At 68.2% G+C, this 112,230-nt stretch carries 107 protein-coding genes, 1 tRNA gene, 1 pseudogene and 1 riboswitch (2 of these 110 only partly in view); of the genes and pseudogenes, 46 read left to right on the forward strand and 63 right to left on the reverse strand.

What is annotated here, in order from left to right; all coding sequences use genetic code 11:
- The 7 genes from LTV02_RS21335 to LTV02_RS21365 form a co-directional block, all read right to left on the reverse strand.
- On the reverse strand, nucleotides 1-477 hold the 5' portion of the coding sequence (locus tag LTV02_RS21335) for a proline dehydrogenase family protein (protein ID WP_233041650.1). It extends 423 nt beyond the left edge of the window; only the first 477 of its 900 coding nucleotides appear in the window; the start codon lies at nucleotides 475-477; its stop codon lies off the left edge, out of view.
- 44 nt (nucleotides 478-521) lie between these two features.
- Nucleotides 522-2,159, reverse strand: a complete 1,638-nt coding sequence (pruA, locus tag LTV02_RS21340) for an L-glutamate gamma-semialdehyde dehydrogenase (RefSeq protein WP_233033210.1) — start codon at nucleotides 2,157-2,159, stop codon at nucleotides 522-524.
- A gap of 53 nt (nucleotides 2,160-2,212) precedes the next feature.
- Entirely contained in the window at nucleotides 2,213-3,811 is a 1,599-nt protein-coding gene (locus LTV02_RS21345; RefSeq protein ID WP_233033212.1) for a GMC oxidoreductase, read from the reverse strand.
- 164 nt (nucleotides 3,812-3,975) lie between these two features.
- A tRNA-Asp gene (locus LTV02_RS21350) sits at nucleotides 3,976-4,049 on the reverse strand.
- 73 nt (nucleotides 4,050-4,122) lie between these two features.
- Nucleotides 4,123-5,229, reverse strand: a complete 1,107-nt coding sequence (gene dapC, locus LTV02_RS21355; protein WP_233033214.1) for a succinyldiaminopimelate transaminase — start codon at nucleotides 5,227-5,229, stop codon at nucleotides 4,123-4,125.
- Nucleotides 5,230-5,235: 6 nt separating this feature from the next.
- Complete coding sequence (gene fdxA / locus LTV02_RS21360; protein ID WP_067721764.1) at nucleotides 5,236-5,562, reverse strand: ferredoxin; 327 nt, start codon at nucleotides 5,560-5,562, stop codon at nucleotides 5,236-5,238.
- Nucleotides 5,563-5,761: 199 nt separating this feature from the next.
- Nucleotides 5,762-8,392 (reverse strand): bifunctional FO biosynthesis protein CofGH, encoded by a 2,631-nt coding sequence (locus LTV02_RS21365; RefSeq protein WP_233033216.1) that lies wholly within the window; start codon nucleotides 8,390-8,392, stop codon nucleotides 5,762-5,764.
- 251 nt (nucleotides 8,393-8,643) lie between these two features.
- Between LTV02_RS21365 and LTV02_RS21370 the strand changes: the two genes are divergently transcribed.
- The 3 genes from LTV02_RS21370 to LTV02_RS21380 all read left to right on the forward strand — a co-directional run bounded on the left by LTV02_RS21370 (nucleotide 8,644) and on the right by LTV02_RS21380 (nucleotide 12,405).
- A complete protein-coding gene (locus LTV02_RS21370; RefSeq protein ID WP_233033226.1) occupies nucleotides 8,644-10,143 on the forward strand; it encodes an NHL repeat-containing protein in 1,500 nt (499 codons plus the stop codon).
- Nucleotides 10,144-10,312: 169 nt separating this feature from the next.
- A complete protein-coding gene (locus LTV02_RS21375) occupies nucleotides 10,313-10,819 on the forward strand; it encodes a PH domain-containing protein (protein ID WP_233033228.1) in 507 nt (168 codons plus the stop codon).
- Nucleotides 10,816-12,405, forward strand: coding sequence for a PH domain-containing protein (locus tag LTV02_RS21380; RefSeq protein WP_332909528.1), 1,590 nt, complete (start codon nucleotides 10,816-10,818; stop codon nucleotides 12,403-12,405). Before LTV02_RS21375 ends, LTV02_RS21380 begins: the two co-directional genes overlap by 4 nt.
- Nucleotides 12,406-12,490: 85 nt before the next feature.
- On the opposite strand, the gene LTV02_RS21385 is transcribed toward LTV02_RS21380, so the two are convergent.
- On the reverse strand, nucleotides 12,491-12,733 hold the full coding sequence (locus LTV02_RS21385; protein ID WP_067721767.1) for a hypothetical protein: 243 nt from the start codon (nucleotides 12,731-12,733) through the stop codon (nucleotides 12,491-12,493).
- A 226-nt stretch (nucleotides 12,734-12,959) separates the two neighbouring features.
- Here LTV02_RS21385 and LTV02_RS21390 point away from each other — a divergent pair, with 226 nt between their 5' ends.
- Nucleotides 12,960-14,915, forward strand: coding sequence for a GMC family oxidoreductase N-terminal domain-containing protein (locus tag LTV02_RS21390; protein ID WP_233033243.1), 1,956 nt, complete (start codon nucleotides 12,960-12,962; stop codon nucleotides 14,913-14,915).
- Nucleotides 14,916-14,961: 46 nt separating this feature from the next.
- On the opposite strand, the gene LTV02_RS21395 is transcribed toward LTV02_RS21390, so the two are convergent.
- The 9 genes from LTV02_RS21395 to typA all read right to left on the reverse strand — a co-directional run bounded on the left by LTV02_RS21395 (nucleotide 14,962) and on the right by typA (nucleotide 24,679).
- Nucleotides 14,962-15,336 (reverse strand): DUF742 domain-containing protein, encoded by a 375-nt coding sequence (locus LTV02_RS21395; protein ID WP_233033244.1) that lies wholly within the window; start codon nucleotides 15,334-15,336, stop codon nucleotides 14,962-14,964.
- Nucleotides 15,333-15,737, reverse strand: coding sequence for a roadblock/LC7 domain-containing protein (locus tag LTV02_RS21400; RefSeq protein ID WP_233033245.1), 405 nt, complete (start codon nucleotides 15,735-15,737; stop codon nucleotides 15,333-15,335). The genes LTV02_RS21395 and LTV02_RS21400 overlap by 4 nt, the downstream gene beginning before the upstream one ends.
- Nucleotides 15,738-15,750: 13 nt before the next feature.
- A complete protein-coding gene (locus LTV02_RS21405; RefSeq protein WP_233033246.1) occupies nucleotides 15,751-18,489 on the reverse strand; it encodes a sensor histidine kinase in 2,739 nt (912 codons plus the stop codon).
- A gap of 228 nt (nucleotides 18,490-18,717) precedes the next feature.
- Nucleotides 18,718-19,158: a nitroreductase family deazaflavin-dependent oxidoreductase gene (locus LTV02_RS21410; RefSeq protein WP_233033247.1), complete on the reverse strand. Its 441-nt coding sequence runs from the start codon at nucleotides 19,156-19,158 to the stop codon at nucleotides 18,718-18,720.
- A gap of 87 nt (nucleotides 19,159-19,245) precedes the next feature.
- The gene (locus LTV02_RS21415; RefSeq protein WP_233033248.1) at nucleotides 19,246-19,749 is read right to left on the reverse strand and encodes a hypothetical protein; all 504 of its coding nucleotides are present in this window, start codon (nucleotides 19,747-19,749) and stop codon (nucleotides 19,246-19,248) included.
- On the reverse strand, nucleotides 19,746-19,904 hold the full coding sequence (locus LTV02_RS21420; protein WP_169815458.1) for a hypothetical protein: 159 nt from the start codon (nucleotides 19,902-19,904) through the stop codon (nucleotides 19,746-19,748). Before LTV02_RS21420 ends, LTV02_RS21415 begins: the two co-directional genes overlap by 4 nt.
- A 4-nt stretch (nucleotides 19,905-19,908) precedes the next feature.
- A complete protein-coding gene (gene mshB / locus LTV02_RS21425; protein ID WP_233033258.1) occupies nucleotides 19,909-20,814 on the reverse strand; it encodes an N-acetyl-1-D-myo-inositol-2-amino-2-deoxy-alpha-D-glucopyranoside deacetylase in 906 nt (301 codons plus the stop codon).
- Nucleotides 20,811-22,571 carry an ABC transporter family substrate-binding protein gene (locus LTV02_RS21430; protein ID WP_233041652.1) on the reverse strand — a complete coding sequence of 587 codons (1,761 nt, stop codon included), beginning with the start codon at nucleotides 22,569-22,571 and terminating at the stop codon, nucleotides 20,811-20,813. The genes mshB and LTV02_RS21430 overlap by 4 nt, the downstream gene beginning before the upstream one ends.
- Before the next feature lie 209 nt (nucleotides 22,572-22,780).
- Nucleotides 22,781-24,679 (reverse strand): translational GTPase TypA, encoded by a 1,899-nt coding sequence (gene typA, locus LTV02_RS21435; protein WP_233033267.1) that lies wholly within the window; start codon nucleotides 24,677-24,679, stop codon nucleotides 22,781-22,783.
- 171 nt (nucleotides 24,680-24,850) lie between these two features.
- On the opposite strand from typA, the gene LTV02_RS21440 reads away from it, so the two are divergent.
- Both LTV02_RS21440 and LTV02_RS21445 read left to right on the forward strand, forming a co-directional pair.
- Nucleotides 24,851-25,030 carry a hypothetical protein gene (locus LTV02_RS21440; protein ID WP_084522846.1) on the forward strand — a complete coding sequence of 60 codons (180 nt, stop codon included), beginning with the start codon at nucleotides 24,851-24,853 and terminating at the stop codon, nucleotides 25,028-25,030.
- 20 nt (nucleotides 25,031-25,050) lie between these two features.
- Entirely contained in the window at nucleotides 25,051-25,341 is a 291-nt protein-coding gene (locus LTV02_RS21445) for a 4a-hydroxytetrahydrobiopterin dehydratase (RefSeq protein WP_233033269.1), read from the forward strand.
- Here LTV02_RS21445 and LTV02_RS21450 read toward each other — a convergent pair.
- Nucleotides 25,283-26,503: a mannosyltransferase gene (locus LTV02_RS21450; RefSeq protein WP_067721778.1), complete on the reverse strand. Its 1,221-nt coding sequence runs from the start codon at nucleotides 26,501-26,503 to the stop codon at nucleotides 25,283-25,285. The genes LTV02_RS21445 and LTV02_RS21450 overlap by 59 nt on opposite strands.
- A gap of 299 nt (nucleotides 26,504-26,802) precedes the next feature.
- On the opposite strand from LTV02_RS21450, the gene LTV02_RS21455 reads away from it, so the two are divergent.
- The gene (locus LTV02_RS21455; protein ID WP_233033271.1) at nucleotides 26,803-27,564 is read left to right on the forward strand and encodes an Rv1157c family protein; all 762 of its coding nucleotides are present in this window, start codon (nucleotides 26,803-26,805) and stop codon (nucleotides 27,562-27,564) included.
- Between the two features lie 168 nt (nucleotides 27,565-27,732).
- The gene (locus LTV02_RS21460) at nucleotides 27,733-28,095 is read left to right on the forward strand and encodes a hypothetical protein (RefSeq protein ID WP_233033273.1); all 363 of its coding nucleotides are present in this window, start codon (nucleotides 27,733-27,735) and stop codon (nucleotides 28,093-28,095) included.
- 76 nt (nucleotides 28,096-28,171) lie between these two features.
- On the opposite strand, the gene LTV02_RS21465 is transcribed toward LTV02_RS21460, so the two are convergent.
- The 4 genes from LTV02_RS21465 to LTV02_RS21480 form a co-directional block, all read right to left on the reverse strand.
- A complete protein-coding gene (locus LTV02_RS21465; protein ID WP_233033275.1) occupies nucleotides 28,172-28,903 on the reverse strand; it encodes a DUF1906 domain-containing protein in 732 nt (243 codons plus the stop codon).
- Between the two features lie 254 nt (nucleotides 28,904-29,157).
- Nucleotides 29,158-30,363: a hypothetical protein gene (locus LTV02_RS21470; RefSeq protein WP_233033277.1), complete on the reverse strand. Its 1,206-nt coding sequence runs from the start codon at nucleotides 30,361-30,363 to the stop codon at nucleotides 29,158-29,160.
- Between the two features lie 167 nt (nucleotides 30,364-30,530).
- Complete coding sequence (locus LTV02_RS21475; RefSeq protein WP_233033279.1) at nucleotides 30,531-31,139, reverse strand: CHAP domain-containing protein; 609 nt, start codon at nucleotides 31,137-31,139, stop codon at nucleotides 30,531-30,533.
- A gap of 179 nt (nucleotides 31,140-31,318) precedes the next feature.
- Nucleotides 31,319-34,822 (reverse strand): BTAD domain-containing putative transcriptional regulator, encoded by a 3,504-nt coding sequence (locus LTV02_RS21480; RefSeq protein ID WP_233033281.1) that lies wholly within the window; start codon nucleotides 34,820-34,822, stop codon nucleotides 31,319-31,321.
- A 147-nt stretch (nucleotides 34,823-34,969) separates the two neighbouring features.
- Between LTV02_RS21480 and LTV02_RS21485 the strand changes: the two genes are divergently transcribed.
- A complete protein-coding gene (locus LTV02_RS21485) occupies nucleotides 34,970-35,452 on the forward strand; it encodes an MmyB family transcriptional regulator (RefSeq protein WP_233033284.1) in 483 nt (160 codons plus the stop codon).
- Here LTV02_RS21485 and LTV02_RS21490 read toward each other — a convergent pair whose 3' ends face one another.
- Nucleotides 35,453-35,977 (reverse strand): hypothetical protein, encoded by a 525-nt coding sequence (locus LTV02_RS21490; protein ID WP_233033286.1) that lies wholly within the window; start codon nucleotides 35,975-35,977, stop codon nucleotides 35,453-35,455.
- Nucleotides 35,978-36,120: 143 nt separating this feature from the next.
- Complete coding sequence (locus tag LTV02_RS21495) at nucleotides 36,121-37,188, reverse strand: GNAT family N-acetyltransferase (protein WP_233041653.1); 1,068 nt, start codon at nucleotides 37,186-37,188, stop codon at nucleotides 36,121-36,123.
- On the opposite strand from LTV02_RS21495, the gene LTV02_RS21500 reads away from it, so the two are divergent.
- Both LTV02_RS21500 and LTV02_RS21505 read left to right on the forward strand, forming a co-directional pair.
- Nucleotides 37,174-37,710, forward strand: a complete 537-nt coding sequence (locus tag LTV02_RS21500; RefSeq protein WP_233033287.1) for a TetR/AcrR family transcriptional regulator — start codon at nucleotides 37,174-37,176, stop codon at nucleotides 37,708-37,710. The genes LTV02_RS21495 and LTV02_RS21500 overlap by 15 nt on opposite strands.
- A gap of 100 nt (nucleotides 37,711-37,810) precedes the next feature.
- A complete protein-coding gene (locus LTV02_RS21505) occupies nucleotides 37,811-39,079 on the forward strand; it encodes a lipase family protein (protein WP_233033288.1) in 1,269 nt (422 codons plus the stop codon).
- Between the two features lie 5 nt (nucleotides 39,080-39,084).
- On the opposite strand, the gene LTV02_RS21510 is transcribed toward LTV02_RS21505, so the two are convergent.
- Nucleotides 39,085-39,480, reverse strand: a complete 396-nt coding sequence (locus LTV02_RS21510) for a nuclear transport factor 2 family protein (RefSeq protein WP_233033289.1) — start codon at nucleotides 39,478-39,480, stop codon at nucleotides 39,085-39,087.
- A 126-nt stretch (nucleotides 39,481-39,606) separates the two neighbouring features.
- Between LTV02_RS21510 and LTV02_RS21515 the strand changes: the two genes are divergently transcribed.
- Complete coding sequence (locus tag LTV02_RS21515; protein WP_233033290.1) at nucleotides 39,607-40,215, forward strand: TetR/AcrR family transcriptional regulator; 609 nt, start codon at nucleotides 39,607-39,609, stop codon at nucleotides 40,213-40,215.
- A gap of 75 nt (nucleotides 40,216-40,290) precedes the next feature.
- Nucleotides 40,291-40,908, forward strand: coding sequence for a maleylpyruvate isomerase family mycothiol-dependent enzyme (locus LTV02_RS21520; protein ID WP_233033291.1), 618 nt, complete (start codon nucleotides 40,291-40,293; stop codon nucleotides 40,906-40,908).
- Between the two features lie 245 nt (nucleotides 40,909-41,153).
- On the opposite strand, the gene ychF is transcribed toward LTV02_RS21520, so the two are convergent.
- The 3 genes from ychF to LTV02_RS21535 all read right to left on the reverse strand — a co-directional run bounded on the left by ychF (nucleotide 41,154) and on the right by LTV02_RS21535 (nucleotide 44,332).
- Nucleotides 41,154-42,233, reverse strand: a complete 1,080-nt coding sequence (gene ychF, locus LTV02_RS21525; protein WP_067721798.1) for a redox-regulated ATPase YchF — start codon at nucleotides 42,231-42,233, stop codon at nucleotides 41,154-41,156.
- 125 nt (nucleotides 42,234-42,358) lie between these two features.
- The gene (locus LTV02_RS21530) at nucleotides 42,359-43,594 is read right to left on the reverse strand and encodes an SGNH/GDSL hydrolase family protein (RefSeq protein ID WP_233033292.1); all 1,236 of its coding nucleotides are present in this window, start codon (nucleotides 43,592-43,594) and stop codon (nucleotides 42,359-42,361) included.
- Between the two features lie 111 nt (nucleotides 43,595-43,705).
- Nucleotides 43,706-44,332 carry a TIGR03086 family metal-binding protein gene (locus tag LTV02_RS21535; RefSeq protein WP_233033293.1) on the reverse strand — a complete coding sequence of 209 codons (627 nt, stop codon included), beginning with the start codon at nucleotides 44,330-44,332 and terminating at the stop codon, nucleotides 43,706-43,708.
- 99 nt (nucleotides 44,333-44,431) lie between these two features.
- Between LTV02_RS21535 and LTV02_RS39295 the strand changes: the two genes are divergently transcribed.
- Nucleotides 44,432-45,454 carry a helix-turn-helix transcriptional regulator gene (locus LTV02_RS39295; protein WP_269821545.1) on the forward strand — a complete coding sequence of 341 codons (1,023 nt, stop codon included), beginning with the start codon at nucleotides 44,432-44,434 and terminating at the stop codon, nucleotides 45,452-45,454.
- On the opposite strand, the gene LTV02_RS21550 is transcribed toward LTV02_RS39295, so the two are convergent.
- The 3 genes from LTV02_RS21550 to LTV02_RS21560 are packed head-to-tail and all read right to left on the reverse strand — an operon-like array spanning nucleotide 45,365 to nucleotide 48,389.
- Nucleotides 45,365-46,189: a carbohydrate ABC transporter permease gene (locus tag LTV02_RS21550; protein ID WP_233033295.1), complete on the reverse strand. Its 825-nt coding sequence runs from the start codon at nucleotides 46,187-46,189 to the stop codon at nucleotides 45,365-45,367. The two genes, LTV02_RS39295 and LTV02_RS21550, sit on opposite strands and share 90 nt — an antisense overlap.
- Nucleotides 46,186-47,064: a carbohydrate ABC transporter permease gene (locus LTV02_RS21555; protein ID WP_233041655.1), complete on the reverse strand. Its 879-nt coding sequence runs from the start codon at nucleotides 47,062-47,064 to the stop codon at nucleotides 46,186-46,188. Before LTV02_RS21555 ends, LTV02_RS21550 begins: the two co-directional genes overlap by 4 nt.
- A gap of 14 nt (nucleotides 47,065-47,078) precedes the next feature.
- Nucleotides 47,079-48,389: an ABC transporter substrate-binding protein gene (locus LTV02_RS21560; RefSeq protein ID WP_233033297.1), complete on the reverse strand. Its 1,311-nt coding sequence runs from the start codon at nucleotides 48,387-48,389 to the stop codon at nucleotides 47,079-47,081.
- A gap of 343 nt (nucleotides 48,390-48,732) precedes the next feature.
- Here LTV02_RS21560 and LTV02_RS21565 point away from each other — a divergent pair, with 343 nt between their 5' ends.
- From LTV02_RS21565 to LTV02_RS21585, 5 genes are all read left to right on the forward strand, one after another.
- Nucleotides 48,733-51,012, forward strand: a complete 2,280-nt coding sequence (locus LTV02_RS21565) for a carbon starvation CstA family protein (RefSeq protein WP_067721809.1) — start codon at nucleotides 48,733-48,735, stop codon at nucleotides 51,010-51,012.
- A 25-nt stretch (nucleotides 51,013-51,037) separates the two neighbouring features.
- Nucleotides 51,038-51,277, forward strand: coding sequence for a YbdD/YjiX family protein (locus tag LTV02_RS21570; RefSeq protein WP_233033299.1), 240 nt, complete (start codon nucleotides 51,038-51,040; stop codon nucleotides 51,275-51,277).
- Between the two features lie 212 nt (nucleotides 51,278-51,489).
- Nucleotides 51,490-53,034 carry a DNA-3-methyladenine glycosylase 2 family protein gene (locus LTV02_RS21575; protein ID WP_233033301.1) on the forward strand — a complete coding sequence of 515 codons (1,545 nt, stop codon included), beginning with the start codon at nucleotides 51,490-51,492 and terminating at the stop codon, nucleotides 53,032-53,034.
- Nucleotides 53,034-53,552 (forward strand): methylated-DNA--[protein]-cysteine S-methyltransferase, encoded by a 519-nt coding sequence (locus LTV02_RS21580; protein ID WP_233033303.1) that lies wholly within the window; start codon nucleotides 53,034-53,036, stop codon nucleotides 53,550-53,552. Before LTV02_RS21575 ends, LTV02_RS21580 begins: the two co-directional genes overlap by 1 nt.
- 40 nt (nucleotides 53,553-53,592) lie before the next feature.
- The gene (locus LTV02_RS21585) at nucleotides 53,593-53,865 is read left to right on the forward strand and encodes a DUF2277 domain-containing protein (RefSeq protein ID WP_067721813.1); all 273 of its coding nucleotides are present in this window, start codon (nucleotides 53,593-53,595) and stop codon (nucleotides 53,863-53,865) included.
- Nucleotides 53,866-53,869: 4 nt separating this feature from the next.
- Here the strand turns inward: LTV02_RS21585 and LTV02_RS21590 are convergent, their stop codons facing one another.
- From LTV02_RS21590 to LTV02_RS21600, 3 genes and pseudogenes are all read right to left on the reverse strand, one after another.
- Entirely contained in the window at nucleotides 53,870-54,226 is a 357-nt protein-coding gene (locus LTV02_RS21590) for a hypothetical protein (RefSeq protein ID WP_233033305.1), read from the reverse strand.
- Between the two features lie 185 nt (nucleotides 54,227-54,411).
- A complete protein-coding gene (locus LTV02_RS21595; protein ID WP_233033306.1) occupies nucleotides 54,412-57,585 on the reverse strand; it encodes an AAA family ATPase in 3,174 nt (1,057 codons plus the stop codon).
- A 529-nt stretch (nucleotides 57,586-58,114) separates the two neighbouring features.
- Nucleotides 58,115-59,269 (reverse strand): annotated as a pseudogene (locus LTV02_RS21600) (exonuclease SbcCD subunit D); the annotation flags it as partial.
- Between the two features lie 321 nt (nucleotides 59,270-59,590).
- Here LTV02_RS21600 and LTV02_RS21605 point away from each other — a divergent pair.
- Entirely contained in the window at nucleotides 59,591-60,724 is a 1,134-nt protein-coding gene (locus tag LTV02_RS21605) for a DNA recombination protein RmuC (RefSeq protein ID WP_233033308.1), read from the forward strand.
- Nucleotides 60,725-60,886: 162 nt separating this feature from the next.
- Nucleotides 60,887-61,855: a DUF6542 domain-containing protein gene (locus LTV02_RS21610; protein ID WP_233033310.1), complete on the forward strand. Its 969-nt coding sequence runs from the start codon at nucleotides 60,887-60,889 to the stop codon at nucleotides 61,853-61,855.
- Nucleotides 61,856-61,931: 76 nt separating this feature from the next.
- On the opposite strand, the gene LTV02_RS21615 is transcribed toward LTV02_RS21610, so the two are convergent.
- The gene (locus LTV02_RS21615; protein WP_233033312.1) at nucleotides 61,932-62,933 is read right to left on the reverse strand and encodes a 4-hydroxy-3-methylbut-2-enyl diphosphate reductase; all 1,002 of its coding nucleotides are present in this window, start codon (nucleotides 62,931-62,933) and stop codon (nucleotides 61,932-61,934) included.
- A 114-nt stretch (nucleotides 62,934-63,047) separates the two neighbouring features.
- On the opposite strand from LTV02_RS21615, the gene LTV02_RS21620 reads away from it, so the two are divergent.
- The 3 genes from LTV02_RS21620 (at nucleotide 63,048) to LTV02_RS21630 (ending at nucleotide 65,600) form a co-directional block, all read left to right on the forward strand.
- Entirely contained in the window at nucleotides 63,048-63,779 is a 732-nt protein-coding gene (locus LTV02_RS21620) for a lipid droplet-associated protein (RefSeq protein ID WP_233033314.1), read from the forward strand.
- A gap of 299 nt (nucleotides 63,780-64,078) precedes the next feature.
- On the forward strand, nucleotides 64,079-65,371 hold the full coding sequence (gene xseA, locus LTV02_RS21625) for an exodeoxyribonuclease VII large subunit (RefSeq protein WP_408639248.1): 1,293 nt from the start codon (nucleotides 64,079-64,081) through the stop codon (nucleotides 65,369-65,371).
- A 4-nt stretch (nucleotides 65,372-65,375) separates the two neighbouring features.
- The gene (locus LTV02_RS21630) at nucleotides 65,376-65,600 is read left to right on the forward strand and encodes an exodeoxyribonuclease VII small subunit (protein WP_233033316.1); all 225 of its coding nucleotides are present in this window, start codon (nucleotides 65,376-65,378) and stop codon (nucleotides 65,598-65,600) included.
- Between the two features lie 87 nt (nucleotides 65,601-65,687).
- Here the strand turns inward: LTV02_RS21630 and LTV02_RS21635 are convergent, their stop codons facing one another.
- Nucleotides 65,688-66,251 carry a DUF4245 domain-containing protein gene (locus LTV02_RS21635; RefSeq protein ID WP_233033318.1) on the reverse strand — a complete coding sequence of 188 codons (564 nt, stop codon included), beginning with the start codon at nucleotides 66,249-66,251 and terminating at the stop codon, nucleotides 65,688-65,690.
- 230 nt (nucleotides 66,252-66,481) lie between these two features.
- Here LTV02_RS21635 and glpX point away from each other — a divergent pair, with 230 nt between their 5' ends.
- Together glpX and LTV02_RS21645 are read left to right on the forward strand one after the other, a co-directional pair.
- Nucleotides 66,482-67,522, forward strand: a complete 1,041-nt coding sequence (gene glpX, locus LTV02_RS21640; RefSeq protein ID WP_067710694.1) for a class II fructose-bisphosphatase — start codon at nucleotides 66,482-66,484, stop codon at nucleotides 67,520-67,522.
- A 98-nt stretch (nucleotides 67,523-67,620) separates the two neighbouring features.
- Complete coding sequence (locus tag LTV02_RS21645) at nucleotides 67,621-69,024, forward strand: class II fumarate hydratase (protein ID WP_233033320.1); 1,404 nt, start codon at nucleotides 67,621-67,623, stop codon at nucleotides 69,022-69,024.
- 260 nt (nucleotides 69,025-69,284) lie between these two features.
- Here LTV02_RS21645 and LTV02_RS21650 read toward each other — a convergent pair whose 3' ends face one another.
- Nucleotides 69,285-70,469 (reverse strand): FAD-dependent monooxygenase, encoded by a 1,185-nt coding sequence (locus tag LTV02_RS21650; protein WP_233033322.1) that lies wholly within the window; start codon nucleotides 70,467-70,469, stop codon nucleotides 69,285-69,287.
- A 105-nt stretch (nucleotides 70,470-70,574) separates the two neighbouring features.
- Between LTV02_RS21650 and LTV02_RS21655 the strand changes: the two genes are divergently transcribed.
- Nucleotides 70,575-71,312: a TetR/AcrR family transcriptional regulator gene (locus LTV02_RS21655; protein WP_233033324.1), complete on the forward strand. Its 738-nt coding sequence runs from the start codon at nucleotides 70,575-70,577 to the stop codon at nucleotides 71,310-71,312.
- 34 nt (nucleotides 71,313-71,346) lie between these two features.
- Nucleotides 71,347-71,769, forward strand: a complete 423-nt coding sequence (locus LTV02_RS21660; RefSeq protein ID WP_233033326.1) for a limonene-1,2-epoxide hydrolase family protein — start codon at nucleotides 71,347-71,349, stop codon at nucleotides 71,767-71,769.
- A 118-nt stretch (nucleotides 71,770-71,887) separates the two neighbouring features.
- Here LTV02_RS21660 and LTV02_RS21665 read toward each other — a convergent pair whose 3' ends face one another.
- The 4 genes from LTV02_RS21665 to LTV02_RS21680 all read right to left on the reverse strand — a co-directional run bounded on the left by LTV02_RS21665 (nucleotide 71,888) and on the right by LTV02_RS21680 (nucleotide 75,592).
- Nucleotides 71,888-72,745, reverse strand: a complete 858-nt coding sequence (locus tag LTV02_RS21665) for an acyl-ACP desaturase (RefSeq protein ID WP_233033328.1) — start codon at nucleotides 72,743-72,745, stop codon at nucleotides 71,888-71,890.
- Nucleotides 72,746-72,861: 116 nt separating this feature from the next.
- Entirely contained in the window at nucleotides 72,862-73,392 is a 531-nt protein-coding gene (locus tag LTV02_RS21670; RefSeq protein WP_233033330.1) for an LGFP repeat-containing protein, read from the reverse strand.
- 184 nt (nucleotides 73,393-73,576) lie between these two features.
- Complete coding sequence (locus LTV02_RS21675) at nucleotides 73,577-74,977, reverse strand: PhoH family protein (protein ID WP_408639249.1); 1,401 nt, start codon at nucleotides 74,975-74,977, stop codon at nucleotides 73,577-73,579.
- A gap of 228 nt (nucleotides 74,978-75,205) precedes the next feature.
- Nucleotides 75,206-75,592, reverse strand: a complete 387-nt coding sequence (locus LTV02_RS21680) for a DUF488 domain-containing protein (protein WP_233033332.1) — start codon at nucleotides 75,590-75,592, stop codon at nucleotides 75,206-75,208.
- A 22-nt stretch (nucleotides 75,593-75,614) separates the two neighbouring features.
- Here LTV02_RS21680 and LTV02_RS21685 point away from each other — a divergent pair, with 22 nt between their 5' ends.
- Nucleotides 75,615-75,887: a hypothetical protein gene (locus LTV02_RS21685; protein WP_067710689.1), complete on the forward strand. Its 273-nt coding sequence runs from the start codon at nucleotides 75,615-75,617 to the stop codon at nucleotides 75,885-75,887.
- A 2-nt stretch (nucleotides 75,888-75,889) separates the two neighbouring features.
- Here LTV02_RS21685 and LTV02_RS21690 read toward each other — a convergent pair whose 3' ends face one another.
- Entirely contained in the window at nucleotides 75,890-76,201 is a 312-nt protein-coding gene (locus LTV02_RS21690; RefSeq protein WP_233033334.1) for a hypothetical protein, read from the reverse strand.
- Between the two features lie 144 nt (nucleotides 76,202-76,345).
- Here LTV02_RS21690 and LTV02_RS21695 point away from each other — a divergent pair, with 144 nt between their 5' ends.
- Entirely contained in the window at nucleotides 76,346-77,218 is an 873-nt protein-coding gene (locus LTV02_RS21695) for a pirin family protein (protein ID WP_233033336.1), read from the forward strand.
- A 96-nt stretch (nucleotides 77,219-77,314) separates the two neighbouring features.
- Here the strand turns inward: LTV02_RS21695 and glyA are convergent, their stop codons facing one another.
- Both glyA and LTV02_RS21705 read right to left on the reverse strand, forming a co-directional pair.
- A complete protein-coding gene (glyA, locus tag LTV02_RS21700) occupies nucleotides 77,315-78,607 on the reverse strand; it encodes a serine hydroxymethyltransferase (protein WP_267888404.1) in 1,293 nt (430 codons plus the stop codon).
- A 101-nt stretch (nucleotides 78,608-78,708) separates the two neighbouring features.
- A riboswitch (ZMP/ZTP riboswitch) is annotated at nucleotides 78,709-78,793 on the reverse strand.
- Between the two features lie 22 nt (nucleotides 78,794-78,815).
- A complete protein-coding gene (locus LTV02_RS21705; RefSeq protein ID WP_067710686.1) occupies nucleotides 78,816-80,012 on the reverse strand; it encodes a DUF885 domain-containing protein in 1,197 nt (398 codons plus the stop codon).
- A 343-nt stretch (nucleotides 80,013-80,355) separates the two neighbouring features.
- Here LTV02_RS21705 and coaA point away from each other — a divergent pair, with 343 nt between their 5' ends.
- Nucleotides 80,356-81,288, forward strand: a complete 933-nt coding sequence (coaA, locus tag LTV02_RS21710) for a type I pantothenate kinase (RefSeq protein WP_233033338.1) — start codon at nucleotides 80,356-80,358, stop codon at nucleotides 81,286-81,288.
- A gap of 4 nt (nucleotides 81,289-81,292) precedes the next feature.
- Here coaA and LTV02_RS21715 read toward each other — a convergent pair whose 3' ends face one another.
- Both LTV02_RS21715 and LTV02_RS21720 read right to left on the reverse strand, forming a co-directional pair.
- Nucleotides 81,293-81,868, reverse strand: a complete 576-nt coding sequence (locus tag LTV02_RS21715; RefSeq protein ID WP_067710684.1) for a hypothetical protein — start codon at nucleotides 81,866-81,868, stop codon at nucleotides 81,293-81,295.
- Nucleotides 81,869-81,997: 129 nt separating this feature from the next.
- The gene (locus LTV02_RS21720) at nucleotides 81,998-82,777 is read right to left on the reverse strand and encodes an isoprenyl transferase (protein ID WP_233033340.1); all 780 of its coding nucleotides are present in this window, start codon (nucleotides 82,775-82,777) and stop codon (nucleotides 81,998-82,000) included.
- 288 nt (nucleotides 82,778-83,065) lie between these two features.
- On the opposite strand from LTV02_RS21720, the gene trhA reads away from it, so the two are divergent.
- Together trhA and LTV02_RS21730 are read left to right on the forward strand one after the other, a co-directional pair.
- The gene (gene trhA, locus LTV02_RS21725) at nucleotides 83,066-83,713 is read left to right on the forward strand and encodes a PAQR family membrane homeostasis protein TrhA (RefSeq protein ID WP_233041659.1); all 648 of its coding nucleotides are present in this window, start codon (nucleotides 83,066-83,068) and stop codon (nucleotides 83,711-83,713) included.
- A 245-nt stretch (nucleotides 83,714-83,958) separates the two neighbouring features.
- The gene (locus LTV02_RS21730; RefSeq protein ID WP_233033342.1) at nucleotides 83,959-85,530 is read left to right on the forward strand and encodes an adenylate/guanylate cyclase domain-containing protein; all 1,572 of its coding nucleotides are present in this window, start codon (nucleotides 83,959-83,961) and stop codon (nucleotides 85,528-85,530) included.
- Here the strand turns inward: LTV02_RS21730 and LTV02_RS21735 are convergent, their stop codons facing one another.
- The gene (locus tag LTV02_RS21735) at nucleotides 85,531-86,328 is read right to left on the reverse strand and encodes an ATP-grasp domain-containing protein (protein WP_233033344.1); all 798 of its coding nucleotides are present in this window, start codon (nucleotides 86,326-86,328) and stop codon (nucleotides 85,531-85,533) included. It lies immediately after the preceding gene.
- Nucleotides 86,329-86,474: 146 nt separating this feature from the next.
- On the opposite strand from LTV02_RS21735, the gene LTV02_RS21740 reads away from it, so the two are divergent.
- The gene (locus LTV02_RS21740; RefSeq protein ID WP_233033346.1) at nucleotides 86,475-86,954 is read left to right on the forward strand and encodes a hypothetical protein; all 480 of its coding nucleotides are present in this window, start codon (nucleotides 86,475-86,477) and stop codon (nucleotides 86,952-86,954) included.
- Between the two features lie 63 nt (nucleotides 86,955-87,017).
- On the opposite strand, the gene LTV02_RS21745 is transcribed toward LTV02_RS21740, so the two are convergent.
- The 4 genes from LTV02_RS21745 to LTV02_RS21760 all read right to left on the reverse strand — a co-directional run bounded on the left by LTV02_RS21745 (nucleotide 87,018) and on the right by LTV02_RS21760 (nucleotide 92,091).
- Entirely contained in the window at nucleotides 87,018-89,132 is a 2,115-nt protein-coding gene (locus LTV02_RS21745) for a thioredoxin domain-containing protein (RefSeq protein WP_233033348.1), read from the reverse strand.
- 137 nt (nucleotides 89,133-89,269) lie between these two features.
- Nucleotides 89,270-90,559, reverse strand: a complete 1,290-nt coding sequence (locus LTV02_RS21750) for a lipase family protein (RefSeq protein ID WP_233033350.1) — start codon at nucleotides 90,557-90,559, stop codon at nucleotides 89,270-89,272.
- Between the two features lie 33 nt (nucleotides 90,560-90,592).
- The gene (locus LTV02_RS21755; RefSeq protein WP_233033352.1) at nucleotides 90,593-91,396 is read right to left on the reverse strand and encodes an SDR family oxidoreductase; all 804 of its coding nucleotides are present in this window, start codon (nucleotides 91,394-91,396) and stop codon (nucleotides 90,593-90,595) included.
- A gap of 20 nt (nucleotides 91,397-91,416) precedes the next feature.
- Nucleotides 91,417-92,091, reverse strand: coding sequence for a hypothetical protein (locus LTV02_RS21760; RefSeq protein WP_233033354.1), 675 nt, complete (start codon nucleotides 92,089-92,091; stop codon nucleotides 91,417-91,419).
- An 80-nt stretch (nucleotides 92,092-92,171) separates the two neighbouring features.
- On the opposite strand from LTV02_RS21760, the gene LTV02_RS21765 reads away from it, so the two are divergent.
- The 3 genes from LTV02_RS21765 (at nucleotide 92,172) to LTV02_RS21775 (ending at nucleotide 93,996) form a co-directional block, all read left to right on the forward strand.
- A complete protein-coding gene (locus tag LTV02_RS21765) occupies nucleotides 92,172-92,807 on the forward strand; it encodes a TetR/AcrR family transcriptional regulator (RefSeq protein ID WP_233033356.1) in 636 nt (211 codons plus the stop codon).
- 180 nt (nucleotides 92,808-92,987) lie between these two features.
- Nucleotides 92,988-93,221 carry an NAD(P)-binding domain-containing protein gene (locus LTV02_RS21770; protein ID WP_233033357.1) on the forward strand — a complete coding sequence of 78 codons (234 nt, stop codon included), beginning with the start codon at nucleotides 92,988-92,990 and terminating at the stop codon, nucleotides 93,219-93,221.
- Between the two features lie 58 nt (nucleotides 93,222-93,279).
- Complete coding sequence (locus LTV02_RS21775; protein WP_233033359.1) at nucleotides 93,280-93,996, forward strand: type 1 glutamine amidotransferase domain-containing protein; 717 nt, start codon at nucleotides 93,280-93,282, stop codon at nucleotides 93,994-93,996.
- A 348-nt stretch (nucleotides 93,997-94,344) separates the two neighbouring features.
- Here the strand turns inward: LTV02_RS21775 and LTV02_RS21780 are convergent, their stop codons facing one another.
- On the reverse strand, nucleotides 94,345-95,208 hold the full coding sequence (locus LTV02_RS21780; protein ID WP_233033361.1) for an SGNH/GDSL hydrolase family protein: 864 nt from the start codon (nucleotides 95,206-95,208) through the stop codon (nucleotides 94,345-94,347).
- 154 nt (nucleotides 95,209-95,362) lie between these two features.
- Here LTV02_RS21780 and LTV02_RS21785 point away from each other — a divergent pair, with 154 nt between their 5' ends.
- Both LTV02_RS21785 and LTV02_RS21790 read left to right on the forward strand, forming a co-directional pair.
- Nucleotides 95,363-96,547: an NAD(P)/FAD-dependent oxidoreductase gene (locus LTV02_RS21785; protein WP_233033363.1), complete on the forward strand. Its 1,185-nt coding sequence runs from the start codon at nucleotides 95,363-95,365 to the stop codon at nucleotides 96,545-96,547.
- 11 nt (nucleotides 96,548-96,558) lie between these two features.
- On the forward strand, nucleotides 96,559-97,497 hold the full coding sequence (locus tag LTV02_RS21790) for a sigma-70 family RNA polymerase sigma factor (RefSeq protein ID WP_233033365.1): 939 nt from the start codon (nucleotides 96,559-96,561) through the stop codon (nucleotides 97,495-97,497).
- Between the two features lie 64 nt (nucleotides 97,498-97,561).
- Here LTV02_RS21790 and LTV02_RS21795 read toward each other — a convergent pair whose 3' ends face one another.
- From LTV02_RS21795 to LTV02_RS21805, 3 genes are read right to left on the reverse strand one after another with little or no spacing between them, the layout of a single operon-like run.
- Complete coding sequence (locus tag LTV02_RS21795; protein WP_233033367.1) at nucleotides 97,562-97,735, reverse strand: hypothetical protein; 174 nt, start codon at nucleotides 97,733-97,735, stop codon at nucleotides 97,562-97,564.
- On the reverse strand, nucleotides 97,728-97,931 hold the full coding sequence (locus tag LTV02_RS21800) for a DUF397 domain-containing protein (protein ID WP_233033369.1): 204 nt from the start codon (nucleotides 97,929-97,931) through the stop codon (nucleotides 97,728-97,730). The genes LTV02_RS21795 and LTV02_RS21800 overlap by 8 nt, the downstream gene beginning before the upstream one ends.
- On the reverse strand, nucleotides 97,928-98,815 hold the full coding sequence (locus LTV02_RS21805) for a helix-turn-helix domain-containing protein (protein WP_233033371.1): 888 nt from the start codon (nucleotides 98,813-98,815) through the stop codon (nucleotides 97,928-97,930). The genes LTV02_RS21800 and LTV02_RS21805 overlap by 4 nt, the downstream gene beginning before the upstream one ends.
- Before the next feature lie 250 nt (nucleotides 98,816-99,065).
- Here LTV02_RS21805 and LTV02_RS21810 point away from each other — a divergent pair, with 250 nt between their 5' ends.
- The 4 genes from LTV02_RS21810 to LTV02_RS21825 all read left to right on the forward strand — a co-directional run bounded on the left by LTV02_RS21810 (nucleotide 99,066) and on the right by LTV02_RS21825 (nucleotide 101,769).
- Entirely contained in the window at nucleotides 99,066-99,242 is a 177-nt protein-coding gene (locus LTV02_RS21810; RefSeq protein WP_233033373.1) for a hypothetical protein, read from the forward strand.
- Nucleotides 99,239-99,427 carry a hypothetical protein gene (locus LTV02_RS21815; protein WP_233033374.1) on the forward strand — a complete coding sequence of 63 codons (189 nt, stop codon included), beginning with the start codon at nucleotides 99,239-99,241 and terminating at the stop codon, nucleotides 99,425-99,427. Before LTV02_RS21810 ends, LTV02_RS21815 begins: the two co-directional genes overlap by 4 nt.
- 296 nt (nucleotides 99,428-99,723) lie before the next feature.
- Nucleotides 99,724-100,674, forward strand: coding sequence for a phosphotransferase (locus tag LTV02_RS21820; RefSeq protein WP_233033376.1), 951 nt, complete (start codon nucleotides 99,724-99,726; stop codon nucleotides 100,672-100,674).
- Nucleotides 100,675-100,908: 234 nt separating this feature from the next.
- Nucleotides 100,909-101,769, forward strand: a complete 861-nt coding sequence (locus tag LTV02_RS21825) for an NAD-dependent epimerase/dehydratase family protein (protein ID WP_233033378.1) — start codon at nucleotides 100,909-100,911, stop codon at nucleotides 101,767-101,769.
- Here LTV02_RS21825 and LTV02_RS21830 read toward each other — a convergent pair whose 3' ends face one another.
- Both LTV02_RS21830 and LTV02_RS21835 read right to left on the reverse strand, forming a co-directional pair.
- Entirely contained in the window at nucleotides 101,770-102,558 is a 789-nt protein-coding gene (locus LTV02_RS21830; RefSeq protein WP_233033380.1) for an SAM-dependent methyltransferase, read from the reverse strand.
- A gap of 175 nt (nucleotides 102,559-102,733) precedes the next feature.
- On the reverse strand, nucleotides 102,734-104,029 hold the full coding sequence (locus tag LTV02_RS21835; protein ID WP_233033382.1) for a cytochrome P450: 1,296 nt from the start codon (nucleotides 104,027-104,029) through the stop codon (nucleotides 102,734-102,736).
- A 169-nt stretch (nucleotides 104,030-104,198) separates the two neighbouring features.
- Here LTV02_RS21835 and LTV02_RS21840 point away from each other — a divergent pair, with 169 nt between their 5' ends.
- Nucleotides 104,199-104,930, forward strand: a complete 732-nt coding sequence (locus LTV02_RS21840) for a rhomboid-like protein (protein WP_233033384.1) — start codon at nucleotides 104,199-104,201, stop codon at nucleotides 104,928-104,930.
- Here LTV02_RS21840 and LTV02_RS21845 read toward each other — a convergent pair.
- From LTV02_RS21845 to LTV02_RS21865, 5 genes are all read right to left on the reverse strand, one after another.
- Complete coding sequence (locus LTV02_RS21845; protein WP_233033386.1) at nucleotides 104,918-105,649, reverse strand: hypothetical protein; 732 nt, start codon at nucleotides 105,647-105,649, stop codon at nucleotides 104,918-104,920. The genes LTV02_RS21840 and LTV02_RS21845 overlap by 13 nt on opposite strands.
- A 116-nt stretch (nucleotides 105,650-105,765) precedes the next feature.
- Nucleotides 105,766-106,941, reverse strand: coding sequence for a serine hydrolase domain-containing protein (locus LTV02_RS21850; RefSeq protein WP_233033388.1), 1,176 nt, complete (start codon nucleotides 106,939-106,941; stop codon nucleotides 105,766-105,768).
- 80 nt (nucleotides 106,942-107,021) lie between these two features.
- Nucleotides 107,022-107,417, reverse strand: a complete 396-nt coding sequence (locus LTV02_RS21855) for a VOC family protein (protein WP_233033390.1) — start codon at nucleotides 107,415-107,417, stop codon at nucleotides 107,022-107,024.
- Entirely contained in the window at nucleotides 107,414-108,193 is a 780-nt protein-coding gene (locus tag LTV02_RS21860) for an arsenate reductase/protein-tyrosine-phosphatase family protein (protein ID WP_233033392.1), read from the reverse strand. The genes LTV02_RS21855 and LTV02_RS21860 overlap by 4 nt, the downstream gene beginning before the upstream one ends.
- A gap of 59 nt (nucleotides 108,194-108,252) precedes the next feature.
- Nucleotides 108,253-108,951, reverse strand: coding sequence for a hypothetical protein (locus LTV02_RS21865; protein WP_233033394.1), 699 nt, complete (start codon nucleotides 108,949-108,951; stop codon nucleotides 108,253-108,255).
- Nucleotides 108,952-109,078: 127 nt separating this feature from the next.
- Between LTV02_RS21865 and LTV02_RS21870 the strand changes: the two genes are divergently transcribed.
- On the forward strand, nucleotides 109,079-109,546 hold the full coding sequence (locus LTV02_RS21870) for a VOC family protein (protein WP_233033396.1): 468 nt from the start codon (nucleotides 109,079-109,081) through the stop codon (nucleotides 109,544-109,546).
- Here the strand turns inward: LTV02_RS21870 and LTV02_RS21875 are convergent.
- Nucleotides 109,522-110,244, reverse strand: coding sequence for a methyltransferase domain-containing protein (locus LTV02_RS21875; RefSeq protein ID WP_233033398.1), 723 nt, complete (start codon nucleotides 110,242-110,244; stop codon nucleotides 109,522-109,524). The genes LTV02_RS21870 and LTV02_RS21875 overlap by 25 nt on opposite strands.
- 407 nt (nucleotides 110,245-110,651) lie before the next feature.
- Here LTV02_RS21875 and LTV02_RS21880 point away from each other — a divergent pair, with 407 nt between their 5' ends.
- Nucleotides 110,652-112,230, forward strand: the 5' portion of a protein-coding gene (locus LTV02_RS21880) for a TROVE domain-containing protein (protein ID WP_233033400.1). It continues 50 nt past the right edge of the window; only the first 1,579 of its 1,629 coding nucleotides appear in the window; it begins with the start codon at nucleotides 110,652-110,654; its stop codon lies beyond the right edge, outside the window.

The raw sequence follows: 112,230 nt of genomic DNA on the forward strand, positions 1-112,230 counted from the left end.
TTGCCGCAGATAGGTCTGCAATGCCACTGCGAGCCAGGGGAATTCGGCCCGCGCCAGCCGCACCGCTTCCAGGGTGTCCTCGGTGGTGGTGTGGTCCTCGGCGTCCACGGTCACCCAGACCCGGGATTCGTCCGCCTTGACGCACAGCTTGTGCAGGTTCTCCGCGGCGATGGCGGGACCGTCCTCGCCGAGCGACTGGCCGAGCGCCGACAGCTTCACCGACACTTCGACCCGCGGCGTCGGCCCGTCCGGCAGGTCCAGTGCCGCCAGGTCGTCGATGAGCGAAACGTATTCCGCCACCGCCGCGTTCGCCATGGCCGGATCGGCGGTGTATTCGCCGAGGAAGTCGACGCTGACCATGCGCCCGCTGTCCAGGAGCTCCCGCACCACGGGAATGAGTTCGGCGCGGGTCTCTCCCGCCACGAACCGCCGCACCACGGCCGCCGTGATCGGCACCTTGGTGACGGCCCGCTTCATGCGCGCCGATCCGGCCGCCGCCAGGATCACCGGCCGCAGCGGATTCACGATTCCCCCATGTGCGGGTACCGGTAATCGGTGGGCGGCACGAAGGTTTCCTTGAGGGTGCGCGGCGCGACCCAGCGCAGCAGGTTCAGATACGAGCCCGCCTTGTCGTCGGTTCCGGAGGCGCGTGCGCCGCCGAACGGCTGCTGTCCGACCACCGCTCCGGTCGGCTTGTCATTGACGTAGAAATTGCCCGCCGTGAATCGCAGTGCGGCCGAGGCTGCCTCGATGGCTTCCCGGTCGCGCGCGAAGATCGCGCCGGTGAGCCCGTACGGCGCGGCGGTGTCGACCAGGCGCAGCACATCCGCGAACCCGTCGGGCCGGCTGTCGTCGTAGATGTACACCGACAGGATCGGCCCGAAGTACTCGGTCCCGAACGATTCGTCGCCCGGATCGTCGCTGAGCAGCACGGTGGGCCGCACGAACCAGCCTTCGCTGTCGTCGTACACCCCGCCCGCCGGAATGGCGATGCCCTTGCCCTTGGCGCGCACGATGGCTTTCACGTTCTTGTCGTAGGCGCGGCTGTCGATCAGCGCGCCGCCGAAATTCGACAGGTCGGACACATCGCCGTAGCTCAGTTCCTCGGTCTGGGTGAGGAATTCGTGCCCCATCTGCCGCCATACCGATTTGGCGATGTAGGCGCGCGAGGCGGCCGAGCACTTCTGGCCCTGATACTCGTAGGCCCCGCGGATCAGGGCGGTGCGCAGCGCATCCGGCTCGGCCGAGGAGTGCGCGACGATGAAGTCCTTGCCGCCGGTCTCGCCGACCAGTCGCGGATAACCCTGGTAGCGGTCGATATTCGCCGCGACCTGCTGCCACAGGTGATGGAAGGTGCGGGTGGATCCGGTGAAGTGGATGCCCGCCAGGCGCGGATCGGCCAGCGCCACCTCCGACAGCTGTGCCCCGTCGCCGGTGACCATATTGATCACCCCGGGCGGCAGGCCCGCCGCCTCCAGCAATCGCATGGTGTAGAACGCCGAAAGCGTCTGCGTCGGTGAGGGTTTCCAGACCACGGTATTTCCCATGAGGGCCGGCGCGGTGGGCAGATTCCCGGCGATGGCGGTGAAATTGAACGGCGTGATGGCGTACACGAACCCTTCCAAGGGCCGGTAGTCCATCCGATTCCACACGCCCGCACTCGATTCCGGCTGCTGCGCCAGGATCTGCCGGGCGAAGGCCACATTGAACCGCCAGAAGTCGACCAGCTCGCAGGGTGCGTCGATCTCGGCCTGCTGCACCGTTTTCGACTGCCCGAGCATGGTGGCCGCGGCGATGGTCTCCCGCCACGGCCCGGCCAGCAGGTCGGCGGCTCTCAGCAGGACGGCCGCGCGTTCCTCGAAGGGCAGCGCCCGCCAGCCCGGTGCGGCGGCGGTGGCGGCGTCGATGGCCGCCTGGGCTTCGGAGTGATTCGTATTGGTGTAGGTCCCCAGAACATGACGGTGCCGGTGCGGCATGACGATATCGAAGCGCTCGCCGCTGCCGGGCTGATGTTTGCCGCCGATGACGAGCGGCACATCCACGGACCCGGAGGAGATTTCGGCGAGCCTGCCGGTGAGCAGTTCACGTTCGCGACTCCCCGGTGCATAGGAATGCACCGGTTCATTGCTCGGAATAGGGACAACCGTGACAGCGTCCATACCCCAGGCTAACGCGGTCCCGCCCTGCTCACCGGGCACGGCGCGCCCCGGCGCTACTTCAGGTCATTGGCCACGATGTTCTCGATATTGCGTTCTGCCAGGGCGGTAATGGTGACGAACGGGTTCACCGTGGTGCTGCCCGGGATCAGTGATCCGTCGATCACGTACAGCCCCTTGTACCCGTTGAGCCGTCCGTAATTGTCGGTGGACTGGTTCAGCACGCAGCCGCCGAGCGGGTGGTAGGCGAAGTCGTCGCCCCAGGTCTTGTACAGCCCGAACAGATCGGTCCGGTAGATCGTCCCCTCCTTGGAGTTGATCTTGTCGAAGACCTTCTTGGCGGAATCGATACTGGTCTGGTTCCACGCGGTCTGCCAGTTCAGATCCACCCCGCCGGTGCCGGAGTTGAAGGTGAACTTGCCGCGATTCGGGTTCTTGGTGATGGCCAGGTACAGGCTGATGAACGTCTCCAGCCCGGCCGGGATCGGCGAGACCTCGGCGAACACCGGCGCGCTGGCATCGGCCCAGTTGTCGATGCCCAGGCAGGGGATGCAGGACTGCAGGCTGCCGGTGTCGTCCCACACGTGGTTGGCCCGCGCCACCATCACGTTGCCGTTGTTGCCCCAGTTCGTCCCCACCGAATCCGCGAGGTCCTTCAGCTTGCCCTGCGCCTTCATGGCCACCAGCAGCTTGGAGGTGCCGACGCTGCCGGCCGCGAAGAACACCCGCTGCGCCGTAACCGCCTTGGTGGCAACGGTATTGCCGCTGGTGTCGATCTGGTTCATCTCGACCTTGTAGCCGCCCTCGGCAGGCGAGACCGCGGTGACCTTGTGCATGGCCGTGATGCCGACCTTGCCGGTGGCGACCGCCTGCGCCAGATAGGTCTTGTCGAGGGAGTTCTTGCCGTAGTTGTTGCCGTAGATGACCTCGGAGTTGAGCGCCGACCGGGTGACGGTATTGGCCTGCTCCTTCTTCATGTACTCGAAGTCGTAGACATTGGGCACGAAGGTCCAGGCGAACCCGGAGCGCTCGGCCTGCTTGCGCCCGACCCGCGCGTACTTGTAGCAGTCGGCGCTGTCGAACCAGCTCTGGTCGATATTGTTCACGCCCAGTGCGGCATTGGCGCGCGGGTAGTAGGTGCTGTACATCTCGCCCGCGTCCACCGAGGGCAGGATGCTCGCGAAGTTCTCGCGCTTGGGCGTGACGGCCATGCCGCCGTTGACCAGCGAGCCGCCGCCCACCCCGCGCCCCTGATAGATCTTGATCCCGCTGAACTGCTCGGAGTCCAGCACGCCGGTGTAGCGCGAGATGTCCTTGTTGTAGTCGCCGCCGGAGAAATGATTAATCGGCTGATCGGTGCGGTTGCGCAGCCAGAACGAGCGCCCGTCCGGTTTCAGCATGCCGCAGAAGATCTTTCCGTCCGAGCCGGGCTGCGACCAGGACATGCCCATCTCCACCACGGCCACGTCGATGCCGGCCTGGGCCAGCCGGAGCGCCGCGACCGCCCCGCCGTAGCCGCTGCCGATCACCAGGGCCGGGACCTTGTCACCATCCGCTAGCTGCTTGGTGGGTAGCGCCTGCGCGGGGGTGCGCCGGGTCAGCGCCGCACCTCCCACTACGAGGCCGGTGGTGGCAAGGAATGCACGGCGGGTCATGCGCATTGAAAGACTCCTCATCGAGTTCCGATGAGAACCTGTTATAGATGTTGTGAAGAGAACACGTGTCAGTTTTCGAGCAAGATCGAAAAAAGTACGGTGGGAACGAGTTCGGCGGGAAACGCAAAAGAGCGCACAGCCGAAGCTGTGCGCTCTCCTACAAGCGACCCTGACGGGACTCGAACCCGCGACCTCCGCCGTGACAGGGCGGCGCGCTAACCAACTGCGCCACAGGGCCTTGCGTGATTGTTCCGGCCACCCGGGCCGTGCAACGTCGTAGACGCTATCACGACCTCCGTGACGAAATGAAATCAGCTGGTCAGACGATCGGCGGCCGTGGCGATGCGCTCGTCCGTGGCGGTCAGCGCGATGCGCACGTGCCGCGCCCCGCGGGGACCGTAGAACTCGCCGGGAGCAGCGAGAATGCCGCGCTCGGCCAGCCGGTCCAGGGTGGTGCGGCCCGGCTCGTCCCGGGTCGACCACAGGTACAGTCCGGCTTCGGAGTTCTCGATCCGGAAACCGGCCGCCTGCAACGCGTTTCGCAATACCTCGCGGCGCGCCCGGTAGCGCTCGCGCTGCTGCGCCTCATGGGTGTCGTCGCCGAGCGCGGCGGTCATGGCCGCCTGGATCGGGAACGGCAGCATCATGCCGGAATGCTTTCGCACCTCCAGCATTTCGGCCACCAGCGCCGGATCGCCGGTCACGAAGCCGGCCCGGTAGCTGGCCAGGTTCGAGGTCTTGGACAGCGAGTGGATGGCCAGCAGCCCGGTGTGATCACCGTCGCACACTTCGGGATCCAGGATGGAGGCCGCGCGGCCTTCCCACACCAGTCCGAGGTAGCACTCGTCCGAGGCCACGATCGCCCCACGCTCCCGGGCGAATTCGACCACCTTGCGCAGATGCTCGACGCCGAGCACCTTGCCGGTCGGGTTCGACGGCGAGTTGAGGTAGATCAGCGCGGGCCGCTCCGGACCCAGCTGGGTCAGCCCGTCGGCGCGCACGATGCGCGAACCGGACAGCAGCGCACCGACTTCGTAGGTCGGGTACGCGACCTCCGGAATCACCACCAGGTCGTCCGCACCCAGCCCCAGCAGCCGCGGCAGCCCGGCGATCAGCTCCTTGGTGCCGATCACCGGCAGCACGGCGGCCGGGTCGACGCCGGTGATGCCGAAGCGCCGCTTCATGGCATCGACCGCGGCCTGCCGTAATTCGGCGGTGCCGTGCGTGGTCGGGTACCCGGGCACCTCCGCCACGGCGGCCAGCGCCGAACGGATCAGTGGATCCACCGGATCGACGGGGGTGCCGACCGACAGGTCCACGATTCCGTCCGGATGCGAAGCGGCCTTCGCCTTGACGGAAGCGATGGTGTCCCAAGGGAAATCGGGTAGGAGACTGCTCACCCGGCCACGTGCGGTCACGCTGGGTTACTCGCCTTCGGCCATCGGCGGTAGCGCGGCGATGAACGGCGGGTCGAAATCGACCTTGCCGACCTTCGTCGCACCGCCCGGCGAACCGAGCTCGTCGAAGAAGTCGACATTGGCGTTGACGTAACCGGCCCACTGATCCGGGGTGTCGTCTTCGTAGAAGATGGCCTCCACCGGGCAGACCGGTTCACATGCACCACAGTCCACGCACTCGTCCGGTTGGATGTACAGCATGCGGCCGCCCTCGTAGATGCAGTCCACGGGGCATTCTTCGATGCACGCCTTGTCCTTCACGTCAACGCACGGTTCAGCGATGATGTACGGCACTGCCGCTCTCCTAGTCTGTCCTCACATGCGGGATACTCCGCCCCGCGAAACAGTATCCCGGTCCGAACACATTACCTCTGGTCAGCCTGCCCTAACTCAGCGAGCACTCAGTTCGCCGCGTTCGGAACGCGACAACTGATCTCGCTGCGCCAGCGGTACCTCGTGGGGGACGTCCAAAATTCAGACACCCACCCGACCGCTAGCGCGGGTGCGCGACTTCAACGGCACCCAAGCCGCCCGCTGAAGCCACGGAGAGGCGGTCCAGCACGCCATAGGTGGTGGTGCGCTGGCGCACCGGACGGCCGATGCCCGACGCGATCTCCGTCAGTTCCGCGACCGTCTTGGCGGATCCGTGTTCGGAACCGGCCATGCGGGAGATGGTCTCCTCCATGAGCGTGCCGCCGAGGTCGTTGGCGCCGCCGTTGAGCATCAACTGGGTGCCCTTGGTTCCCAGTTTCACCCAGCTGGTCTGAATATTGTGAATCCGCCCGTGCAACATGATGCGCGCGAGCGCGTGGGCGGCGCGATTGTCGCGCACCGTGGGACCGGGCCGGGACGCGCCGGCGAGGTAGAGCGGGGCGCTCTGGTGCACGAACGGCAGCAGCACGAATTCGGTGAATCCGCCTGTCTCGTCCTGGATTCCGCGCAGCACATTCAGGTGGCCGACCCAGTGCTTCGGGTTGTCCACATGCCCGTACATCATGGTCGAGCTGGAGCGAATGCCCAGCTTGTGGGCGGTGGTGATGACCTCCACCCAGGCCGAGGTGGGCAGTTTGCCCTTGGTCAGCACCCAGCGCACCTCGTCGTCCAGGATCTCGGCGGCGGTGCCCGGAATACTGTCCAGCCCGGCCTCTTTCAGCGCGGCCAGCCAGTCGTGAATGCTCTGCCCACCTCGAGAAGCCCCATTGACGACTTCCATGGGGCTGAACGCGTGCACGTGCATGGACGGCACCCGCGCCTTGATGGCCCGCACCAGGTCGGCGTACCCGGTCACCGGCAGCTCGGGATCGATGCCGCCCTGCATGCAGATCTCGGTCGCGCCTTCGACGTACGCCTCCCAGGCACGGTCGGCGACCTCGGACGCGCTCAGCGTGAAGGCGTCGGCGTCGCCCTTGCGCTGGGCGAAAGCGCAGAAGCGGCAACCGGTGTAGCAGATATTGGTGAAGTTGATGTTCCGGTTCACGATGTAGGTGACATCGTCGCCGTTGGTGTCGCGGCGCAGCTGATCGGCGAAGGACGTGATCGCTTCCAGCGCCGGGCCGTCCGCGGTGGCCAGCGCCAGGTACTGCTCGTCGGACAGCCCGGCCGGATCCTTCTCGGCGGCGCGCAGGGCGGCCAGCACATCGGAGTCGAAACGCTCCGGCGCGGCGGCGGCCAGCTCGTTCACCTGTTCGCGAATGGTCTCCCAGTCGCCGAACGCGCCCAGGGCATCGTCGACGAGCCCGGAATCGCTGCGGGACTCGGTGTTCCGGCCCTCGGTGTCGATGGCGGTATTGAGATCGACGCGGCCGACCGATTCCCAGTCGTGGTCGGGTTCCTGCCAGGGCAGCCCGGCCGGGTTGACCTCGCGGGCCAGTCCGGTCACCGGATCGGCGAGCGCCGCCACATGCCGGGAGACCCGCGGATCGATCCAAGGATGGCCCGCCAGCACGTATTTCGGGTGCGCGGTCAACCGCTCGGTGAGTACGTAGCCGGCGTCGGCGGTGACCTGCGCCAGCACCTCCAGGTTCGGCCAGGGCCGTTCCGGGTTCACATGGTCGGGAGTCAGCGGCGACACCCCGCCCCAGTCGTCGATGCCCGCGTCGATGAGCGCGCGGCATTCGTCCAGGGACACCAGGTTCGGCGGCGCCTGGATGCGCATCTTGGGGCCGAGCAGCAGGCGCGCCACGGCGATGGTGGCGCGGAACTCCTCGAGATCGGCATCGGAGGTATTGCGCATGGCGGTGTCGTGCTTGGCCAGGAAGTTCTGCACGATCACCTCCTGCACGTGCCCGAAAGCCTTGTGCGCCTTGCGGATCGCCATGATCGACTCGGCGCGTTCGGTGAGGTTCTCGCCGATGCCGACCAGGATGCCGGTGGTGAACGGGACCGAGAGCCGGCCCGCGTCGGTGAGCGCGCGCAGCCGGACCGCCGGATCCTTGTCCGGGCTGCCGTAGTGCGCCTGGCCGGGTTCGGTGAACAGGCGGGTGGAGGTGGTCTCCAGCATCATGCCCATGGACGGCGCGACCGGCTTGAGGCGGGACAGTTCCGCCCAGGTCATCACACCCGGATTCAGGTGCGGCAGCAGGCCGGTCTCCTCCAGCACGCGAATCGACATGGCGCGCACGTAGTCCAGGGTGGAGTCGTAGCCGCGTTCGTCGAGCCACTGGCGGGCCTCGGGCCAGCGTTCCTCGGGACGGTCACCGAGGGTGAAAAGCGCTTCCTTGCAACCCAGTTCGGCGCCCTTGCGGGCGATCTCCAGGACCTCGTCGGGTTCCAGGTACATGCCGCGACCCTCGGCGCGCAGCTTGCCGGGGACGGTGACGAAGGTGCAGTAGTGACACTTGTCGCGGCACAGGTGGGTGAGCGGGATGAAGACCTTGCGCGAATAGGTGATCGGCAGAACGTCACCGGCGTACCCGGTTTCCCGCAATCCGGCATCGCGCACCCGCGCGGCGGACGTCGTCAGATCTTCCAGATGGGCGCCGCGCGCATGCAGCAGCACCACCGCCTCGTCGAGGTTGAGCGTCGCGCCGTCCCGCGCCCGGCGCAAAGCCCGGCGCATCGCCGACTCGCTGGGCGGGTTCGGCGGCAAGCTCGGGTTCGGTAGATCCGTCACGTCCTCGATCATGCGCCATCCATTCGGCCGGTCCGACTCGGGTGCCATAAGAGCTGGCAACCCGGCGCCCAGGCAACCTATTCCGCTGCGAGCGTCGCACAATCCTCCCGCACCACCGATGGATATGCGCGGCGGCAGGCCCTTCGCCGCCAGATTTTCCGTTGAATGATCCGAATGCTTGCGACGGGCGATCGACTCTTCTACGGTGATCGCACTGTGCGATTACTCGCATTCATCGATACGAATATTCGAATCGGGGTCCCGTGCTCTCACGCCTGAGCCGCGCCACCGCGACTGCCGCCCTCGGCGCGTCGCTGCTGCTGACCATTGCCACCACCTCCGCGTCCGCGGCCTTCGGGCCGCTGCCGCCGGCCAATCCTCATCTCGGTCCGCTCGGCACGGCGACCATGCACGGCGACGCCGAATCCTCCGACAGCACACCCCTGGCCGGACCCGGCGCCGGCGATATCAAGGCCGACTTCCACGAACTGGCCGCCGCCTGCCCGACCATCCTGCAAGGCGCGGACGGACTACCGCAGGCGCTGTGCACCAAGATCGTGGACCGGGCCCCGGAAGTACTGCTGCTGGACCCGAATACCGGCAATACCCTGGCGTCCCTCGACCTCACCAAGGGCAGCCTGCTCGGCGGCGTGTACGCCTACCTCGACGATCAGGACCGGATGGTCACCGTGGACGGCAGCGGGAACCTGCTGCGCGTCGGGCATCAGCGCGGGCCGGACGGCGGCTGGAAGCTGAGCATCGCATCGAAGACCGATGTGTCGCAGGCCGTTACCGGGCACTGCGGCGGCGGCAGCTGCGATGCGGTCAGCTCGGTCATGGCCGACTTCGACGGGCGGGTGTGGTTCGCCACCGACAATGCCGCCGCCGGATTCGTCGGGCTGGACGGCGTGGCCAAGTCGATCGTGCTCGGTCCCGGGGAAACCGTGGCCAACAGCATTTCCACTGCGCCGCAGGGCGTCGCGATCGCCACCTCGCACGCGCTGTATCTGGTGGACACCGACGGCAGCGGGAACCCGCGCGTGCTCTGGCGGCAGGCGTACGACCGGGGTCCGGCGCGCAAGCCCGGTCAGCTGAGCTGGGGCACGGGTGCCACGCCCACCTTCTTCGGGCCCGGCAGCGGCACCGAATACCTGGCCATCACCGACAATGCGGCGGGCAAGGAGAACCTGCTCGTCTACGAGACGGGCACCGGGCGCACCGTCTGCTCGGTCCCGGCCATCGACGGCACCGAGAACTCGCCCATCGGCTCGGGCAACAGCCTCTTCGTCGCCAGCACCTACGGCTACCCCTATCCGCAATTGCCCGCGAACGCCGGACCCAGCCAGCCCACCACCGCGTCCTTCACCGGCGGCATGACCCGCATCGACGTCACCGCCTCCGGATGCACGGTGGTGTGGACGAATACGGTCCGCTCCTCCGCGGTGCCGCGACTGTCGGTGGCGGACGGGAAGATCTACACGGTCACCCGGCGCGGACTGCTCGGCACCGGCAGCGCGGACCTGCCCTCCGGCAGCGCGGATTCCGGCAGCGCCGACAGCGGCAGCGGCAGCGGAAGTGCGAGCGGCATCGCCGACACCTACCGCTTCGCCGTAATCGACGCCGCCACCGGCAAACTCGAATCCGAACGTTTCATGGGCGGCACCACCGTGCACGACACGTTGCAGATGGTCGGCACCATCGCACCCGGCCGCGTGCAGTACCAAGGCACGCTGAGCGGACTCTTCCGGATCACTCCGCGTTGAGGCTCAGGACCGAGCGCGACAACTGATCTCGCAAGTTCCGGGTAACTCACCGGGTACGCCCGGAATCGGCTCGGCGGCCGACCGCCGGCACGGAAGCGGGACGGCAAACGGCTCCCTGCCGTCCGCTAAAGACCCGGGGAGGCGGGACAGCTGTGCAAGCATGTGCTCTATGTCCGACCGCACCGCCCCGGGCGGGATTCTGGCCGAACCCGCGCGGCGGCCCAGTCCGCGCGCCAAACTGCTGTGGGCCGTCAGTGCCGCGCTGTCGTGGGTCCTTCCGCTGATCGGCCTGCTGGTCTGGATGGCGCTCGATCCCGACCGGCGGACCGTTCAGCTGAGCATTCTCGGAATCGCCCTGGTACTGGCCGCATTCAGCATCGGGGTGGTGCCGTTGTGGCGGTACGCGGTGCATCGGTGGGAGATCACCGATGAGGCCGTGTACACCCGGACGGGGTGGCTGACCCAGGAGAGCCGGGTCGCGCCAATCACGCGGGTGCAGACGGTGGATACCTATCGCGGGCCGCTGGAGCGATTGCTCGGGCTGGCGACCGTCACCGTCACCACCGCGTCGTCGGCGGGGGCCGTGCACATCAGCGCGTTGCAGTTGGAGGACGCCCGGCAGACCGTCACGCAGCTGACCGAGATCGCCGCCCGGCATCGGGGTGACGCCACGTGAGCGAGCTGACCGACACCTCCGTGGCCGGGGGCTGGCAGCGGCTGGATCGGCGCATGCTGCTGGTGCATCCCATCACCGAGCTGATCCGGTTCATTCCGGTCCTGCTGGCCACCCTCATCGCCGGTGCGCGCAGCGACAATCCGATGTGGAGCCTCGGGGTGGTGGGAATCATCGTCCTGCTCGCGGTGACGCGCTGGTTCACCACCACCTATCGGATCACCCGCGACAATGTCGAGCTGCGCACGGGACTGCTGCAGCGCAAACGGCTTTCGGTGCCGCGCACCCGGGTGCGGTCGGTGGACGTGGAAGCCGATCTGCTGCACCGGGCGCTGGGGCTGGCGGTGCTGTCCATCGGCACCGGGCAGCAGGCCGAGCGCGGGGACCAGTTCAAATTGGATTCCCTGGACGCGCGGCTGGTGCCGGAACTGCGGACGGCGCTGCTGGCGCATACGCAGCAGACGCCGGAATCCGCCGGGGCGCAACCGGTTACGGATACACCGGGCGGCGATACCGGCATCGACCTCACCAAACCCGCTGCGGCACAGCCGGCCAACGGTCACGCACCGGTGGAGATCGCGCACTGGCGGCCGGATTGGGTGCGATTCGCGCCGCTGTCGCTGACCGGATTCGCCATCATCGCGCCGATCGTGGGCCTGGCCTTCCAGTACGGGATCGCCGATCTCATCTTCGAATCCAGCACGGTGCGCGGCGTGGAGGACAGCGGCGCGCGGGCGATCGCCCTGTTCGTCGCACTGCTCATCGTGGCGCTGGTGGTGTTCGTCAGCCTGGTGGCGTGCGCCCGCTACCTGGCCAGCTGGTACGGGCTGCAGGTCGTCGACGACGGCAAGACCCTGCATCTGCGGCACGGCCTGTTCACCACCCGCCAGACCACCCTGGACCTGGCGCGCTTGCGCGGCGCGACGGTCAACGAACCGCTGCTGCTGCGCCTGGCCGGGGCCGCCGAGCTCGAGGCCATCATGACCGGCACCGGTCCGCGGCAGAAGCTGCTCCCCCAGGCTCCGCGCGCGGCGGTCGATCACACGCTCGCGCATCTGCTGGACGACGAGGCGGTGCTCGACGTCGGCCCCGCGCCCGCCGGGCTCGCGCCGCCGCCCCCGGTCACGGTGGAACTGCTCCGGCACGGTCCGGCCGCGCGGCGCCGGCGCTATACCCGCGCGCTCGGCCCGGTCGCGCTGCTCGCGGCGGCGCCCATCGCCATATCGCTTGCCGGAAACCACATTCCGTCCTGGATCTGGGCGCTGCTGGCCGTAATCGCCGCTGCCGCAACGGCACTGGCCTGGGACCGCTACCGCGGCCTGGGCCACGCCGTGATCCCGCCCGCGCCGGGCCATCCGGCCTGGCTGGTCACCCGCAGCGGTTCCCTGGACCGCGATCGCGACTGTCTGGAAGCGCCCGGCGTGATCGGCTGGACGGTGCGCCAGTCCTTCTTCCAGCGCCGCGCCGGCCTGGCCACCGTGGTGGCCGCCTCCGCCGCCGGCAAGAAGCGCTACCACGTCATCGACCTGCCGCTCGAAAGAGCTTGGGAGCTCATCGAATCCGTGACGCCCGGGCAGCTGGGCCGCTAGTCCCCGGAAATGCCCGAAGGCCCCGGTGTGGGGAAACCCACCGGGGCCTTCGGGTTTTCGACCGCTGCGCAAGGAATGTGGAAACTCAGCGGAAGAGGTGGACGTACCACAGGCCGTCGTCGTGCTGCTGGCACTGGTACCACCAGCCCGCGTCACCGGTGATCTGCTGACCGTTGGGGCCCACCCACGAGCCCTTCGAACCGTCGATGTCGCACGCCTCGAGGGTGCCGTAGTTGCCGTTGCCGATCAGCTCCTCGGCGTGCGCGGTACCCATGGACAAACCGGCCAGACCGGCCGAAATGGCGATAACGGCAGCGAACTTCTTCATAAGCTTCCCTTCCTGATCCCGACCGGCCGACCCTCCGGTGACCGGTACGGAGCAATTACAGCGGGGGCACTGTGAACAAATCGTGAACGTGTTCCAGTACGGGTCGATGTAATTGCCAATTCACGTGCCATTCAGGCTCTTTGAGCTGAACAGACCGCTAGAAAGTGAGCGGAGATTCGGCCTACTGTGGTAGAAATCACCGAGCATTGAGAAGGGTGGATTCTTCATGGAGCCTACGGCGCAGCAGCGTGCCGCACTGGGCATGATCTGCGATACGTTCCTGCCGGGTGACGGGCTGACCCTGCCGGCGGCGACCGAACTCGGCGCCGTCGACACCATCTTCCAGATTCTGGGGCGCAACCCCCGGGAAGCGGAGAAGAAGCAGCTGGCCATGTTGCTCGGGCTGTGGGACTCGCGGCTCACCGGACTGCTCACCGGCAGTGGTCCGCGCAAGTTCTCCACCCTGTCGCAGGAGCAGCGGGAGCAGGCACTGCTGCGGCTCGGGGACTCCGGGCTCGCCCCGGTGCGCGCCATCTTCCAGGCGCTCAAGCAGGCGTCGCTGCTGGCGTACAACGTCACCCCCGGGCCCACCGGCACCAATCCGCTGTGGAAGGAGATCGGGTACCCCGCGCCGACGGGGCCGTTGCAGACCGCGCCGAAGCCGGCGCTCGCGCCGCTGCGCTACACCGAATCCACCACGCTCACTTGCGATGTCGTGATCGTCGGCTCCGGCGCGGGCGGCGGCACCGCGGCCGCAGTGCTGGCGGCGGCCGGGCTCGACGTGATCGTGCTGGAACGCGGAAACTATTACGACGACCAGGATTTCGGCGGCGGCGAACTGGCGGGACTGACCTCGCTGTACGCGGCGGGCCCGCCCGGATCCGCCGAGGGGCAGATCACCCTGGTGTCCGGCAGCTGCCTGGGCGGCGGCACCGTCGTCAACTGGAGCACCTCGCTGCCCACCCCGGACCGGGTGCGGCAGGAATGGGCGGAGCTCGGGGCGAAGCAGTTCGCGGAGGACGAGTACGGGGACGCGCTCGCGCAGGTGAGCAAGCGCATCGGGGTCAATGTCGAACGCTCTCCGCTCTCGAAGCGCGACGCCGTGCTCGAGCGGGGCGCGCTGGCGCTGGGCTGGGATCTGGATACCTTGCCGCGCAATGTGTCCGACGCCTGCGACGCGGGCATCGAATGCGGGCGGTGCGGGTACGGGTGCCGGTTGGGCGCCAAGCAGTCGACCACCAAGACCTGGCTCGCCGATGCCGCCGCGAGCGGCGCACGCCTGGTGGTGGATGCCGATGTGCGCAAGATCGAGGTGAAGAACGGCCGGGCGGAGGCGGTTTCGGCGCGCACCGCCGACGGCGCGGAGATCACGGTGCGCGCTCGCGCGGTCGTGGTGGCGGCCGGCGCCATCCAGACGCCGGCGCTGCTGAAGCGATCCGGGTTGCGCAACAAGAACATCGGGCGTTACCTGCGGCTGCATCCGGCCGCCGCGGTGTTCGGCGTCTTCGACGAGGAGATCCGGGGCTGGGAGGGCGGGCTGCAGACCCGGATCAGCCGCGAGCACGCCGACCTGGACGGCAACGGCTACGGCGTGATCTACGAGACCGGGCCGATCCATCCGGGCCTGGCCACCGGGTTCCTGAGCTGGCGCGGGGCGGCGGCGCACCGGGCCACCATGCTGGACTTCGCGCGCTCGGACGCCATCGGGATCATCACCCGGGACCGGGATCCGGGGACCGTGAGCATCGACAAGGCCGGGGAGGCCATCGTCAAGTACAAGCTGTCCGACTACGACGCCGGGCACCTGCACACCGGCATCGTCGGCGCGGCGAAGATCCTGGAAGCCGCGGGCGCGCAACGCATCGTCTCCGGGCATCAGGCCGGGGTGTCCTACGAACCGGGCGTGCGGGGGTCCATCGACGAGTTCGACGCCGCCGCCAAGGCCGCCGGATACGGGCCGGGGCAGTGCGCGATGGGCGCTCTGCACATCATGGGCTCGGCGCGCATGGGCGGTTCACCGGAGCTGTCGGCCACCAACCCGGACGGCGCCACCTGGGATGTCGCCAATATCGTGGTCGCGGACGGTTCCAGCTTCCCGACCGCGCCCGGCGTGAATCCGATGGTGTCCATCGAGGCCATCGCCTATATGAACGCCAAACGCCTGGCCGCGCAGTTGAGTTGAGGTATCGGCGTCCGGATCCCGCTGCGCGAGCGGCGAATCCGAGCGTTCAGAGGGACCGGATGCCTTCCAGCACCGCGTACAGCAGCCCGGTGTCGAAGGCATGGTCGGTGGCGGGCGGCGGCGATCGGAAGACCAGCAGCCCGTCGTCGATCAGATCGCCGACCAGCACCCTGGTCAAGGTGAGCGGCAGCCCCAGGTGCGCCGCCACCTCCGCCACCGACAGCGGGCCCCGGCACAGCCGCAGCAGCGCCGCGTATTCGGGTTCGGGCCGCTTCAGCGCGGAGGCGAAACCGGCGTCCACCACCAGGGTGGTCAGATCCAGATCGGGCCGCTGCGCCCGGCCGCGACCGCGCGTCACGGCGTAGAGACGAACCAGCGGGCCCGCCTCGTCCTCGTACCAGTGCTCGCGCGAATCGCTCATGGTCGGTCGTGGGTCCGCGGGTCCGCGGTCAGATGCGCGCCGACGCGCTGCACCGTCTGATTCACCTCGAACGCCACCAGGCCGAGATCCGCTGTCTCCGAAGCCAATAGCGCCAGGCAGGTATTGGTGCCCGCGGCGGTGACGAACAGCACCGCCTGATCGAGTTCCACCACGGTCTGGCAGACGCCGCCCGCCTTGAAATGCTGTCCGGCGCTGCGGGCCAGGCTGTGCAGCGCGGAGGCCATGGCGCCGAAGCGCTCGGCGTCCGCGCGATCCTGGCCCTGGGAGAAGCCGAGTAGCAGGCCGTCGGTGGACAGCAGCACGGCCGCTTGCGCGTCGGCGAGCCCGTTGACCAATTCGTCGAGCAGCCAGCCGAGGTCGATCCGGTGGGAAGTGGTCATTGTCGCCTTCTCGTCAATCCGTCGGTTTCGAGTCTGTGTCGCTGAGCGGGCGGCGGCCCTGCCGCGAACCCTTCGAGATCGCGCTCATCCGCTTGCGGGCCTCCTCCGCCGAACGCAGGCGCGGCGCGCCGGTCGCCTCCGGCTCGGCCGGATCGGCGTCGCCGAACGCGGCGCGCTGGCGGCGCGGCAGATCCGGGCGCTCGGCCGGAGCCGGCATTCCGGCGGCATAGCGCGCGGCCCGCAGCGCCGGAATGGAATTCGGCAACGGACCGGACAGGGCCGGATCGATATCGATGTCCTGCGCCGGAACGTCCGCGTGCGAATCCCAGATCGGCGGATACGCGTCCGGGAAACGAATCGGCGCGCCCGACACCGGGTCGGAGAAACCCACCGACGTGGACGCGGGGCGATCCGGCTGGAAACGCGTCGGCATGGGCGGGTAGGTATCGGAGGTCGGGGTGAAGAACGGCTCGTCCTCCGCCGGCACATACGGCGCGGGGAAGCGGCGCACCGGAGTCACATCGACTTCCGAGGTGGGAGACGGCCATTCGATGCCGTTCGGAATCCGGACCGTCGGGCTCTCGGGGGCGGGCGCACCCGGGGGCAACGACGCGGACGGCTGCCATGCGGTATCACCGGCGCCGGCCACCGCCGCACCGCCGGCGGCCGACCACGCCTCGTTGGCGGACCAGGCCTCGCCATTGGCGGCGAACGGATCGCCCATGGCGTGTGCGGCGCCGTTGGTAGAGGCGACGCCGACCACGGGCAGGACGGTGGTGACGGGCGAGCCGGGAGCGGGTGGCTGGGCGCCGACGCCGTCACCGATCAGCAGCGACGAGGGGATCAGGGCGACGGCGCGGACGCCGCCGTACACGGATTCGACCAGTTTGACCGAGATACCGTGCCGGGCCGCGAGTTTCGCGACCACGAACAGGCCCAGTCGGGTGTTGCCGGACAATGCGGCGACGCTGAATTCCGGCGGATTCGACAGGGCCGCATTGTGTTCGGCGAATTCGGCGTCCGTCATGCCGAGCCCCTGATCGATCACCTCGACGGCCACCCCGCGCCCGACGATGGTCGCGGTGACCGTGACGGGCGATTCCGGCGGCGAACAGGCGGTGGCATTGTCGGTGAGTTCGGCCAGCAGATGGATGACGTCGGCGACGGCATGGCTGGCGATCCGCACATCGGGAATGCGGCCGGGTTCCAGCCGGGTGTAGTCCAGGCTCTCGGTGATGGCGCCGCGCACCACTTCCAGCAGCGGCACCGGGCTGCGCCAGCGGCGGCCGGGCTGCTCGCCGCCGAGAATGATCAGGTTCTCGGCATTGCGGCGCGCCCGGGTCGCGAGATGGTCGAGCTGGAACAGCAATTCGAGCTGTTCGGCATTGCTCTCCTCGCGTTCGGCGCGATCCAGCAGCGCCAGCTGCCGGTGCACCACCACCTGGCTGCGATGCGCGATATCGAGGAACACGGCCTTGATCCCGGCGCGCGTGCGCGCCTCCCCGGCCGCGGCCGATACCGCCGCCAGGTGCGCGCGGTTGAAAGCATCGGCGACCTGACCGAGTTCGTCGGTGCCGTAGTCCAGGCGCGCGGCCTCGGCGGCGGCATCCACGTTCTCGCCCGCGCCCAGGCGGTTGATCAGTTCCGGCATGCGGTTGTCGGCCAATTCCAGGGTGTCGCGGCGCAATCGGCGCATCCGGCCGATGAACTGATTGGCCAGCACCAGCGCCGCCAGGAAGGCCAGTGCCGCGATCAGCGCGACGACCGCGCCGCCGATGATCGAATCCCGGGTCGCCGCCTCACCCTGCTCACGGGCGATGACGTGCGCGTCGCGGCTCTGGTCCTCCCACAGCTTCTGCAGGGCGGCATTGACCTGACTGGACGCCTCCTGCCATTCGGCCAGCGAAATCGGCAGTGTCACCGCCCGATTCACCGCCTTGCCGCTGCGCGACTTGGGCGTGGTCTCGGCGGCGTCCTCGCCGACCGCGCCGCGCAACAGCACCGCGTCCTGCATGGCGGTCACCTGCTGCCAGGCGGCCCCGCCGGTGATCGCGTTCAGCTGCGCCAGCCGGGTGTCCTTCAGCACCGACGCGGAATACCGCACCTCGCCACGGAATTCACCGACCAGGCGGCCGAACTCCAGCAATTGCGCCGAGGTCAGCTCGCCCGCGGTCAGCGCCACCGCGCCGAGGGTGTCGGCCTGCGACAGCGCTTCGGCGGCGCGCAAAGGCTCGACGCCGTAACCGAGTTCGATCCCGATCCCGGCATCCGGCGCGACCCGGGCGGCCAGCATGGACGCCGAGATGATGGTGCCGATCACCTGCGTGAAGAAGCCGAAGACCTGGTCGGTGGGGGCCTGCCGGGCATCGACACCGTTGCGCAGCGTCGGCACCATGATGAAAAGCTTGTTGTAGGCCTCGATATCGCCGGCCGAGCCGTTCGGATTCAGCTCGCGGGCGGCATCGCCCTTGGCCTTGACCGCCGCGAGGGCCTCGTCCGAACGCTGCCGGGCGGCGGGCAGCAGATGCGCCGCGTCCGGGTCACCGGCCAGGTGCAGCATCGACAGCCGGCGCTCCTCCTCGAAGGCGGAGACCATGAGAATCGCGGGTGAGGTGGTGCTGCTGGCGAGTTCGGCCCACTGCTTGGCTTCGCGGGCCGATTTCACCAGGTAAATGGCCGCGCCGCTACCGATGACGAGCAGGGTGACGCTGGAGATGAGCACGATCGACAGGAGCCGGGCGCGCACACTCACCCAGCCGCGGAAAGCGCCTTTGGTCGAATCAGCCTGACGGTCAAGCGATTCCCGCCGATTCTGGCAAGTGCCCACAGTCGATCTTCCCGCTCAAGCCAACGCGTTCCCCGCCACGTGCCGGGCTGTCGCAAAGAGACGGCTCGGCACGCTTCCCTCCGCGTGAGGGTAACGGAATCATCCCGAATCGCATACGGATTCGCGACAATTGGGAAGAATCGGAAGAAACTTCTAGGGTCGGGGCGGTTCGTCCAGGTCGATCCGAATGGTCATCAGCGCGGTCCCGAAGCGTTCGATGGCCCGCCGCGCCGACTCCTGCGACCAATTGTCGGCCAGCCGGGCGCGCGCGTCATCCTCCGGCAGCAAAGTCGCCGTGGCCGGATACCACTGCCGCCCGAACCGCACCCGGATCCGCGGCTGCGCACCGATATTCGCCACGTATCCGGCCCGGCGGCCGTGCTCGGACACCACCCACAGCGTCCGCCCGTCCGGCTTCACCGACACCACGTTCAACCGCCGCTTGCCGGTCTTGCGCCCGACCGTCTCGAGGATCGCGTGATCGGCCACCAGTCCGGCCGACACCAGCAAGCGCATGGGCGGATTCAGTACATAGCGCTGTAACCGCCGGGTCCACCGGAACCGCCGCGCCACATCCTGAGCCGAACCCGTCATCGCATCTCTCCTTCGTCCCCCGGCCACCAGCATGCCATCGGCGGAGGGCGAACCCGAGCGCGATGCGACGAGCGGCACAGCGGCGAATCAGCGTGCGGGCGAACCGAATCCGGACGTGGCGCGCCAATACAGGTACAGCCCGGCCGGGAAGAGCCCGCACACGAACAGCAGCAGGGTCGGCCAATCGCTCATCAGCATCATGTCGCCGCCCGGCCCGCTGCTGGCCAGCACCAGGAACCCGAGCGTCCAGGCCGTCAGCGGCAGCACCATCACCGAGATCCGCGGCGACACCACCGCCATCCCGGCCACCAGCGCCACATTGATCACCGCCGCCGCCAGCGCCGTGAACGGCAGTGGCACCGCGCCGTCGGCCACGCCCGCTGCCAGCGAGGACGCCGCGGCCAGCAACTGCTGCGGTTCGTTCAGCTTGGATTGCCCCGCGTAGATCGGCAGGAAGAGCACTTCGAGCACCAGCGTCACCAGGGCGTCGAGCACCAGCAGCCCGGCGATGGCGGCATTGAGCCAGCCGCGCAGCGGCGGCGTGTCGAACGGCGACTCGGTGCGCTCGGAGGCGCTGACGGCCGTCGTCACGCGACCGGGGGGAAGCCGAGGAGGGTCAGCAGGTGGCTCTGCATATCGACGAACGCGTACAGCACCGACAGGTACAGCTCGTGTTGCGCCGGGAAGTTGGGCCGCTGGCTCTCGACGAATGCCGCGATCGCATTCTGCAGATCCCAGTTGTACATGCGGTCAGTCTCTCACTTCGGAGCCGAGCCCGGCGAACAGATCGTGTTCGCGGCCGTCGGGACCGGCCGGACCTCGCCGGCCGCGCACCAGAATGTAGTGCTCCTCCGGCAGCACCGGCTGGGCGATGTCGTTGGACAGCGCGAACTCGCGCCCGGAGGGGGCCACCGTCACCTGGGTGGCGTGCGCGCGCAGGGCGGCACGCTTGGCGGCCAGCGCGTCCGACACGTCCACCGTGGTGGTGACGGATTCGGTGGGCACACAGGCCAATTCGCCGTCGTGCGGCAGCCGCCAGCCGCGCGGCAGGGCGCCCGGCAGCTGATCGACGGTGCGGCGTTTGAGCGCCTCGGTGTGCATGCCCAGCACCGCGCCGTCGGTGACGGTCCAATAGACCTTCGGGACCTCCCAGCCCCAGTCGGCGGCGGCGTCCACGGCAGCCATGGTGACCTCGTGGGCGCGAATATGGTCCGGATGGCCGTAACCGCCGCGCGGGTCGTAGCCCACCACCACGTTCGGGCGCAGTTCCAGGATCACCTGGACCAGCGCGTCCACCGCCGCGTCCCCCGAGTTCACGAAGGCGCGCGGATTGCGGGCCGACGGCGTCCCGGCCATCCCGGAATCCCGCCAGCGGCCCGCGCCGCCCAGGAAGCGCGGCGCGGCGCAATCCAATGCGGCCAGCGCTCGGGTCAATTCGAGAATGCGGTAGCCGCCCAGCTGATCGGCCTCGGCGGCGACCAGGTGGGCGTACTCGTCGCCGATCACCTCGCCCTCCTCGCCGAGCGTGCAGGTCACCACGGTTACCGGCACCCCGCGCTTGCGATAGTGCGCGATGGTGCCGCCGGTGGTGATGGATTCGTCGTCGGGGTGCGCGTGCACCAGCAGCAGCCCGCCGGTCGGTGCGGAAGTCGTCACGGGATCCGCCGCCAGTTCGCGGCATCGCCGAAGATGCCGGTCTGGATGGCCCCGCTCAGCGAGGCCCCGTCCACCCGCGGCCCGGCCGCCGCCACCTGGGTGTCCTGCACGATCGGCAGCACGGTGGACAGCTCCCACAGTTTCGGTTCGGCCTCGGCGATCACCTTGGCGGTGTCGATGCCGCGCAGGGCCGCGTCGATGGCGGGTTGCAGGGTCGGATCGCACACGCCGGACAGGTTCGACGGCGCCTTCTTGGCGGCGTCGGCGACGGTCGAATCCCCGTCCGTGCCGGTGGGTTGCACCGGCGGGCAGCCGTAGCGCGAGGCCAGCACGGTGGCCGGATCGGAACCGGCGCGCTCCCAGCCCACCAGGGCATCGATGCCGGCGTCGGTCAGATCCTTGCCGTAGAGCTGGGCGGCGGAAACGCTGCGCACCATGACATCGATTCCGGCGCTGCGCAATTGATCGGCGGCGGTGTTCGCCACCGCGAGCGAGGCGTCGTCACCCTCGACCGCGCCGATCCGGATGGTCAGCGATTTCCCGTTCTTGGCCAGCGGACGCGGTTGCGGCGCGGGCGAAGTCGGCGAACCGGTGCCGGGAGTCTCGGGCGCGCGGCCGAATCCGGCCTCGTTCAACAGCGCGAACGATTCCTCGAGGCTCAGCCGCGGCGGCGCGGTCGGGGTGTATCCGGGATCGGACGGCGTGAGCACCTGGGCCCGCACCGGCTCCACCCAGCTGCCGGTCTGCGCGCCGACGGTGGCCAGCAGCACCGGATCCAGCAGTCCCAGTACGGCTTTGCGCACCCGGATATCGGCCAGATCGCCGCTGCGGCCATTGAGGACGAGTTGCATTTCCCGCGACTGCGCCATGACCGCGGTGCGCACCGACGGGATGGCGGCCAGCTGCGCCTGCAGCGCGACGCCGCCGTGCACCAGCGCCATCTGCGCGTCGCCGACCCGCAGCGACTCGGCCACCTGCGCGTAGGTGCCGCCGCGGCGCATCAGGATCTGGTCCGGCACAGCGGGTTTGCCCCAGTACCGGTCATTGCGTTCGAGCAGGATCTCCTCGCGGCCGCGATCGGCCTGCTTGATCCGGAACTGCCCGCCGGAGATTCGAATGGTTTCCACCAGGCCCTGTTCGAAGCCGGAATCCTTGACCAGATGCTGCGGCAGCAGATCCGCGAACAGTTGCCGCCAGGCCGGATACGGCTCGTTCATGGTGACGGTCACGGTCTTGCCGCCCGCCGACGAACTCACATCCGAGATCAGCCGGTACCCGGCCGGATCCACCACCCCGGGCTGGGTGATCATCTGCTGCCACAGGTAGCGGAAGTCCTCGGCGGCGATGGGCGCGCCATCGGACCAGGAGGCTTCGTTCTTGAGCTGATAGGTGATGGTGAACGGCTCCTGCACGGTCACATCCGCCGACACCATGAGCGAGGGATCCAGCACCCAGTCGGTGCCGCCCGGAATGCCGGGCGTCGGCGCGGGCCGGAAGGGGCTGGGCAGCACCATCGATGCCACCGCCGCCGTCGCGGGCGACTGCTGCGACCGCAGATGCGGATTGAACCCGAGCCCGATGTCGTCGATGGCCACCACGACGGATGTCTTGGTCGGCTTGGCCGCCGTCGTCTTCGGGCTGTCGGTGCTCTCGATCGGCGGCGGCGGATTCGCGGTGCAGCCGGTCGCGACAGCCAGCGTCGTCGCGACCAACACCATCACCGCACGCCACGATGCGCGCCGCCCGAAGGCCCCCATACTCACGTCGCGCACTGTACCGCCTCCCCGAATACTCAGCGCGCAGCTGAGAGCCGTCGTCGTTGGGCACGCGTGCCGGCGGTTGAGAGCCGATCCAATTCTGGTCGTACCCGACGAGTTACCCCGGACCGCGCGAAATCAGTCGTCACCTACCGAAGTCGCCCCGGCCGTCACAACGGCCGGGGCGACTGTTCGATCTACTGCTGTTACTACTGCGCGGCGGCGCGATCGCGCGCCTTGCGGCGCGAGGTCTCACGCTGGCGATCGGTGGCGCTCAGCGTCACCTTGCGCACGCGCACGATCTCCGGGGTCACCTCGACGCACTCGTCGGCGGCACAGAACTCCATGGCGCCTTCGAGATCCAGCTGCAGCGGCTTGGCCAGGGTCTCGAGCACGTCACCGGTGGCGGACCGCATATTGGTCAGCTTCTTCTCGCGGGTGACATTGATGTCGAGGTCCTCGGCGCGCGGGTTGATGCCCACCACGTGGCCCTCGTAGGTGTCGGCGCCCGGCTCCACGAAGAACTGACCGCGGTCGGCCAGCTGGATCATGGCGAACGGGGTGACCGAGCCGTTGCGGTCGGAGACCAGCGAACCGGTGTGGCGGGCGCGGATCTCGCCGGCCCACGGGGCGTAACCGTCGAACACGGCATTGGCGATACCGGTGCCGCGGGTCTCGGTGAGGAAGTCGGTACGGAAGCCGATCAGACCGCGCGAGGGCACGATGAACTCCATGCGCACCCACCCGGCGGAGTGGTTGCTCATCTGGACCATCTTGCCTTTGCGGGCGGCCAGCAGCTGGGTCACGGCGCCCAGGTACTCGTCCGGCGCGTCGATGGTCAGCTCTTCGAACGGCTCGTGCACCTTGCCGTCGACGGTCTTGGTGACCACCTGCGGCTTGCCGACGGTCAGCTCGAAGCCTTCGCGGCGCATCTGCTCGACCAGGATGGCCAGCGCCAGCTCACCACGGCCCTGCACCTCCCAGGCGTCCGGGCGGCCGATGTCGAGCACGCGCAGCGACACATTGCCGACCAGTTCCTTGTCGAGCCGGTCCTTGACCATGCGCGCGGTCAGCTTGTGGCCCGACACCCGGCCGACCAGCGGCGAGGTGTTGGTGCCGATGGTCACCGAGATGGCGGGCTCGTCGACGGTGATGCGCGGCAACGCAACCGGGTTCTCGGGGTCGGCGAGGGTGTCGCCGATCATGATGTCCGGAATGCCCGCGATGGCGACGATGTCACCGGCCACGGCCTCTTCACCCGGCTGACGCTCGACGCCGATGGTCTTGAGCAGCTCGGTGATCTTGACGTTCTTGGTGCCCTCCGGCGTCATCCAGGCCACGTTCTGGCCCTTCTTCAACGTGCCGTTGTGGATGCGCACCAGGCCGATACGACCCAGGAACGGGGAGGCGTCGAGGTTGGTGACGTGCGCCTGCAGCGGCTTGGTGGCATCGCCCTTGGGGGCGGGGACGTACTTCATCAGCACGTCGAACAGCTCGTCGAGGTTCTCGGCGTCCGGCACGGTGCCGTTCTCCGGGCGTGTGGTGGAAGCCACGCCCGCGCGACCCGAGGCGTAGAGCACCGGCAGGTCCAGCGCCAACTCGGCGGCTTCGGAGGCCTCGTCGTCCAGATCGGAGGCCAGATCCAGGAGCAGGTCGTGCGATTCCTCGACGACCTCCTCGATGCGCGCGTCCGGACGGTCGGTCTTGTTGACCACCAGGATCACCGGCAGCGAGGCCGCGAGGGCCTTGCGCAGCACGAAACGGGTCTGCGGCAGCGGGCCTTCGGAGGCGTCCACCAGCAGCACGACGCCGTCGACCATGGACAGACCGCGCTCGACCTCGCCACCGAAGTCGGCGTGGCCGGGGGTGTCGATCACGTTGATGACGGTGACGGAACCGTCCTGGTTGTGGCGGTGCACGGCGGTGTTCTTGGCGAGAATGGTGATGCCCTTCTCGCGCTCGAGGTCACCGGAGTCCATGACCCGGTCCACTACCTCGGCACGCTCACCGAAGACACCGGCCTGCCGCAGCATCGCGTCGACCAGTGTTGTCTTGCCGTGGTCGACGTGCGCCACGATGGCGACGTTGCGGAACTCGACAGACGACACGTTAGATTCCTCCTGCTGCAAAGTTTTGTTGCCGGGACCTGGTAGGTACATGCATGGGGGCACTGTCTTCGATGACATAGCGAACTTCCACCGGGCATGCGGCGAGCTACACATTACCGGGGGTCCCAAGTCACACGTTTAGCGCGTGCGACTTAGGTTAAGCTAACCAACATGGGCAAGGTGAAGGCGAAGGACGTTTCGAGTCTGAAGCCGAAGAAGAAGTGCTGCCGCAAGAAGACGCGGTGCCTCAAATGCCCCGTCGTGATCATGCGGATGAAGAAGCTCGAAGCGTCGGGTTGCTGCGGCAAGAAGGAACTGAAGAAGGGCCTCAAAGCCGCACGCGCGGCGTGAGTCCGGAGTAGACCGGGAGTATGAGCGCACTCCTGTCCGAAGACGAGATCGCCAAGGCCCTCACCGAACTGCCCGAATGGACCCGTACCGGGGACAGCATCGCCCGCACCTACGAAGCCCCGTCATTCCTGGCCGGCATCGAATTGGTACGCCGGGTGGCCGTCGCCGCCGAAGCCGCAAATCACCATCCCGATATCGACATTCGCTGGCGCCGAGTCACTTTCACGCTCTCCACCCATGACGCCGGCGGGCTCACCGCGCTGGATGCGGCGCTGGCTCGGGAGATCGATCGGCTGTTCGTGCAGAGCTGACCCGGCCGGTGCGGATCACCCACAGATAGAACACGACCACCGCGACCGGGCCGGAGATGGCGAGCCACGCCTGCCAGCCCGGGCGGGAGATGGTCCAGATGTCGTGCTGGAAGAACGAGAGCAGATACGGCACACCGATACCGACGGCGAACAGCCAGAAGCCGGCCACCCAGCGCGCGCCGGCCGCGGTGCGCCACGGGCCGTACAGCAGCCAGAGCAGGGCCGGGATCAGCCAGACCCAATGGTGGGACCAGGAGATCGGGGAGACCATCAGCCCGAAGAACTGCACGATGAGCAGCGTCCCCAGCCGGTCGTCCTTTTCCAGGGCCCGCCAGGCCAGGAACGCCAGCACGGCCGTGATCACCACCGTGACCAGCCAGATCGGCCCGGACACCACGTCGTGACCGAGGATGCGGCTGATCGCGCCGCGCAGTGACTGATTCCACACCGTGCCCACCGGCCCGATGCGCGAGGCGTCCCCGAGCAGGTCGAAGAAGTAGTTGCGGGTCTCCCCCGGCACCACCAGGAAACTCAGCGCGATGGTCCCGAAGAACACCGCCGCCGAGCACGCCACGACCAGCCACTGCCGCCGCGCCGCGAAATACAGTCCGGTCACCGCTGGCGTCAGCTTGATCCCGGCGGCCAGGCCGACCAGCGCGCCCGACACCCACCACACCGTGCTGCGCACCGCGAACATGGCCAGCAGCGCCAGGAACAGATTGACCTGGCTGTAGTCGAGGGTGTTGCGCACCGGTTCCAGCCACATGCCCAGCGCGGTCCAGGCCACCGCCGTTGTCCGCCACCGCGATTCCGTCATGGCGGCGGGGCCGAGCAGCAGCTCCAGGGAAATCCACACGATGCCGTAGAGCGCCGCCACCCCCGCCAGCAGCCACAGCACCGCCGTCACCGCGATGGGCAGGAAATGCAGCGGGAAGAAGATGATGGCCGCGAAGGGCGGATAGGTGAACGGGAGCGGGAAATCGGGGGTGTCGACCGCGTAGGTGAAGTCGTAGAGGTGACCGCTGGGCAGTTCGGCCGCGCCGTCCACATAGACGTGCAGGTCGACCAGATTCATGCCGTTTTTCGAGAGCAGCATCCACAGCAGGCGGATCAGTACCGAGATACCGAGTGCCGCGGCAGCCAGGCGGAAGTGTCGGTGCACGGCTCGTACTTTCGGTGTGCGGGCGTGTGGACGCCGGTAAGACTAGTTCAAGCCGGAAATAGTCGTGCAGTGTGCGTAACCGCTGTAACATTTGCATCACTGACCACAGGGGTAACAGTGCAATTGGTCGGTTGTTCGATAGCGTGAGCAAAGTCGAGGACGCCAAGATCACACCGTGGCTGTACAACAAGGCGGCCCGGTCCCTAGAGTGGCGCGGAGCGATGTCTCCATCGCTGCTAGATGTACCCGAGGTAAGGACGGCTACACCAGTGCTTCGCACCCGAGGAACGCGCTTCGCAATGTCCGCGCTGGCCCTGGCGGCCTGCGCCACCATCGTCGTGCCGACCACAGCCGCCGCCGCGCCGGCATCGCCCGCGCCGCAGGCCACCTCGAATATCCCGGTGATCCCCGAGGGTGTTCCGGTCGAGGCGCTGGCCTCGCTGGTTCCGGCCATCATCGGTGCGGCCGCCGGTCCCGCCGATATCGCGGCCGCCGGCCCGCAGGCGGCGATTCTGGATCAGGCCCGCCAGATCCTGACCACCCTGAACCTCCCGCAGTCCATCAAGGACACGCTGAACAAGATCATCACCTTCTTGGACGGCAGTGGCGGTGGCGGCGTGGACATTCCGCAGGACGGTCCCGTCATCTCCCAGTTCCTGTGGCCGACCGTCGGCAAGGGCTGCATCTCCTCCTCCGGCGACTCGGTCGGCACCGCGCTCGCCGTCGGCGGCCCGGCCACCCTGCCGCCGCCCGGACCGGCCGCCGGTCAGACCGGGTTCGTGTTCACCGCGCTGGGCACCAAGCAGCCCACCGCCGTGCAGAACCCGCCGATGACCGTGCAGTGGCTGAACCTGGACACCCGCCAGTCCGGCATCCAGAACCTGACCGACGAGGCCAAGATCAACCCGGATGGCCCGGCCACCCTGTCGGCCATCGTGAACACCGGCTCCGGCCGCGTGGTCGCCGTGGTCTCGGGTTCGCTGACCACCCAGGCCAGCGCCGAGGACCAGCCCATCACCTGCTCGTTCCTCCCGACGGCCGGTTTCTTCACCGTCGCCTGACCGCCTCCCCGAATATTCAGCGCCCAGCTGAGAGCCGTCGACCGTCGGCAACGCGTGCCGGCGGTCGAGTGCCGAAACAATCCTGGACGTCCCCGGCGAGTTACCCGAATCGCGCGAAATCAGTTGTCACGCTGGGAAACCACACCCGGCTGTGGTAGACCGCTAGATATGGCCGCTGTGAAGAATTCTTGGCGTGGCGTGCAATCCCGTCGGTCGATTCTGTCGATCCGCTCGGAGGGATCGACCCTCTCGATCGGCTCGGCCTATTCGATCCTGTCCATCGGCTCGGTCGGCTCGGTGCTGTCGATCGGCTCGGCCGGATCCTTCGGCTCGATCATCTCCTCGGGCTCGTTCGCGAGCCTGGGCTCCCTGTTCTCCGGACTGTCGCGCTGGTCCATGTTCTCGTGGCAGGGCGACCGGCAGGCGTTCAGCGAAGGGCGCGACGAGGACCACGAACCGCGCGCCATCCTGCGCGTGGTCGCGGACGAGCCGGACCTGCGCGATGACCCGACCTGCCACTGCCAGACCTAGACACTCCATTTGTCCTACATAAAAATGTCCCCCGCTGCCGAAAGGCAGCGGGGGACGAGAGTCCCAGAGTTCGGAGTCACCACCATTGCCCGTAGTTCGGGTGCAGCACGGCGTTGACGTCGACTCCGATACCGTCGACGGCGCGCTTGTCGATCTCGAACTGGTGCAGTTGCGCGGCCGGGTGCACGTACCCGGCCGGGGTGCCCCAATTGTGCTGCCAGAACAGCGAACCCAGCCCGGCGTCGCGAATCCAATCGATGGTCGGTGCGTTCGCGTAGACGCCGACACGCTCGCGACCGAGGATCGTTTCCCAGCCCCGCAGGTAGGGCTCGATCATGGTCTCGAACTCTTCCTGGCTCGGCTTGTCGTCGATCGAGGCGTAGATGGGTGCGGAGTCGGGGCCGCCCGCGGCCTTGTGCAGCACGAGTCCCCGTGTGGCGTGCCGGATTCCGGCTTCCAATCCCCCACGCCAGTCGGCGGTCTGCCCCTTCCCGAACTGGTAGCAGGACACGACGGACAGCCCCGCATCGGCGAGCGCGTCGACTTCGCGCGCGAGCAGCGGCTTGCCCTCCATCCACTCCGCGCCCGGCCGGCGGTCGGAGACGTAGCGAATGACGCCCATATGCCCCGCATCGCTGATGGCCGCGGCATCCGGCACGCCGCCCGCATAGTCGAGCAGGGTGCCGAGTGATTGCCGAGCGGATGCTGTCGCGCCGGGAAGAGTGAGTCCCGCGGTGATTCCGGCGGCTGCTGCGGCCGCCCCGGCTAGGAAGTCACGACGGCTGACATGGCCACGGGCAGAACGCATCAAGGAACTCCTTCGCACACTCGCCGATCGAACTTGCCGGTCGTTTGCGCGAATTCACGCGAAGACCGGTGGAACCAAAAGCGGCGTGCCCGGCGCACCTTCCCCGATGATGAGCAAGATCATCATCTGCGCGCCGGGGAGCCCGGATGAACGTCCCTCATTTCACCATATTCACATTGGAATCGCCAGGCGCACACGGCTCACTGGCACCATACGTCTCACATGTGCGCAATCGGTCACATGCGAAAACCCGCTCAGACGCGGGTTCCGTTCAGCCGCGCCGCCACGTCGATGGTCCGGCGCGAGGTGTCCGCGACCTCGGCCCGCACCACCGCGGCCACCTGCGCGGCGACCTGCTTGCGCATCCCGGCCAGCTTGCCCAGGGTGGCGGCGCGCCAGCCGGTTGCCTTCATCTCCAGATCGATGTCCTCCGCGCGCGGCGGGGCGGCATCGATGACGATGAGCAACGGGTCGGCGGCACGGGCGGTCAGCGCCACCGGCACCAGCACCTCGGCGCGATAGTGGTTGGACTGCAGCACATCCACGGTGATGTCGAGCGAGACCGGGATGGTCAGCTCGAAGTTGATCAGCGCCGGATCGTGCTCGTCCGGCGCCGGCTCCTCGACCTCGAGTTTCGGCAGTTCCGCGATGCGCGGCTCGGTCCGCGGCGACTCGCCCGCCGCGGATTTCTCCGCCACCCGCGGCACCCGCACCGTGCCCTTGACCGCCACCTGGGCCTTGTTGCCCGGCCCGGCACGCAGCGGACCGACCTCGATCGGCTTGCCCGCCATGGCTTCCACCACGTCGCGCACCCGTTCGGCGGTCACGATGCGTTCGAAGAAGCGGTGCCCGAACTCGCCGTAGTCGATCCACTCGTGGGCCGGGCTGCCACGATATGGCGATTTCACGCCGTTGAGAATGGCTTCCACGTCGAAGGTGCGCCCGCGCTGGGCGTCCGGGTCGGCCAGAATGCCGTTGATCCGATTGGCGACCTCGCGCTGCACCAGCTTCGCGATCGGGTCCAGCAGCACCTCCCACGCTGTCCCGATGGCCTGGGCGCGCATGACGAAGCTGACGTCCCGGCTGGTCACCGGCGGTATGTCGATGACCACCAGCAGCGGGTCGGCGGTGCGGGCGTGCATGCTGAGATCGATCTCGACCACGGCTTCGACGCGTAGTCGCTGCCCGCCGAGGGTGACGTCGACCCGGAGTTTCACCGGCAGCATGACGTCGAAGTGCACATGCGGTCCGCGGCGCACGATGGTGGGTTTGCCGACGCTGCCCTTGGCCACGAAGCTGGCGAGCCCGGCGGGACCGATTCCGAAGGGGCCGATGGTCATTCCGCGTCCGGCCGTCCCGGCCACCGCCGCTTCGATGCGGGATTCCGTCACCGCCGCCGCCACGAAACGTTCGCCGAATTCGGCGTAATCGATCCAAGTCGGTTCAGGGGACGGCGTCATCCATGCACTTTCGTCGGGCGGGGGACCCCTGTCCTGCCGATGAGGGGGCAGCAGGACAGGGATCTAACGGCGACGCTGCCGGGCGCCGCCGTCCACCATCGTAGGCGGTTAATCCGTGGAGTCCTACCCTCCGTCTCCGGCGTTTCCAATATGTGGAACCGGCGTGTTCACAATCGGCCGTAACCGACCAGTCCGGAAATCAGGCTCGGGTTGTAGCGGTGGATGGTGATCTGGCCGAATTCATTGCCGCCCACCGTGGTGATGGTGCCGGCCGCGGGATCGGCGGCGATCACGATATTCGTGTGTTGCTGGAAGGCGCTGGTCTCGCTGTACATGACCACGTCACCGGCCTTGGGCAGATAATTCGCGGCTTCGAAACGCTGCTGCCCCCGGTAGTAGTCCTCCAGGGTGTAAACGCCCGGAATGCGCCAGGATCCGGAATTCGGATTGGCCAGCGGGCGCCCGGCTTCGCGCATCACCCAGCTCACGAAATCCGCGCACCAGGGTTCGTCCACACCCTCGGAATACTTGGTGCCGGCGTGCTGCGCGTCGAATTCGCCCGTCAGCACATCCACGATGCGGCCCTGCGTTTCGTCGAATCCGCTGCGATCCACGTCCGGGAAACTGCGCAGCCGTTCGCCTGCCAGCACCGGGGCGTCACCGCGCCGATGCCACAGCCCGACCCCGACCACGCCGCCGACGGCCAGCGCCACGATGACCGCCAGCACGCCGACGGATATCGCCCAGCGGCGCGGGGCTCGCTTCTTCGCGTCCACCCGGTTCTCCTCTCCCCTGGCCGGATCCGGCCACTCCCCTATTCCGACGCGCGCGACGCCGCCCGGGTTCCCGAATCGCTTGCGTCACGCCACTTCCGCACAATTTCTCCACAGGAATCGCACAGCGTGGCGGGAACGCAACGCACGGCTACCCGTGATTGCGGTGAACGCCGGACCGGTCAGCCCCGGGCGCGTCCCATGCGCATGGCCGGCAGCATGCCGGTGCCCTCGGCCGCGAGCTGGTCCAGATCGGCGCGAATGGCGGCTTGCAGGCGGGCGGCGTCGGCGCGGTGCGCGTCGGCGCGGGCGCGGTCACCGAGCACGGCGGCCAGGTCGGCGAGCACATCGTCCATGGGTCCGAGCACGGACGCCCCGGTTTCCAGCCCGGCCACCGTGCCCGCGAACGGCAGTAGCAGGTCGTAGAGCTCGCGTGCGGTATCCAGATCACCGAGGGCGATGGCGATCCGCGCCCGCACCGCGGTGAAGCTGTTCCAGAAGTGCGGTCCGATCGGCGGTTCGGTGGCCAGCACCGCACGCACCTCGTCCTCGCGCCCGGCGTGCAGCAGCGCCAGCGCGTACCCGTAGCTGAACAGTTCGGGTTTGACCGCGCTGCGTTCGCGCAGTTCCTCCAGGTAGTCGGAGAGATTCCCGCGCATCCAGCCGATGGCGACCGCGATGCCGATGTGCAGCGCGTTCGGATCCCGCGAGTGCCCGTCGATCACATTCTCGGCCCACGTACCCGAATCCGATTCGGCCGCAGGCGCTTCCGTCATGGCTTGCAGCACCCCCGCCACATTCCCGCGCATGAGTTCCAGCAGCACCCCGAACGGCGCGATGGCATCGAGCAGATGCCGCAACTGCCCGTCCGTCGCGTACTCCCCCGCACTGCGCGCATGCCCCGCCGCCACCACCAGCCGCGCATCGGCGAGCTCCGCCCGGAACAGCAGATAGTGCGCGAGCGCGCTGAATTCGGTGAGGTGAGCCGCCTCGGCGATCCGAAGCATCCGCGCCGCATGGCCTTTCAGCTCGTGCGCCCGCAGGAAGGTCCCCGACGCGAACGCCACGAACGCCTGCGCGTTGATCACCGTGCACAACAGCTCCGGATCATCGAGCGGCTCCGCCAGCCGCACCGCATCCGCGGCCGCCTCCCGCGCACCTTCGGGATCCTCCAGCGCCTGATCGAAAACACTGGTGACCAGCAGCAGAATTCGCGTCGTGACCGGCAGCCCCGGTGCGCGCAGTGCCGCCCGCAGCGGCCCCCGCAATCGCGGATCCGGCGTATGCCAATCGACCACCGACCAGATCAGCGGCGTCGGCCAGCAGGTCACCGCCCGCGCCACGAATTCCACACCCCCGATCGACTCCGCCGACGCGAGCGCCGCCTCCCGCTCCTCCCGCGCCGCCAGATGCTGCCCGTCGTAAGCCAGCGCCGTCACCAGCTCACATCTGGCCTCCAGCAACCCGATCCGGTCCGCCCGGCTCGCCCCACCCGCCCCATGCCCCGCCAGCTCGTGCAACGCCAGCACCGCCCGCCACCGCCGCACCGCATCGGCCCGCATCCGCCGCTCCACACACCGCCGCGCCGCCGCCACCCCGAATTCCAAAGCCAGCGCCGCGTTTTCAGCCCCGGCGCCCAGCGCCGCATGATGCGCCAGCGCATCGATATCCCGTCCCCGCAGCGACTCTGCCAGAGGTCCCGCCGAATCCGATTCCAGCGCAGCCGATCCCGCTTGTTCGGCTGCGGCGCCGTTCGGCCCGGCGGTTTCGTGGAGGCGCGGGCTGCTGCCCGATTCGCCGTTGGCGGCGAGCGGCGCGGGACAGCTGTCGGCTCCGGGTCGATTGCGGAGGGATTCGAAAGCGGCCCAGTGCATTCGGGCCCGGCGCAGGATCGGGATGTCGTGGTAAACGGTCTCGCGAATGAGGGCGTGGTCGAAGGTGAGTCGGCCGGAGCGTTCGGTGCGGACGAGACGGGCGGCTTCGGCCGTCGCCAGCAGGTCGATCACGGTGTCGGTGGGGTGGCCGGTGTACGCGGCGAGGGTGGTGATGTCGGATTCCTCGCCCCAGACCGACAGGTGGCGCAGCAGTTCGGTGACATCGGCGGGGAGTTGGGCGATGCGGCGGCCGAGCAGGTCGCGGACGGTGTCGGGAAGGCCGTCGGTCGAGCCCTGGGCCGCAACCAGTTTGGCCAGCTCGCGGACGAACAGCGGGTTGCCGCCGGTGCGGTGACGCAACACGCGGACGGTGTGGTCGTCGAGTGCGATGAGACCCGCGGCCTGGGCGGCGCGGCGAGTACCGGCCAGATCGAGTCCGTCGAGTTCGATGCGGCCGGCGGTGAACAGCGCCAGGGCGGCGGCCGTATCCCGCACGCCGGGACCGGATTCGGTGCCGCGCAGGGTGGCGACGATGAGGATGGGGCGGTCGCGCAGCCAATTGACCACCTGGCGCAGCACCTGCAGCGTGGCGGTGTCGGCGCCGTGCACATCCTCCAGGACGATGGCGACGGGTCCGTATCCGGTGCGTTCCCGGCAGGACCGCACCACCCGGCGCGCGAGCGTGAAAGCGTCCACGGCGGTGAAGGTTTCGGGTTCGGCGGCATCCATTCCGGTGAGCACTTCGGCCCACGCCCAGGCGGGCGGCGCGCCTTCCACTTCCGGGCAGCGCCCGAACACCGTCGTCCAGCCCTGTTCGGCCAGGCGCGCGGCGACGCCGGTGGCTAGGGTGGTCTTGCCCGCGCCGGCCTCACCGGCCAGCCAGACCAGCCGCACCTGCCCGCCCGCGGCGTCCGCGGCGGCGGCCAGCACGGCGCCGCGCTGTTCCCCGTAACCGCTGTCCGCCAATGGTTCCGGCGACGGCGCCGGTTCCGGCGTCACCGGTCGCACGGCAATGGTCGGCACCGGGGCCTCGGTATCGACGGAATGGGTGAGGATGGCCCGCTCCAGCTCCCGCAATCCCGGCCCGGGATCGACCCCGAATTCCAGGGTCAGGAATTCCCGGCTGCGCCGCACCGTGCCGAGCGCGTCCAGGGACTGCCCCAGCCGGTACTGCGCGAGCGCCAGCAGCCGCGCGCATTCCTCACGCCCGGGATATTCCTCGAACACCGGCCGCAGCGTCATAACCACTTCCGCGGGCCGGTTGGTGTCGAGCGCCACCTGCGCGCGCAGCTCCAGCGCCGTGAGCCGCAGAGCCGCCAGCCGCGCGGCTTCCTGCGCGGCCCAGGGCATTCCGGTGAACGATTCGAACGCGGCCCCGTGCCAGCAGGCCAACGCGGCATCGAGCACCCGGCTCTGCTCGAGCGGGTCGGGCCGTCCGGCGGGGTCGCGCATGGCGGCCTCGTGCCCGTGCAGCAGCTGCTCGAACTGCCAGGAATCCACCTGCGCCGGTTCCAGATTCAGCGCGTAACCGTGCGATTCGCTCACGATGACCCGGGAGCGGGCCCGCCGCGGCCGGTCGGGTTCGAAGATGCGCCGCAGATTGTGGATGTAGACCTGCAGCGCGGCAACGGCTTTGGCGGGCGGATCCCCGGCCCACAGATCGTCGATGAGGCGTTCGGTCGGCACCACCCGGCCGCCCGCGGCGACCAATCGGCCCAGCACCGCGCACTGCATGGGCGCGCCGGGCGGTACCCGCCGGCCGTCGACGCTGATGTGCAACGGGCCGAGCACCCCGATTCGTGTCACCACCATGGTGCCGACCGACCCCCATACACAGACCAGAACAAACCAAACAGAAGGTCTTCAATATGGCAGAAATTCTGCGACAGTACCCAGTCTTGTGATGGGGCTTAACCCGGCACGAAGAAGATCATTAGAGGGTTACCGCACACTGCCTTGGTGTTCGACCCCTCCCGGCCACCGCCCGCCGATCTCGCGGTGCTGCACAGCTTTCCGCATCCGGCGTGCCTGCACGATGCCGCGTTCGACCTGGTGGAAGTGAACGACGCCTTCCTAGCGACCTTCCCGGGCGCCGGCCGGGGCGCGAACCTGCTCACCGCGATCCTGCTGGATCCGATGGCCCGCACCCGGCTCGGCAGCTGGGAATCGGAAGCGAGCCTGATGGTGTCGGCGTTCAAGCGACTGGCCCCGAAGCTGATCGATCCGGCGCGCATCGACGAGATCCGCAATATGTGCCGGCGGATCCCGGAGTGGGATCGGCTCTGGAACGGCGCCGACGACGCCCTCCCGGTTCCGGAGCAGCGCACGGTGCGCATGGTGGAGCCCAGCGCCGGTCGCGAGCGCGAGCACTATGTGCAGAGCTTCCAGTTCCAGACGCCGGCCCGGCCGTGGTGGCTGCTGACCGTGGTGCCGTTCGGCTGATCAGGCCTGCGCCGCGGGTACCTCGAACCAGCCGTCCTCGGCCGCGGCATAGCCGTGGTACAGCAACGGTATTCGCCGATCGACGCCGAAATGGCGATAGACGGCGAGCATGGCGCTGCGCACCGCGCGATCGTGGAAGTCGTCGATGCGCCGGGGTCCCAGGTCGTGCTCGGGGAGCAGCGACAGCCGGGTGAGTTCGGCCTGATCCGCCAGATCCAGTCCGATGGGCGGCTCCGGATCGGCGATGAAGTGGTCGTGCAGGACGGAATGCACCCGGCGCGGGTCGGCCCGGCCGGGGGTGAAGGCAACGAATCGGGTCCGGATGGCCGGGGTGCGATGCCCCTGCAACCAGTCGATGAGCGTGGGATTGGGCCGGGGGACGCGGCCGGTGAGCGGCGTCTGTTCCAGCAGGTGCAGGATGCTGGCGCCCGGTACGCGGGGTTCGGGGACCAGGAAGAGGGTGAGAACCGGGTCGCCGGTCCGGCGATCCGCCAGGCAGACCTTGGTGTGCATCGGGTCGGGCATGCGCTTCTCCTTCGAGAACGAGGGGGACGACATGCGACCCCGCGCCGGTTGCTGGCTTGGTGGTGCGACACCGAAAGTATAGTCGCCGAATACGAATGCGACCGATCGGTTTCCGATCGGTCGCATTCCTCGCTAACCCCCGGCTAGGCGTCGATCAACCGGCCGTTCGAGGCCCGCCCGCCGAACTTGTTCGCCGACTGCGCCAGCTGCTCCTCGATGGTGGCCCGGACAGTCGGCCACTCCTCGTCCAGAATCGAATAGAAGGCGGTACTGCGCACCGCCCCGTCCAGCCCGCGCGAATGCGCCCGCCGGACCCCGTCGCTGGTCGCGCCCAGTCGCTCGATCGCCAAGCGGGAGCGCAGGTTCCGCACATCGGCCCGCATGGCGATGCGCTTGACCCGCCAGACGTCGAAAGCGTGCTGCAGGAGCAGCTGCTTGGACTCCAGATTGATGCCGGTGCCGCGCGCCTCGGGCGAGAGCCAGGTATTGCCGATCTCCGCCGCGTCGGGCACCGCCAGCAGCGGATCCCCTTGCGGCGCACCGTGCACCTGCGGCCAGACCAGCGGCCCCTGCCAATAGTCGAAGCGGGTGAAACGAGTGGATCCGAGCACCCGGCCACTGGCTATCGCGATGATGGCGAAAGCCAGCGACGTGCCGGACGCATGCCCCGACAGGGCGGCGGCCACATATTCCAAGGCCTCCTCCGCACCGTGTGGGACGGGCGTGAACGCATAGTCGTCACGACTCCCGGCGGCCGCCTCCGATAAACCCGAGGCATGCTGCGGCGCAAGGGGTTCCAGCCGTACCAGACGGCCGGCAAGAGTTACGGGTACAGGCACGTTCCCTCGATCTTTCGGACATGGTCGGGGGCTCGCGTCAGGCCTTGCCGCACCGGCCACACTCTCCGGATGAGACGAACCAGCCCTGGCGCGCCAGTAGCAGCATGAAATAGTTGGATGAACGATAGCGGAACACGGGCGCACAGCAATGTAGGCGGCACAAGAATTTCCGCGCCCGCCACGCGTGTCGCGTCGAGTGCATTTCGTGCCCCCGACCCCGGCCTTTGACGGGTCGGCCCAGACAGCGCGGCCGCCGGTTTTTGATACCGTGCTGGCGAGGTAACGAGGCGAAAGGCAACCGTGGCGCGACTGAGCAGACAGCAGACACAGGCGCGCACGCGCGAAGAGCTGTTGACCGTGGCCACGCGCCATTTCCTGGAGCACGGATACGCCGCCGCGTCGCTGGAGCAGATCGCCGAGGAGGCCGGTTACTCCAAGGGCGCGGTGTACTCCAACTTCGCCAACAAGGACGGGCTCTGCCTGGAGGTGCTGAACCAGATCCGGCTGTCCAAGGTCGGGGAAGTGGTGGCGGCGATCGCGGCCGCCGAATCGGTGGACGACATCCTGGAACTGTTCCGCGAATGGGCCGAGCGAACTATCGGCGACCAGAACTGGACGCTGCTGGAGATCGAGTTCTCCACCCGCTCGCGGCACAGCGAGAGTGTGCGCACCGATATCGCCGACGGCGCCAGCCAGGTGCGGACGGCGCTCGCGGCCGCCCTGCAATTGATCAGTGATCGTTTCGGGCTCGCGCCCGCCATGCCCGCCGAGGCGGCTGCGCTGATATTGCTGAGCAGCGGCGTGGGGCTCGGTCTACAGCGCGCGGTCGACCCCGGCGTCTCGGTGGAACCGCTCATCGACCTGCTGCGCATCGCCACCGGGTCGGCCGCCTGACCCGGGGCGGGGCCATTTCGTCATTACGGGCGATCGCGACGGCGGGTCGGCTTACCATCGGGGTTCGCATTCCATCGGCAGTCCCCCCGGAGTTTCAGCGATGCACGCTCACCTGCGGCGGGTTCGACGCCTGACCGCCACCGTCCTGCTCTCGGCGGGTGCGGTGCTCGGATCGGTTCACACCGCGCATGCCGATGCGGCGGATTTCTACCTGCCGCCGAATACCTTGCCCGGCACGGTGAATGGGGAGCTGCTGCGCAGTGAGCCGTTCTCGGCGGCGGAATTCACGCGGCTGGCATTGCTGATGCCTGTCAGCTCCGCCACCCGCGTCATGTACCGGAGTTCCGATGCGCGGGGCGCGGCGGTCGCGGTCACCGGCACGGTGCTCACGCCTGCGGCGGCTTGGAACGGGCCCGGGCCGCGGCCGTTGATCACCTATGCCATCGGGACGCACGGCAGTGGAGATGCCTGCGCCCCTTCGAAATTGCTCGCCGACACCATCGAGCTGGATGCCACCGGCATGCCGATGCTCGAATACGATCTCGTCGATCTCTGGTTGCTGCTGAACCGCGGATTCAGCGTCGCGGTGACCGACTATCAGGGGCTCGGGACGCCCGGCGGGCACCCGTACATGCAGCCGTTGCCGGCGGCGCACAATGTGCTCGACGCGGCTCGGGCCGCCATCCGGCTCGGGGTCGCCGATGCGGCCGCGCCGATCGGGATCTGGGGTTATTCGCAGGGTGGCGGGGCGGCCGCGGCTGCCGCCGAACAGGCTCCCGAGTATGCGCCGGAACTGGACCTGCGCGGCGTGGTGGCCGGTGCGGCGACGGCCGATCCCGCGGAAACGTTGCGGTACAACGATTCCAACTTGATGACCATCCTCAACGGGTTCTTCGTGGCGGGGCTGATCGAGACCGATCCGGAGCTCGCGCCGCGCGTCGAAGCCCTGCTCAGTCCGGCGGGACTGCAAATGGTGCAACGGGTTTCGCAGCAATGTGTGCCGGGCGGCACGCTCACCGCGGCCTATCACTCCACCACCGAATACACCGCCACCGGCGAGACCTTGATGGACGCGCTGTCCGCCGATCCGGAGATCCGTTGCGCCCTGGACAGTTTCGTGCTCGGCACGCGCGCGCCCGCCGTTCCGGCGATGGTGACGGTGAACGTCAACGACGACACCGTCCCCGTCTCGGTGGTCTACGCCCTGCGTGATCGCTGGCGGGCGCACGGGGCCGACGTCAGCGAACTGAGCGTGGACACACCGGCGCTGCCCGCGCTGCTGAGCAGCCTGGGAACCGGGCACATCACCGCGAGTGTGCTGTCCGGTTCCCCGGCCGTCTCCTGGCTGGCGGACCGGCTGGCCCGCTAGCGGATTCAGGCGATATCGGCGGGCGCGGACAGCGCCGCCTGCATGGCCACGCCATCGATGTAGGTGTGTTTCTCCGATACCGCGCCGTCGCGCACCAGCACCATGTCCGCGATGTCGATATCGACCGGGCTACCGGTGATCGAGGTTCCCGACAGTTTCCACTGCACCGCCCAGAAGTCGTCTCCCACACGGAGATTCACCAAATTGAAGGTCAGATCCGGCACCAGCGCGAAGTTCTCCGCGGCGGCCGCGCGAATCGCCTCCCGGCCGCGCGCGGGCTCGCGGCCCGAATGCAGATGGAAGATCGAATCCGGCGTGTGCATGGCGGCGATCCGTTCCGGGTCACGATCCGCCCAGCAGGCGTGATACCGCTCGAACAGGTCTCTGATGGCATCCGACATGATCAGAATCCTTCACAAGAAACAAACAGTGTGTCTGTATGTAATAGGCTTCAGGGTACCCACCGCCCCGGCGAATCCGCCTCGAATCCGGAAACTTCCGGCCCTCCCCTACACTTCGATCTCGCCATGAACGCCGACCGCCGCACCCAAGCCGAACGCTCCGCCACCACTCGCGCCGCGGTGATTCGCGCGGCCCGGAACCTGTTCGGCCAGAACGGCTACAACGCCGTCAGCACCATCGCGGTAGCCGAATCGGCGGGCGTCAGCCGCGGCGCCCTCTACCATCAGTTCGCCGACAAGCGTGAACTCTTCGAAGCCGTCTTCGAGGACCTCGAACAATCCCTGGTCACCGTGATCGGCACCGCGGTCCGCAACGCCTACTCCCCCGACCCCATTGCCAATCTCATTGTCGGCTGCCTGGCCTGGCTCGATGCCTCCACCACCCCCGAGGTCCGCCGCATCGCCCTCCTCGACGCCCCCGCCGTCCTCGGCTGGTCGCGCTGGCGTGAAATAGAACTCCGCCACACCATCGGCCTCGTCGAGAACGCCCTCGCCGAGGCGATCACCGCGGACCGCATCCGCCCTCAGCCGGTCCGCCCCCTGGCCCTCCTGATCGTCGGCTCTCTCGACGAAGCCGCCCAATACCTGGCCAACTGCGCGGACCCCACCGCCGAAACCCCCGTCATCCACGCGGTAATCGAACAACTCATCACCGGCCTGGCCACCGACTCCTGACCCGCCCGACCGCGCCCCGCCGATGATTTCCACCGCCGAGCCCCGTCGAAGCCGATAGCCGACAAAGGAGATCGCATGCCCGACGCCGTCTGGAAACTGGTCCACCAAGAACGCGCCGCCCTGATCGAAGACCTCTCCCACCTGACCGACGCCCAATGGCAACACCCCTCCCTCTGCGCCGAATGGACAATCCACGACGTAGCCGCCCACCTGGTAGACACCCACCGCACCACCCGCCTCGGCTTCATCACGGCCCTGGCCCTGGCCCGCTTCGACTTCGACCGCCAGAACACCCGAGGCATGCTCCGCCACCGCGCCCCCACCCCCACCGAAACCCTCCAACGCCTACGCGATTCGGCCACCCGAACCTCCACCCCACCGGCCCCGCTGGACAGCCGCCTCGTCGAAGAAATAGTCCACGGCGAAGACATCCGCCGCCCCCTCAACCTGACCCGCACCTACCCCCGAGAAGCCGTAACCCGCGCCCTACTCCTCCAAACCCGAACCCCCGCAGCCTTCGGCGGCGCAAAGGAACTACTCACCCAAATCCACCTGACCGCAACAGATTCCAACCTCTCCCTAGGCTCAGGCCCCCACCTCCAAGGCCCCACCCTCGACCTACTCCTAGCCATCTCCGGCCGCCCCATCGCCCTGACCAACCTCACCGGCCCCGGCCTGGCCGCCTTCGACTGAATCCCACCGCGAACGCGCGACACTGCGATTCGGCGAGATGTTCCTGAAGATCGACGCCGATCAGGCGCGAGCCGACACCGAACTCCAGGCGATGGCGCTGGCCCCGATCCGACTCCGATCCGAGGCAGGTGGTCGCTACGCAGCCTGCGGGGTGTCCGCTGGCTGTCGGAGCACGGCTTCGACCCGGCCAGGCCGGGTGGGGAGATCGACGTGCTCCGATCGGTTGCCGAAAGTTCTTCCGGCCGTTAGACGTTGAAGCGGAATTCGACTACGTCGCCGTCGGCCATGACGTAGTCCTTGCCTTCCATGCGGACCTTGCCGGCGGCTTTGGCGGCGGCCATGGAGCCGGCGGCTACCAGGTCGTCGAAGGCTACGATTTCGGCCTTGATGAAGCCGCGTTCGAAGTCGGTGTGGATGACGCCGGCGGCTTTGGGGGCGGTGTCGCCCTGGTGGATGGTCCAGGCGCGGGATTCTTTGGGGCCGGCGGTGAGGTAGGTCTGGAGGCCGAGGGTGTGGAAGCCGGCGCGGGCGAGGGCGTGCAGGCCGGGTTCGGATTGGCCGATGGACTCGAGGAGTTCGAGGGCCGATTCGTCGTCGAGTTCGATGAGTTCGGATTCGATCTTGGCGTCCAGGAAGACGGCGTCGGCGGGGGCGACGGCGGCCTTGAGTTCGGCCTTCTTGGCCTCGTCGGTGAGGACGGCTTCGTCGGCGTTGAAGACGTAGAGGAACGGCTTGATGGTGAGGAGGGAGAGTTCCTTGAGGAGCTCTACGTCCAGTTCCTTCTGGGCGGCGAAAAGGGTGCGGCCGGAGTTCAGGATCTCCTGGGCCTGCTTGGCGGCATCGGCGACCGGCTTGCGGTCCTTCTTGATGCGGGCTTCCTTCTCGAGGCGGACGACCGCCTTCTCCAGGGTCTGCATATCGGCCAGGATCAGCTCGGTCTCGATGACCTCGATATCGGCCAGCGGATCGACCTTGCCGTCCACGTGCACCACATCGTCATCGGCGAACACCCGCACGACCTGGCAGATGGCGTCGGCCTCGCGAATATTGGCGAGGAACTTGTTGCCCAGGCCCTCGCCCTCGGACGCGCCCTTCACGATGCCCGCGATATCGACGAAGGTCACCACGGCGGGCAGCTGGCGCTCGGAGCCGAAGATCTCGGCGAGCTTGGCGAGCCTCGGATCCGGCAGCGGCACCACACCGGTATTCGGCTCGATGGTGGCGAACGGGTAGTTCGCGGCCAGCACGTCGTTGCGGGTCAGCGCATTGAACAGCGTGGACTTTCCGACATTGGGCAGGCCGACGATTCCGAGGGTGAGACTCACGAGAACGAGAGTTTACCTGCGGACATCCGGGGCGGACGATCCGGGCGGCGTCAGTCCAGCCGGGTCGTCCGCCACCGGGCCACCACGCCCCGTGCGGTGGCGCAGGACCTGCGCCGCCTATCCGGTCAGAGCGCCGCCACCACGGCGTCCGCCAAGGCCGCGTACCCGGCGTCGCTCGGGTGCAGATGATCGCCGACGTCGTAGCCGGGCAGCAGCCGGGCGCGGTCGGCGGGATCGGCGAGGGTGGTGTCCAGGTCGACCACAGCGTCGTATTCACCGGAGGTGCGGATCCACGCGTTCACCTGTGCGCGAACGGCTTCCCGGTCGGCGGTGTAGTAATCGGAGCCGCCGAACGGCAACAGGGTCGCGCCGATCACCCGCAGCCCGGCCGCGTGCGCCTGCGCGATGAGCGCGCGGTGGCCGTCGATCAGCTGCTGTGCCGATACCACCGGGAACGGTGCGCCCAGGGGGATGCCGCCGCCGCTGAGACCGATGTCGTTGATGCCTTCGAGGACCACCACGGTGCCGATACCGGGCTGCCCCACCACATCGCGCTGGAAGCGGTGCAGAGCGCTCTCCCCCATCCACGCCGAATCGACGGTCACGCGATTGCCGCCGATCCCGAGGTTCAGCACGGCACGCGATTGTCCTTGCGCCGCAAGCCGTTCGGCGACCTCGTCGGGGTAGGTATTGCGCCCGTCGTTGGTGGCGCCGTAGCCGTCGGTAATGGAATCCCCGAACAGCGCCACGCCCGCCCGATGCGGGACGAGGTCGGCGGTCTCCACGGCGGACAGGTAATAGAACGAGGTGCTGGTCTCGCCGAACGCATCGCCGGCGATATCGGCGCGATGGTCACCCGCGGCGAGATAGCTGCTGCCCAGCGCTTGTGCGTGATACGTCGCCGGACCGGTCGGGGCAGCGAAATACAGTGTGATGGTGAGGGATTCGAGCGGCGACACCGGCAGCAGCACCGGATCGGTGGCGAGTTCCGCTCCGGGCGCGATGCGGAACGATCCGCTCAGCCCGGAAGTCAAGGGCCGCACCGAATCCGGAACGACACCAGCTCCGGCGGCGGTCCGCGCGATGGTCGCCCCGCTCACCTCCAGCGGCTGCGTGCCGTAAGCATTGGACAGCCGGACCCGCAGCGCCGATCCCCCGTCGCTGACCCGAATCACCTGCCGCACGGACTGATCGGCGAATCCGGCCTGCGACCAGTTCGGAGCGAAGCTCACGTTCGGCGTGTGCATCGCGGTCGCCCACACCGCTTCCCAGCCGGGTAACGCGTTCGGCGCGGCCTGAGCGGGCGCGGCGAAGCCCAGGAAAGCGACGAGTATCGCGGCTACGGCGGTGACGACACGCACGGATGGTTCCCTTCAGCAGTGTGCGGACCGCCTCGCGACGGTCCGCACATCCGCAACTCCATGCGTGAGCATGCAATTCCCACTCCCGGAAATTCGCCGGTGGGCACCGGTTCACGCCCGCGGGTCGCGCCCCAGGTAACCCAGCAGTTCGTCGGTGACGGGAGTGGCGCTCGCGGAATCGGTTTCGATGACGGCCGCGTAGACGCCGTAGTCCCGCAACGGTTCCACCAGCCCCCGCGAGGCGGTGAGCAGATGCCCGGACAGCTCCTCGGTCAGCGGCGACGGCTGCCCGGTGGCGATGGCGATATCCCAGGCGTGCACGGCCGCGTCGAGCGCGCAGAATACGGCGGCGACCGGGGTCGGCAGGTCGCCGAAGGGCAGCGGGGTGGGCACGGTCGCGGTGTCGTCGGAGACGGTCGCCCAGGCCGCGGCGGTCTGCTCGATGGCATCGGCGACCAGCGCGGCGGCGGTGCCGTCGAGGCTGCCGGAGGGGTCGAAGGGGTTGTAGGCCGGGCCGTCGCCGATGCCGAGCACCTTGGCGTAGGCCAGCTGGTCGCCGGCGGCGTGCTGGATGACCTTGGTGACCGACCATTCCGAGCACGGGGTGGCCAGCTCGAACTGGTCATCCTCGACCCCGGCGACCACGTCGGCGAGCGCGCGGTGCGAATCGGCGAGCACGGTGCGCCACACCGGGGCGAGGAGGTCGGCGGGGGTGGCGGTCTGCTGGTTCTCGCTCATTGTTCTTGCCTTTCAGGTGGTTTCGATCCGTTGAGATAAAGGTATGGCCCGATTAGGCTGGTTTTCTTCCTAATAAAACCAGCCCGGGAAAGATCGAATGTGACCTCCACCACAACCCGCCTGCTGCGCCTGCTGTCGCTCCTGCAGAACGGCACCCACACCGGCCGTGACCTGGCCGAACGCCTCGCCGTCACCGATCGCACCCTGCGCCAGGACATCGCCCGCCTGCGCGAACTCGGCTATCCGGTGGCCGCCGCCCGCGGTCCCATCGGCGGCTACCGGCTGGGCCAGGGCGCCACCATGCCGCCCCTGCTGCTCGACGACGACGAAGCGGTCGCGGTGGCGGTGGCCATGGGCCTGGCCGAGAACGGCAGCACCGGCATCGCCGATATCGACGCCAGCCTCACCCGCGCCCTCGCCAAACTCCAGCGCATCCTGCCGAAACGCCTGCAACGCAAGGTCACCGCGCTGCGCACCAGCACCGACGTCGGCCCCGCCGTCACCGGCTCCCGCGAACCCGAGGCCCCCGTCCCCGCCGAAACCCTGGCCACCATCGCCTCCGCCATCCGCGGCACCACCACCATCACCGCCGACGCCCACGAGTTGGAGCCGTATCGCCTCATCTCCTGGCAACGCCGCTGGTTCCTGGTCGCCTACGCCCTCGACACCCACACCTGGCAGGCCCTCCCCGTCGCAAACCTCAGCGAAGTCGGTTCAGCCGGAAGATATTTCGCGCCCCGCCCCCTCCCCGAGGAGAACCTGGTCGCCTTCGTCCTCCGCGAAATAGCCACCGCCGGTTGGAAAGTCCACGCCCGCGTCACCGTCCTCGCCCCCGCCGAAACCGTCATCGCCCGCATCAACCCGACCGTCGGCGTCGTCGAACCCCTGGACGCCCACTCCTGCCTCCTGCTGACCGGCGCCGACACCTTGGAGACCATCGCCATCTACCTGAGCATGCTGATGATGGACTTCCGCGTGGACGGCCCACCCGAACTCGTGGCGCACATCCGCACCCTGGCCCGGCGGTACACCTCAGCGACCCCCGAGCCCGCTCATGGCGATGCCGCGCACGAAGGCGCGCTGGGTGACGGCGTAGAGGAGCAGCAGGGGCAGGAGCAGTAGCGTCGCGGCGGCCATGAGGAGGGGCCAGTCGGTGGTGTATTGGCCTTGCAGGCGGACCAGGCCGAGGGTGACGGTGGCGTATTCGTTGCGCTGGATCATGATCAGGGGCCAGAGGAAGTCGTTCCAGACGGTGATCCAGGTGAGGACCGCCAGGACCATGAGGGCGGGGCGGGTGTGCGGGAGCAGGACGCGCCAGTAGATCTGCCAGGGGGTGCAGCCGTCGAGGATGGCGGCTTCTTCCAATTCGATCGGGAGGGTGCGGAAGAACTGGCGCATGAGGTAGGTGCCGAAGGCGCTGCCGAACAGGCCGGGGACGATCATGGCCCAGGGGGTGTCCATCCAGCCGAGGGCGCGCATGAGCAGGAATTGGGGGATGACGGTGACGGTGAGCGGGACCATGAGGGTGGCGAGGTAGCCGAGGAAGAGGGCTTCGCGGCCGGGGAAACGCAGGCGGGCGAAGGCATAGCCGGCCAGGGAGCAGAAGAAGACCTGACCGGCGGTGACGCAGGCGGCGTAGACGACGGTGTTGAGGAACATGCGGGCGACCGGCATCTGGGCGAAGACTTCGCCGTAGTTGGACCATTGGGGTGAGGATGGGAGCGGGGACGGATCGCTCAGGGCGCCTTCGGATTTCAGGGAACCGGACAGCGCCCACAGCATGGGAGTGAGCGCGCACCAGGCGACGACTATGAGCGCCAGATAGACCAGCAGCCCCTGGATCAGCCGCCGGTTCACTGCTCCGCCTCGGCGCGGCGGGACAGCCGCAACTGGATCAGGGTGAGCAGCAGCAGGATCGCGAAGATCACCCAGGCCAGAGCGGAGGCGTAGCCGACCTCATAGAAGCGGAAGGCGTTCTGGAACAGCATGATTCCGAGAACGTAGGTGCCGGTCTCGGGCCCGCCGTTGCCGCCGGTCAGGGCGTACGCCTGATCGAACGCCTGGACGGAATTGATTATGGTGATGACGAAGACGAACGAGAGCGCCCCGCGAATCAGCGGCACCGTGATGGACACGAACCGGCGGAGCGGCCCCGCACCGTCTATTTCGGCTGCTTCGTAAAGGTTTTCGGGAATACCCTGCATGGCGGCGAGCAGAATGACGGTGGCGAACGGAACGCTCTTCCACACCGTCACCAGGCTGAGCGAGACCAGCGCCCAGTCCGGATCGGTCAACCACGGCACCGGCCCGAGCCCGGCCCAGCCGAGCAGCAGGTTGGCCAAGCCATCGTCGCTGGCGAACAGGAACCGGAAGACCACCGCCATCGCCACCGTGGACGCCACCAGCGGCAGGAAGGCGATGGTTCGAAAGATCCCTATCCCCTTCAGTTTCCGATTCAGCAGCCCCGCCACCGCCAGACTGATCACCACGGTCGGCAGCAACGTGAACAGCGTGAACACAGCGGTATTGCGCAGCGCGATATAGAACAGCGGATCCGAACCAAGCAAGCGCCGATAGTTGTCCACCCCGACGAACCGCGGCGGACTGAACAGATCCCACGAATGAAAGCTCAGATACAGCGAAAACCCCAGTGGGAACAGCAGAAACACCAGCACCGCAGCCAGATTCGGCGCGATGAACACCGCCCCCGCCCGCGCCCGCCGCCGCGCCAGCGCCGACCGCTCGCTCATACCGCCGTCCGCAACAGCTCGTCGATATCGGCGGTGGTCTGCCCGCCCAGCGAATCCGCTTGCGCCGCACCGCGCAACACCCGATTACAGCCGCGCTCCAGCAGCGATTCCACCTTGCCCCACAGCGGCGTCACCGCCATCCCCCGCGAATGCGCGGGCCCCTCGGTGAACACGTCGAGATTGCGAATCCCCCGATGCGCCGCCGCGAATCCCGGTGAGCGCATGGCGGATTCCAGCACCGGCACGAACAACCCGGACTCCGCGATGATCGCCTGTCCCTCCGGCCCGGTCGCGAACTTCACGAATTCCCAAGCCTGTTCCCGCCGCGGACTGGCAGCCGCGATGGCCAGCCCCGTACTCCCCACATCCGTCACCGCCCCCGGTCCCCCGTCCGGCCCCACCGGCAGCACCGTCACATCGAAATCCAGCTCGTCCCGCCCGGTGAATTCCGAATACAGCCAATGCCCGCCCAGCAGCATGGCGGCCTTCCCGCTCCGGAACAGGTCCTGCGCCGAAACCGACTGCCGGTCACCCACACTCGGCGCGACCCGGTGCCGCACCGCCAGATCCGCGTAGAACTGCAGGCCCGCCGCGAACCGCGGATCCCCGAGATTGGTGCGCGCGGGCCGCACCGCCGGACTGAACCATTCCGCGCCATTGTTCATCCCGAAGCAGGCCGCCGAGAAGTACGGCACCCAGGCGTCGACGAACCCCCACTGCCGGGTGCGCCCGTCCGCGTCCCGCCGGGTCAGCGCGCGGGCGGCGGCCAGGAAGTCCCCGAAACTCCATGCCTGCGACCACCGCGCGGGCGCCCGAATCCCGGCCTCGTCGAACAGCTTCCGGTTGTAGTAGAGGAACACCCCCGACCACTGCTCGGGCAGCGCGTACTGCCCGCCGTTCCACACGAAGGTGTCCCGCAAGGTCGGATACCCGTCCGCCCACAACCGCTCGCGGTACCCCGGATCCCGGTCCAAGAACTCCCGCAGATCCACCAGCACCCCGCGATCGGCCAGCCCCGCGTACAACAGTTCCCACGCCATCAGCACGTCCGGGCATTTCCCGCCCGCGCAGTAGGTCAGCATCTGCTGCAACGGATCCGGCCCCGACATGATGGTCCGGATCTTGATGTCCGGCCGCCGCCGCTGAAACTCCTCGATGATGCGCAGCCGGGTCCGCGCCTCCTCGGGCCGCGCCTGGAAGAAGAAGGTGACCGCGTCCTCGTCGCCCCCGCCGCAGCCGGCCGCGGCGAGCACCGCCCCGGCCGCCGCCGACCGGAGCAGTGTGCGGCGGTCGAACGGCATCGGCATCGCGGGTCTCCTCCGGTCACGCGGCGGTTCCAGCTGATCAGAGCCCGAGGTCGGCGCGCGGAAAAGATATATATGTGACCGGGGTGGCGCAGATCTCAGACCAGCATGGCAGCATACGGGTAGCTACCTGCGACGCGCGGAAAACACGCGAAGTCGCGGGAACCAGAAAACCGGACCGCACCACCCTTGCTTCTTCCGGCGTAGCGTCCGCCGGGCCACCCGTACCCGCCGGTATGTCTACAGGTGAACGACTGGCGAAAGCTGGTCCGCGCCTGTGTCTCTTCAGCTACGTTTGTCCTCATTTCAGCTGGAAACCGCAGTACCGCACGGGAGGGTCAGTCGCATGGCGACCATCGAATACCTCCGGACGGACCCCGACCTACCCCCGGTAGGCGTGGTCGATCGGACCCCCTTGTCGGCGGCGAAGAAGGGCATCTTCCTCGCCGTCGCCGTCCTCGGCGCCATCGCCTGGGCCATCGTCGGATTCGTCCGCGGTGAGAACGTGAACGCCGTCTGGATCGTGGTGGCGGCCGTCTGTACCTACGTACTGGCGTTCCAGTTCTACGCCCGGCTCATCGAATGGAAGATCACCAAGCCGAGCGACGACGTCGCCACTCCGGCCGAGGCCATGGAGAACGGCAAGGACTACATGCCGATGGACCGGCGGGTGCTGTTCGGGCACCACTTCGCCGCCATCGCCGGCGCGGGCCCGCTGGTCGGCCCGGTCCTCGCGGCGCAGATGGGCTATCTGCCCGGCACCATCTGGATCATCGTCGGCGTGGTGCTGGCGGGCGCGGTCCAGGACTACCTGGTGCTGTGGGCGTCGGTGAAACGCCGCGGCCGTTCGCTGGGTCAGATGGCCCGCGACGAACTGGGCGTGGTCGGCGGCATCGCCGCCATCGTGGCCGTGCTGGTCATCATGATGATCCTGCTGGCCGTGCTCGGCATCGTCGTCGTCAATGCCCTGGCCGCCACCAAGGGCGCGGACGGGCAGCTGCACGGCGGCAGCCCGTGGGGCGTGTTCTCCATCAGCATGACCATTCCGATCGCCCTGTTCATGGGCTTGTACCTGCGCTTCTTCCGCCCGGGCAAGGTCGGCGAGGTGTCGATCATCGGCTTCCTGCTCCTGCTGCTGGCCATCATCTCCGGTAACTGGGTGGCCGAATCCGCTTGGGGCCAGGACTGGTTCACGCTGTCGGGCACCACCATCGCCTGGGGCCTGATCATCTACGGCTTCATCGCCTCGGTGCTGCCGGTGTGGCTGCTGCTCGCCCCGCGCGACTACCTGTCGACCTTCATGAAGATCGGCACCATCACCCTGCTGGCGGTCGGCGTGGTCGTCACCATGCCGGTGCTCAAGGCCCCCGCGGTGTCGGAGTTCGCGTCCAACAGCAAGGGCCCGTCCTTCGCGGGCAGCCTGTTCCCGTTCCTGTTCATCACCATCGCGTGCGGCGCGCTGTCCGGATTCCACGCGCTGGTGTCCTCGGGCACCACGCCGAAGCTGCTCGAGAAGCAGTCGCAGGCCCGCATGATCGGCTACGGCGGCATGCTCATGGAATCGTTCGTGGCGGTCATGGCCATGATCACCGCGAGCATCATCGACCAGCACCTGTACTTCGCCATGAACGCCGGTGCGGGCCTCACCGGCGGCACCGCCGACAAGGCCGCGACCTACGTGAACAGCCTTGGACTGAAGGGTGATCCGATCACCGCGGCCCAGCTGAACCAGACGGCCGCGGACATCGGCGAGAAGTCGATCGTGTCCCGCACCGGCGGCGCGCCCACCCTCGCGGTCGGCATGTCCGAGGTCATGCACAAGTTCATCGGCGGCACCAGCATGAAGGCGTTCTGGTACCACTTCGCCATCATGTTCGAGGCGCTGTTCATCCTCACCACCATCGACGCCGGCACCCGCGTCGCGCGGTTCATGCTCTCCGATTCCCTCGGCAACCTGCCCGGGGCCAAGAAGTTCAAGGATCCGTCGTGGTGGCCGGGCGTGTTCGTGTGCTCCGGCATCGTGGTGCTGGCCTGGGGTTCGGTGCTGCTCATGGGCGTGACCGATCCGCTGGGCGGCATCTACACGCTGTATCCGCTGTTCGGCATCTCCAACCAGCTGCTGGCGGCCGTGGCATTGACCGTGGTGCTGGTGATCGTGGTGAAGAAGGGCCTGCTGAAATGGGCGTGGATTCCGGCGATTCCGCTGGTGTGGGACCTCATCGTGACCATGACCGCGTCCTGGCAGAAGATCTTCTCCGGGGACAAGAACATCGGTTACTGGACCCAGCACCACAACTACAGCGTGGCCCGCGACGCCGGGAAGATCCTCGCGCCCGCCAAGACCATGGACGATATGGACAAGGTGGTCCGCAATACCTTCATCCAGGGCACGCTGTCGATCGTGTTCGCGGTGCTGGTGCTGATCGTGGCGATCGTCGGGTTGCTGGTGGTGCTCAAGGCCATTCGCAATGGCGGCGGCGAGACCACCGAGACGCCGGAGGAGCCGTCGAAGATCTTCGGGCCGAGCTCGTTCCTGGCGACTCCGGCCGAGAAGGAAGTGCAGAAGGAATGGGACGCCCTGATCGCCGAAGGCAAGGTCAGAGCACCCGGCGCCGCAGTGCATTGACCCGCATCGCGGTAGATTGACAGTCATGAGTGAAACGACCGCCCCGCCCTCCGCAGGACCCCTGCGGGCGGCGGGGCGCGCCGTTCTCCGGGCTCTCAAAGCCTTTGCCTGGTGGTTCAACTCGATCCTCGGCGGCAACGACTACCAGCGCTACGTACAGCACCAGCGCCTGCACCACCCCGGCTGCGAGATCCCCTCCGAACGCCAATATTGGCGCGATCGGCACGAAGCGGCCACACGTAACCCAGGAAACCGCTGCTGCTGAGGATTCCGAACGTGACAACTGATCTCGTGAGGATCCGGGTAACTCACCGGGGACGCCCAGAATCCGTCCCGCGCGGCCGCCGGTCCGCGACGGACCGGAGCACCGCCCCACCGGTCGGCAGAAGGCGCGGAGAGGCGGCGGAGTCGGATTTCCGCCATGTGATGGCGGATATCCGCTAGCACCGGTTCGTCGGGGCTGACATTGTGGAACCCGTGAGTGCGAACGATCTGGATTTCGAGCGTTGCTACCGTGCCGTGGCAACCCGGGATGCCCGGTTCGACGGGCAATTCTTCACGGCGGTCCGCACTACCGGAATCTATTGCCGCCCTTCGTGTCCTGCCATCACCCCGAAACGGGCCAACGTCACCTTCCTGCCCACGGCCGCCGCCGCCCAGCAGTCCGGGTTCCGGGCCTGCCGGCGCTGCCTGCCCGACGCGGCGCCCGGTTCGCCGCTCTGGAACACCCGCGCCGACCTGGCGTCGCGGGCCATGCGGTTGATCGCCGATGGGGTGATCGAACGCGGTGGGGTGCCCGCGCTGGCCGACGCCCTCGGCTACTCCCAGCGCCAGCTCACCCGGGTGCTCACCGGGGAACTCGGGGCGGGGCCGCTGGCCCTGGCGCGGGCGCACCGGGCGCACACCGCACGCCTGCTGATCCAGACCACCCGGCTGCCCATGTCCGATATCGCCTTCGCGGCGGGTTTCGCCAGCATCCGGCAGTTCAACGACACCGTGCGGGAGGTGTTCGCGGTCAGCCCGACCACGCTGCGCGAGGAATCGCGGCGGCGCAACGGCGATACCCTGCCGACCAGCAACGGGCTGCTCACGCTGCGGCTGCCGTACCGGGAACCCCTGGACAAGACCTGGCTGGAATGGTTCCTGGCGGCGCACACCGTGCCGGGGCTGGAGACCTTCGAGGACGGGCGGTACACGCGTAGTCTGCGAACCCCGCACGGGCACACCACGATTCGACTATCGGTGCAGCCCGGGCATGTGCGCGCCTCGCTGGCGCTACAGGACATGCGCGATCTCGCGCCCACGGTGGCGCGACTACGGCATTTCCTGGATCTGGACGCCGACCCGATCGGCATCGACGAAGCGCTGGCCGCGGGCATGTCCGGGGGCGAGGTGCGGCCGTTCGGCGAGGTGCACGCGGACCCCGCCATCACCCGCAACGGCCTGGTACTGCCGCCGGGCATCCGGGTGCCGGGCAGTCTGGACGGCTCGGAACTGCTGCTGCGCACCATGATCGGACAGCAGATCTCGGTGGCGGCGGCCAATACCCATACCGCACGGCTGGTGCAGCAGCTCGGCGAATCCATTCCGGGACCGATCCCGCATCTGTTCCCCACCGCCGCCGCCATCGCCGAGCACGGGGCCGAGGTGCTGACCGGGCCCTCCCGCCGCGTCGAGGCGATCGTCGGCGTGGCGCGGGCCCTGGCCAATGGCGAGCTGGTACTGCACTCCGCCCGCACCCCCGCGGAATTGCGGCGCGACCTGCTCGCCCTGGACGGCGTCGGGCCGTGGACCGCCGACTACGTGACCATGCGATTGCTCGCCGATCCGGACATCCTGCTGCACACCGACCTGATCGTGCGGCGCGGCGCCGCCCTGCTCGGCATCGATCTCGCCGATACGGCGCGCTGGGCCCCCTGGCGCTCGTATCTGTCCATGCACATGTGGAAGCACGCCCTGGCTCATCCCACCCCCGCCCCCGATGGCGCGAACGGCGCCCGGAAAGCGAGAACCACCCCCTGATGATCCTCGAATCCCGCACCCCCACCGCCGATTTCGCCATCGCCGACACCCCCATCGGCCCGTTCACCGCGCTGGTGGACGCCGACGGCGCGGTGCTCGCCTCCGGCTGGACGGCCGATGCCGAGAACCTGCGCGATCTGATCCACCCCACCCTGCGTCCCGCCATACTGCGGCAACGGGATTCGCTCGGCGCGGTGTCGAAAGCGGTGCGCGACTACCATTCCGGTGATCTGGCCGCCATCGACGGCGTCACCGTGCGGCAGCAGTCCGGGCCGTTCCTGGTGCACGCCTGGGAGGTGCTGCGCAAGATCCCGGCCGGCGCCCCCGTCACCTATACCGAGTACGCCGGCCTCTCGGGCCGCCCCGCCGCGACCCGGGCCGCCGCCAATGCGTGTGCCCGCAATGCCGCCGCCCTGTTCGTCCCCTGCCATCGAGTGCTGCGCACCGACGGCACCCTGGGCGGCTTCCGCTGGGGGTTGCCCGCCAAGCGGTGGCTGCTGGATCACGAAGCGGACTGATCAGTCTTTTTGGTCGGCCGCCGCGCGTACCCTCGAATTCATGTGCCGCAATATCAAAACCCTGCACAATTTCGAGCCCCCCGCCACCCCCGACGAGGTACACGCCGCGGCCGTCCAATACGTCCGCAAGATCAGTGGTTCGACCAAGCCCTCGCACGCCAATCAGGAGGCGTTCGACCTGGCGGTGGCCGAGGTGACCGCGGCCACCACCAAGTTGCTGAACTCCCTCACCACCACCGCTCCCCCCAAGGATCGTGAGGTGGAGGCCGCCAAAGCGCGCGCCCGGGCCGAAATCCGCTTCACCCCCCGCTGACGCCTCAGTTCAGGGTCAGCACCCAGGAACCGTTGCAGCCCTTGCTGTTGTTGCGGTCCCACTCGTAGTTCCAGCTGTCGTCGACCTGCACATTGGTGTGCGTCTTCCAGTAGCCGCCCGGCGTGGTCACCACCACGTCGTGATTGGTGAGCACCGAAACCTCGCCCGGGCTGAAGGTCCACACGCCCTTGCGGGCCGGGTACTCCAGGGTCACCTCGACGGTCCGCCCCGAGTAGTTCTGCACGACCAGGCACGCGCCCGGGTAGGTCTCGGCATGCGCCGGCGCTGCCGCCACGACCGCGCCGAGGGAGATGGCGGCCGTAGCCGCGGTGGTCAGTACGCCGGTGATGACTTTCCGCATTGCCCTGTCCTTGAAGTCGATCTCGTCTTGCTGTTGTCAAGGACGGTATTTCCCGCCCCCTGGGATCCTCTTATAAAAATCTTGTGATGCCTAAAGCCGGCTCTCAGCTAAAGCTCAGCACCCGAGCTGCGTTGGGGACATGACGAGGTCGGGCACCGACGGCGGGTTTCCGGGGCGTGCCGGCTTCAGGCGCCGACCGTGGTTTCCAAGTGGGAGCCGGTGCGGCCGCGGATGACGTGCAGGCGGCTGGGGATGCGCTGGCGCATTTCGTCGACATGGCTGACCACGCCGACCACGCGGCCGCCGGAGCGGAGTTCGTCGAGGACGCCCATGACGGCGTCGAGGGTGTCGGCGTCGAGGCTGCCGAAGCCTTCGTCGATGAAGAGGGTGTCGAGGACGAGGCCGCCGGATTCGGCCGCTACGACGTCGGCCAGGCCCAGGGCCATGGCGAGGGAGGCCATGAAGGTTTCGCCGCCGGAGAGGGTTTTGGCGGGGCGGATGGCGCCGGTGTAGTCGTCGCGGATATCCAGGCCGAGGCCGCCGCGACGGCCGCGGGGGCCGGCGGCGTCGGTGTGGACGAATTCGTAACGGCCGCCGGACATTCGGCGCAGGCGGACGGAACCGGCCAGGGCTACTTCTTCCAGGCGGGCGGCCAGGACGTAGGAGCGCAGGGACATGCGGCGGTTGTTCTCGCCGCGGCCCGCTACCACGTCGGCCAGGGAGGAGAGTTCCTCGTGCGCGCGCTGGATGGGGGCGATGCGGTCCACTGCGGCCCAGAGCTGGGAGCAGAGGTCTTCGAGCTGTTCGACCCTGCGGATGGCTTCGGCATTGGCGGCAACCGCCGCGGTGAGGTCCGAGTCCGCCTGTGCGACAGAGGCTTCCAACTGTTCGAGGTCGCCGAGTGCGGCGTCGGCGGCGGCTTGGATCTCGGGTTCGGCGAGTACCGCCTCCGCGTGGGCGCGGGCGTTCTCGGCTGCCAGTAGTTCGGCTTCGATATCGGCCTGCTGGCGTTCGGTGCGGGAGGCGGCGTCCACGGCGCGGCCGTAGACGGCCAGAGCCATGTAGTCCGGACCGCTCTCACCCATGACCGGCGGTGCCGATTCCACCAAACCGGCTTCGTACGAAAGCTTTTCGACCCGTACCGCCAGCACGGCGACCTGTTCCCGGGCACTCGCGGTCTCCGCGCGCGCATCCCGCACGGCGGTGGCATCCGCGACGAGCGCTTCCAGGCGCGCACGGCGACGATCCACCGTCCCGTCGGATCCCGCCGCCGCGCGCAGCCGCTCGGTCAGCTCGGCCAATCGGCGATCGGCCGCCACGACCCGTTCCAAGGTCGCGCTGGCCTGGCTCTGGCACTCACGCAACTCCCCCTGCAATTTCGCCTCGTCGGCCCGCAGCCGGTTCAGCTCGGCGGTCAGCTCCGCGACCAGCGCGGCCATCCGCTTCGCCTCGTTGTGCCGCGCACTCGATTCCGACAGCGCCGCGGCCAGTTCTGCCTTGTCGACCGCCCCGCCGCGCTCGGTCAGCACCTCGATGGCGCGCTCCAGCTCGGCCACCAATTGCCCGGCCCGCTCCCGGCGCGCCTCGGCGGCCCGCTCCGCCGCGAGCGCGGCGTCCTCCGCCTCCTTGGACACCGCCTGTTCGGTGGCCCGCGCCGGATGCGGATGCTCCCCCGACCCGCACACCGCACACGGCTCGCCGTCGACCAGCACCCCCGCCAGCTCGGCCGCCATCCCCGCCAGCCGCAACTCCCGCAGTTCCTGAGTTCGTTCCCGGGCATCCAGATGCGCGGCCCGAGCATCCTCGAACCCCCGCTTGGCCGCCACCAGCTCCCCCTGGCGCTGCTCCAACTCCACAGCGGCCCGGGCAGCCACCTTCAACCGCTCGACCTCGGCCTCCAACCCGGCAAGCCCGGCCGCCGCGTCGCCTGCGGTGCGCAGCCGAACCTCCACCCCCGCAATGGTTCCCGGCAACTCTTCCTGCCGCCGCCCCAGTTTCGCCGCCCGCGCAGCGATGTCATCCTGCGCGGCCCGCAACTGCGCCAGCTCCCGCGTCAGCCGGGTAGCCGACTCCGCGTCGGCCCGCACCTCGTCCAGGGCCCCGATATGCGCGCTCCAACGCTGCACAGCGGCTTCCAACCCCGAGCCCGCCGCCTGCGAACCGTCTCCTGCTGCGGGACCGCTCCCTCCCCGAACGGCGCCGGCCGGTGGTTCGAGGTAGGTGAGGTCTTCCGCCAGGTCGGTGTCGTGGAGTTCGGCGGCGGCCAGATCGGCTGCGGCCCAGGTGGTTCCGGGGAGTTCGGCGGTGGCCGGTTGGAGGAGGCGGTCGGCGAGTTGTTCGGCGGCGCGGGTGGATTCGGTTTCGCGGCGGCGGAGGGTTTTGGCGGCGGCGCGGGCTTCTTCGAGAGCGGCGGCCACCGGGTCGGCGCGGCGGGCATGGTCGAGTTCGAGCCGGCGGGCGGCGCGCTGGTCGGCGGCGGCGGTGTAGGCGGCGAGCTGGGTGCGGGCGGTGGTGAGGCGGCGGTGGCGTTCGTGCAGGGCGCGCTGGGCTTCGGCTTGTAGGCGCAGGGCGGCCGAATGCTGTTGCTGCCGGGCGAGTTCCAGGGCCCGCTGGTCGCGGGCGGTGCGGGCGGTGGCGAGCAGGCGCTGGGACCAGTCGACGGATTCCAGCGGGCCGGCGGTTTCGGTGGCGGCCAGGCCCGCCGCCACGCCGACCTGGGCGATGAGGCGGTCGATGCTCTGCTTGCGGGCGTCGAGGTCGGCGGCGCTGGCGCGGCGCTTGTCGATCAGCCATTGTTCGGCGGTCGCGAAACGTTCGGTGTCGAAGAGCTTTTCGAGAAGTTTCTCGCGCTCTTCGTTGTCGGCGCGCAGGAAACGCGCGAAATCGCCCTGCGGCAGCAGCACCACCTGGAAGAACTGGTCGGCGCTCATCCCGAGCAATCGCAGAATCTCGTCGCCGATATCGGGAATCCGCGACAGATTCTCACCGCGCCCGTCCAGCCATTCCAAAGTGGCGGAGGCGTTTTCCTTCACCATGCCGGATTTGGCCCGCTTGCTCGGCCGCTGGAATTCCGGCGTGCGATTCAACCGCAGCCGCCGCCCGCCGACCGTCGCCTCCAGAATCACCCGCGGCGGCGTCTGCTCATCCGCGTGATCGGAATGCAGCCGCTTGCTCTCCCCCCGCGCCCCCGGCACGCTCCCGTACAACGCGAACGCGATCGCGTCCAGCACCGTCGTCTTCCCCGCCCCGGTCTGCCCGTGCAGCAGAAACAGCCCGTCGGCGCCCAATTCGTCGAAATCCACCACGGTGGGTTCCGCGAACGGCCCGAAGGCGGTCAATTCCAGCCGATGCAGGCGCACGCGCCGACCCCTTCCCACTCCGCCACGCACCATCCAACATCCCGCCGGCCGCGCACCCCCGCAGGACACGCCGCACGGCGGCAACGGTTTTCGCTCACGCGGTCATCCCGCTCGCGGAATTCCCCGCGCCCGAACCGGATTCGGGAACGTCGAACAACCCCACAACCTCGCCCACCGCACCCTCGGATAGCTCACCCTCCCCGTCTCCACCGACCAACCCGCCTGCCGCATCGGCGGCGCTGCTGGAAGACACCCCGGCGTCCTCGACCCCCGCGTCCGCCGCCGCGGCGATGTGCTCTTTGCCGCCTGCCGCATCGGAAGGCCGGCGAGCCGGTTTCTCCGTCCCCTGGATTCCTCCGTCCGGCGCCACGACAGCATTGCCGAGGTCCGCGGAATCCACCTCGCCCGAAGCAGAATGACGGAGCGCGACCGCTGGATGGTTCGCGGCGCCGAATTCGGCATCGGCGGCAACGAATTCGCGCCGGGAGCCGGCCGCTCCTCTACCAGCCTCGGATGCCTGGCGGGCTGGACCGGTCGCACGAGTGGGCACGTCTCGCTCGCGAACGGCGGCGGCGAGAGCGCGTTCGACCCAGGTCATCTCGCCCGGCGTCGGGGCGCCGCGGACGTCGGTGAGGAAGCTGTGGGCGACTTCGGTGTCGCGGCGGCCGTGGACGCGTTCGCGGTAGCGCAGTTCCGGGTTGCCTTCGGGGCGCAGCCATTCCACGTGGACGGCGTGCGGGAAGCGGTCGCGCAGGCGGCGCAGGGCGTCCACGGGGCGGGCGGTGTCGGTGAGAGTGGCCGAGACGTAGTCGTTTTCGGCGGGGGCGTGCTCGGGCGCGGTGAGCAGGGCCTCCAGGGTGCCGGTGAGCTGGCTGAGGCCGCGGATCAGCGGGAGGTCGCGGCGTTCGACCGTGGCCAGGCCGGAGGCGTCCAGGTCGATGATCCAGACCGCCTTGCGATGCGAGCGTTCGCCGAACGAATAGGGCAGCGGGGACCCGGAATAGCGAACGGATTCGGACAGCGTCTGCGGGGAGTGCAGGTGGCCGAGCGCCACGTAGTCGATGCCGTCGAAGGCGGACATGGGCACGGTTTCGACGCCGCCGACGGAGATGGACCGCTCGGATCCGGTGGCTTCCCCGCCGACCACGAAGGCGTGCGCGAGCACCACCGAACGGGTCGCGGGGCGCGCCGCGAGATCGGTCCGGATCAGCCCCATCGCCGCGTCCAGGATCTCGGCGTGCGAGCGCGCCTGCGGCACACCCAGTTCCGCGCGCGTGATGTCCGGCTCCAGGTACGGGATCCCGTAGAACGCCACCGCGCCGTGCTCGTCGGCCAGCAGCACCGGTCGCGCCACCTCCGCGATGGTGCACCGCAGATGCAGCCCGCCCGCCGCCGCGAAACTCCCCAGCGCCCCCAGCCGCGTCGGCGAATCATGGTTGCCGGACGTCGCCACGATGGTTGCCCCGGCGGCGCGGATCGCCTCGAACCCCCTATTGCACACCGCGATCGCGTCCGCACTCGGAATGGACCGGTCGTACACATCCCCCGGCACCACCACCACATCCACCCGCTCCGCCGCCACCAGCTCGGCGATGGCGCGCAGCGAACACTCCTGGTCGCCCAGCAGATCGACGCCGTGGAACGTGCGCCCGATATGCCAGTCGGAGGTGTGTAGGATCCGCATGCCCCGAGACCGTAGGCGATGCCCCCGACAGGTTTCGCACTACCCACACGGTCTGTCGGAAACACGCCGATGTATAGCTGTCCCGCCACCCCGCGACTTCGGCGGACCGCGGAGTGCCGTTGCCAGGAATGCACCCGTGCCTGCCGCCGCGTGCCGAAACATCTTCGGACGTACCCGGTGAGTTACCCCGACCGTCGCGAAAGGCTGTCGTGGACTTGGCATACGCGAGCTCGGCGTGTCGGGCCGGACCGAACACGTGTCGAAACTGCGCGGTTGCTCAATTCACTTTCTTGTCGGTGGAATCTGCCACTATCTGCACTCATGACCGCACCGATGCTGTTTGCGCTGCTGTTGGTGTTCGCCGCCGGGGTCGCCCTGGGCTGGTACGGGCATGCCGCCCGTGCGGGCCAGCGCGCGGCGGTGGCCGAAGCACGGCTGTCGGCTATGCAGGACAACGAGCGGCTATTGCGGCAGTCACTGGGGGCGGCCAGTGAGGACGCGGCGCGGCGGCAGTCCTATGCGATCGGGCATCTCGTCGAACCGCTGCGGGAAGCCGTCGGGACGCTGAACCGGCAGATCCAGGAAGTCGAGCACAATCGGATCAACGCGTATTCCGGTCTGCGCGAACAGGTCGCGGGCATGCAGCGCACCTCGCATCAGTTGTCCACGCAGACGGGGCAATTGGTGGCGGCGCTGCGGGCCCCGCAGGTGCGCGGGCGCTGGGGCGAGATCCAGCTGGAGCGGGTGGTGGAACTGGCCGGCATGGCCAGGCACTGCGATTTCGACACCCAGGTCACCCGGCGCGGCGACACCGTGGTGCGCCCGGACATGGTGGTGCGGCTGGCGGGCGGCCGGCAGATCGTGGTGGACGCCAAGGTGCCGTGCACCGCCTACCTGGACGCCGCCGCCACCGAGGACCCGCGCGAACGCGAAGCGCATCTGGCCCGGCACGCCAAGCACCTGCGCAACCACGTGGAGCAATTGGCCGCCAAGGAATACTGGGCCGCCTTCGACCCGTGCCCGGAATTCGTGATCCTGTTCGTGCCCGGCGACCCCTTCCTCGACGCCGCCCTCACCACCGACTCGGGTCTGCTCGAATACGCCTTCGGCCGCAATGTCGTACTGGCCACCCCCACCACCCTCATGGCCCTGCTGCGCACCGTCGCTCTGGGCTGGCGGCAGGAGGCCATCTCCGCGGATCTGGCGGTGGTGCAGCAACTCGGCCGTGAGCTCTACACCCGGCTCGGCACCACCGGCCGGCACCTGGACCGCCTGGGCGCGCAGCTGGGCAAGGCCGTGGACGCCTTCAACCACACCGTCTCCTCGGTGGAATCACGTGTGATGGTCACCGCCCGCAAGCTGCACGATCTGGAGGTGTCCGACGCCCCGGTACCCGAATTGCACCGGGTCGAGTCCTGGCCGCGTGCAGTGGGTTTCGCCGACTCGGAAGGCTGAGCCGGAGCCGCTATCGATCACCGTGCCGGGTATGCGAGCTATGTGCCCGGCAAGCTCGCGAGATGTCACCGACCTCGTGAGATGACTCGATGCTTTAGTGTGCAGATCGTGGCAGTTACCCCAAGCGAGCGCGCAGAGGTGCCCCCGTCGCACCGTTCGATTGTGCCGTCGGTTCCCGGCGTGCCTTCCGGTGCGGCGGTTCTGATCGCGGTGACCTGCACGTTCATCGGATTCTTCATCGATGCTCGCGGCGGCGGTAACGAGCTCACCGGCACTTTCGCGACGCTGTACGTGGTCGGCTGCGTGCTGGCCGTGCTGGTGGTGCGGTTCAAGGGCGTGTTCACCACCATGGTGCTGCCGCCGCTCCTATTGTTCGTCACGGTGCCGCTGGCCTATCAGCAGATGCTGGGCAGTTCGGGCGGTCTCAAGGACGTGCTGCTGAACCTGGCCATCCCGCTGGTGAGCCGGTTCCCGACGATGGCGCTGGCCACCGTGCTGGTGCTGGTGATCGGCGGCGTCCGTATCTATCTGCATCGCCGCGAGCACGAGAGCGAGGCCGATGCCGGGCTGCCCAGGCCGCGCGCCCGCAGCACCCGCCCGGGTGGTTCCCCGCGTGCCCAGCGCACCCGGCCCGCCGATTCCAAGGACCCCGCCAGACGTCGCTCCCGCGCCGCCGCCGAACCCGATGCCGCCGCGGAATCCGGCAGCACCGCCCGCCCGTCCCGCCGCCCCGCGGGCCGGGTAGCCGCGACCCCGCCGCGCGTGGGTTCCGGCCAGTCCGGCGATCGCGCCCGCACCAACGGCCGCCAGCCCGCGGACCGCACCCGCACCAACGGCCGTCAGCCGGGCGGTCGTGCCCGCGCCGACCGCCAGCCGGGCACCGACCGTCAGCCGGGTGCGGAACGCCAGCCGGGTGCGGAACGCTCCCGCGCCGACCGTCAGCCGCCCGCCGATCGCCAGCCCGCACCCGCTCCGGCCCCCGGCGAAGGCCGGCGCCGCGCCAAGCCGCCGGCCGACCGCAACCCGGCCGCGGGCGAACCCCGCCGCCGCGCCCAGAACCCGGACGTGCCCCCGCACCCGCGCCCGAATGTGCGCTACCGCGAACGCGATTCCGGCCGCATCGAACGCTGACGGGGAAACAACCCCGAATACGACTCGCGCCCCTTACCGAATCGGTAAGGGGCGCGAGTGTTTTCGCTGGGGGAACTCAGGCGCGGGCGGCGCGCAGTTCGCGGGGCAGCGAGAAGACCAGGGTCTCGTTGGCGGTGGTCACCGGCTGCACTTCACCGAAACCGTGCTGCGCCAGCAATTCCAGCACGCCCTCGACCAGGATCTCCGGCACCGAGGCGCCGGAGGTGACGCCGATGGTGCGCACGCCCTCCAGCCACGCCGGATCCACTTCGCGGGCGTAGTCGACCAGGTGCGCGGCCCCGGCCCCGGCGGTCAGCGCGACCTCGACCAAGCGCACCGAGTTGGAGGAGTTGCGCGAGCCGACCACGATCACCAGATCGCATTCGGGCGCCATCGCCTTCACCGCGGTCTGCCGGTTGGAGGTGGCGTAGCAGATGTCGTCGCTCGGCGGATCCTGCAGATTCGGGAACTTGGCCCGCAACCGGTGCACCGTCTCCATGGTCTCGTCCACCGAGAGCGTGGTCTGCGACAGCCAGATCACCTTGTTCTCGTCGCGGACGGTGATGTTGTCGACCGCGTCCGGCCCGTCGACCAGCTGCACGTGGTCGGGCGCCTCACCCGCGGTGCCCTCGACCTCCTCGTGCCCTTCGTGACCGATGAGCAGAATGTCGAAGTCGTCGCGCGCGAACCGCTTGGCCTCCTGGTGCACCTTGGTGACCAGCGGGCAGGTGGCGTCGATGGTGTGCAGGTTGCGTTCGGCCGCGGACTCGTGCACCGCCGGGGACACCCCGTGCGCCGAGAACACCACGACCGCGCCCTCCGGCACCTCGTCGGTTTCGTCGACGAAGATCACACCGCGGTCCCGCAGCGTTTCCACCACGTGCCGGTTGTGCACGATTTCCTTGCGCACATACAGCGGCGCACCGTGCTTTTCGAGAGCTTTCTCGACGGTCACCACCGCGCGATCGACACCGGCGCAATAGCCGCGCGGTTCGGCGAGCAGTACTCGCTTCGGACCGTCGGCGGCACCCGACGGCGACCGGACGATTCCGACGTTCAAAGGGATAGCCGAGGACATGCCCCACAGAATACGTGTGCGGGGTGACGCGCATTCGATCGGAGGTCGCGGGCAAAATCACTTTTCGTGCGTTCTCACCTTTGCATCACACGGCGTTTCGGGCAGGCTATGGGCATGTTCCGACCTCCGTTCCTGGCCCGGGTCGCCGCCGGGGCTGCCGTCTATGCTCTCGAGGAAACTCGTCGGCTACCGACGACCGCAATCAATTTCCCGATCACCGCGATCAGCCAGATGCTGCAAACCACCATGCACTTCCAGCAGTTCGTGACCAGCCTCGCTCTCAAAGGCGATGCCGTTTTCGACCGTTTGGTCAACCAACCGGAAGAACAGCCCGCGTGGGCCACTTTCGATGAGGACGAAGACCTCGAGCAAACACCGAGCTTCGGCTCGGAATCGGTACGCAAGAGCCGTTTCGACCTCTTTACACCCGAGGAATCCGCACCCGCGGAACCCGTCGCGGAGATCACCGAACCGGTGGTGACCGAATCGGCCGCCGCCGAAACCGAATCCGCGCCGGCTTCGGATCCGATCGTGGCCGAGCCCGAGCCGGTCGCCGCAGAGTCGGCCGCGCAGGAGGCCGCCGAACCTGAGGCTGCCGAAACCGAGGCCCCCGCAACGGCTTCCGTCGCTTCGACCAACGGCCACAATGGCAGCGCGCCGGCCGCCCCCGAGGTGGCGTCGCGTTTCAACTACGACGAGATGACCATCGCGCAGCTGCGCGCCCGGCTGCGCCAGCTGTCGGTCGAGGACCTATCCACGCTGCTGGCGTACGAGCAGGGCACGCGCGATCGCGCCCCGTTCGTCACCATGCTGACCAACCGCATCGCGACCGTTCAGGCCAAGTGAGCCGTTCCCGGCGAGCGCCGATCACCCGAGCCGACCGGCGCGGGCGGTCGGCGTCTGTCGTTGGGGGCGACTCTCGTAACTCTCAGGGGCTTCGCCCCCGAACCCCCTCGAAGCGCGAGCGACTCGAACCCGTTGGATGTGAGTGAGCACACCGTCGCGCTGAGCACCACGGGCCGCAGGTGGAGTGGGCACCACCTGCGGCCCGTTTCTGTTCCTCACCCCCCGCCGTGGCCACCGGGTTCCACGTGTCGATGGGCGTCTTGCCGTCGTAGTCGGTGGGCACTGACAGAATCGGTGCTGTGACGTCCGCACAGCCCGAGCAGCCCGCACCGCCGGCCAAGGCGAGCAGTACCGCCGAGAACCCGATGCCGGTGCGCACCATCGCCGTCAAGGTGGCGCAGTGGATCGACCGGTTGGGGGCGATCTGGGTCGAGGGACAGATCACGCAGATCAATATGCGGCCGGGGACGCGGACCGCGTTTCTCGTATTGCGGGACACCGCAGCCGATATGTCGCTTTCGGTGACTTGTGATCCGGAGCTGCTGCGCAATTCGGCCGTGCCGCTGCAAGAGGGCAGCCGGGTCGTGGTCTACGGCAAGCTCCAGTTCTTCACCGGGCGCGGCACGGTGTCCTTGCGCATCACCGAGATTCGGCCGGTCGGCATCGGGGAACTGCTCGCGCGGATCGAACGGCTGAAGGCGCTGCTGGCGGCCGAAGGGCTCTTCGATCCCCGGCTGAAGCGGCCGATTCCGTTCCTGCCCAATCGCATCGGGCTGATCACCGGTCGCGCCAGCGCCGCCGAGCACGATGTGGTGACGGTGGCGACGCAGCGCTGGCCCGCCGTGCAATTCGAGATTCGCAATACCGCCGTACAGGGAGCGACGGCGGTGCCGCAGATCCTGGAGGCCATCGCGGCGCTGGACGCCGATCCCCGGGTGGATGTGATCGTGCTGGCGCGCGGCGGCGGCAGTGTGGAGGATCTGCTGCCGTTCTCCGACGAGACGCTGTGCCGGGCAATCGTTTCCGCGACCACGCCGATCGTCAGCGCCATCGGGCACGAGCCGGACAATCCACTCTCGGATTATGTGGCGGACCTGCGCGCCGCCACGCCGACCGACGCCGCCAAACGCATCGTGCCCGACGCCGCGGCGGAAATGGCGCTGCTGCGCGAACTGCGCGAACGGTCCGCGGCCGCGCTGCGCGGCTGGGTGGATCGCGAATCGCGCGCGCTGGCGCAGATGCGTTCGCGCCCGGTGCTCGCCGAACCGCTGCGGCTGCTGGATCAGCGGCACGACGAAATCGAGCGCTTGCGCACCGCCGCGCGGCGCGCCGTCGACCACCTGCTCTCGGGTGAATCGACCGCCACCCGGCATCTACGTGAAAAACTCACCGCCGTCGGCCCGGCCGCCACGCTGTCCCGGGGTTACGCCGTGGTGCAACGGGTTTCGGGCAAGGACCGCCACGTCATCCGTTCCATCGAAGACGCCCCGCCCGGCACCCAGCTCCGCATCCGGGTGGCCGACGGCGCGATTTCCGCCGCCGGGCTCGGCGCCGTACCGCTGGGTTCCCGTCCCCCTCGAAAGGATTCGTAAAAATATGACCGACGCCGATCGCGCCGAGATCGCCACCTTCGGCTACGAACGCGCCCGCGACGAGCTGGTCAATGTGGTGAAGATGCTGGAGCAGGGCGGCATGGACCTCGACGATTCGCTCGCCCTGTGGGAACGCGGCGAAGCCCTGGCCGCGCGCTGCGAGGAACACCTGGCGGGCGCCCGCAAACGCGTGGAAGACGCGCTCGCGCACCGCGATCAGGAAAACTGACCCTTCGTCATCCCGGCATGTTTTCAGCCGGGATCCACACGGTGCCGCTATGGATTCCCGCTAAGGGCATGCCGGAATGACTGGGTGCTACTTCTTGGGCAGCGGCTGCGCGTTGCCAAGCGCGGTGGCCAGCGTGATGAACGCGCCCTTGTTGCCCGCGCCCTTGATCAGAATCCGCACATCGCCGTAGTCGGAGATCCAGGCGGGTTCGGTGTCGGCCTCGCCGTACACCACCCACTTGCGATCGCCGATCTGCTCGGTCCCGGTGGCGTACCGGCTGCCCACGATCTGCGCCGCCAGCTTGTCCTCGGTGGCGTCGCTCTGGGTGAGCTGCATGTACGCGCCGTGGTTGGTGATGTACCCGACCGTCGCCAGCTTCCCGCCGCCGGTCACATCGGCGCGCGAACCCGAGTTGGGCGTCCAGTCAGCGGGGACGGCGGGTTCCCGTATGGGAAACGGCAGTTCACGCGCCGCGACCGTCAGGGAATCGTGAATCTTGAATTCCGGGATCTGTCCCTGCTTCGGCCCGCCCGTCTGGAAACTGCATTGCGCGGCGATGCCCGCGATCACCAGGCAGATCAGCAGCAGCGGCAGCAACGACCAGATCAGGTCCTTGTAATCGTGCTGGGTGCGGGGCTTCTGGTACGACACGGCACCCAGTATCCACGGGCCCCGACTGCGACCGAGCACACAGTCCGCCCGAAACCCGCGTGTCCCGGCATGTTTCCGGACGAACGAGACGGCTGCCGCCGGTCAGCCCGAGATCAGCCCGGTGACCTGCGCTGTGATCGGTACGAGAGTGCAATACGAGTACTTGCTCGGGCCTCCGATGCTCAATGCGACAATTTGGGCAGCTTGTAGACAACCAAGGAGGCACCGTAATGACGGCACCCACGCCCGCACCCCGCCGCGAGGCTCCGGATCGCAACCTCGCGCTGGAGCTGGTCCGGGTCACCGAGGCCGGGGCCATGGCCGCGGGCCGCTGGGTCGGCCGGGGCGACAAGGAGGGCGGCGACGGTGCGGCCGTGGACGCGATGCGGCAGCTGGTCGCGACCGTCTCGATGCGCGGCATCGTGGTGATCGGCGAGGGCGAGAAGGACGAAGCGCCCATGCTGTACAACGGTGAGCTGGTCGGCGACGGCACCGGCGCGGAGCTGGACTTCGCGGTGGATCCGATCGACGGCACCACCCTGATGTCGAAGGGTTCGCCGGGCGCCATCTCCGTGCTGGCGGTCGCCGAGCGCGGCGCCATGTTCGATCCCTCCGCCGTGTTCTACATGGAGAAGATCGCCGTCGGTCCCGAGGCCGCCGATGTCATCGATCTGGGCGCGCCGATCGCGGAGAACCTACGCCGCGTCGCCAAGGCCAAGAACTCCTCGGTCTCCGACCTGACCGTCTGCATCCTGGACCGTCCCCGCCACGCCCCGCACATGCAGGAAGTGCGTGAGGCCGGCGCCCGCATCCGCCTCATCTCCGACGGCGACGTGGCCGGCGCCATCGCGTGCGCCCGCCCGGATTCCGGCGTGGACATGCTGATCGGCATCGGCGGCACCCCCGAGGGCATCATCGCCGCGGCGGCTATGCGCTGTATGGGCGGCGCGCTGCAGGGCAAGCTGGCCCCGAAGGACGACGCCGAGCGGCAGAAGGCCATCGACGCGGGCCACGATCTGGATCGCATTCTCTCCACCGAGGACCTGGTCTCCGGTGAGGATGTCTTCTTCTGCGCCACCGGCGTCACCGACGGCGATCTGCTGCGCGGCGTCCGCTACTACGGCGGCGGCGCGTCCACCCAGTCGATCGTCATGCGCGCCAAGTCCGGCACCGTGCGCATGGTCGACGCCTACCACCGCCTGTCGAAGCTGCGCGAGTACTCCTCGGTGGACTTCGACGGCGACGAGCACGCCGCTCCCCCGATGCCCTGAGTCGCGAACGGCGCGGCGGCTATTCCCGCCGCGCCGTGTGCGGTTTCCCTCAGGCGTGGCACCCCCACCGGCCTCGGGCCGGGCATAGGGTCGATGTCATGACCGACGACACCCAGTACCGCATCGAACACGACACCATGGGCGAGGTCCGCGTTCCCGTCGACGCGTTGTGGCGGGCGCAGACCCAGCGCGCGGTGGAGAACTTCCCGATCAGCGGCCGCGGCCTCGAGCGCGCCCAGATCCGCGCGCTCGGCCTGCTGAAAGCCGCTACCGCCGTGGTGAATCGGGAGCTGGGCCTGCTGGACGCGAGCAAGGCCGACGCCATCGTCGCCGCCGCGACCGAGATCGCCGACGGCGAGCACGACGACCAGTTCCCGATCGACGTCTTCCAGACCGGTTCCGGCACCAGCTCGAATATGAACGCCAACGAGGTGATCGCGAGCATCGCGGCCCGGGGCGGCGTCACCGTGCACCCCAACGACGACGTCAACATGTCGCAGTCGTCCAACGACACCTTCCCCACCGCAACGCATCTCGCGGCCACCGAGGCCGTGGTCAAGGATCTGGTGCCGGCGCTGGAACATCTGCGGCTGGCGCTGCTGGACAAGTCCCAGGAGTGGCGGTACGTGGTGAAATCCGGCCGCACCCATCTGATGGACGCGGTGCCGGTCACCCTGGGCCAGGAATTCGGCGGCTACACAAGGCAAGTGAGCGCGGGCATCGAACGCCTGCTGGCCACCCTGCCGCGCGTCGGCGAGCTCGCCATCGGCGGCACCGCGGTCGGCACCGGCCTCAACGCGCCCGCCGGCTTCGGCGCGAAAGTGGTTGCGGAACTGGCGAAGTCGACCGGCCTGGACGCGCTGTCGGAAGCCCAGGACCACTTCGAGGCGCAGGCCGCCCGGGACGCCCTGGTCGAGTTGTCCGGCGCGCTGCGCACGGTCGCCATCAGTCTCACCAAGATTGCCAACGATATTCGCTGGATGGGTTCCGGCCCGCTCACCGGTCTCGGCGAACTCCAGCTGCCCGATTTGCAGCCCGGTTCCTCGATTATGCCCGGCAAGGTCAATCCCGTTCTCCCGGAAGCCGTTACCCAGGTGGCCGCGCAGGTCATCGGAAATGACGCGGCAATCGCCTGGGGCGGCGGCAACGGCCATTTCGAATTGAATGTCTATATTCCCGTGATGGCGCGGAATGTGCTCGAATCGATTCGCCTGCTGTCCAATGTTTCCCGATTGTTCGCCGACCGCTGCATCGTGGGTCTGGTGGCGAACGAGGAACATTTGCGGCAGCTCGCGGAATCCTCCCCCTCGATCGTCACGCCGCTGAATTCGGCGATCGGCTACGAGGAGGCCGCGGCGGTGGCCAAGGAGGCGCTCAAGGAGCGCAAGACCATCCGCCAGACGGTCATCGATCGGGGTCTGATCAGCGAGAATCTCACCGAAGCCGAGCTGGATCGGCGGCTCGACGTGCTGGGCATGAGCCGGGTCGACGAGCGCAAATAAACAAACCGCCGGTCATCGAGCGACTTTCCTTTTTCGGATGGAAGTGTGAAACACACCACGCTTTGCCATCGATTAGCTGAGTATCCGCGTCCTGCGGATGCTCCACGAAAGGAAAGAAACCATGTTGATCGGACTCGCCGTTACGTTGGCCGCCCTGGGCTTTGCCGGAGTGGTCGCATTCCTGACCACCCTCGGCGTCATCATTTGAATATCGCGGTCGGTGGGTATGGCGACGTGAGTCGCCATACCCACGCCCGCCGTCAGAGCGCATCGAAAAGCTCGGGATAGTTCTTCAGGTCGATATCGTTCGCAGCATCGTCTCCATACTTCAGCATGAGACCGAATGCCCGTGAACCCAGGAACCAATTGCGGAACCGAACCCCCAGGGCCGTCTTCGGCGCGAGGAACGGGCCGGGCTGCGCCCCCTTCGCCTTCTTCGTGTAGCGCTTCATAATCTCTTCGTAGCGTTCGAACGCTACGGTGTGATCCCCTGCGGCCAAGGCCAATTCACCGGCCAGCACATACGCGCCGACCACCGCCAGCCCGGTGCCGAAACCGGCGAGGGTGTGCCCGTAGGCCGAATCCCCCACCAGCGCAACGCGTCCCTTGACGAAGGTCTTCATGCTGACCTTGCTGATCGAGTCGAGGTAGAAACCGCCGAGCTGCGGCAGCGCGGCCAGCATGTCGGGCACCCGCCCGCCCATGCCGTCGAACACCCGCGCCACGATCCCGCGCTGCTCGGCGTAATCGTCCCGGGAGTAGTCGAGTTCCTTCGAGGCGAACATGTACAGCTGCGCCGCCTTGGACCCGCCGTCCACCGCCAGCCGCCCCGGTGCGTGCCAGGCCAGGGACCGGGCGCGCTCCCGCTCTCCCGTGGCGTCGTTCAGCCAATGCGATTGCCCCGCAATGCAGTAGTAGTAGCCCTCGTGGGCGACGAAGTCCTTCTCGGGCCCGAAGGCCAGCTTGCGGACCCGCGAGTGGATGCCGTCGCAGCCGAAGACCAGGTCGAAGGTGCGGGCGGGCGCGTGTTCGAATTCCACGTGCACGCCGTCGGCGGTCTCGGTGAGCGCGGTGACGGTGTCGCCGAAGAGGTATTCGCAGGCTTCGGCGGTGCGCTTGTACATGACCTCGGCCAGGTCGCCGCGCAGGATCTCGATATCGCCGCCGGTGAAGTCGCCGGAGATGACCGCTTTCTCCCGGCCCGCCTCGTCGACCAGCACCATGTCGGTCTTGCCGGTCTGCCGGTCCAGCAGGTCCCGCACGATGCCCATGCGCTCGATGACCGTCATATGCGTCTGCCCCTTGAAGTCGATGGCCTGGCCGCCTTCCCGCAGCGCGGGGGACTTCTCCACGACGGTGACGTCGAAGCCGTACCGGTGCAGCCAGTAGGCGAGGGCGGGGCCGGCGACGCTGGCGCCGGAGATGAGAACGGTGGTGTTGCGCATGTCGTGCTCCCTGTTCGAGAAACTGTGTCCGTCGGACGCTGTTGTTGATTAGCGTACGATGGACGCAGTTAGCCGTCAAGCGGTGCATGCGGAAGGATGACGTTCATGGCCGGACCCACCACCCTCGAATTGCTCTGGGGCCTTCGGGAAGATCGCCCCAAGCGCGGGCCGAAACCCTCGCTGACCCTGGCTCGAATCGTCGCCGAGGCGATCGCGCTGGCGGACGCCGAAGGATTGGCCAATCTGTCCATGGCACGGCTGGCCGAGCGGCTGGGCTGCGCGAAGATGGCGCTGTACCGGTATGTCCCGGGCCGCACCGAACTCCTCGCGCTGATGGCCGAAGTCGCGCTCGGGCCCGCGCCCGAGGTCCCGGCCGGCTGCGCGGACACCCCGGACGGCTGGCGCGATTACCTGCGGGAATGGACCGAAACCGTCTTCCGGCGCTATTACGCCCACCCGTGGGGACTCGAGGTCGCGACCGGGGTGCGCCCGTCCGGCCCCAATGAATTGAGCTGGCCGGAAACGGCTCTCACCGTACTGAAGGACAAGGGGCTGACCGCGTCGGAGCAATTGGACGCCGTGGTGCTGCTGCTCGGTCACGCCCGCAGCCTGGTGCAGCAGGTCGCCGTGCCCGCGGACACCGCCGAGGGCGTGGAGGAGCTGCTCGCCAAGGAGATCGCGGGCGTGCTCGCGGTGCACGGCGAACGCTATCCGCACCTGACCGCGATCATGGCCGAGCAGGCCGCGCAGCCGCCCGCCGAGAACGGGCGCGACGACGCGCTGCGCTTCGGCATCGACCGGATTCTGGACGGTCTCGGCGTGCTCATGGCGGCGCGAAAGTAGGCCGGGCGGCGCGGAATCGGCCTACGCTCGGCTCATGTCCGACATACCGGAGTTGCAGCAGGACGCCGTCACCACGGTCCGCGAGTTCTTCGCCGCCCTGGAGATGAAGATCATCGACGAAGCCCTGGACCTGGCCGACCCGGGCCTGGTCTGGAAGAACACCTCACTGCCGGATGTGCGCGGCCTGGACCGGGTGCGCTGGGTGCTGAAGCAATTGCAGAACCCGCGCTTCGGTTTCCGGGTCGATATCCATCACATCGCGGCCGACGGCGAGCATGTCGTACTCACCGAGCGCACCGACTACCTGCGCTTCGGCCCGGTCGAGATCGCCTTCTGGGTGTGCGGGACATTCGAGCTGAAAGACGGCCGAATCGTGCTCTGGCACGACCACTTTTCGTGGGAGAACTTCTTGCGCGGCAGCGTGCTCGGCGTGTTCCGGGCGATTCGCCCGCGGTGAGCGAACAGCACGCCCTTCGGGCGTGAAGAGAGTGGGGGTTTGGGGGCATGCCCCCAAACCCCCGATGTGCAAGGGGCGCTCGGGCGCGGAACGGACGCGCGCTGAAGCCCCGGGCGCGTCAGCGGCGCAGGTGCGCGAGTTCGGCGCGGGCCTTCTCGCCTTCTTCGCCGAAGTCGGTACGGGTGAAGATGTTCCAGCGCTCGAGTAGCGGGGCGAAGACCAGTTCGCCTTCGCGCGCCCGGTCGTAGATGCCGGCCTCGGCCAGCACCTCGTCGCTGGTGCGACCGTCCGCCAGCTGCACCACCGGGACGTGGAAGGCCGCGACCTGATCCGCGATGGCGCGGACGGTCTGGTCCGGGGTGAGGTCCAGCGCCGCCGCGATCAGGTTCCCGAAGAACTCGGCCTGCAGTTCGTCGTCCACCGCGATGCGCTCGGAAATCATGGTGACGATGGGGTTTTCGTCCAGCGCCGCGGTATTGCGATGCCGCACCGCCGCCGCGGCCTCCTCGAAGGCCGAGGCCGCGAGCACGTCGAGCAGGTGCAGCGCGGGCCGCCGGAAGCCGGCGGTCATGTGCGCCATGCGCATGCGCTCGAGTTCGATGGGGTCGACCGCGCGGGTCACCATCAGGTAGTTGCGGATCAGGATCTCGTGCCGGTTCTCCTCGGCGGTCCAGCGCCCGACCCAGCGCCACCACGGCCCGGTGCGCAGGTACTTGCCGATCTCGCGATGGTAGGACGGCAGATTGTCGGCAATCAGCACGCTCACGGTCAGCGCCAGCTTGGCGGTGTCGCCGAGCTCGGATTGCGCGGGGTCCCAGTCGGTCCCGCCCAGGAAGGCGAAGTTGCGGCCATCGGCCCAGGGCACGTAGTCGTGCGGCTGCCATTCGGCGGCCGCCTCGATATGCCGGGTCAGGTTGGATTCCACCGCTGCCGCGAGCGTCTCGAGCAGCTCACGGTCGGCCAAAACGTTCTGCACCAGCACAACCTAGCGGCTCCACGGCAAACATGGGGATCTTCGCCGGGTATTTGTGACGGCTATGAACAGCGAAACGGCGGGATCGTGATCGATCCCGCCGTTTCGCGATCCGGTGCTCAGTTGGTGGTGACGGTGGTCTGGTTGTCCACCCAGGTGATGGTGCCGCCGGTGAAGGTGCTCTGCTTACCGCCCGCGATATCGGTCTCGTCGCTGGTCGGGTAGCCGAGTTTGCCGCCGGGGCCGCCGTTTTCGTCGTACGCCTTGCGGATCTCGCCCCACACCACATGGGCCGGTCCGCCCGGGGCCACATAGATCGCGCCGCCGGTGAATTCCTGCAGCACGCCGCCGCCCGCGGCTTCCTGCTGCGCCCCGATCGGCTCGCCGAGCGGTCCGGTGGCGCCGCCCGCCGCGGTGTACTTGGCGAGAACGTCTCCGCTGACCGCGATTTCGCCGCCGTTGCGGGTGGCGATCTTGGTTTCGGTGGCGCCGCTGTGCTCACCGTGTTCGGTGGCCGTAGTGGTGGTGACGGTGGTGGTCGAGCCGGAGCTCGTGTCCTTCTTGTCGTCCTTGTCGCACCCCGCGGCGAATGCGGTGACGACCGCGAGCGCCGCGACAATGCCAGCCGTGCGTCGAGCGAAGTGGTGCATTTCCATCCTCTCGAGATTTCAGGCCGACCTCGGCAATCTCCTAGCGATCCAGACGTGGATCATGGAAATGATTGACGAGCAGGTATTTCAGCGGAATATACCCGGCATCTCGAAGGGTGAAACGTATTCCGGAAGGTTGCCCGATCGGGCGGCGCGTGCCGCCCGATCGGAACCGCCTCAACGCTTACGCGTTGGGCCCGTACTCCTCCAGCATCTCGGTGACCAGCGCCGCGATCGGCGACCGCTCACTACGGGTCAGGGTGACATGCGCGAACAGCGGATGCCCCTTGAGCTTCTCGATCACCGCGGCCACGCCGTCGTGCCGCCCGACGCGCAGATTGTCGCGCTGGGCCACATCGTGGGTGAGCACCACCCGGGAACCGCTGCCCAGCCGCGAGAGCACGGTGAGCAGCACATTGCGTTCCAGCGACTGCGCCTCGTCCACGATCACGAAGGAATCGTGCAGCGAACGACCGCGAATATGGGTGAGCGGCAGCACTTCCAGCATGCCGCGCGCCTGTACCTCCTCCATCACCTCCGGGCTCGCCAGCCCTTCCAGGGTGTCGAAGACGGCCTGCGCCCACGGCCCCATCTTGTCGGCCTCGCTGCCGGGCAGGTAGCCCAGCTCCTGGCCGCCGACCGCGTACAGCGGACGGAACACCACCACCTTGCGATGGGTCCGGCGCTCCAGCACGGCTTCCAGGCCGGCGGTCAAGGCCAGCGCGGATTTACCGGTACCGGCGCGCCCGCCCAGCGACACGATGCCCACGCTCTCGTCGAGCAGCAGATCGAGTGCGATGCGCTGTTCGGCGGACCGGCCGTGCAGCCCGAACGCCTCCCGATCGCCGCGCACCAGCTGCAGCCGCTTGTCCGGGCTGACCCGGGCCAGCGCGCTGCCGCGCGTGCCGAGCAGCCGAACCCCGGTGTGGCAGGGCAGTTCTCGCGCTTCGTCGAGATCGATGACGGACTCGGCGTAGAGCTTGTCCACCAGTTCGGAGCCGACCTCGAGCTCCACCATGCCGGTCCACCCGGAGGTGACGACATCCTGGGCGTGATACTCGTCGGCTTGCAGGCCGACCGCACTCGCTTTCACTCGCAGCGGAATGTCCTTGGATACCAGCACCACCCGCTTGCCCTCGGCCGCGAAGTTGAGCGCGCAGGCGAGAATGCGGGAATCGTTTGTGTCGGTGCGGAATCCGACGGGCAGCACATTCGGATCCGTGTGGTTCAGCTCCACCTGGAGCGTGCCACCGGCGGTGCCGACCGGCACCTGCTGATCGAGCCGACCGTGCGCCAGACGAAGATCGTCCAGCATGCGCAGCGCCTCCCGGGCGAACCAGCCCAGTTCGTGGTGGTGGCGTTTGGCCTCGAGTTCACTGATCACCACCAGCGGCAGCACCACGTGGTGCTCGCCGAAGCGGGTCAATGCCCAAGGATCAGACAGCAACACCGACGTATCCACGACGAAGGTTTTCTGTCCGGAATCGGACGACTGCGAGGCGCGATCTCCCTGCCCTTTGGTGCCGGTGCCCCGGTTGGAGGCGGCAACGCTGGTGGGAGCGTTAGCGGAGCGTGCATCAGTCACGGTGGGCTCCTTTGCCACTCGCGCGACACCGCGCGAGCGTTCTCGCTGGGCCGGTCAGCTCTGGGGTCGTACGACCCGAGGGCCAGGTGCCGGCCCTCTCGCACTGAGTTGCTCAGACACGATCAGGACCTCCCGTACGAGTCACACCTACGCGGCTCGCACCACCGACGCTACCGCCGTTTCGCATTTCCGGCCCGCCGGTTTTCAGGCGTGTTGGTGAAGATCCCGTTAACGCGCGTCCGCTGTGGGTGTTTCGCCCAATTCCGCGAGGAGTACCGGAACATGGCTGTGCTCGGGGTCCTTGGTTGCCGTGATCAGGGTCAACGGTCCCGCGGCGGCCTGTTCGCGCAGGCGGGCCAGGCCCTCCCGGGCGTCGTCGGCGGCGAGTTCGGATCGATACTTCCGTTCGAACTCGGCTCGGCGTGTCTGCGGATCGGCGTGGTACCACTTCCGCAGCTCGCCGGAAGGCGTTACCGCCTTGGCCCATTCATCGATATGCGCCGTTTCTTTGCTGACCCCGCGCGGCCAGAGCCGATCCACCAGCACCCGCAGGCCGTCCGCCGCCTCGGCCTCGTCGTACACGCGCTTCACCCGGTACCGCGGTCGCTGCGTCATGCCCTCCATTACAGTCGATGGCATGGCCGAAACTCAGGATCTCGAGACGCTGTCCACCAAGGAATTGCACGACCGGGCCGTGAAGCTGGCGGTTCGCCGGGGTGACGTCAAATTCCTGTGGGAGCTGCTGAAGTCCATTCCCGCCGCCGAGGCCGCCGCCGGTGACATCGGCGAGAGCGAAGCCGACATCAAGTACGTGCTGCCCATGCTGGACGATTACGCGCACGCCGGCGAAGGCGAGATCGGCGAGGTCCTGCGGCCCATGTACGTGGACTACCTGGCCAAACACGCCTGAGCTCAGAGCTCGCGCAGGCCGATCAGCACGGCCCGCACGAAAGGCAGGAACCCCTGCGGTCCCGACCCGAAATCCTTCATATGCACCGTGGTGGAGTCGCTGGACTCGAACACCTCACGCACAATGCTGAGACGTAGCTCGAGATCCAGCCCCGCTCCCATGATGACGTGATCGATTCGCGTCTCCGCGAACACCTTCCGCAGATCCTCGAGACTCGTCCCCGAGTAGATCTCGACTTCCGGCAACTCCAGCTGAGCGTGGGCGTCATCCACCACGATCGCCGTCCGGCCGAGCAGCAGCACATTCGTCGACATGGCCACCTCCGATCCCCTTGCAGCATAGGCGTTCCAGCCCGTTTTGGCCGGTCATAACCATGCGGAATACCACGGCCCGGCCGCTTGTTGGTTGACTTGTCACCTAAATTTCCGGGCCATCCGGGCCGGACGAGAGGAGCAGGTATGACCACACCCGTCACGGTGGCGCGGCATGTCGATCGCGTCCGGACCAAGGCCATGGGCGGGCCGACCGAGCAGGTCGACAAGAACGCGCTGATCATCGCGCCCGACGACGTCCGCAAGACCGATCCGTTCCTGCTGATGGCGGAGGACTGGTTCTCCGAACCCGGGTTCGAATGGCATCCGCATCGCGGGATCGAGACCGTGACCGTGGTGCTGGACGGCGTCCTGGAACACGGGGACAGTCTCGGGCACGCGGGCGCGCTGGAACCCGGGGACATCCAGTGGATGACGGCCGGCAGCGGGATCATCCACCGGGAACTGGCTTTCCGGAACGAGCACGCGCACACCTTGCAGCTGTGGCTGAACCTGCCGACCGACAAGCGGATGGTGCAGACGCGGTATCAGGATATGCGGCAGGAGAATCAGGCGAAGATCGAAGCGCCGGGCGTACTGGTGCGCGTGGTGTCCGGCGCCGCCGGGGAGGTCTCCGGTCCGGCCGAAAACCATTGGCCCATCACGGGTCTCATGGTGACGCTGGAGCCCGGCAGCACGTATGCGCCGGTCCTCGCACCGGAGGATCGCGCCTTCGCCTACGTCATCGAGGGCAAGGCCACCATTGCCGGGCAGCCGGTGACGGCCGGTCAGGTGGCGTGGTCGGATCCGATGGACGTCACCGAACCCACCAGCCTGGAGCTGACGGGCTCGGACCCGGAGCAGCGCACCACGGTAATGGTGTTCTCCGGTAAGCCGATTCGCGAATCGATCGTGTTCGGCGGGCCGTTCGTGATGAGCACCCGGGCCGAGGTCGAGCAGGCCTACGTCGATTTCCGGCGCGGCAAGTTCGGTCCCATCCCCCGCCTCGCGCGACTGTAACGGCGCGGGACCGCACTACCCGACCGGCCGAAACAGCGAGCCCGCCGCGATCCCAGATCGCGGCGGGCTCGCTTGCTACCCGAGGTTTCTCGGCGCTCAGCCGAGCAGACGCCAGTCCTCCAGGCCCTCGTACAGCGGGAACGACTGCGCGAGCTTGGAAACCCGTTGCCGCAGCGAATCCAGATCGGCGGAACCGGTCAGCGCGGCCGCGATGATCTCGGCGACCTCGGTGAACTCGGTGTCGCCGAAGCCGCGGGTGGCCAGCGCCGGGGTGCCGATGCGCAGACCCGAGGTGACCATCGGCGGGCGCGGGTCGAACGGAACGGCATTGCGGTTCACGGTGATTCCGATTTCGTGTAGCAGGTCTTCGCCCTGCTGGCCGTCGAGCTGCGAGTTGCGCAGGTCGACCAGCACCAGGTGCACATCGGTGCCGCCGGTGAGCACGGTGATGCCCTTGTCCTTGGCGTCGGCGGCGGTCAGGCGCTCGGCGATGATCTTCGCGCCGGACAGGGTGCGCTCCTGGCGCTCCTTGAACTCGGCCGAACCGGCGATCTTGAACGACACGGCCTTGGCGGCGATGGCGTGCATGAGCGGACCGCCCTGCTGACCCGGGAACACCGCGGAGTTCAGCTTCTTGGCGAACTCCTCCTTGGCCAGGATCAGACCGGAGCGCGGACCGCCGAGGGTCTTGTGCACGGTGGAGGACACCACGTGGGCGTGCGGCACCGGCGACGGGTGCAGCCCGGCGGCGACCAGACCGGCGAAGTGCGCCATATCGACCCACAGGTACGCCCCGACCTCGTCGGCGATCTCGCGGAAGGCCGCGAAATCCAGGTGCCGCGGGTAGGCGGACCAGCCGGCCACGATCACCTTCGGGCGGGTCTCCTTGGCGAGCTTGCGCACCTCGTCCATATCGACGCGATGGTCTTCCTTGGACACGCCGTAGGCGTGCACCTCGTACAGCTTGCCCGAGAAGTTCAGGCGCATGCCGTGGGTGAGGTGGCCACCGTGCGCGAGATCCAGGCCGAGCAGCTTCTCGCCGGGGGTCATGAGCGCGTGCAGCACGGCCGCATTGGCCTGCGCACCCGAATGCGGCTGCACATTGGCGTACTCCGCGCCGAACAGCTCGGTCACGCGGGCGCGGGCGAGATCCTCGACGATGTCGACGTTCTCGCAGCCGCCGTAGTAGCGGCGGCCCGGGTAGCCCTCGGCGTACTTGTTGGTGAGCACGCTGCCCTGCGCCTGAAGCACCGCGCGCGGCACGAAGTTCTCCGAGGCGATCATCTCGAGGGTGTCGCGCTGGCGAGCGAGCTCCCCGCCCATCGCGGCAGCGACCTCGGGATCGAGCTCGTTGAGGGACTGGGAATTCACAGAGTTCGTCGGCGTCACGCGGCCGAGTCTATTGTCCGTCGCCGGAGTGTCGGCCAGAGGGTTCATCGTGTCGTCTTGCATCGCAACCTCCGTCATCCGGGTATGCCCCAGGGCTGGTTGTCCAGTACCCAGGCGCGCGGTGCGGGACATCGGTGCTTCCCGGTGGTTGCTTCCACCTCGAGTGCGCCAGTCGCGATGCCGCCCATCCTATCGGGCCTGCTCGCGATCACATACGGCGGATCGCACCCGGGGTCAGCGGCTCGTCGAGCAGGCGGCGGAAGCGGTCCGAACGCTCGTCGGCGTCGGCGGCCCGGTCCAGCCAGCCGCCGAGCAGCCGGTAGCCCTCGACGTAGGTGGAGATGTAGGCACGCCACAGCGGCGAGGACAGGAAGCGCAGCGACTGCCGGGCGCGTTCCGGGGTGACCAGGCTCCAGCGTTCCAGGAACGCCGACACCTCGTTCTCGTCCTTGCGCTTGTCGTGCAGCAGCAGGGCGGCGTCCTGGCGCACGCTCAGCAGGTTCGCCGATGCGGTCGAAATGCGTTCGGCGCGTTCGCCGTCGAAGCGCAGGCCCAGGTCGGCGTAGATCTCCTGCGCCCATTTGCCCCAGCCCGGGCCGACGATCGACTTCAGCGCAAGGTCGGCCAGGCCCTCCGCCATCAGGCACTGCGGGGTGTTGACCACGAACAGGGTCTGCTCGTCCTGCCCCGCCGCGACCAGTCCGGCCTCTTTCCGGCAGTGCTCGGTGTGATGCCCCGGGTACGCCTCGTGGGCGATCAGCGCGGGCAGATGCGCCATGTGCTGCTTGAGATCGGAGTTGATGGCCACCTTGGATTTGAAATCACCCAGGTAATAGTTGAACCCCGACCACGGCTTGTCGCCCACCACTTCGTATTCCACGGTCTCGGTATCGGGCAGCGGATACCGCTGCCGCACCAGATCCCGCAGCGCGCTGGAGAACGCGTCCACGCATTCCCGCAATCGCTCGGCCGGCAGTTCGTCATTGCGCCGATGCGCCGTCACCCGATCCAGCAGCGCGCCCTCCCCCGGCAGCACCTCGTCCAACTGCCGGTGCGCCTCCCGGTACTCCTCTTCACTGCCGGGCGCGATATCGACATCGAAGTACGCCTTCACCTCGTCGATGAAATTGATGTCGTCCCCCGCGAACTTGCGCCCCGAGCATTCCAGCGCCCGCAGATGCGCCTCCAGGAATTCCACCCGCTCCGCACTCAACCCGGCGTCGGGCAGTTCCTTACGCAGCGCCGCAGCCGTGTTCGCGAGTTCCCGGGGTTCCGGAGCGGGCGCGTTCTCCACTTCCCGCCGTAGCGCGGGATCACCGGTATAGGCATCGACGAACCCTTCCTCCAGCCGATCGAAGGCGAGTCCGAGCCGCAGATATTCGGTGACGAGTGGATGCGCTCCCATATCCCCGACCCTATTGGATTGCGTCGATCGATGTGCTCGATGCCGGGTTGACGCCGCCCGGTAGCGAGCGGCGTCAACCCTGGTCCCAAAGTCGAGCCGCGAGGAGCCTCGCCCCCGCCCAGAGGGGGTTCGGGGGCGAAGCCCCTGAGAGCCACGAGAGTTATCCCTCTCTCTACCCGAGGGGGTTCGGGGGCGAAGCCCCTGAGAGTTTTCGAGAGTTGCGCGTGGCCTATCTCACGCGTGTTACTCGCCAGTAGGCATACCTGGTGTTCATGCCCTCGTTGCCCGCGAGCACAATTCGGTCATGCGTGGCTGTTGTTCGCCGACCCGAGGACGTGGGTAAGTGGCACGGATGAGTGAACCCAGTCCGTATGTCGAGTTCGATCGCAAGCAGTGGCGGACGCTGCGCAAGTCGACACCGCTGGTGCTGACCGAAGAGGAACTCACCGGTCTGCGCGGTTTGGGTGAGCAGATCGACCTGGAAGAGGTCGCCGAGGTCTACCTGCCGCTGGCGCGGCTCATCCATTTGCAGGTAGCCGCCCGGCAGCGCTTGTTCGCCGCCACCCCGACCTTCCTCGGGGAGACCCATCCGGATCGCCAGGTGCCGTTCGTCATCGGCGTGGCGGGCTCGGTGGCGGTTGGCAAGTCGACCACCGCGCGCGTGCTGCAGGCGCTGCTGGCGCGCTGGGACCATCATCCGCGGGTGGACCTGATCACCACGGACGGATTCCTCTACCCGACAGCCGAACTCACCCGGCGCGGCATCATGCATCGCAAGGGCTTCCCCGAGTCCTACGACCGCCGCAAGCTGCTGCGTTTCGTCACCGAGGTGAAATCGGGCGCGACCGAGGTGTGCGCGCCGGTGTACTCGCACATCGCCTACGACATCGTGCCCGGCCAGTTCCACTGCGTGCGCCAGCCCGACATCCTGATCGTGGAGGGCCTGAACGTCCTGCAGACCGGCCCCCGGCTCATGGTCAGCGACCTGTTCGACTTCTCCATCTACGTCGACGCCCGCATCGAGGACATCGAGAACTGGTACGTGCAGCGCTTCCTGGCGCTGCGCAAAACCGCCTTCGCCGATCCGAATTCGCATTTCCATCACTACGCGAAGTTCAACGATTCCGAGGCGACCAGCGCGGCCAAGGAGATCTGGAACAACACCAACCGGCCGAACCTGGTGGAGAACATCCTGCCGACCCGCCCGCGCGCGACGCTGGTGCTGCGCAAGGATTCCGACCACACCATCAACCGGCTGCGGTTGCGCAAGCTCTAGCGGCTCACAGTTTCCACGCGGCATCCAGCCGTCCCGCCACATCGATATCGGTGGCGGCTTGGATATTCGGCTTACAGATCTCGGCGGCGATGTATTTCGAGACGAACCGCCGGATCTCGGTATCGACGCTGGCCAGGATGCGCAGCAGTTCACCGCGCCGGGACGCGCTCGCCACATTGATGCGCACATTGCTGGGCTGCGGTTCGTCGATTTCGATGATGACCCGCAGCGGTTCTGCTGTCCGCACGGTCAGATGCAGATGGATGGTCCCGTCCACATGGAAGGGGTACCGGTCGACGGACAGATCGATGAGCAGATCCACATCGAGCGGTATCACCAGATCGAACGAAATATGCTGCTCGACTTCACGATTCAACCGCGGCTGACCTAGTCGCACGGTGGCGGAGAGTTTCGCGATCCGCCCCGGCCCGACCCCTATCGGACCGAAATCGAAGGCTTCCCCCGTGAGTTTCTCGAACGCCCCGAGTATGCGTTCGGTGGACGCCGCGTATTCGAGGAATCTGCGACCGAACTCCTCGTAGGTGATGTAGTCGCCATCGACTGCCCGCAGCTCACTCATGCAATCCGACGGTACGGGAGCGACGTTCCCGCGAACACGGAAGCCGTTGCACTGCAACTCAATTGTTTACAGCTTGTGGCCGAACCTCGCGACCCTGTCGCGAGGTTCGAGATCCCGGAGTTGGGAGCTCTACACCCCGAAGCGGCGGTGCCGGGCGGCGTAATCGCGCAATGCCCGGAGGAAATCGACGCGGCGGAACTCGGGCCAGTAGGCCTCGGTGAACCAGATCTCGGAATAGGCGCTCTGCCACAGGAGGAATCCGGAGAGACGCTGTTCGCCGGAGGTACGGATCACGAGGTCGGGATCGGGTTGTCCCGAGGTGTAGAGATGCTGGCCGATGGCATCGACGGTAATCGCCTGGACCAGATCCTCGCCCGTCTCGCCCGCCTCCATCTCCTGGCGGACCAGCGACCGCACCGCGTCGGTGATCTCCTGGCGGCCGCCGTAGCCGATGGCCACGTTCACGTGCACGCCATTGCGGCCTTCGGTCCGTTTGGCCGCTTCTCTCAAACGTCTGGCCATGTCGTCGGGCAGTTGATCGAGCGCGCCGACGATGCGGACGCTCCAATCCTGTTCCGGCGCGGACAGTTCGTCGACCACATCGGTGATGACCTCGAACAACGTCTCGAGCTCATCGGAATCGCGATTCAGGTTCTCGGTGGAGAGCAGGTAGAGCGTGACCATCTCGATCCCGGCCTCACCGCACCACCCGACCAGTTCGGCGATCTTGAGCGCGCCCACCCGATGCCCGTGACTGAGATCGGCGAACCCGTTCTCCTTGGCCCAGCGGCGATTCCCGTCACACATCACGGCCACATGGCGAGGGTGCTGTCGACCGGCCAGCTGCTTGGACAGCCGAGCCTCGTAGATGCGATAAGGGAGTCCCCGCAGCTGAACCGCAAGCTTCACAAGCGGCAACCCTACGCTCCCCCGCCTCTACGCGACTCTTGCCGGTCGCAAGTGCCGTCGAACGTCCTGGACCGGACCGGCGGACGGGTGCGAAACCGATTCTGGGCGTCCCCGACGAGTTACCCACCTCTCACGAAATCAGTCGCCAACCTACGGTACCGTAGGTTACTCAGGAGGTAAGTCGTGTCCGACACTGTGCAGCCCTCCGCCCCGGTGGCGGACGCCCTCGAAACCGTTCGCGAAGAGCTGGCAACCGTCAAGGAAGAACTCGCGCTACTCAAGCCGCGCATGCGCGGGATCATCCACGCCTGGGCCGTGGGTGTGGCGGCCATCGGCGTGATCGCGCTGGTCGCCGTCGCGAGCACCATCTCGGCCACCGCGACCTGGGCGACACTCGTCTACGGGCTGACCGTGTGCGGGGTGTTCGGCGTCAGCGCCACCTATCACCGGGTCAACTGGAAGACCGATCGCGCGCGCATGTGGATGAAGCGCGCCGACCATTCGATGATCTTCCTTTTCATTGCGGGCAGCTACACCCCGTTCGCGCTGCTCGGGGTGCGCGGTACCGCCGGAACCGTGCTGCTCGCGGCGGTCTGGGCGGGTGCGATCGCCGGCGTCACGCTGAAGATGCTGTGGCCCACCGCACCTCGCTGGGTCGGCGTCCCGCTGTATCTGCTGCTGGGCTGGGCCATCGTTCCGGTCGCCGGCACGTTGATCGGCAATGTCGGCTGGACCCCCGTGCTGCTGCTGCTCGCGGGTGGGATTGCTTACAGCGTCGGCGGCATTCTCTACGCCTCCCGCTGGCCCGATCCGTGGCCGGAAGTGTTCGGCCATCACGAGTTCTTCCATGCCGCAACGGTCGTGGCCGCGCTCTGCCACTACATCGCGGTGTGGCTGGTACTCTTCCGCCTCCCCGAGACTCTTGCGCACGGCTGAGAGCCGCTGACCGCCGGCAACGCGTGCCGGCGGTCAGCGGTCAATTCGATTTCGGGCGTGCCCGGGGAGTTACCCGGATCCAACCGAGATCAGTCGGCAGGTCCGATTCCTCACAATGAGCCGATCTTCGTAGCTGGAAAGGTGCGAATTCTGGCGCAAGGTCTCTAAAGTCGGCTGCAAAGAGACGGACGACACCGAGGCACGAACGACGCTATGACCGACCCCACACTCACGACCCGGCCGACGTGATCAGCAAGCTCATCTATTGGGCGCTGCGCGCGCGGTGGGGCCTGTCGGCGGTCGTCATGGCCTGCAATCTCAGCGGCCTCGCGGTAATCACTACCGAACTGTGGCTCAGCGGCTTCTTCACCCGGCTCGGCGATCAGTGGGTGACCACGTTCATTCTGGTGGCGATCTATCCGACGCTGGGCGCGAGCATCGGGATCGTGCTGGCGGTGCGCGATCGCACCCACTATTTCGGCTGGCTGGATCAGCATCGCCCGCCCGCCGAATCCGAGGCGCGGCGGCTGTTGAAGCTGCCCATGGATATCACCTTGCGCGCCTTGGCGATCTGGCTGCCGGGCGTGATCATCGCGGCGGCCATCTTCGCGCACGCCACCCCGCAGAACGATTTCGCGGTGGTGCTGTCGATGTTCACGCTCGGCGGCCTGGAGTCGGCGGCGCTCACCTATCTCATCGTGGATCGCCTGATCCGCCCGACCATTCCGGTGGTCGCGGAGGTCACCGACGGCACCGCGCACTGGAGTTCCACCGTGCTGGTGCGGGTGCTGGTCACCTTCGCGGTGGCGGGCGCGGTCCCGCTGTTCATGCTGATCACGGTGCTCGCCGATCCGTCCTCGGCGCCCAACGAGCGCATTCGCACCGGCATCTATCTGGCGCTGGTCGGCCTGTCCGCGGGTGCGGTCGCCACCGCCGCGCTGTCCCGCGCGGTGGCCTCGCCCATGCACACCCTGCGTGATGCGCTGGACCGCATCGCGCGCGGTGATCTGGACGTGAACATTCCGATCGGCAGCACCAGCGAGATCGGCCGGCTGGAGCATTCGGTCAACGAACTGGCCACGAATCTGCGTGAGCGCGAACGCATGCGCTCGGTTTTCGATCGGCACGTCGGCACCGAGGTGGCGGCGCGGGCCCTGGCCGGCACGCCCGATCTGACCGGTGATCTGCTGGTCGTCACGGCGCTGTTCGTCGACGTCACCGGTTCGGTGGCGCTGTCCACCGAACTCGCTCCGCGCGATTTCGTGGCCAAGCTCAATCGCCTGCTCGCCATCGTGGTGGCGGCCACCGAGGACAATCACGGCCTGGTCAACAAGTTCGAAGGCGATGCGGCCCTCTGCATTTTCGGCGCCCCCGTCGAATTGGAGAACAATGCCACCCCCGCCCTGCGCGCCGCCCGCCGCATCCGCGACGAGGTAGCTGCGCTGGGCGAACTCGACGTCGGCATCGGCCTGGCGCGCGGCCTGGTCTTCGCCGGTGACGTCGGCGCCGACACCCGCCTGGAATTCACCGTCATCGGCGACGCCGTCAACGAAGCCGCCCGCCTGACCACCGAGGCCAAACAGGTCCCCCGCCGCATCCTGGCCTCGCAATCGGTCATCGATGCCGCTTCCGAAGCCGAGCGCGATAGGTGGCAGCTGCACGACATCCTGCACCTCCGCGGTCGCAAACAACCCACTCCGGGCTGGACCGACACACCGTCCGCGCCGAAAGCCCACCGCAACGGCACCGCCCCGCAGGCCGAGACTCCGCCGGCCGCAACCCCGGCCCCCGTCGCCGACCAGACCGCCGATCGCTAGTCATTCCACCCGCACCGTTCGTGCCGCCCACCGGGCATCCGCCGGGTGCAACCGGTCCGCCGGTACGCAGGATCGGGCCAGCACGGTGAACACCTGATCCGGATCGCAGCCGTAAACGCCTGCGCCCCAAGCGCTATTGGCTTCCACCACCGCCCAGCCGCGGTCCGCGATCAGCCCGACATCGAGCACGACGGCGGGCGGGACGGGGACTTCCGCGAGGACGCTCTCGGCATAGGCGTGCACCGCCGCGGATTCGTCCGGGGTCATGGGCCAGCTGCCGTCCGCGGCGATGGCGAGTTCGCCGGCGCGCAGATACGGCGACACCGTCACCACCGCGCCGTCGGCGACGAAGCAGCGGTACTCGGCCACCCAGCTCACCGGGTCCGCGATCAGGACCGGGGTGTCGTCCGGATGCGCCTCGGCCGGGGGCAGTCCGAGGCCGCCGCGCGCGTACACCCGGCCCTCGAATCCTTTGCGGCCGTCGGCCGGTTTCACGAAGGCCGCGTATTCGGCGGTGCGCGCCTCGCCCAGGGTCGACAGCCGGATATTTCGCCGTCGATGATGTTCGGGTAAGTCCGGCAGCCAGTCCGGTGGGACGTCCATCAGGGTCAGGCCGAGCTGGCTCGCTATCGCTTCGGCGAATGTCACTTCGCCGTAGATCGCCGATGCTTGCCCCGCGAGTTCCTCGGGAGCCCGCCGGCCACCCAGCCGCAGGACGCTCCAGCCGGCTCGGATGGCGGCACCGCGCATGATCCGGGAATCCGCCGAATACCTGGGCGACAAAATCAAGGTAGACACCACCCCGGGACTGTAGAACCGGCCGAATCCGGCGGCAACGAAATATCGCGGCCGCTCGGCCGCTAGCTCCGGGGTAGTGGGTGTGCGGGGTCGGGTGCTACTTACGGCCGATTCGGGTGGGGGCGGCGGGGGTGCACATTCGAGGTATGAGCGTTCCTGTCAGCCGAACCGCCCCCGCTCCGAAAACCCCGGCCGCCTCGCTGCTTTCGCTGGCCTTCCGCGCGATCGTCATCGCGCTCGCGGCGGGTGCGAGCGAAGCCGTCATCCAAGCCGCCCGCTATCTCGACCGCCCGGCCGCGGAGATCGGGGATCTGCTGCCGGGGCTCATGGTGCGGGCCACCCTCTATCTGGCCGTACTGGCGGTGGCCTATCGCATGGCGGACGGGTCGCGATGGGCCCGGAACACCCTGGTCGCCGGGCTGGGCATCGTGGGCCTGGCGTCATTGATCGTCGAACCGATCACCGCTGCCTTGGACGCCGACGGTCTCGGTGACCTGGTCTCCGGCTGGACGGTGGAGTCCTGGCTCATCGCACTGTGCCGCATCACGCATATCGCCGCGGTGCTGGTAGCCGTCCCGGCCATGCTGCGCGCGGGATGGTCCGGCCGCGAACGATCCACGCGTTGACGCTGCGGCACAGCGGGTTCCGGCACGTCACGGCGGTTCCCACAAGCTCGGCCATCGGACCGGCTATGCCGGAATCGGCGGCAGCAGTGCGCTTTTCAGTTCCTCGACGGTGGTGACCGGGAGGTCGCAGACCGAGCCTCGGCAGACATAAGCCGCGGGATCGCCGTGCACCGGCGGGCGATCGAGCAGGAGCGGGCCGGAATCGACCGTGCCGGAGACCACCACCGAGCCGCCCGGAGCGGCCGCGTGGGCGGTTGTCCTCAGGTCGGTGTCCGGCTCGGTGTCGATGGCGATCGCGACCTGGATGGGTCCGCGCAGGGCGGCCTCGGCCACCGCCAGCCATTGGCCGGCGGAGCGGGGTGCGCGGGCCAGCAGTACCGCGGCGCGGCCGAGGGTCTGGTCGGCGAGTTCGCGGTAGCGGATGGCACGGTCTGCTTCGCTCAGGGCGGAGGCCGTGAGCAGGGCTTCGGCCAGGGCGGAAGTGCCCGCCGGGGTCGCGCCGTCCATGGGATCGCGGGGGCGGGTGAGCAGGGTTTCGGCGTCGTCGGCGGTGTCGAACCAGCTGCCGGGGGCGGCCGGATCGGCGAAATGCGTGAGTGCGGCATCGAGGATGCGGTGGGCGTGGGCGAGCCAGTCACCGTCGCCGGTCGCCTGGTAGAGGGCGAGGAAACCCGTTGTGAGCCAGGCATAGTCCTCGAGCACGCCCGGCGCGGAACCGGGCAGCCCGCCGAGCGAGGCGCGAATGACGCGGTCGCCGGTGACGTGCACGTCGAGCAGGAATCGGGCGCAGCGTTCGGCGGCGGCGATCCATTCCGGCTGCCCGAGACCCATACCCGCTTCGGCGAGCGCGGTGACGGCCATCCCGTTCCAGGCCGTGACCACCTTGTCGTCGCGCTCGGGCTGCGGGCGGCGATCCCGCGCCTCCCGCATCAGTCCGCGAATCCGTTCCAGCCGTTCGGCTTCCGCTTCGCGCGCCGGGGCATCGTGCGCGCCGGGCTCGGAATACCGGGTGAGCACCGAGGTCCCGTGCTCGAACGTCCCGGCCGTGGTGACGCCGAAGAACTCTGCGGCCCAAGCCCCGTCGATAGCTCCCAGCAGCCCGTTGAGTTCCGCCGGCGTCCAGACATAGGTGGCGCCTTCGACTCCCGGACTGCCCGGCTCCACATGGGTGTCGGCATCCAGCGCGGACGCGAACGCCCCCTGCTCGGTGCCGAGATCGTCGACGAGGAATCCCACCGTCTCCCGGGTCACCCGCACCGCCGTGTACTCCAGCGCTCCGAGCACGGAACCCATTGCCCCCGAACGACTCCCGGCATCACTGCCCAGCCGCCGCCCCAAATGCGCGTACCCCCGCAGCAGCAACGCATTGTCGTACAGCATCTTCTCGAAATGCGGCACCACCCACGCCGCATCCACCGAATACCGCGCGAACCCGCCACGCAACTGGTCGTAGATCCCACCCCGCGCCATGGCGTCCGCGGTCTCGGCGACCGCGCTCAGCACCGCCTCGCTCCCCGTCCGCTCATAACTCCGCAACAACCCCTCCAACAGGGCGGACGGCGGAAACTTCGGCGCCCCGCCGAATCCCCCGTTCTCCTTGTCCACATCCTGTAGCACCGCCGCCACCGCATGATCCAGCAGCTCGCTCCCGAGCCCGATCTCATGCTCCGGCAACCCCGCCGTCTGCTGCCGCAACGCCTCCCCCACCTGCCCCGCCGCCTTGTCCACCTCGTCCCGCCGATTCCGCCACGTCTCCCCCACCGCGGTCAGCAACTGCGTGAACGAGGGCATCCCGTGCCGAGGCGTCTTCGGGTAATACGTCCCGCAATAGAACGGCTCCCCCGCCGGCGTCAGAAAACACGTCATCGGCCATCCACCCTGCCCCGTCATGGCCACGGTCGCGCTCATATACACCGCATCCAGATCGGGCCGCTCCTCCCGATCCACCTTGATGCACACGAAATTCGCGTTCATCAGCGCCGCGGTGTCCTCGTCCTCGAACGACTCGTGCGCCATCACATGGCACCAGTGGCAGCTGGCGTACCCGATGGACAGCAGGATCGGCACATCCCGCGCGGCCGCTTCGGCCAGCGCCTGCGCATCCCACTCCCGCCAGGCAACCGGATTATCCGCGTGCTGACGCAGGTAAGGCGATGTCGCACTTGCCAATTGGTTCACTGTTCAACCTCCCGTGCCGACCGAGCACACCGTGCGCCCTGGCAGTGCGCCATCACATTGGACTACCCGCATCCTCCCACTCCGGGCGCACCGCCGACGGCGTCCCCTGCCGGATTCGGCTGATGCGCGGGCGACGGTCAGGAACAGATGCTGGGCGCGGGGGCCGCGGTCAGGCGGGCGCGGACCCAGTCGAGCACGACGGTGGGGTAGGCGGTGATCAGATTGAGCGAGTGACCGATGACGAGGCCCGGGCCGAGCGTGGGGATTCCGGTGTCGAACAGCTGGACCGCAGCGCCGGAACCGCACCAGCGGGCGGCCAGTTCCCGCACCGAATCGGCCGGCAGGTCGTCGTTGTCGCCGGTGTAGAGCAGGACGGGAACGCCGGGAGTCCGGTTGCCGAGCGTCAGGCGCTGGATGGCCGCGTGCACGATCGGGTGCTCGTCGAGGACTTCGAGCAGGGGGCGGCCGTCGATGCTCCAGATTGCCGAATCCTGGAAACCGAAGCGGAGTATGGATTCCGCGGCGCATTGCCCGGTGGACTCGCGCATCAGCGTGTGCCCGGCGGGTGAGAGCAAGCCGGAGATCGCCCGTGCGGTTTCGGGAGACTGCGCGGCGAGGGTGTTCAGGAGGTAGCCGAAAATGCCGCCGAGCGCCGCACCCGAGGCCGCGGTGCGCAGGGCCGGGATATCGATCGGAACCGAACCGGCCGCCACGCCCCGCAGGTCGAGTTCGGGTGCGTACGCGGGCTGTTCCTCGGCCACCCCGGCGGCGGCATTACCGCCCTGCGAGTAACCGGTGACCACCACCGGGCCGTGGGCGGGGATCGCCGGATCGCCGAGGCGCTGCGCGGCGCGGATGGCGTCCAGGGCCGTCCGTGATTCCGCGATCGGGTCGAGCGCCGAGGGGTTGCCGCCGGCGCCCAGCCCGGGATAGTCGGGCACGACGACCGCGAAACCCTGCGCGAGCAGCAGATACAGGAACGGCAGCTCGTACTCGGCCATCACGTCCAGCGGTGGCGTGTATTGGATCAGACCGGGTATCTGGATGGACGGCGCGCACTGCCTGCCCATGCCGTGGACGCCGTTGAGATACGCGATGAGCGGCTGCGGGCCGGGTCCGGACCACGCCGCCGCGGGCTTCAGCACGATGCCGCTGGACAGCGCCGGATCGCCGTGAGTGTCCCTGGTATGGAACATGATTCGGGTCGCGGTGCCCGGCAGCGGACCGGCCTGCCCGGGCACCGCGAGAGTCAACGCCACCGGTTCGCTGCGCACCAGCTCACCGGCGGCGCCCGCCGGTAGCGGCGTGGGTGGGTCGTAGAACGCCGGAACGCCGGGGTCGGCGGTGGCGACGCCGGTGAGAATGGCTGTCGGGAGGACGAGCGCGGTCGCGCACAGCACGCCGAAAACAGTGCGTCGCAGCATCATTGCCGATTTCCTTGCACAGGGGGGAGAGTGGGTTCAGTGGTCGGCCGAGGCGCGCCGGACCCGGCTGTCGTAGGCCGCACGGGCAGCCGTGTCGAGCCGGTGCAGCACGCGATCTCGGGTGAGGCGGCCGCGGACCGCGGCGAGCAGCCGATCCGGCAGCACCGCCGCCGCGAACTCGTAGCCGCGCATCCAGCCCGGTACCGCCACCAGAGTGCGCCGGTGCCGGCACGAGGCGACTACGGCGTTCGCGATCCGTTCCGGATCCACGGTGGGCAACACCCCGCCGAGCTGCACTCCCGCGACCAGATCGGTGCGCACCGCCGAGGGCAGCACGGCGGTGACGGTGACCCCGGTGCCGTGCAGTTCGTCGCGCAGCGATTCGGTGAATCCGATGACCGTGTGCTTGGACGCGCAATAGGAGGCCAGCCCGGCGGCGGGGACTTCCCCCAGATACGAAGCGACATTGACGATATGGCCGCCGCCGCGTTCCAGCATGCCGGGCAGGGCGAGCTTGGTGCCGGTCAGCACGCCTTTGACATTGATGTCGAAGATGGCGTCGGTGATGAGGTCGTCCTCGTCGGCGAAGCGGCCCATCGGCATGATGCCGGCATTGTTGACCAGCACCTCGAGCGGGCCGTCGACGGCGGCGAGGAACGCGGCGAACGACTCGCGCGAGCGCACGTCCACGCCGAGCCCGGTGGCGCCGATCTCGGCTGCGGCCCCCTGCGCCGCAGCTTCGTCGATGTCACCGATGTAGACCCGGGCGCCCTGTGCGACAAAGGCTTTCGCGGTGGCGAGCCCGATCCCCCGCGCTCCGCCGGTGATCGCGACATTCATCCAGCGCAACCGCGGCGCCGTCACCGCCGGCCCTCGGTGGTCGCGACGGTCTCGTACCAGTGCGCGATGACCGTGTAGCCGCCGCCGTTGTTCCAGGTCTTGCGGGCCAGATGCACCCCCGGCACGAGCTGCACTACCTCGTCACGAATATTGCGGCCCAGCTTGGGATTCGAGGCGATCGCCGAGAAATCCAGGATCAGCGCATTGGTACCGGGTGCGGAGTACGCGCCCTCCACGTAGGTGATCATGTCCAGGCCCTCGTACAGACCGCCGGTCCGCTTCAGCACACCCGGAAACACGAATCGGGCGATATTGCCGAACAGCGGCGTCCACTCGTTGGTGCTGTTTCCCTGCGGGCTGTACTTCTTGCCCAGCCAGAACGCCGACGACCCGAAGGCCGCGCACAGCGCCTTGACGAAGGTGAACAGCGCCCGCCCGGCCGGGTCCAGACCGTCCCAGTCGCCCCAGCCGATCACATGCCCGCGCGACGGGCCGACCGGATGCGGCGGGGTGCCCAGCGCGAAGAGTTCGTCGATTTCGGCCGCGGTTCCGGGCAGCCCGAAATCCCGGGTCAAGCGAGTGAGCCAGCCGATCGCGGCATCCTGCGCGGCCTGCGCGTCGGTGTCCGCCAGCCCGCGCAGGGCGGCGAGCCGCGTCTCTACCTGGGATGTCGCGGAGATGGTGTTACGTGCCATACCGAAATGAAACGCCAAAATGAACGGAGAGTCAATAACTGACTGATGAATCATTTTCTGACTCGACTACCATCATGGCCATGGCTCAGCCCCTGTCCCGCGTGGAACGCCGCAAGCAGGAGACCCGCCGCGACATCCTCGACGCGGCCTTCGAGTGTTTCGCCGAGCGCGGATATCACGCGACCTCGATCGCGCACATCGTCAAGAAGGTGGGCGTCGCGCAGGGCACCTTCTACCTGTACTTCCAGTCCAAGCGCGACATCATCGACCAGGTCCTCGACGATCTGGTGGCGCGGATGACCGAGGCGCTCGCCTCGACACCGCCCGAAACGCCCGCCGATCTCGACGACTACCGCCGCCAGGCCGAACGCATCACCGACAACCTGACCCGGGTTTTCACCGAGGACCCCCGCGCCACCCGGTTGTTGCTGCTGCAGGCCGCGGCCGTCGACGACGAGATGGCCGAACGGGTACTGGCCCTGCACGAACTGGCCGCGTCCTGGCAAGCCGGATACCTGCGACACGGCGTGGAGGCCGGCTACTTCCGCGCGGATCTCGATGTCGAATCGGCCGCCCGCGCGGTCAACGGCATGATCTTCGCCGCGGCGATGTATCAATTGCGCAGCCCGGCGCAGGCCGACCTCGACCGCCTCTCCCGAACCATCCGGGAGATGATCTATCACGGCCTAGCCGGCGAAATCACGCCTCGGCCTTGATCGTTCGCGGTGTGGCCGCCCCGTGAAAGTGATGCCCATCACTGCCATCTACCATTTGAACCTGCACTTTGTGCCACCGCTCAACGACCGATCCGATATTGCGATGCGATTGCCCATAGGGATTCGTTTGAACCGACCGCAGCATTGAAGCGTCCGGAACAACCGACGACAGGGGATCGAATGACAGTCGATCGTGTCATCGACCCCAGCAACCCGATTACCGAACGGGACGGGCGGACGGTCATGCTGACCGTCCCGGTGCGCGGACAGGACGGCGGGCGGCGCTCGCCGATGCGCTACTGGAGCGATGACCCCGACGCGGCCGCCGACGTGGTTTCGCTCATCACTGCCGCCGGATTCGAACCGGTTCACGGCGGCGGTCTGGCCGCCTCGAAGAATGCGGGTGAATCATGAGCACCGCACCTGCGAACTGAGCGCCGACTGCCCCTCATCCCAGGAAACGGAGCAAGCCATGACAAAGGTTCTGATGGTTGTGACCAGCAACGACCGGCTCGGCGATTCGAATCTGAAGACCGGACTGTGGGCCAGCGAGCTGACCCATGCCTATGAGGTTTTCGAGAAGGCCGGCTACGGCATCACCCTGGCCAGCATCAAGGGCGGCCGCCCGCCGCTCGACCCGTTCAGCGAACCGGACAGCGACGTCAGCGTCGAGAAGGAGGACCAGGTCAGTCGCGACTTCTTCGCCGACCCGGTCAAAAACGCCGCTTTCGGTTCGACGGCCAAGCTCGCCGATCTGAACCCCGACGACTACGACGTGATCTTCTACACCGGCGGTACCGGAACCATGTGGGATTTCCCCGACGACCCTGATGTGCAACGATTCGCACGCCGCCTCTGGGACAACGGCAAGATCGTCTCCGCGGTCTGCCACGGCTCCTCGGCGCTGACCAACGTCACCCTGGCCGACGGCAGCTACCTGGTCGCCGGGCGCCGGGTCACCGGATTCTCCGACGCCGAGGAGAAGGTCGCCGAGGACAATCTGACCAAGCTCGGATACAAATTCGTGCCGTGGTACGTACAAGACCGCCTGATCGAGCGCGGCGGTATCTACGACGAGGGCGCGCCCTACTCCGTACACGTCGTCGCCGACGGCAACCTCATCACCGGTCAGCAGAATTCATCCGGTGGGGCGCTGGCCGAGGCCATCGTCGAAAAGCTCTCAGCCTGAACGGAATCGACGACGCGGCCTCTCGGCTGGGCCGCTACGAACCCTGTGCGCCCTCGCCCGCCGCCTCGCCGGCCCCCGAAAGATCCACTCCCCCAAGGCAGGACCCGCCGATGTCGCCGGATGGGCGATCGAATCGATCGCGGGATGGGGGCGACAGGAGGGAGTCGGCGTTGGCGGCGGCGATCATTGCGGCACATACCGATGGCAGCGCGGTGAACATGATGGCGCTCCTAGAACCCGACGGACCCGGTTCGGGTCACCCTTCAGGACTCTGAAGAGGCTACCCCGGTGGGGGCTTCGCGAAACCAGGTCGAGGGCTGAATACCGGGCGCGCAGGCAGGTTCGACGCTAGCCGATGCCCGCGAGAATCCGTTCGGCGACGCGGGTCGTGCCTACCAGGTTCGGGTGGTACGACCCGCTCAGCCGCTGGACCGGACCCGTATCGGTATCGGGAAGCAGACCGGACACCCACGGTTCGCCGGCGCACGGACCGTGCAGATCGGCATCGGAGACGGAGATCGCCTGCGCGCCAGTCCGTTCGGCCGCCCGCGCGGTGAGGGCGATGAGATTGTCGTAGACCAAGCGCGCGCGAGCCGCCTGATCACGATCCATCGGCGCGGCGGGGCATATGGCGGCGTCCTGCGCGACCGGGGGCAGGTACTGCACGAGCAGCACTTCGGCCGACGGCGCTCGGACATGCACCGCGTCGACCACGGCGATCAACGCCCGTTCCACGCGGTCGTAATCGGCGGCGGTGGGTTGCTTTGCGCCCGTGAGCGATTCGCAGAGCTGCCCCGCCCCGCCGAGCACGGCGGCACAACCGCTCGCCGCGATGATCGAGCCGACCAGGTTCAGATCATTGCCGCCGATGGTCACCGTCACCAGCCGCGCCTCCGCGGTGACGGCCTCGAGTTGCGGCGGCCGCGAATCACCCGCGGACTGCGGCGTATCGAGAATGTTCGCGGTCGTGGCGCCCGAGCAGGTCACATCGACCAGATCCAGCCCGGCGGCCGCCGCGACCTGATGCGGGTAGTTCCGGGCCGAGCGCGCACAGCCGCCGTCGATGGTGTCGGGGAGCCCGGGCCCCGCGGCGTACGAACTACCCAGGGCGACATACCGACCGCCCGACGGAATCGGCGCGGCCGACACCGGCGCGGCGGTGACCAAGCCCATCGCGACGGTCGCGATCAGAACACGCGGAACAACCGACATGTGTGCCCTCCGGTCTCCAACTGGGTGCGCGGGCACATGGTATCGACCGCTGTTCGCAGGCCCGGACCCCAGGTGATCCAGATCACTGCCCGCCCTGTCAGGAAGTCGGGACCTGTCTCGTTCAAGAGGCACGCGAACCAGACAGGAGCGAATCATGAAGCACCGCATCGTCGTTTTGGGCGCCGGATACGCCGGGGCCGTCTCCGCCGGATTCCTGGCGCGCCAGCTGCATGCCGACGACTTCGAGATCACCGTCGTGAATGCCGAACCGGACTTCGTCGAACGGTTGCGGCTGCACCAGCTCGCGGCCGGGTACGACCTGCGGCACCGGCCGTTGGCGGAGATGTTCGCGGGCACCGGGATCCAGCTGCGGGTGGCGCGGGTGCTCGAGGTCGACGCCGGCCGGCGCAACGTCACGATCGCCGGGGACGGCGGCATCGACCAGCTCGAATACGACACTCTCCTGTACGCCCTGGGCAGCACCATCGCCGATCACGGCGTTCCGGGAGTCGAGGAGTTCGGCTTCCATGTGGCGTCGCGCCCGGCCGCGCTGCGCCTGCGCGCTCGCCTGGACGAACTGGGCGAGGGCGCGGAAGTGCTGGTGGTCGGCGGCAACCTGACCGCCATCGAAGCCGCCACCGAGATCGCCGAATCCCATCCGGGACTGCAGGTCAGCCTCGTCACCCGCGGTGAACTCGGCGGCTGGCTGGGCCCGAAGGCGCGCCGGCACCTGCTGCGCGCCTTCGACCGGTTCGGTATCGCGATCTACGAGAACACGACCGTCACGCGCGTCGAGCAGCACACGGTGAGCACCGGCGACGGCTCCGTCTTCACTTCCGATGCGACGGTCTGGACCGCCGGGTTCGCCGCGCATCCGATCGCCGCAGCGGCAGGGCTCGCGGTGGCGGCCGACGGCCGCATCACCGTCGACCGGCAACTGCGCTCGGTCTCGCACCCCGATATCTACGTGGCCGGCGACAGCGCGTTCGTCATCGGCGACAACGGCCGGGAGCTGCCCATGTCGTGTGCGTCGGCCGGGTTCACCAGCACGCAGGCGACGGCCTCCATCATCGGCGACCTGACCGGCCGCGAGATCGCGGCGGCCGCGCTGCCCTACGTCGGCAACCACATCAGCCTCGGCCGCCGGGACGGAATCCTGCAATTGGTCGACGGTGAGGCGCGTTCCAGGCGCGGAGCCGTCTGCGGTCGCCCGGCCGCGCGCGTGAAGTCGGCGATCGTGGGACTCAGCGGCTGGGCCGTCGGCCGCCCCAATTTCGGCAAACTGCGCCACCACTACCGCGCGGTTCGGGAAACCTCAACCGAACTGGTCGCCCGATAGTGTCGATGCTCATGGACACTGCCACCGTGGCGAGTTTCGAGGCCAGCCGGGATCGGCTGTCCGCGATCGCCTACCGCATGCTCGGCTCGGCCGCCGATGCCGAGGACACGGTGCAGGACGCGTTCCTGCGGTGGCAGGCCACCGACCGCCGGTACGTGGAGGTGCCGGAAGCCTGGCTGACCAAAACCGTCACCAATCTGGCGATCGACCGCCTCCGCTCGGCGCACACCCGGCACGAACGCGCGGTCGGCGCGTGGCTGCCCGAACCGCTGCTGAGCGGCGACCCGATGCTCGGCCCGGCCGACACCGTCGTGCAGCGCGAATCGGTGACCTTGGCGGTGCTGCTGCTCATGGAGCAGTTGTCGCCCATCGAACGCGCCGTTTATGTACTGCGCGAAGCTTTTTCGTACGGTCACGCCGAAATCGCGCGGATGCTCGACATCACCGAATCGGCGAGCCAGCAGCACACCCATCGGGCTCGCCGGCGCATCACGCCCATCGCCGGCGACACCGGCATCGCTCCCGCCGACGCCCGCCGCATCGTCCAGGCCTTCGTCGATGCCGCCGCCTCGGGCCGCACGGACCAGCTGGTGGCATTGCTGACCGTGGACGCGGTCGGTACCTCGGACGGCCTCGGCGGCCTGGCCAAGCGCGTGATCAGCTACACGAACCCCGCTCGGCTCGCCACCGCGATCCGCTCCGGCTTCAAACCCACTGCCGCCAAACGCGATCTGGTGGGTGGCTCGCCCACCCTGCATGCAGCCATGGTCAACGGATGCCCGGCCATGGTCGGCACCCTCGGCGACCAAGTCGTCGGCGTGGCGATCCTGGAAGTTCGCGGGGAGAAGATCGCGGCCATCCGCAGCATCGCCGCCCCGGCCCGGCTGGCTCGGATCAACGCGGAATGGCAAGGGCGGCAGCACGATGCCCCACTGATCGAATCCTGGTAACTCGCAGCGGGCACGATGCGGCCGGGCGGGACCGGCCCGGGCGAGCGGGTCGCGCACGGCGCTGTCAGTTCGAGGGGCCGAGGGCGAGGGGTTCGTATTCGACGGTGTCGCCGGTGGTTTCGCCGGCCACCGGGGAGACCGCGCTGCCCGCGCCGAGTGCGGCGCTGCCGGAGGCGATGAGGGTGGCGAGGCCGGTGCCGGCGGCCACGGGCCCCATGAAGTCGATCACATCACTCACGATCGAAAGCACCACTGCTGACGCCGTCGGTGAACACATCCCAAGCCGCGGGCGTGAACATCAGCGCCGGGCCCCCGGCATCCTTCGAATCCCGCACCCCGACCACGTCGCCGAGGAACGCGACCTCGACGCATTCACCGCCGGCCTGGCTGTAGCTGCTCTTGAACCATTCTGCGTTCTCCATGTTGACCTTCACTCTGCGTACTCCTTCGCTATCCGTCTCAATAGTTTTCGCGAATCGACCTCGTCCAGCGCAGCCTCGCGCAGTCTGCGGTGGGCAGACTTGTAAACCTGCACGTCGTCCTGATCCTCAAGGTACATACTGCCGACTGTCCCCTCCAGATAGACGACAGGCGGCTCTGTGGGCTCGCCACGGGGCGGGACTCCGAAGTCGAGAATCACGAATGGCAGCATCGATACCCCGCCTGGGAAGCCCGCCTCGAACGGCAGCACGCGAAGCGAAACATTCTCGCGTGTAGAAGAATCCGCGAGATGCCGCAGTTGTGCTGCCATTACTACGGGCTTACCGACCGGACGATGCAGGGCCCCCTGTCCGATGACAACATCGAGCTCGAGCGGCCGGTACTTGCGCGTAATCGCCACCTGTCGATGCTGCTTGATCCGCGCCCGCCGATCGCGTTCACTCGCAGTCTCATTCGGCCATCTCGCGCTGAGTAGTGCGCGATCGTAGCCTTCCGTCTGGAGCAGGCCGGGGATCAGCTCCGGCTGGTAGGTGACGCATTCGGTAGCGGCCGCTTCCAGCCCGACATACACATCAAGATGCTTCGGCATGAGGTCGGAGTACGAGTGCCACCAGTTCTTCACCTTGGCCTGCTGCGCGAGCCGCACCATGCCTTCCGCCGTATCGGCTGGCACCCCGTAGATTTCGCAGGCTTCCTTGATGACGCCGGTCCTGACCCGCGTGATTTCCGCCTTCTCGATGCGCGCGAGACTGGTGGCACCCATTTCGAGTAGCTCCGCCGCATGCACTTGGCTCAAACCGGACCGGTTTCTCCATTCGAGCATCAGCCGCCCGAGCTGCCGCAGCGGCACCGTCGAGCCGACCCCCACATCAGGCATGGTTACGTCCTCCGCTTCGAGTGGTCACGTACACCCCACTTCGGACACTGCTACTTCACCGCTTCGGTGCAAGGATCCCACCGGATACGGGGGCTGTGCAGGGTATTCGCCGAAACCGATCCGGAGTAACCGCTTTGGCATACACCGCTCCCATCCCGAGGCGTTCCCTGAATGCGCGTCCGGCGGAGAGCGCACCCACTCCGGCACTCCCGCCGGGCGCGTCCCACTCGCATTGACGGGGAGGATCGCCATGAATCTGCTTGATTGCGAGACGGATCCCGGGCCGTTGATCCGGGAGCACGCGCTGCTGGCCTGGCGGGTGCATCGCTACTGCGAACGCACTGCCTGCCGGGTGCGGCAGCGGGCGCGGACCGCGCTTCAGGAATTCGCCTGCCGCTCGGCGGGAATCGAGGTGGATCTGCCATGACCGCCACCGATCCGGTCTCGTGGGTCGACGACCATTGCGGCAATGGGCGGATCGTGCCGATCACCCGCGAACGCGCCGGTGGCATTCTGGCATTGCACGAGAGCTGCGAACCGCCGTGTCCGCGGCGGATCAGTGCTCGCGAATATCTGGGCGTTCCGCCCGAGTCATCCCGGCCGCAGCGGTAACCGCTCGGACAGCAGCGAGAGGCCCGGCATGTTCATCGAAATCTGTTTACTCACCGTTGTTTCCGTGCTCAGCGCGGCTTTTGCCGCACGGCAGCACGCGGTCCGGCACCCCAGCACGGCCCGGCACCGCCGTGACCGGTACTCGGTCGCGGCGATCCGGGCACGCGTCGAACGCGAGAATCAGCTGCGGCCGGCTTGCTCATGACGGGTAGTCGCGAACGGGCGCGGCTGTTCACCGTCACGGGTGCATCCAGCCGCACCGCTGCACATCCCGATCGACCGCTAGTGTCGGAATCGTGCTCAATCCACCGGAGGGTTTTCGCGAGGACGATCTGGAGGCGGTGCTGCGCGCGGGCTGGGGTCTCGCGGTGCGGAGCCTCGAATACCGGCCGGTGGGGTTCGGCAGCCATCATTGGGATCTGTTCGACGACCGTGGCGAGCACTGGTTCGTCACCGTGGACGAGGCGCGCTCGACGCTGGAGCCGGCGCTCGGCACCGCACTCCGGTTGCGGGACAGCGGGTTCGAGTTCGTGATAGCGCCGGCGCCGACGCTCGGCGGTCGTGCGACGGCCGCGCTGGGCGCCGGGTACGCGGTCTCGCTCTATCCGCACTTGAAGGGCGAGAGCTTCGCCTTCGGGGAGTATCAGGACGACGATCATTCGGACGCCGTGCTGGATATGCTCATCGCGCTGCACACCGCGGCCCCCGCGCTATGGTCGGCCGCACCGCTCGACACATTCGAGATCGACCGCCGCGCAGAACTCGAACGAGCAATCGACAAGCCCAGCGCCCCAACCGAAATCACCGGCCCCTATACCCTGCGCGCCGGGCAGCTCGTCGCCGAGCACGGAGAACAACTCCGGGCTGCGCTGGCCCGCTACGACACGCTGGCGACGATCGCGCGATCGCATCCCGAACGCGCCGTCCTCACCCATGGCGAACCGCACGCCGCCAACACCATGCGCACCCCCGCGGGTTACGTTCTCATCGACTGGGAATCCGCCCGCATCGCCCCACCCGAACGCGATCTCTGGGATCTGTCCGATCCGACCGCCCTACAGCACTACACGGAACGCACCGGCCACCCGCTACTCCCCGAACTGCTCGACTTCTACCGCCTGCGCTGGGATCTCACCGAAGTCGCCCTCTACTCGCACGGTTTCCGAATCCCGCACGGCGACAGCGAGAACGACCGGATGAGCTGGCAGGGACTGCTCGAGTCGATCGGCGTACTCGGCTCGCGGTAATGCCGATCGGACCGCAATACATGCCGGGAGTGTTCGACGCCGAACCCGCGTTGCGCCGTGGTAACCAGCGCAGGTAGCCCAGGCGGCCGGTGTGCAACCGACCGTCGGGTACTTTCAGGATCGGCCGGGGAACTCCGCGCACGCACTGATCGAAGGACCGGTGCCCGGCATCGCCGCGAAGTTCCGACGACCGAACCGGATCGGTGCGAAAGTGAGGGCGGTATGCGGGTTTTCGTGGCAGGAGCCAGCGGCGCGATCGGCGGATTCCTGATTCCGGAGCTGCTGGCGGCCGGGCACGAGGTGGTCGGAACCTCCTCCCGGACCAGCGGAGCCGAGCGGGTACGGGCGCTGGGCGCCGAGAGCGTGCTCCTGGACGTGTTCGACGCGGCAGCGGTGGAACGCGCTGTCGCCACGGCCGCGCCCGATGCGATCATCCACCAGCTGACCGCGCTGGGCGGCGGCTCACCGGTCGACAATGCGCGCATCCGCCGGGTCGGCACTCGCCATCTGGTCGACGCGGCCCGCCGCGCCGGGGTGGAACGCATGGTGGCACAGTCGATTTCGTGGGCGTACGAGCCGGGCACGGGTCCGGCCACGGAATCGACCCCGCTCGATCTGCAAGCGCCGGAACCTCGTTCGATCTCGGTCGAGGGGATCCGGCAGCTGGAGGAGACCGTCGCCGAGATGCCGCAGCACGTGGTGCTGCGCTACGGCATGTTCTACGGCCCCGGGACCTGGTACCGCCGGGGCGGAGTGGCCGATCGGGTATTGCGCGGCGACAACAGCGATCCGGCCGCCGCAGGACTCGCCGGACTACCCGCCAATTCCGGGATCCGCTCGTTCCTGCACGTGCAGGATGCCGCACGGGCCGCGGTCGCGGCGCTGCACTGGCCGAACGGGCCCGTCAATATCGTCGACGACGAACCCGCGCCCGCGAGCGAATGGGTGCCCGTGCTGGCCGCCGCGTTCGGCGCGCCGATCCCCGAAGCGGTGCCGGGCGGTGCGGCATGGGAGCGCGGCGCGAGCAATGCCCGCGCTCGCGCCTTGGGCTGGAAGCCGATGCACGCTTCCTGGCGCACCGGCTTCAGCGCCTGATCAGGATTTGCGAGCCATCGCCGCGACGATGAGCTCCTCCCAGCTGGTGAGTTCCTTCTCCGCGGTGGTGGGCATATCGGCGTCCATATGCCATTGCCGGCAGGGCAGCAGACCTTCGTCGACCAGGTCGAGGCCGCCGAAGAAGGAAAGGATTTCCGCGTCGGAGCGGAAGCGGCCGCCGAAGGCCTCGCGGATCTTGCCTTCGGTGGCGGCGGCCTCGCGGGTCTGGCCGGGCCGGAAGTGGGAGATGTAGACGAAGCTGCCCGGAGCGAGGCGGTCGGCCCAGAAACGGACCACGCCGGCCGGGTCCTCGTCGTTCTCGACGAAGCTGAGCACCGCGCTGAACAACAGCCCGACCGGTTGGTCGAAGTCGATCAGCCGCTCCACATCCGGCTGCGCGAGAATCTGCTGCGGGCGGCGCACATCGGCCTCGAGCATGGCGATGCGGTCGTCGATGGCGAGCAGGGCGCGACCGTGCGGGGCCACGAACGGATCGTTGTCGATGTACACGATGCGGGCCTCGGGCTGATACTGCCGGGCGACATCATGCACGTTCGGTTCGGCGGGGAGCCCGCAGCCCATATCGATCAGCTGCCGCACACCGGACTGGGCCATGATGCGCACTGCCCGGAGCACCGCCGCTCGGTTCGTGATCGCCAGCTGTTCGGAACCGGGCAGGTCCTGTTTGAAGGAGTCGCCGAGATCCTTGTCGGCTCCGTAATTGTCCCGGCCGCCGAGAATATAGCTGTACGTACGAGCGACGCTCGGCCGAGATTGCCGTGCGCGCATGGCGTTGATATTCACCTGTCACCCATACCTTTCGGTGCACCAGCGGTCGGTGATCGCGCGGGGCCGTGCCCACGGTCCGGGCGATCACGATGGAAGGCTATTCCAGATCGCTCCGGAGCGTGGATTGTTCTCACGACGATACCGTCATCGGCACAGCGAACGGAACGGGTTGGTATCACGTGGTGACGCGTAATCGCAGCCCGTGGGGTGCGACGGTGGTGCCGATGCGCGGGCGCAGCGGGCGATCGGTGATCGTGCTCAGTTCCCAGCGCGCCGCGACGGCCTGCAGGGCCGCGGTGAGCTCGAGCATCGCGAAGCGGGAGCCGATGCACACCCGCGGGCCCTCGCCGAACGGGATGAAAGTGCATGGCGCCTGGGCTGTTTGCGGGTTCCAGCGCTCCGGATCGAAAGTGTCCGGATTAGGGTAGATGTCCGGGTTTCGATGTTGGACGTACGCGCTGTAGGCGACCGCGGTGCCGGCCGGGATGTGATGCTCGCCCAGCATGGTGTCGACGGTGGTGACCCGGGTGAGAATCCACGGCGGGGTGTACATGCGCAGCGATTCCTGCACGATGCGATGGCACAGCGCCGCCGCCTCGTCGGCGGTATCGGTCAAGGAGGGGTGCTCGGACGCCGCGACCACCTCGCGAAGTTGCCGCTGGATCTTCGGATGCACCGCCAGCAGATACATGGCCCAGGCCAGCGTGGTGGCGCTGGTCTCGGTGCCGGTGGCCACGAAAGTGACTGCCTGATCGGTGAGTTCGTCGTCGGTGAGCCAGCCGTCCTCGTCGTCGTGCGCGAGGATCATGCTGGCCAGCAGGTCCGATTCCTCGGTGGTGCCCTGCCGCCGGCGCTCTTCGATGATCTTGTCCATGGCGTCGCGCAAACCCGCGATGGTGTTCCGCCACTTGCGGTTGCTGGGCAGTGGGAGCCGGGCCAGCCAATCCGGGGTGAGCATGCGCCGGGGCACCGCGGCCACGAAATCGTCCAGGTCGGCCAGCGCCCCGTCCAATAGTTCCTCGGTCAGCGACGCGGAGAACAGCGTCCGGAACGCTATCCGACCGGTGTAGGCCATGGTGGTCTTGCAGACGTCGAAATCCTCGCCCGCACTCCACGATTCGGCCATGCGCGTGGCTTCGTCCCGCATCACCTCCTGATAGCGCAGCATCTGCCCGGGCCGGAACGCGGGCTGCACCAGCCGCCGCAGCCGCCGGTGTTTGGACTGCGGGCAGGTGCCCACCCCGTCCCCGAACAGGTCGGACAGCTTGTCGAAGAACGGACCTCCTTTGTCGAAGGTGCGGTCGTCCTTGAGGACCCGATAGGTGAGCTCCGGATCGCAGAGCATGACCATCGGCATCGGCCCCAACCGCAACCACACCAGATCGCCGCGTGCGGGCAGCCCGGCCAGAAAACCGACCGGATCCCGCAACAACGGCCACGCATCGCCAAGAATGGGAAGAGTGCGGGACATCGATCCCACCCCCCTTGTATTCGAGCGGTTCGACGGAACCCTGATTATCCCGCCGCACCCCGCCTACCCGGGAGTTCGCAACCGGATCGCTACTCGTGATCTCGCTTAACCTGCCGACACGGACGCGCTGATCACCCACCCGCGCAGGGCGATACGCGAGACTGAACTAATGACCCATAGGCAACCCGACGGCAACCGGCTCCGCTCCGTGCCGCGCGCCATCTGGTCCTACGTTCGCAGCGCCCCCGGCACCTACATCTGGCTGGCCATCCTCCTGATGAGCACGATGGTCGTGCACCGGCTCTCCCCCGAAGCCGCCCGTGAACTGCTGGGCAACCGTTCCACCAACCTGCACCACCTGGCCGAGGACCCGATCCATGTTCTCATCAGCAGCGCCTTCTGGATCGACGGCAGCCGCTGGGTCCCATACGCCGTGCTGTACACCATCTTTCACGCCCAGGCCGAACGCTGGCTGGGCACTCTCCGCTGGCTGGCCGTCCTCGTTCTCGCCCACGTCGGCGCCACCTACCTCAGCGAAGGCGCCCTCTACTGGGCCATCCGTCACGGAAACGCCTCCCCCGACGCCGTTTTCACCCTCGACGTAGGCGTCAGTTACGCCCTCGCCGGCATCGTCGCGGTCCTCGCCTACCGCATCGCCCTCCCCTGGCGCCTGCTGTACATCCTCGGCGTGGCAATCGTTTACACCGCCCCGCTCATCTCCGAACGCACCTTCACCTCGCTCGGCCATTTCAGCGCCATGCTGATCGGCTTCGCCTGCTACCCGTTCACCCGTGGCCGCCCCGGGCCTTGGAATCCGCTCACGGCGCTGCGATCACTCGGCAGAACTGAAACATCGCCGGAGACAGCGCGGCCGAGCGGCAAGCCTCTTCACGATGACTGACCAGCGCCTCGTCCCACCAATAGCTCGCGAGCAACTGCTCGCGCTCGATCAGCACCTGGTGGCCGGCGCGGCGGGGCTTCCCGATCCAACACCGAGACCCCTGAAGCCCCTTCCTCCGCAAGCCAGTCCAGCACGTAGGCGTCCTCCAGCCGATAATCCAGCACGGCATTGCCTGTGCCGATCATGCTGACGACCGCACAGGGCGAGTCCTGCCAATCGGCGGACCATTCGCTCTCGCGCACCGTGATTTCCCGCCGTACCGGGTCCCAATCGATGAACCACTCGTCGCGGGAAAAGAACGGTGTGGACGAACTCGCTGCCGGCGGACGGAGATCCGGACTCACGGCCCCGGCAGCCTGCGGTATGGTCAGCGCGAGCTCTTCGTGCCCGCCCCAGGCGTAGCGGACCTCCCATCCGGCCCACAGTGGCTGTGCCCCGAAACGAGCCGCGTAGCTGTCGAAATACGTCGCGCCCTGGCCCTCACCGCAAACATAGAGATAGCAACGCTTTTCGAGCAGATCCAGCGCGAATCCGTTGCAGTGATATCGGCCCAAGAAGTCGGAGCTCGCCCGTTCCGCGGGCACGCCCACCTGCCGAATGGTCGTCAGCGCCTCGGCCAGGTGCTCGGCGCGCGTGAGGTCCCACCAGCTCTGCTTCTGCCCCATCAGCAGGCAACGACCGTCGGCATCGCGCAGGACAAAGGCTGTGCTGCAACTCATCTCGCGAGCCTATCCATCGAAGATCGGGACAGGACTGGACACACGAAACAATCGCCGCGATGAACCGCTGTTCGTACTGGACACGATCTGCACCTCGAACGCGGGGGGACACCGGGTCAGGAGAAGGCGGCGGCCATCAGGGCGCGGCAGCGCACATCGCCGTTGATGGTGAGGCCCAGGCGGTTCGGCGTGTAACCGAAGCCGAAACCGGTGGCGGGATCGGCGAAACCGAGCGCACCGCCGAGTCCCGGGGTGCCGTAGGCGCGATGGTCGGGGGAACCGAAGGCGAAGCGGTCGCAGGAGCGGCGGAAACCGGCGTGATAGCGGGTGGGCACCCGGAGCACCGCGTCGGATTCGGCGGCCAGGCCGGGCTCGGCCAGATGCCGCAGGATCGCCTCGCCGACAGGCAGTTTCGGGGATCCGCCGACCGCCGCGCCGTAGACGCGAGCCAGGGAGCGGGCATTGCCGATGCCATTGCTGCCGCAGACTTCCACCGCGAGCAGCTCGGGCCGATCGAAGTGTTCGGGCATGCCGAGGTCGGGGCTGATGGTGCTGCGGTAGAAGTCGCCGCGGCGCACCAGCAGCTCGATCCCCAACTGCCAGGCCGGATCTCGCTCGTAGCGGATCGCCAGGCCGCCGGTGCGAACCAGCTTCGCCAAGCGGTCCAGCCGCCGGGGATCGGCCGAACCGATGCTGAAGTCGAGATCGAGCGGCGCGGCGATGTCCTCGGCCAGCACCTGTCCGATGCTGCGCCCGCCCGGGTCGGCCCGGCGGACCAGTTCGTTGACATACAGCCCGAACGAGATGGTGTGGTAACCCTGCCGAAGCCCGGGCGCCCAGGCGGGACGTTGCGCGGCCAGCACCTCCGCGACACGATCCAGATCGGCCAGATCGGCGACGGTCAGTGGCGGACCGCTCAGCGCGTGCAACGCGGCGCGATGATCGATCAGTTCACGCACCGTGACCGCGTCCTTGCCGTGCGCGGCGAATTCCGGCCAATAGCGCGCCACCGGCTGGTCGTAATCCAGGTGTCCGGCCGACACCAGAGCCGCGACGACGAGCGCGGCGACGCCTTTGGTGCAGGAGTAGACCGGCACGATGGTGTCCCGCTCCCACTCCAGTCGCCGCCGCCGATCCCGGTATCCGGCCCACAGGTCGACCACCGCGCGGTCGCCGTCGTACAGCGCGACCGCCGCGCCGATCTCGCCACGGTGGGTGAAGTTGCGCCGGAAAGCGTCGGCGACCTTGCCATAGCCGTCGTCCGCGTGCCCGTGTAGTTCGATCTCGCTCATCGGGGATCGAGCCTACGGGCCCGCCGGGGGCGCGGCCGGAAGTGGCAAGGACTTGGCGGCGAAAGCCGACAGCGCCCGGATCAGGGCCGGGTCGCGCGGTCGGCGGGCTGGAACAGTTCGATCAGGTTGCCCGCCGGATCGGCGATCAGGATCTGCTGTCCACCGGGGCCGCTGATCGGATCGCTGCGGAATTCCACGTCGGTCGCACGCAGCCGTTCGATCTCGGCATCGAGGTCGTCGACGATGAGATGGATGCGATTGCCGCCCGGTTCGGCGGCATCGGCCGGGGTCGCCCGCGCGCCGGAGCTCGCCGGACCGGACAGCAGCAGCCGCAGCGGCCCGCGCACCACGTCCGCGAAGGCGGGCGCGGCGCTGGTGTGCAGGGTGAAGCCGAGCCGGGTGGTGTAGAAGTCGACGGCGGCCTGTACGTCGTCGACGAGGTAGCGGACGCCGGCGTATTCGGTGGAGGTTGTCATCGGACTCTCCTGTTCGTGGAGTCGAGAAGATTCAGGGTCGGCAGCAGATACCGGATCCGGCTGTCGATCTCGGCGGCTGTGGCCCGGAATCCGGGGTAGCCGCCGGTGTTCGCGGCGCTCGGGGCCGCCGGATCGCGAATGCTCCAGTGGATCCGGCGGACGTCGCCGCCGAATTCGGGACAGCGTTCACGGGCCTTGTCGCACAGCGTGATCACCAGATCGAACCGCTGCCCGGCGAGGCTGTCGAGGTGGCGGGGACATCGACCGGCGAGGTCGATATCGAACTCCGCGCGCAGCACCCGCACGGTATCGGGGTGCAGGGCCGGCTTCGGATCCGTTCCGGCACTGAACACTTCGAGCCGCCCGCCGGTGTGCCGGCGCAAGAGCGCCTCCGCGATCACGGAGCGGGCGCTGTTGCCGGTGCACACGAACAAGACCACCGGCGGCGCCGCGGTCTCGAATTCCGTTGCGGCGGGCGTCATCCGGAGTCCCGGATGCAGCGCCGCCCCCGCACCCCCGAGCAGTTCGGCGCTGCGATCCAGATCCAGGTGGTAGTAGCTGTCCCGTCCGTCGTGACTGCTGCGGGTCGTGGTGACCAGGCCGCCGTCACGCAGCAGGCGCAGGTGGTAGGACACCAGATTCTGCGGCTCGCCCACCAGCGCCACCAGTTCGCGCACACGCTGGTCGCCGCTCGACAATGCCGTCAGCAGCCGCCACCGCACCGGATGTGCGGCGAGTTGGACGAACGGCGGGAGCTCGTGCCGGGTGGACGCCATGCACCCAGCCTAGCACCCAATGCATCAAATGAATTTGATGTAATTCGGACCGCGCTCGCTCAGGCCGGGTTCGTGGCCAGGTGGTAGAACGCCGTGTCTAGGGGCACGTCGACGGCGTACCAGGCGGCGGAGGGGTCGCCCGCGCGGGAGCACCAGGCGGTGGCGACGCACAGGCGGAGCGCTTCACCTACCGCCAGGCCGGGCAGGTGCCAGGCGAGGCGAGCCGGATTCGTGTAGCGGACACCGTATTCGGAGGCGCTGTCGTCGCCGTCTGGGGGCAGCACGTCCGCCCAGTCGGCGGGCAGCAGGCGGCCGTCGGCGGCCTGCATGGCCAGCAGTTCGGTGTCGGGGCCGCCGATCGAGACGACGAAGTTCTCGTCCTCGAGGCTGACCGCCGCCAGCCATTCGCCGGGGTCGCCGCCGCCGTCCGCTCCGGCGGGCCGGTCCGTCAGTTCCGCCGCCACGGTCAGGCCCGGCACCGGGGCGTCCGCCACCACCTGCCAGATGGCGGCCCAGGTCGGGATGCGCTCACCGCTCTCCGGGGCGGGCACGTCGATACTGCCCAGCAGCAGATCGACCGTGGCGGCGCGGGTGCGCCAGCGGTGCAGGCGGGCGCCGTTCGGCAAGCGCCACACGGTATCCGGCACCTGCGACAGCGTGTCCGAACCCAGTGCGACGGTGAACTCGACGGTGCCGAGCGGGGTGACGATCACGGCGGGCACGCGGTCCGCCTGCGCGAGCTGGTCGGTGGAAAGCATCCGCCTATCATGCCCCCGAACGAATTCGGACGTCATCGCACGTCACCGCTGACGGAAACGCCGGGAGGTGGCATCCTGCAGAAGGCTCACGCACGCCGCCGCACCCGATCCCGACACAGGAGGCACCATGCCCGGGTTCGCCCGTATCCGCCATGTCAAACTGCCGGTGAGCGATCTGGCGCGCAGCGTCGCCTGGTATTGCGATCTGCTCGGGCTGGAATTGGCCGGCGAATTCCGGGAACAGGGTGTGCTGCGCGGCGCTCAGCTCATGCATCCCTCCGGATTCGGCATCGCGCTGCGGGAACGCGAATACTGCGTGGGCAAGCCCGATCTGGGCGGATTCGACGTATTCGCGCTGGAGGTCGATTCCGTGGACGATCTGCACGCGCTGGCCGCCCTCGCCGACGAATTGGAATGCACGCGCGGCGAGGTCTACGACCGCGGGGAATACGGGGCGGCGCTGGACATCATCGATCCCGACAATCTGGTGGTGCGATTCCTGGCCCACAATCCGTTCCGGGCCGGAAGGTTCCTCGGCGTGGACACCGACGGCAAGGGCGGTTTCTCGCTCTACGAAACGCCCACGCTGGGTTGAGGATTCAGCACCAGCTGCCGATCCGCCCCGCGCTGGAATTCGTAGGCGACGGTCGGTCGCAGCGCGCTGCCGACGCCGCGGGCGCGCAATTCCGCCCGCACCCAGGCCACCAACTCGGCGAGGTCCTCCCCGGAATGGTCCAGCAGCGGGTACAGCCGCACTTCGCCCCGGCTCACCCGCGCCAGTTCGAGCAGCGCGGCGAGATGGAAGTCCGCGTTCAACCTGTCCGCGTAGGTGAAGAGCAGATGCGAGGACAGGACCAGGTCGAAGGTGTTGTCGGAGAAGGGTAATGCGGGCAGCGCGGCGGCGATGTAGCGACCCGGATGTTCGCTCAGGTCGGCGGTGAACCGGCGCACCGCATCGTGCCGCATACGGCGGTGCACGGCCGGATCGCCGCCGTACCAATCCCAGCTGTACAGACCGGTGTGCGCGGCGGACCAGGCATTTCCGCGATCGGTATCGGCCAGCGCGATCTCCCGCAATTCCCCGGCCGGCTGCGCGTAGCACGGGTCCACGGCGATCACCTCGGCCCCGAATTCCACTGCCTCGCAAGCGAAACTGGCCGCACCGCCCGGGCAGTCGAGAATCCGGCCGCGCAGCTCGTCCGCACCGAGCGCGAACATGGCCCGATACTCGGCCAGCGAGCGCGCGGTGAGCAGGAATTCTCCGGCGATCTCGGAATCCAGTCGATCGGTCACCGTTCCAGCCTCACACAGCGCCCGGCCGCACACCAGGACATTTCCGGGGGCGTAATTCGGTTGCGGCGGTGAATCGGCCGGGCGTACTTTTCTTTTCGCACCCGGTGCGCCGGTGACAGTTACTTCGGGTTCAATTCCTGGTCGCTCCACTCATGGGGCGACGGCTCGCTTCGGGAGCGGTATTTCCACTGTCGCCACAATTATCTCGGGGGCATGGTGTGCACCGGCCCGGTGCGCAGACAACGGTTACTTCACATCTGATTCGGGTTCAGGCGGCGTCGGTTCGATTCCGGCCCGTACGCGTGTCACCGCGTGCGGTGGTGTAGTGGTAGCTCAACGGTACCGTCGTCGCTTTGTTCTCGGGCCGGTCACACCCCTGCCACCCCGCACGAATCAGGGGAAATCCCATGGCCAAGTTCAATATCGCACGCCTGCGCGGCCTGATCGCGCCGCCCACCGCCACCGCCACCTCGCCCATCCGCGGCGAGCAGCTGCCGTCCGCGCGCACCCACGAGGGCGCGCCCGGCTACCGGCGCACGGTGCAGGGTGATCTGTTCCTGCTCGCGGTATCGAACCTGGTGGGAGAGAACACTTTCTACGAAGCCGCCGGCGCGCGGGACCAGCGCTACGCCGCACTGGTCCGCGAGGCCACTGTCGCCGATCCCGAATGGACCGCGCGCTTCCTGCGCTGGCTGCGCGCCGACGCCGCCATGCGCACCGCCGCCCTGGTCGGCGCGGCCGAGTTCACCAAGACACGGCTGGATGCTGGTGCCCCCGGAATGTCGCGCCAGGTCATCGATTCCGTGCTGCTGCGCGCCGACGAACCGGGCGAGCTCATCGCCTACTGGCACGCCGTCTACGGGCGGGCGCTGCCCAAGCCGGTCAAGCGCGGTATCGGCGATGCGGTGCGGCGGCTGTACGGGGAACGCGCGCTGGCCAAGTGGGACGGCGACGCGCACAGCTTCCGGTTCGGTGACGTGCTGGAGCTGACGCATCCCGCCGCGGCGGCCGACAAGCCTTGGCAGGGAGCGCTTTTCGCGCATGCCATCGATCGCCGGCACAATCGGGACAATCCTATTCCGGAGGAGCTGCGGGTGCTGCGGGCCCGGGCGGGACTGCTCGCGACTCCCGTCGAACAGCGGCGCGCGCTCTTCGAGGATGCCGAAACCGCCCGCACCACACTGCGTTCCGCGGGCATGACGTGGGAGGCGGTCGGCGGCTGGCTGCAGGGCCCGATGGACGCCGCCGTGTGGGAAGCCCTGATCCCGGCCATGGGTTACACGGCGCTGCTGCGGAACCTCCGCAATTTCGACCTGGCGGGGGTCTCGGATGCGGTGGCGGCGGAAGTCGCCGCGCGGCTGGCGGATCCGGAGCAGGTGCGGGCCTCGCGCCAGCTGCCCATGCGCTTCCTGTCCGCCTACCGCGCGGCCCCGTCCCTGCGCTGGGGTCACGCCCTGGAGCAGGCGCTGAACCATTCGCTGACCTCGATCCCGGTGCTGCCCGGTCGCACCCTGGTGCTGATCGACACCTCCGGTTCGATGACGGCGAACTTCGCCAAGGACGGCACCCTGCGCTACTGGGACGCGGCAGCCCTGTTCGGCCTCGCCCTCGCCTCGCGCTGCGCACACGCCGACGTGGTGTCCTACTCGGGCGCCTGGGGCTCGGACGGCGGCATCGGCCCGCACACCATCCCCTTCCCCACCCGGGCCGGGGAACCGGTACTGCGCGCGGTCGAACGCTGGAAGTCCGACGGCTACTTCATCAACGGCGGCACCGACACCGCGGGCGCGGTACGCAAGCACTTCGCGAACCACGACCGCGTGGTCATCCTCACCGATGAACAGGCCACCGGCCACAACGTGCACACGGCCCTGCCCGCCACGGTCCCGCTCTACACCTGGAACCTGGTGGGCTACCGCCCCGGCCACGCCCCCACCGGCTCCCACAACCGCCACGCCTTCGGCGGCCTGTCCGACGCCGCGTTCA

This window comes from Nocardia yamanashiensis, assembly GCF_021183565.1.
Taxonomy (GTDB): Bacteria; Actinomycetota; Actinomycetes; order Mycobacteriales; family Mycobacteriaceae; genus Nocardia; species Nocardia yamanashiensis.

Excerpts from the sequence above, each read along its gene's own strand:
- LTV02_RS21560 (WP_233033297.1), bottom strand. The coding sequence starts at position 48,389 with ATGCCGATGCCGTTCGACCGCCGCACACTGCTCCGGTCGGCGGCGGCC.
- LTV02_RS21510 (WP_233033289.1), bottom strand. The coding sequence starts at position 39,480 with ATGTCGGATGCCATCAGAGACCTGTTCGAGCGGTATCACGCCTGCTGG.
- LTV02_RS21830 (WP_233033380.1), bottom strand. The coding sequence starts at position 102,558 with ATGCGCGCACGGCAATCTCGGCCGAGCGTCGCTCGTACGTACAGCTAT.
- LTV02_RS21770 (WP_233033357.1), top strand. The coding sequence starts at position 92,988 with ATGACAGTCGATCGTGTCATCGACCCCAGCAACCCGATTACCGAACGG.
- LTV02_RS21860 (WP_233033392.1), bottom strand. The coding sequence starts at position 108,193 with ATGGCGTCCACCCGGCACGAGCTCCCGCCGTTCGTCCAACTCGCCGCA.
- LTV02_RS21680 (WP_233033332.1), bottom strand. The coding sequence starts at position 75,592 with ATGACGCAGCGACCGCGGTACCGGGTGAAGCGCGTGTACGACGAGGCC.
- LTV02_RS21630 (WP_233033316.1), top strand. The coding sequence starts at position 65,376 with ATGACCGACGCCGATCGCGCCGAGATCGCCACCTTCGGCTACGAACGC.
- LTV02_RS21430 (WP_233041652.1), bottom strand. The coding sequence starts at position 22,571 with ATGGGGGCCTTCGGGCGGCGCGCATCGTGGCGTGCGGTGATGGTGTTG.
- LTV02_RS21455 (WP_233033271.1), top strand. The coding sequence starts at position 26,803 with ATGTCCGCGCTGGCCCTGGCGGCCTGCGCCACCATCGTCGTGCCGACC.
- LTV02_RS21670 (WP_233033330.1), bottom strand. The coding sequence starts at position 73,392 with ATGCACCACTTCGCTCGACGCACGGCTGGCATTGTCGCGGCGCTCGCG.
- LTV02_RS21470 (WP_233033277.1), bottom strand. The coding sequence starts at position 30,363 with ATGACGCCGTCCCCTGAACCGACTTGGATCGATTACGCCGAATTCGGC.
- LTV02_RS21865 (WP_233033394.1), bottom strand. The coding sequence starts at position 108,951 with ATGCTTTCCACCGACCAGCTCGCGCAGGCGGACCGCGTGCCCGCCGTG.
- LTV02_RS21580 (WP_233033303.1), top strand. The coding sequence starts at position 53,034 with ATGATCCTCGAATCCCGCACCCCCACCGCCGATTTCGCCATCGCCGAC.
- LTV02_RS21505 (WP_233033288.1), top strand. The coding sequence starts at position 37,811 with ATGCACGCTCACCTGCGGCGGGTTCGACGCCTGACCGCCACCGTCCTG.
- LTV02_RS21785 (WP_233033363.1), top strand. The coding sequence starts at position 95,363 with ATGAAGCACCGCATCGTCGTTTTGGGCGCCGGATACGCCGGGGCCGTC.
- LTV02_RS21605 (WP_233033308.1), top strand. The coding sequence starts at position 59,591 with ATGACCGCACCGATGCTGTTTGCGCTGCTGTTGGTGTTCGCCGCCGGG.
- LTV02_RS21620 (WP_233033314.1), top strand. The coding sequence starts at position 63,048 with ATGTTCCGACCTCCGTTCCTGGCCCGGGTCGCCGCCGGGGCTGCCGTC.
- LTV02_RS21385 (WP_067721767.1), bottom strand. The coding sequence starts at position 12,733 with ATGAAGAAGTTCGCTGCCGTTATCGCCATTTCGGCCGGTCTGGCCGGT.
- LTV02_RS21850 (WP_233033388.1), bottom strand. The coding sequence starts at position 106,941 with ATGAGCGAGATCGAACTACACGGGCACGCGGACGACGGCTATGGCAAG.
- LTV02_RS21855 (WP_233033390.1), bottom strand. The coding sequence starts at position 107,417 with ATGACAACCTCCACCGAATACGCCGGCGTCCGCTACCTCGTCGACGAC.
- trhA (WP_233041659.1), top strand. The coding sequence starts at position 83,066 with ATGCGCGGGATCATCCACGCCTGGGCCGTGGGTGTGGCGGCCATCGGC.
- LTV02_RS21685 (WP_067710689.1), top strand. The coding sequence starts at position 75,615 with ATGGCCGAAACTCAGGATCTCGAGACGCTGTCCACCAAGGAATTGCAC.
- LTV02_RS21615 (WP_233033312.1), bottom strand. The coding sequence starts at position 62,933 with ATGTCCTCGGCTATCCCTTTGAACGTCGGAATCGTCCGGTCGCCGTCG.
- LTV02_RS21480 (WP_233033281.1), bottom strand. The coding sequence starts at position 34,822 with ATGGTGGTGACACGAATCGGGGTGCTCGGCCCGTTGCACATCAGCGTC.
- LTV02_RS21790 (WP_233033365.1), top strand. The coding sequence starts at position 96,559 with ATGGACACTGCCACCGTGGCGAGTTTCGAGGCCAGCCGGGATCGGCTG.
- LTV02_RS21870 (WP_233033396.1), top strand. The coding sequence starts at position 109,079 with ATGCCCGGGTTCGCCCGTATCCGCCATGTCAAACTGCCGGTGAGCGAT.
- LTV02_RS21645 (WP_233033320.1), top strand. The coding sequence starts at position 67,621 with ATGACCGACGACACCCAGTACCGCATCGAACACGACACCATGGGCGAG.
- LTV02_RS21750 (WP_233033350.1), bottom strand. The coding sequence starts at position 90,559 with ATGATGCTGCGACGCACTGTTTTCGGCGTGCTGTGCGCGACCGCGCTC.
- LTV02_RS21755 (WP_233033352.1), bottom strand. The coding sequence starts at position 91,396 with ATGAATGTCGCGATCACCGGCGGAGCGCGGGGGATCGGGCTCGCCACC.
- LTV02_RS21840 (WP_233033384.1), top strand. The coding sequence starts at position 104,199 with ATGACCCATAGGCAACCCGACGGCAACCGGCTCCGCTCCGTGCCGCGC.
- LTV02_RS21805 (WP_233033371.1), bottom strand. The coding sequence starts at position 98,815 with ATGCCTGATGTGGGGGTCGGCTCGACGGTGCCGCTGCGGCAGCTCGGG.
- LTV02_RS21760 (WP_233033354.1), bottom strand. The coding sequence starts at position 92,091 with ATGGCACGTAACACCATCTCCGCGACATCCCAGGTAGAGACGCGGCTC.
- LTV02_RS21655 (WP_233033324.1), top strand. The coding sequence starts at position 70,575 with ATGGCCGGACCCACCACCCTCGAATTGCTCTGGGGCCTTCGGGAAGAT.
- LTV02_RS21780 (WP_233033361.1), bottom strand. The coding sequence starts at position 95,208 with ATGTCGGTTGTTCCGCGTGTTCTGATCGCGACCGTCGCGATGGGCTTG.
- LTV02_RS21775 (WP_233033359.1), top strand. The coding sequence starts at position 93,280 with ATGACAAAGGTTCTGATGGTTGTGACCAGCAACGACCGGCTCGGCGAT.
- LTV02_RS21490 (WP_233033286.1), bottom strand. The coding sequence starts at position 35,977 with ATGCCCGACCCGATGCACACCAAGGTCTGCCTGGCGGATCGCCGGACC.
- LTV02_RS21705 (WP_067710686.1), bottom strand. The coding sequence starts at position 80,012 with ATGGGAGCGCATCCACTCGTCACCGAATATCTGCGGCTCGGACTCGCC.
- LTV02_RS21420 (WP_169815458.1), bottom strand. The coding sequence starts at position 19,904 with ATGTACAACTGGGATCTGCAGAATGCGATCGCGGCATTCGTCGAGAGC.
- LTV02_RS21585 (WP_067721813.1), top strand. The coding sequence starts at position 53,593 with ATGTGCCGCAATATCAAAACCCTGCACAATTTCGAGCCCCCCGCCACC.
- LTV02_RS21845 (WP_233033386.1), bottom strand. The coding sequence starts at position 105,649 with ATGAGTTGCAGCACAGCCTTTGTCCTGCGCGATGCCGACGGTCGTTGC.
- LTV02_RS21565 (WP_067721809.1), top strand. The coding sequence starts at position 48,733 with ATGGCGACCATCGAATACCTCCGGACGGACCCCGACCTACCCCCGGTA.
- LTV02_RS21590 (WP_233033305.1), bottom strand. The coding sequence starts at position 54,226 with ATGCGGAAAGTCATCACCGGCGTACTGACCACCGCGGCTACGGCCGCC.
- LTV02_RS21765 (WP_233033356.1), top strand. The coding sequence starts at position 92,172 with ATGGCTCAGCCCCTGTCCCGCGTGGAACGCCGCAAGCAGGAGACCCGC.
- LTV02_RS21375 (WP_233033228.1), top strand. The coding sequence starts at position 10,313 with ATGTCCGACCGCACCGCCCCGGGCGGGATTCTGGCCGAACCCGCGCGG.
- LTV02_RS21650 (WP_233033322.1), bottom strand. The coding sequence starts at position 70,469 with ATGCGCAACACCACCGTTCTCATCTCCGGCGCCAGCGTCGCCGGCCCC.
- LTV02_RS21395 (WP_233033244.1), bottom strand. The coding sequence starts at position 15,336 with ATGAGCGATTCGCGCGAGCACTGGTACGAGGACGAGGCGGGCCCGCTG.
- LTV02_RS21365 (WP_233033216.1), bottom strand. The coding sequence starts at position 8,392 with ATGATCGAGGACGTGACGGATCTACCGAACCCGAGCTTGCCGCCGAAC.
- LTV02_RS21690 (WP_233033334.1), bottom strand. The coding sequence starts at position 76,201 with ATGTCGACGAATGTGCTGCTGCTCGGCCGGACGGCGATCGTGGTGGAT.
- LTV02_RS21495 (WP_233041653.1), bottom strand. The coding sequence starts at position 37,188 with ATGGCGCGTGGCCACGGTCAACAGCTCTTCGCGCGTGCGCGCCTGTGT.
- pruA (WP_233033210.1), bottom strand. The coding sequence starts at position 2,159 with ATGGACGCTGTCACGGTTGTCCCTATTCCGAGCAATGAACCGGTGCAT.
- LTV02_RS21715 (WP_067710684.1), bottom strand. The coding sequence starts at position 81,868 with ATGAGTGAGCTGCGGGCAGTCGATGGCGACTACATCACCTACGAGGAG.
- LTV02_RS21410 (WP_233033247.1), bottom strand. The coding sequence starts at position 19,158 with ATGACGGGTTCGGCTCAGGATGTGGCGCGGCGGTTCCGGTGGACCCGG.
- LTV02_RS21390 (WP_233033243.1), top strand. The coding sequence starts at position 12,960 with ATGGAGCCTACGGCGCAGCAGCGTGCCGCACTGGGCATGATCTGCGAT.
- LTV02_RS21695 (WP_233033336.1), top strand. The coding sequence starts at position 76,346 with ATGACCACACCCGTCACGGTGGCGCGGCATGTCGATCGCGTCCGGACC.
- LTV02_RS21535 (WP_233033293.1), bottom strand. The coding sequence starts at position 44,332 with ATGAGCGAGAACCAGCAGACCGCCACCCCCGCCGACCTCCTCGCCCCG.
- LTV02_RS21660 (WP_233033326.1), top strand. The coding sequence starts at position 71,347 with ATGTCCGACATACCGGAGTTGCAGCAGGACGCCGTCACCACGGTCCGC.
- LTV02_RS21465 (WP_233033275.1), bottom strand. The coding sequence starts at position 28,903 with ATGCGTTCTGCCCGTGGCCATGTCAGCCGTCGTGACTTCCTAGCCGGG.
- LTV02_RS21440 (WP_084522846.1), top strand. The coding sequence starts at position 24,851 with ATGGGCAAGGTGAAGGCGAAGGACGTTTCGAGTCTGAAGCCGAAGAAG.
- LTV02_RS21445 (WP_233033269.1), top strand. The coding sequence starts at position 25,051 with ATGAGCGCACTCCTGTCCGAAGACGAGATCGCCAAGGCCCTCACCGAA.
- LTV02_RS21460 (WP_233033273.1), top strand. The coding sequence starts at position 27,733 with ATGGCCGCTGTGAAGAATTCTTGGCGTGGCGTGCAATCCCGTCGGTCG.
- LTV02_RS21345 (WP_233033212.1), bottom strand. The coding sequence starts at position 3,811 with ATGACCCGCCGTGCATTCCTTGCCACCACCGGCCTCGTAGTGGGAGGT.
- LTV02_RS21515 (WP_233033290.1), top strand. The coding sequence starts at position 39,607 with ATGAACGCCGACCGCCGCACCCAAGCCGAACGCTCCGCCACCACTCGC.
- LTV02_RS21810 (WP_233033373.1), top strand. The coding sequence starts at position 99,066 with ATGAATCTGCTTGATTGCGAGACGGATCCCGGGCCGTTGATCCGGGAG.
- LTV02_RS21815 (WP_233033374.1), top strand. The coding sequence starts at position 99,239 with ATGACCGCCACCGATCCGGTCTCGTGGGTCGACGACCATTGCGGCAAT.
- LTV02_RS21835 (WP_233033382.1), bottom strand. The coding sequence starts at position 104,029 with ATGTCCCGCACTCTTCCCATTCTTGGCGATGCGTGGCCGTTGTTGCGG.
- LTV02_RS21740 (WP_233033346.1), top strand. The coding sequence starts at position 86,475 with ATGAGCGTTCCTGTCAGCCGAACCGCCCCCGCTCCGAAAACCCCGGCC.
- LTV02_RS21400 (WP_233033245.1), bottom strand. The coding sequence starts at position 15,737 with ATGACCACTTCCCACCGGATCGACCTCGGCTGGCTGCTCGACGAATTG.
- LTV02_RS21520 (WP_233033291.1), top strand. The coding sequence starts at position 40,291 with ATGCCCGACGCCGTCTGGAAACTGGTCCACCAAGAACGCGCCGCCCTG.
- LTV02_RS21570 (WP_233033299.1), top strand. The coding sequence starts at position 51,038 with ATGAGTGAAACGACCGCCCCGCCCTCCGCAGGACCCCTGCGGGCGGCG.
- glpX (WP_067710694.1), top strand. The coding sequence starts at position 66,482 with ATGACGGCACCCACGCCCGCACCCCGCCGCGAGGCTCCGGATCGCAAC.